Here is an 86,500-nt window from a genome sequence, read left to right as displayed (position 1 = left end):
TCAGCCCTCCAAGAGCCGACCACCCATGAATCATTGAAAAATCGATTCGGGAATCCTAAAAATTCAGAGGAATCCGACAATCTGCCAAAGTAGTGCTAGGGCTTCCTTTGCGCACGCTTTGGGCTGTCACCGTCGTTCTCGTTTGTCTCGGTTCGCCAGCGCAGGCCGCGGGAGAGGCAGACGTGGTGAAGTTCTTCGGTGAACAGCTTGCCGGCAGCGCGCGGTGGGCGTTCGATAGCGGCCATCCGTTGACACTCTCGGCCAATTGAGCCTGCTAGCGTCAGATCGACGCTTGCGAATGGCGTAGCTCACTTCGCCGCGGACACCGTACGGCGTCAATCTTCAAAGCCGAAAACGTCCGCCGATCTCATGCGCGCATTAAATTCCGCCAAGCCTTGCAATTGATGATGATGAGGTATATGTTGAGGCTGTTCGTTCAGCCGCTGTGCCTTGTTGAATGCGCCTGCGGGCTCCTTTTCCAGAGACATCGACGAAATGAATTCTTTCTGCGTGACGTTCACGCGGAATGTGCGCGTGTGCGCTTTGGAGAAGAACATGACGACAGGTACTGTGAAGTGGTTCAACGGCCAAAAGGGCTTTGGATTCATTCAGCCTAACGACGGCGGCAATGATGTGTTCGTTCACATCAGCGCGGTCGAGCGGGCTGGTCTTGCGGGTCTCGCTGAGGGCCAAAAGGTCAACTTCGAGCTCAAGACCGACAAGATGCGGGGCAAGGTCAGCGCAGAAAATCTCTCGCTGGCATAAAGGCCCTGGCGCCGTTTCACGGATGTACTGAAACGGCCACGCTACCCGCTCGATCCCCCGATTGAGCGGGTTTTGTCCGTTGTCGAGCAGGTGAACAATGAGCGCCAAGAGATCGGCTGAACCGTCGCCTGAAGCCGTCGCACGCTCCAATCGCCAGCGTTTGGCCGCTGAAGAAGGCGCGCGCGCCATGGCGGACGCCGAAAAGCAGGCCGTGGACGTTCGCAAGAACATGGCGCGGCTTCGAGAGCTGCGCGAAGCCAAGGAAGTCGCCGACGCAACCCTTCAAGCATCGTTGCCGGCGCCTGTAACGGCCAAGCGCAACAAGAAGCTGCGGCGATAGTCGGCTCCATACTGCCGACGGCATCCGGAGGGCCGGTCACATGCAAAGGATGCGGGTCGTGCCTAGAATTAAATCGGACGGCGGTGGCACCATCACTTTCTTTCTCGCGCTCGGCGCGGGCCGGCAGATGTGCCGACTGGCCACCACGTTTCAGACGCAGAAGCAGGCCTTCAGCTATCTTCAGAAATACCGGACGGAATTCGAGCGCATCGCGCGAACGCGGCTCGCTTCGGGGGAGCTCGAGGACGGGGTCGTCGTGCTCTCGATGCTCTAAAGTGCGATGAGATCGGGATGAAACGCCATCGTGCCTAGGTCATTGTTTGACCGTGATCTTTTCGGAAAGCCGCTTCACACTCGCGCTAACGCGGCGCTTCGGGTCCGGATCTTGCTCTAGGCCGGCGTCGGGCGTCCATTTCGATGCAGCTCGCCCAGTGCGATCCGGAACTGGTCCACAACGCTGCTATTCGGAGTGGCTCTTGGGCTTGGCCTCGCGGGCCAATCGCTCCGCTTTCAATCGCTCGCGATTCTCGTTGAAGGATTGCTGGTCCTTCGCATAGTCATTCATCGGCTTTTGGGCTTTGACAGGCTTGAACGCCTTGTTGGCTTCGCGCTTGGCGCGATCAGAGGATTGATCTTTCAACATTTCGACCTCGATTTGATCAACGAGCGTGGTCCGGACGATAGCTGAATGCCACGCCTCCGGCGCCCACGCTGACAAGGATAGACACCCTCCGGACGAGAAAGGCGGCCAAGTCTTCAGCGTTGAACAGATCTCTTGCGAGGCGCTCAGTCACTCGCCGTGAAGGAGGCGCGCCCGCACTTCTGAGAGCGCACCGGTCAGGATAATAACCGTGGGTCACCGTATCGGTTCCTCGATGACCAATCTGAATTCAACGTTGGTTTGGCCGAACATTCCGCGGATTCAAAGCCAAGACGCTGCAACTGCTCGGCGAAGTCGTCCTGGACACTCGCAGTTTGGTTTCAGACGAGGGCGAAGGGCGGGTGAAGGGTGCAAGCTCTTAGCCGAGCTTGCCTCCGTAGCTTTGGACCATGGCATAATACTCCTGTTTTGCCCGACGGGTCAAAGAAAGTTTCGCAAAATCAGCAATCCCTTTTCGACCAAGGAGTTAGCTACTGTGCATGGGGTTGTTTTTCGACTTTTTACGTTGATGCCCCGTGACGGCAGGCATTCTCATGCAAAAAGGGCCGCCTCGACGGGCGGCCCTTTGTCTCGCGGCGAACTGCTTTCCGCTTACTCCGCGGCCTGCTTCTGCGGCGGATCGAGTGCGCCGGACTTGTGGATATCGGCGACCTGGTGGTCGCTGAAGCCGAGCACCGAGCGCAGGATCTCGTCGGTGTGCTCGCCGAGCAAGGGCGAGCGGGTCACTTCCGCCGGGCTATCCGACAGCTTGATCGGGTTGCCGACCGAGATGTATTTGCCGCGGGTGGGGTGATCGACCTCGACCACGGTGCCGGTCGCGCGCAGCGACTGATCCTCGGCGATTTCCTTCATCGACAGGATCGGGCCGCAGGGAATGTCGTCCTTGTTGAGGATTTCCATCGCCTCGAACTTGGTCTTGGTCATCGTCCACTGCTCGATGCGGGCGAAGATCTCGTTGAGGCGCGGTAGGCGGGCAGCCGGCTTGGCGTAGTTCGGATCGGTCTTCCAGGTCGGCTCGCCGATCACGTCGCAGATCTTCTCCCAGACCGGGGCTTGCGTGATGAAGTAGATGTAGGCGTTGGGATCGGTCTCCCAGCCCTTGCACTTCAGGATGCGGCCGGGCTGGCCGCCGCCGGAATCGTTGCCGGCGCGCGGCACGGCGTCGCCGAACGGAATGCCTTCGCCGAACTGGCTGTATTCCTTGAGCGGGCCGTGGGCGAGGCGCTGCTGATCGCGCAGCTTGACGCGGCAGAGGTTGAGCACGCCGTCCTGCATCGCTGCGGTGACGCGCTGGCCCTTGCCGGTGTGGGTGCGCTGATAGAGCGCGGTGACGATGCCGAGCGCCAGATGCAGGCCGGTGCCGGAATCGCCGATCTGTGCGCCGGTGACGAGCGGCAGGCCGTCGCGGAAGCCGGTGGTGGAGGCGGCGCCCCCGGTGCACTGCGCGACGTTCTCATAGACCTTGCAGTCTTCGTACGGGCCAGGGCCAAAGCCCTTGATCGAGGCGACGATCATCTTGGGGTTGATCTGCTGGATCTTCTCCCAGGGGAAGCCCATGCGATCGAGCACGCCGGGGCCGAAGTTTTCCACCAGCACGTCGCACTTCTTGATCAGCTCGGTCAGGACTTCCTTGCCCTTGGGGTTCTTGGTGTCGAGCGTGATCGAGCGCTTGTTGTGATTGAGCATGGTGAAATACAGGCTGTCCACGTTCGGGATGTCCTGTAGCTGGCCGCGGGTGATATCACCCACGCCCGGACGCTCCACCTTGATCACGTCGGCGCCGAACCAGGCGAGCAGCTGCGTGCAGGTCGGTCCGGACTGGACGTGGGTGAAGTCGAGAATGCGAACGCCCTCGAGCGCTTTGGTCATCGTGTTGCTCCTGTTACCACTCTGTTTCCGTCATGCCCGCGAAGGCGGGCATCCAGTATTCGCGATCGTTTCGGTTGGGCTCAGTGCTCGCCACAATGGATGGTCCGGCGAATACTGGATTCCCCGCCTGCGCGGGGAATGACCCGGAGTTACTTCTTCTTCTGCAGAACACTCTGCGGATTGAGGTTGCCGATGCGGCCGCTCTCCGACCCCGCGGCCGGATCGATCACCGCGTTGATGAGCGTCGGCTTGCCGGACTCCATCGCCTCATTGACTGCGCCCTTGAGCTCGTCGGGCGAGGTGGCATTCACGCCGACGCCGCCGAAAGCTTCCATCATCTTGTCGTAGCGAGCGCCCTTGACGAACACCGTCGTCGCGGGATCGGAGTTGGCGCCGTTGACGTCGGTGCCGCGATAGATGCCGTCATTGTTGAAGATGACGACGCAGATCGGAAGATTGTAGCGGCAGATGGTCTCGACCTCCATGCCGGAGAAGCCGAACGCGCTGTCGCCTTCCACTGCGAGTACGGGGTGACCGGTCTCGAGTGCGGCCGCGATCGCCTGGCCCATGCCGATGCCCATCACGCCCCAGGTGCCGACGTCGAGACGCTTGCGCGGGCGATACATGTCGATGACGCCGCGCGCGAGGTCGAGCGTGTTGGCGCCTTCATTGACGAGGATCGCCTCGGGGTGCTCCTTGATCACGTTCTTCAGCACGCCGAGTGCGCCGTGATAATCCATCGGCGACTTGTTGTTCATGAGCTTCGGCGCCATCTTGGCGACGTTCTCCTCGCGCTTGGACGTAATCGCCTTGGTCCATTCGGCGGGCGGGGCGGTCCAGCTTGAGCCCATCGCCTGGTTGAAGGCGGAGACGACCGAGCCGATGTCGCCGACCACGGGCGCGACGATCTCGACGTTGGAATCCATCTCCTTCGGCTCGATGTCGACCTGGATGAACTTCTTCGGCGCTTCGCCCCAGCTCTTGCCCTTGCCGTGCGACAGCAGCCAGTTCAGCCGCGCGCCGATCAGCATGACGACGTCGGACTCTTTCAGCACCGTCGAACGGGCGGCGCCGGCGCATTGCGGATGCGTGTCGGGGAGGAGGCCCTTGGCCATGCTCATCGGCAGGAACGGCACGCCGCTCTTCTCGACGAAGCTCTTGATCTCCTCATCGGCCTGCGCGTAGGCCGCGCCCTTGCCGAGGATGATGAGCGGGCGCTTGGCGCTCTTGAGCACATCGAGCGCGCGCTTCACCGAAGCGGGCGAGGGGATCTGTGCGGGTGCAGCGTCAATCACCTTGACCAGCGACTTCTGGCCGGCATCGGCGTTCATCACCTGGCCGAACAGCTTTGCCGGCAGATCGAGATAGACACCGCCGGGACGGCCGGAGACTGCGGCGCGGATGGCGCGGGCAAAGCCGATGCCGATGTCCTGGGCGTGCAGCACGCGGTAGGCCGCCTTGCACAGCGGCTTTGCGATCGCGAGCTGGTCCATTTCCTCGTAGTCGCCCTGCTGGAGGTCGACGATCTCGCGCTCGGAGGAGCCCGAGATCAGGATCATCGGATAGCAATTGGTGGTGGCATGCGCGAGCGCAGTGAGACCGTTGAGGAAGCCGGGCGCGGAGACCGTGAGGCACACGCCGGGCTTCTTGGTAAGATAGCCGGCGATGCCTGCGGCGTAGCCGGCGTTCTGCTCGTGACGGAAGGAGATCACGCGAATACCGGCGGCCTGCGCCATGCGGCCCAAATCCGTGATCGGGATACCCGGCACATTATAGATGGTGTTGATGCCGTTCAGCTTGAGCGCGTCGATGACGAGATGGAAGCCATCCGTCAGTTCCTGCTCGGTGCCCGGTGCTTCGGACTTGGTCGCGGTGTTCAGCATGGGCCTTGTCTCCCTGATCTCTCGTAGTGGGGCGAGTGCTTCGCCCTTCTGGTGAACGTTTGCTAGGTAAAGAGCTACGTGAATAGTTCCTGGCCGTGCGCTTCGACGTAAGCGGCAAGGCCAAGGGTGTGGTCGCGGGCGCGCTTCTCGGCGAGCTCGGTGTCGCGCGCTTCCAGCGCTTCGATGATGCCGAGATGCTCGGGCAGCGACGTCGCGGTGCGGTCCTTGCGTCCGATGGTCAACTGGCGATAGCCGCGCACGTGCAGCAGCAGGTCGTTGGTGAGATCGACCAGCACGGGTGATTCCGACAGCGAGATCAGCGCCTGGTGGAAGGCGATGTTGGCGCGCGAATATTCCTCGACATGATCCTCGGGCAGGCGGTCCTTGCCAAAGTCCTTGAAGAAGTCGCGCAGCGCCGTGATGTCCTTCTTGCGCGCGGTGGTGGTGATGAGGCGGGCGGCCATGCTTTCCAGCGCTGCCCAGGCGCGGATCATGTCGACGATCTCGGTCTTGGTCCTGCGCACCACCATGATGCCGCGGCGCGGCACCGTCTTCACGAATCCGTCCTGCTCGAGCATCGCGATCGCTTCGCGGATCGGCGTGCGGCTGACGCCCAGCCGTTCGGACAGCGCGCGCTCGTCGAGCATCACCGGCTCGGGCGTCGAGTAGATGTCCATCTTGAGGATGGCTTCCTTCAAGGCGTCATACGCCTTGTTCTTGAAGCTGCTCTCCGGGGCAATGCGAACGATTGCGATGTCTGCCTCGGCCATATTCGGCAACGCCTTGGTTGGTTTCCGTAGTGACACGACGAATCTCCTCCAGGTGGGAGTCGTCTTTTACAGGAATATTAACGGGAAAGTTTTTGGCATACCACATGCCAGAATGTCAAGCCGGCGATTTTTTGCGGCGTTCTAAGGGGTGCACTGGCTTGACAAGTTGGCTTCTGGCATACCAAATGCCATCGCCAGCCATTTTTGATCCAAGCCGGCGGAGTAGTCTTGGGCTTATGCCACTCCGTTCCGCCCTGGAACAGAGCGCGGCGAATGGCACGCATCACCGGCAGCCGCTAACCACGCGCGCGCTTTGCAAAGAACGAACTAAGGTCAAGGGAGAAGCCACATGTCCAATTCCAAAGATGCCGTCCGCAAGGTGCTTGACCAGGTCAAGGCGGACAACCGCACCAGCCTGACGGCGCCGGAAGGCAAGCTGGTCTGTGACGCCTACGGCATTCCGGTGCCGAAGGAGGACGTGGCCAAGTCGGCGGGCGAAGCCGGCAAGATGGCGTCCGCAATGGGCTTCCCCGTCGTGATGAAGATCGTCTCGCCGGACATTCTCCACAAGACCGAAGCCGGCGGCGTCATCGTCGGCCTCAAGACGGCCGAGGAAGCCGAAAAGGCCTACGAGACCATTCTTTCCAACGCCAAGAAATACAAGTCCGATGCCAAGATCGAGGGCATCCAGGTGCAGCAGATGCTGGCCGGCGGCACCGAAGTCATCGTCGGCTCGATCACCGACGGTTCGTTCGGCAAGCTGGTCGCCTTCGGCCTCGGCGGCGTGCTGGTCGAAGTCTTGAAGGACATCACCTTCCGCCTCGCACCTGCGACCAAGGAAGACGCGCTCTCGATGCTCGACGGCATCCAGGCGCATGAGATCCTAAAGGGCGTGCGCGGCGGCGAGCCGGTGAACCGCACGGCGCTCGCCGACGTCATCGTCAAGGTCTCGCAGCTCGTCACCGACTTCCCTGAGATCGTCGAGCTCGACCTCAACCCGGTGTTCGCGACGGCGAAGGGCGCAACCGCCGCCGACGTCCGTATCGTCGTCGACTTCGCCTACGTTCCCAAGCCGAAGCCGCGCCCGACCGAAGAGATCGTCGCGGCGATGAACCGCATCATGCAGCCGAAGGCGGTCGCGGTGGTCGGCGCCTCCGCCGAAGACGGCAAGATCGGCAACTCCGTGATGAAGAATCTCATCAACGGCGGCTACAAGGGTGAGATCTATCCGATCCATCCCAAGGCTGCCGAGATCCTGGGCTACAAAGCCTATAAGAGCGTCAAGGACGTGCCCGGCGTGATCGACGTCGCGGTGTTCGCGATCCCCGCGAAGTTCGTGGCGGCGGCGCTGACCGAATGCGGAGAGAAGAAAATCCCGGGCGCGGTGCTGATCCCGTCGGGCTTTGCGGAGGCCGGCGCGCCCGAGCTCCAGGCCGAGATCGTCGAGGTCGGCAAGAAGTACGACATTCGCCTGATGGGGCCGAACATCTACGGCTTCTACTATACCCCGGCCAATCTCTGCGCGACCTTCTGCACGGCTTATGACGTCAAGGGTCACGCGGCGCTGTCGTCGCAGTCGGGCGGCATCGGCATGGCCATCATCGGCTTCTCTCGCTCGGCCAAGATGGGCGTGTCGGCGATCGTCGGCCTCGGCAACAAGTCGGACATCGACGAGGACGATCTGCTCGCCTTCTTCGAGCAGGATCCGAACACCAATTTGATCGCGCAGCACTGCGAAGACCTCAAGGACGGCCGCGCCTTCGCGGAAGCGGCAAAACGCGTCTCCAAGAAGAAGCCGGTCGTCGTGCTCAAGGCCGGCCGCACCTCGGCAGGCGCGAAGGCGGCGTCCTCGCACACCGGCGCGCTCGCCGGTAACGACCGGATCTACGAGGACGTGTTCAAGCAATCCGGCGTGATCCGCGCGCGGTCCCTGCGCCAGTTGCTCGAATTCGCCCGCGGCGTACCCGTGCTGCCGACGCCGAAGGGCGAGAACGTACTGATCATCACCGGTGCCGGCGGCTCGGGCGTGCTGCTGTCGGACTCCTGCGTCGACAACGGACTGTCGCTGATGTCGATGCCGCCGGACCTCGATGCGGCGTTCCGCAAGTTCATCCCGCCGTTCGGCGCGGCCGGAAACCCTGTGGATATCACCGGCGGCGAGCCGCCGATCACCTACGTCAACACGGTCAAGCTCGGCCTGTCGGATGAGCGCATCCATGCGCTGATCCTCGGCTACTGGCACACCATCGTCACCCCGCCGATGGTGTTCGCCCGCAACATGGTCGAGGTGAAGAAGGAGATGGAGGCCAAGGGTTTCGTGAAGCCGATGGTCGCCTCGCTCGCCGGCGACGTCGAGGTCGAGGAAGCCGCCGAATATCTCTACCAGAACGGCATCCCGGCCTACGCCTATTCGACCGAGCTGCCGGTCGAGGTGCTGGGCGCCAAGTACAAATGGGCGCGCGGGGCAGGGCTGCTCTAAGCGTTATCTGTCATCCCGGGGCGACGCGACGGGACCGCGCAAGCGCGGCCCGGAGGGTCAGACCCGGGATCTCGAGGTTCCGGGTCTGGTACGCCAGGCCCGCGCTGCGCGCAGTCCCGGCGCACCATCCCGGAATGACGGACGCATGAGCGGCAGGTCGCGATGAGCAAGAACGTGATCCGGCGCAAATCGCTCGAGCCCAGGTCGACCGCAGAGGCCGACCACGAGGTGCGCGACGGCGGCGTGCAGTCCGTCGACCGCGCACTATCGATCCTTGAGACCCTCGCCGAGGACGATGAAGGCTATCGCCTCAGCGATCTCGCCGTCCGCACCGGCCTGTCGGCCTCCACCGTGCACCGCCTGCTGGCGACGCTGGAAAGCCGACGCTTCGTGCAGTTCGACCGCGCCGAATCCAAATGGCATGTCGGCGTGCGCAGCTTCACAGTCGGCGCGAGCTTCGCGCGGCGGCGCAATTTCTCCACGCAGGCGATCCCTTACTTGCGCAAGCTGCGCGATCTCACCCGCGAGACCGCCAATCTCGCCGTCGTCGACGACGAGTTCATCATCGTCCTAACCCGCATGGAGAGCCGCGAGATCATGCGATCGCTGACCCAGGTCGGAGGCCGTGTCCCCATGGTGACTTCCGGTGTCGGCAAGGCGGTGCTCGCGACCTATTCCGACGAGGACGTCGGCGCCGTCATCCGCCACCACGGCATGCCCCGCCTGACCGAAAAGTCAATCGTGCGGCCGAGCGACCTGTTCAAAGAGCTCGAAAAGATCCGCAAGCAGGGCTACGCGCTCGACGATGAAGAGGCCTGCATGGGTCTGCGCTGTGTCGCCGCGGTCGTCTACAATGACTGCGCCGAGCCGCTCGCGGCGATTTCGGTCTCCGGCATGACCAGCCGGCTGACCGACCAGAGGTTGCCGGAAATCGGACAAATCGTGCGAGATGTCGCCGCCGAACTGACGGCAGCGCTCGGCGGGGTCATCCCGATGCCTCGCTAACCAGGACCCCGGGGTGATGTCACTGGACAGCATCGGCCGTTTTGGCTGATATGCGACCAAACGACACAATGCGGCAAACGTCCGCATGAGCCTGGAGATGCCCCCATGTTTCAATTTCCCGCGCGCGTTATCGGCGCAGCCGTCGCGTTGATCCTCGCGGCAGCCAATCCGGCTTTTGCCCAGCAGCTCGAGCTCAAGCTGATGGCGCCGGCGGCGCCGGGCGGCGGCTGGGACCAGACTGCGCGCTCGATGCAGCAGGCGCTGGTGGCCTCGGGCGTCGCGCGCAGCGTGCAGGTCACCAACGTTCCCGGCGCCGGCGGTAGCGTCGGCATCGCCCAGTTCGTCAACGGGGCCAAGGGCGACGGCAACCAGATGATGGTCAACGGCTTCGTCATGGTGGGCGCCCTCGCCATGAACAAGTCGCCCGTCACGCTCGAGCAGGTGACGCCGATCGCGCGCCTCACCGAGGAAATCCAGGTGATCGTGGTGCCCGCCAATTCGCCGATCAAGAATGCGCAGGATCTCGCCGCCGCGGTGAAGGCCGATATCGCCAAGGTGACCTTCGCCGGCGGCTCGGCCGGCGGCGTCGACCACGTGATGGCGGCGCTGTTCGCCGGCGCCGTCGGGGCCGACGCGAAGAAGATCAATTACATCCCATTCTCCGGGGGCGGCGAGTCGCTGGCGGCGATTCTCGGCGGCAAGGTCACTGCGGGCATTTCGGGGCTGAGTGAATATGAAGGGCAGATCAAGTCCGGCAAGCTGCGTGCGATCGGCGTAACCTCGGAGAAGCGCATCGCGGGCAGCGACATCCCGACCTTCAAGGAGCAGGGCATCGACCTCGTGATCGCCAACTGGCGTTCGGTGGTCGCACCTCCCGGCATCACGCCGGAGCAGCGCAAGACTTTGAGCGATGCGGTCGAGAAGATGGTGAAATCGGACGCCTGGAAGGAGATCCTCAAGCAGAAGGGCTGGGAGGATGCCTATCTCGGCGGCGACGCGTTCGCCGACTTCCTGAAAAAGGAGACGGCGCGCGTCACCGACGTGCTGAAATCGGTCGGCCTGGTCAAGTCATGACCTCAGTCGATCCGGCCCACTCGCGGCGGCGCGTCGATCGTGCCGGTCTGGTCATCGCCGCACTGCTCGCAGGTCTCGCCGCGGTGCTGGTCTGGGACGCACGCGGCCTGCCGTCCACCGGGATGTACGGGATGGGGCCCGAAGCGATGCCCGTCGTGGTCGCCTCCGGGCTTGCGCTGCTGGCGATCGGCAATTTCATCGACGCGCTACGTGGCAATCTGCCGGCGCGCGAAAGTGCCGATCCTGTCCCCGTGGTTCTGATCCTCGTCGGCCTTGCGCTGCTGATCGCCATCATTGGCTTCGGTGGCGGATTCATCCTGGCGACGTCGGCACTGTTCGTCACGACGTCAGCCGCGTTCGGACGCCGTGCCATCCTTGCCGATTCCATTATCGCCCTCGTGATGTCGACGCTCATCTATCTCGCATTTGATCGGCTGCTGACGCTGAGCCTTCCGGCTGGCCCTCTGGAGCGACTGCTGTGATCGACACTTTTGCCGCGCTGGCGCATGGCATGGCAGTCGCCATCCAGCCGATGAATCTGCTCTATGCGCTGATTGGCGTGTTCCTCGGCACCGCCGTTGGCGTGCTGCCCGGTATCGGCCCGGCGCTCACGGTCGCACTGCTCTTGCCGGTCACCTACAAGCTCGATCCCGGCGGCTCGCTGATCATGTTCGCCGGCATTTACTACGGCGGCATGTATGGCGGCTCGACCACCGCGATCCTCATCAACACGCCCGGCGAGAGCGCCTCGATGGCGACCGCGCTCGAAGGCAACAAGATGGCCAAGGCCGGCCGCGGCGGGCCGGCGCTTGCGACCTCCGCAATCGGCTCCTTCGTCGCCGGCACCATCGCCACGATCGGTCTGGCATTCCTCGCGCCGTGGCTGGTCGATTTCGCCGTGCGCTTTGGCCCGGAGGATTATTTCGCGCTGATGTGCGTCGCCTTTGTCACGGTGTCGGCGACCTTCGGCGATTCCCCGATCCGCGGCCTGACCAGCCTGTTCATCGGCCTGACGCTCGGTCTTATCGGCATCGACAAGCTGACCGGCCAGGCGCGGCTTGCGTTCGGCATCCCCGAGCTGCTCGACGGCGTCGAGGTGACGACGCTTGCGGTCGGTCTGTTCGCGGTGGGCGAGGCGCTCTACGTCGCATCGCGCCGCCACCACACCGAGGAGAAGCTCGAGCCGGTGCATGGCTCGTTGTGGATGACGACAGAGGACTGGAAGCGGTCGTGGAAGCCGTGGCTCCGCGGCACCATGTTCGGCTTCCCGATCGGCGCGTTGCCTGCGGGCGGTGCGGAGATTCCGACCTTCCTGTCCTATTCGACCGAGAAGCGGCTGACGAAACATCCGGAAGAGTTCGGCAAGGGCGCGATCGAAGGCGTCGCGGGACCGGAAGCCGCCAACAATGCCTCCGCCGCCGGCACGCTGGTGCCGCTGCTCACGCTCGGGCTGCCGACCTCGGCGACGGCCGCGATGATGCTCGCAGGTTTCCAGCAATACGGCCTCAACCCGGGACCGCTGCTGTTCGCCGAACGGCCCGACCTGGTGTGGGGCCTTATCGCCAGTCTTTTCATCGCCAATGCGATGCTGCTGGTGCTCAATCTGCCGCTGGTCGGCCTGTGGGTGCGGCTGCTCGCGATCCCGCAGCCCTGGCTCTATGCCGGCATCCTCGTGTTCGCAACCATGGGCACCATCGCCGCAAAGCCGTCGGTGGTCGAGTTGTCGATGCTGGCCGGCTTCGGCGTGCTGGGCTTCCTGATGCGCCGGTTCGATTTTCCGATCGCGCCCGTGGTCGTCGGCCTGATCCTCGGCCCGATCGCCGAAAGCCAATTGCGCAGGGCGCTCGCGATCAGCCTCGGCGATCCCATGACGCTGCTGCAGAGCCCGATCTCGGCGACCCTGCTCGGCATCGCGCTGATCGCGCTGCTGGCGCCCTTCGTGCTGAAGGGGCTCGGGCGTTTCAAGGCGAACGAGGACTAGCGGAGCTTAGAAGGCGGGGCCCGTCTGCCCAATGCGTAAGCATGGATGCCGCATTATTTGAGTTGCCCCTGCCGCCATCGGGGGCAACCATCATTGGGCTGTCCATTCCCACGCGAGAGCCCCCATGACCAAGCTCGCTCGTTTTGCCGTCGCGCCGCTGCACAGCATGACGCGGTGCCTCGCCGACGTCGCATCCGCACGCGCCGCGCCGGATCTGGTCATCACCGGCGCGCGGGTGCTCTCGACCTATTCGGAGCGCGTCCACGCGAGCCGCGAGGTCTGGATCACCGGCGGCCGCATCGCGGCGGTGAAGCCGGCCGGAACAGCCAGGAAGGCGTGGAGCGACGTCACGAGCTACGACGCGGCCGGCGGCATCATCGCGCCAGGCCTCGTCGATCCGCACATCCATATCGAATCCTCGATGGTGACGGCCTGCGCCTACGCGGAGGCCGCGCTGCTCAACGGCACCACCACGATCTTCTGCGACAGCCACGAGATCGGCAACGTCATGGACGTCGCCGGCATCGAGGCGATGCTCGAGGATGCGCGCGAGGCGCCGCTCTCGATCTTCCTGACGGTGCCGAGCACCGTGCCGGCAACGTCCGCGGAGCTGGAAACCGCGGGCGGCGACCTCACACCGGACAAGATCGCGGCCCTGTTCGACCGCTGGCCCGAAGCGGTGGCGCTCGGCGAGAAGATGGATTTTGTCCCGGTGACGATGGGCGACGAGCGCAGCCATGCGATCCTTGCCGCTGCGTTGAAGCGCGGGCGCCCGGTGTCCGGCCATGTCTATGGCCGCGAATTCGTCGCGGCCTATGCGGCGAGCGGCGTCACCGACACGCACGAGGCGATCGACCGCGACATCGCCGACGACCTGCTCGACGCCGGCGTGTGGGTGTTCCTGCGCGGTGGTCCGCCGACGACGCCCTGGCACTCGCTGCCGCAGGCGATCCGCACCATCACCGAGCTCGGGGCGTCGCACAAGCGCACGGCCGTGTGCACCGACGACCGGGATGCCGACGATCTGCTGCTGTTCGGTCTCGACTGGGTGGTACGGGAAGCCGTGAAGGCGGGGATGTCGCCGGAGCAGGCTTGGTCGATGGGCTCGCTGCATGGTGCCACCCGCTTCGGCATGGAGAGCGATATCGGTGGGCTCGGCGGCGGCCGCCGCGCCGATCTCGTGCTGATGGATGACAATCTCAAGCCGCAATGCACCTGGTATGGCGGCGAGCTCGTGGTCGAGCACGGCAAGATCACCTCCAGGCTCGATCAGGCGCTGTCACAGCGCTATCAATATCCGAAGGCCGCTTATGCCACCGTGAAGTTGCCCAAGAAGGTCAAGCTGACGCCGGAACTGCCGGCAAAGGCTTGCACCGTCAATGCCATCAAGACTGCGCTGCCGGGCATTACGCTGATTCACGAGAAGGTCAGGGTCGAGCCCGCCAATGACTGGCCGGAGCTGTTTGCTCGCTACGGCCTGTGCTTCGTCACGGTGGTCGAGCGCCACGGCAAGTCCGCGGGCAACGTCGCGTACGGCCTGTTGAAGGATTTTGGCTTGAAGCGCGGTGCGGTGGCCTCCAGCGTCGGCCACGACAGCCACAACATCATCGTCGCCGGGACCAACGAGGGCGACATGCAGGTGGCGATATCGGCGATCAGGGAGCGTCAGGGCGGCGTCTGTGTGGTGGCTGATGGCAAGGTGAGGGCATTGGTTCCGCTGCCGATCGCAGGCTTGCTCTCTGACAAGCGCGTCACCGAGGTGGCCGAAGAGGTCAAGGAGCTCAAGAAAGAATGGGCGGAGGCCGGCTGCACCATCCCCTACATGGGCTTCAATTTGATTCCGCTATCGGTCATTCCGGAAATTCGTATCACCGACAAGGGTATCGTTCTCGTGCCGCAGATGGAGCTGGCGCCGCTGTTCGAGTGATCTCCTTTCACGTGCATCTCGATCTAACCGATTGAGCCTGCCGCTATTTTTCCGCGGCTGCCGCATCGTGGAAAATAAAATCGATCTCGTTGAGATCGCATCTTGCACGCCGGATGATCTCGCTCGCTGACGCAACCAAGCGAGGTCCGATATGGCGAAGATGCGAGCCGTCGATGCAGCCGTCCGAATTCTGGAGAAGGAAGGCATCTCCACCGCCTTCGGGGTTCCCGGGGCAGCGATCAATCCGCTTTACTCGGCGTTGAAGAAGCGCGGCTCGATCCGCCACATCCTTGCGCGCCATGTCGAGGGCGCTTCGCACATGGCGGAAGGGTACACGCGGGCCAAGGCGGGCAATATCGGCGTCTGCATCGGCACTTCGGGACCGGCCGGCACCGACATGATCACCGGGCTGTATTCAGCGATCGCCGATTCCATTCCGATCCTCTGCATCACCGGACAGGCGCCCCGGGCGCGGCTCTACAAGGAGGACTTTCAGGCCGTCGATATCGAGTCGATCGCAAAGCCCGTGACCAAATGGGCGGTGACGGTGCGCGAGCCGGCGCTGGTGCCGCGCGTGTTCAGCCAGGCGTTTCACGTGATGCGCTCGGGAAGGCCGGGTCCGGTGCTGATCGACATGCCCCTCGACGTGCAGCTTGCCGAGATCGAGTTCGACGACGAGACCTACGAGCCGCTGCCGGTCTACAAGCCGGCTGCGTCGCGCAAGCAGGTCGAGAAGGCGCTGGAGATGCTCAATGCCGCCGAGCGGCCGTTGATCGTCGCCGGCGGCGGCATCATCAACGCCGATGCCTCGGATCTGCTGGTCGAATTCGCCGAAATCGCGAACGTGCCTGTCGTGCCGACGCTCATGGGGTGGGGCGCGATTCCCGACGATCACGTGCTGATGGCCGGGATGGTCGGGCTTCAAACCAGCCACCGCTATGGCAACGCGACGCTGCTGGAGTCGGATTTCGTGCTCGGCATCGGCAACCGCTGGGCCAATCGTCACACCGGCTCGGTCGAGACCTACACCAAGGGTCGTAAATTCGTTCACGTGGACATCGAGCCGACCCAGATCGGGCGCGTGTTCAATCCCGATCTCGGCATCGTCTCGGACGCGAAGGCCGCCCTCGAATTGTTCGTCACCGTCGCCAGGGAGTGGCGCCGTTCAGGCAGGCTCCGCGAGCGCCAGGCGTGGCCCGCATCCTGCCGCGATCGCAAGAGAACGATGCAGCGCAAGAGCCATTTCGACAACGTGCCGATCAAGCCGCAACGCGTCTATGAAGAGATGAACAAGGCGTTCGGCCGCGATACCACTTATGTCACCGTGATCGGCCTGTCGCAGATCGCCGGCGCGCAATTCCTCGGCGTCTACAAGCCGCGCAACTGGATCAATGCAGGGCAGGCCGGGCCGCTCGGCTGGACGCTGCCCGCCGCACTCGGCGTGCGCGCAGCGTGTCCGGAGCGAGAGATCGTCGCGCTGTCAGGCGACTACGACTTCCAGTTCTTGATCGAGGAGCTTGCGGTCGGGGCGCAGTTCAATCTGCCCTACATCCACGTCGTCGTGAACAATTCCTATCTCGGCCTGATCCGGCAGGCCCAGCGCGGCTTCGACATGGACTATCACGTTCAGCTCTCCTTCGAGAACATCAACGCGCCCGAGATCGGCGTCTACGGCGTCGACCATGTCGCCGTCGCCGAAGGTCTCGGCTGCAAGGCGATCCGCGTCACCGACCCGAAGGACACGCAAGCGGCGTTCGCGACGGCGCGCGAATTGATGGCCAAGCACCGCGTGCCCGTCGTGGTGGAGTTCATCCTCGAACGCGTCACGAACATCGCCATGGGCACGGAGATCGACAACATCGTCGAGTTCGAGGAGGTGCTGGACCTGCCACTTGACGAGGTCGACGCGGCGCGGCCCGGCGTGCTTCAGCCGGCCGAATAGGGAGGACAGCATCATGCCGAAATTCGCCGCCAACCTCACCATGCTCTTCAACGAGATGCCGTTCCTCGACCGCTTCGCCGCTGCGAAGGCGGCGGGATTTTCCGGGGTTGAATATCTCTTTCCCTACGATTTCGATAAGGCGCAGCTGCGCGAGCAGCTCGAGGCCCACGGCCTGACGCAGGTGCTGCACAACCTGCCGGCCGGCAACTGGGCAGCGGGTGAGCGCGGCATCGCGATCCTGCCCGATCGCACCGCCGAATTTCGCGACGGCGTATTCCGGGCCATCGACTACGCCAAGGCGCTCGATTGCGAGCAGCTCAACTGCCTCGTCGGCATCGCGCCTGCCGATGCCGACCGGCGCGAGCTCAACGAGACGCTGGTGGGCAATCTGCGCTTTGCCGCCTCGACGCTGGCGCGGGAGAACATCAAGCTGCTGATCGAGCCGATCAACACGCTCGACATTCCCGGCTTCCATCTCAACGGGACCGAGCAGGCGGTGCAGCTGATCTCAGAGGTACGATCGAACAACCTGTTCATCCAGTACGACATCTATCACATGCAGATCATGGAGGGCGATCTCGCCCGCACCATGCAGGAATACCTTCCCCAGATTGCGCACATCCAGCTTGCCGACAATCCCGGGCGCCATGAGCCCGGCACCGGCGAGATCAACTATCCCTTCCTGTTCCGCCACCTCGACGCGATCGGCTATCGCGGCTGGATCGGCTGCGAATACAAGCCGCGCACCACGACGCTGGAAGGACTCTCATGGCACGCGGCGCAGACGTTTGAGACGTGAGCGTCGGGGACCAGATGCGGCAGCGATGACAGTGCGCTCCCTCTCCCGCTTGCGGGAGAGGGTTGGGGAGAGGGTGTTTCCGCGTTGGGACTGTTGAGGTGCACCGAGAAAATCTTCAAGGGGATAAAGCCCTTCACCCGGCGCTCCGCGCCGACCTCTCCCGCAAGCGGGAGAGGTTGCGCCGAGCACGCGGATGAATTCCGCTTATGCAACTGAGAGAAAGTTAGAGACATGACCAATATCGGGTTCATCGGACTTGGCACCATGGGACGGCCAATGGCCGGCCATCTCCTGGCGGCCGGCTATCGGGTTCTCCTGCATGACGTCGCACCGGTCGCGCCCGATCTGATCGCCGCCGGCGGCGTCGCCTGCAAGTCCAGCAAGCAGGTCGCGGAGGAGGCGGGCGCGGTCATCATCATGGTGCCGGATACGCCGCATGTGGAAGCCGTGTTGTTCGGCAAGAACGGTGTGGCGAGCGGCATCTCCAAGGGCAAGATCGTGGTCGACATGAGCTCGATCTCGCCGCTCGCGACGAAGGAGTTTGCCAAGAAGATCGAGGCACTCGGCGCCGATTATCTCGACGCGCCAGTGTCCGGAGGCGAGGTCGGCGCCAAGGCGGCGAGCCTCACCATCATGGTCGGCGGGCCCGAGCGCGCCTTCAACAGCATGAAGCCGGTGTTCGACAAGATGGGCAAGAACGTCACCAGGGTCGGGGCCAATGGCGACGGGCAAACGACGAAAGTCGCCAACCAGATCATCGTGGCGCTGACGATCGAGGCGGTGAGCGAGGCGCTGTTGTTTGCGTCGAAGGCCGGCGCCGACCCTGCGCTGGTGCGGCAGGCGCTGATGGGCGGCTTTGCATCCTCGCGGATTCTCGAAGTCCATGGCGAGCGCATGGTGAAGCGCAATTTCGATCCGGGCTTCCGCATCGAGCTGCACCAGAAGGATCTCAACCTCGCGCTCGAAGGCGCGCGTACGCTCGGCCTCTCGCTGCCGAGCACGGCTGTGGCGCAGCAATTGTTCTCATCCTGCACCGCTCATGGCGGCAAGGGCTGGGATCATTCCGCGATGGTACGTGCACTGGAACTGATGGCGGGGCACGAAATCGCCGCAGCGTAAGTGTTACGAGGTAACAGGTTTCCAGCCTTGAAGCGTCTTTCGCCGCCGCGGAACCGGAACAATGCTCCGGCCCCGCGGTTGAAGGCGCATGACAATCACTGGAGACTAAGGACATGAAAACCCGTCTTGCGATTTCGTTGGCTGCCGCCTCGCTGCTGGCGTCGAGTGCAGCCTTTGCTCAGTCGACGACCGCCCAGGGCGCGGCGGACGGCGCGCGCGCGGGCGGCGACATCGGCGGCCCGGTCGGCGCGATGGTCGGCGGCACCGTCGGTGCGGCCGTCGGCGCCGGTTTGGAAATTCCGAATGCGATTCTAGGCGGACTTCCGCGCGATGAGTCAGTGGTGATCCGCGAGCGCGTCGTGGTTGGCGAGCCGTTGCCGCCGACCGTGGTGCTGCGTCCGGTGCCGAACTACACGGAGTATCGCTATGCGGTCGTGAACGATCGCCGCGTGATCGTCGAGCCGCGCACGCGCCGGGTCGTCAAGATCATCGACTGATCTGCGCAACCTAGCCGCTGACAAACCGGGCCCTGCGGAGCATCACTCCGCGGGGCCTTCGCTCGTCAGGACCGAATTGGTGCGAAGCCGGGTCATGGCCCAATCGGCGGCGGCCGCGAGCGCAAAGCCGAGGCAGGCCGTGAGCGCGTCCACCAGAAAATCCTCCAGCCGCGCATGGCGGCCGGGTGCCCAAAATTGCATCAATTCGAGCACGCCGATCAGCACGATCGCGGCCGTTGCGGTCAGCAGGCGCCGCTGCCGATAGGCGAGACCAAAGGCCAGTCCCACCAGGACAAAGGCGAGCGCATGTTCGCCGTCCTGGCCGAAATCGGAATGGGGCCGCAGGCCCGGTGGACCGAGAGTTGCGAATGTGACGGCGGCTGCCAGCAGCCAGGCAAAGGAACGAACCAAAATGGACATGCGGCTCGCTTAGCACAGATTTGCAACCGGCCGTATAGTCCCGCTATCAGATCGACGTGTAGTTAATGACGAAATGTTAAAGTGGTTCGCGCACGCCAAGGCCGTGCATGAATCGTTCCCGGATCTGTACGGGATCGCGGCGAGTGGTGCCGACGCCAGGCTTGTCGTCGATCCGGACGGCGATCAAGCTCGGCTCGGCAGCGGTCATCGCGTCCTCGACCAGCCGCTGGAAATCCTCCTCGTCCGCGGCCCAGGCGCTGTTGGCGAGGCCGGAGCCGATGGCGATGGCGACGATGTCGGCGACGTGCGCGGCCGGTGTCGGTTGTGCGCCGGTAATCTGGTAGATGCCATTGTCCATCACGATCATCGTAAGGTTCTTCGGCTTCAGGGCCGCAATCGTCGAGAGCGCGCCGAGTTGCATCAGCAGCGAGCCGTCGCCTTCAAGCGCGAAGACGCGGCGGTCGGGCTGCGCCAGCGCCACCCCGAGCGCGATGGGGAAGGCAAGGCCCATGCTGCCCAGCATGTAGAAGTTCTGCGGGCGGTGGCCGGCAGCCCAGAGATCGAAATTGGTGTTGCCGATGCCGCCGATCACGGCTTCTTCGTGCTTGAGCTTCGCGATCAGGCGCGAGGTCACGTCGAAACGGTTCATCACCTTGGTGTTGCGCGCACTCAGATTTGAGCTCATTTGGTCGGCCTCACTTGTCAAACACCTTGCCGCCGGTGAGCAGCGGGTTGAGGATCAGCGCCACCGGCGCCTGCGTGGTGACGGCCTGCTTGATCGAGCGGTCGGTGATGAATTCGAGTTCATCGAGCCGGGTGATGGTGTGATGCTCCAGCGCCAGCGAATCCAGCACGGGGCGCATGGTGCGGCAGACCAGCGACTGGCCGTAATTGAACTCGCCGAGCGTGCCGCGCTCGGACACGAACATGATCAGCGGGATCTGGTAAGGCACTGCGAGCGAGGCCAGCACGTTGGCGAGCGTCGCAAAACCCGAAGTCTGCATCAACACCGCGCCGCGGCGGCCGCCCATCCAGGCGCCCGAGACAATGCCGACCGCTTCCTCCTCGCGGGCGGTGGCAAAGGTGGTGAAGAAAGGATCGGCGTGCAGGTTCCTGATCAGCGGCGTCAGCACGCGATCCGGCACGTAAGGGACGAGGCTGATCTCGTTCCGCTTCAGGGTGTGCAGGATGATGCCGTGCCAGCTTCTTTCACCGGCCGCCTGCGTCGCCTGCGGCGAGGTCTGCTGCTCCGCAATCGCCATTGCGTTCTCCCTTGAGCCGCGTCGTATGCTTATTGGTCTTCGGCCGTCGCGGCGCCCTGCTGAACTTGACGCAGCGGGCCGGATTGTCAACTGTTCGAGCCGGCACCGTGATCTGCGCCAGAAGGCCTGCCGTGGCTGGCAGCGCCATGTCATATGTGGGCAACGAAAGAGTGGGAGGAAGCACGGAGGGGCGCGCGCTGCGCTGGCCTTGCTGATCCCTGGAGAGCCGGAAGGGTCCTGATGTCGGTCAACAGCAAGCGTGTCGTCTACTCCAATTACTTGGCCAATCCGATCTATATCGACATCCTGAAGGCGCGGCCTGACGTCCGGCTCGATCGCATCGAGAACGGGAGCCCCGAACACGTCTATGCGCCGCTCCTCGGCGCTGCCCATGTCTACCAGGTTGGCGCTGCCCGCGACGAGCTCGCCCCGCATTTCCATGTCGATGCGGCTTTCCTGAAGCGCGCGCCGAATTTGCTGCTCGTCTCCAGCAACGGCGCCGGCTTCGATCCAGTCGACGTCGAGGCCTGCACGGCCGCCGGCGTCGTGGTCGTCAACCAGTCCGGCGGCAACGCCCATTCGGTTGCCGAGCATGCGCTGGCGATGATGTTGACGCTCTCCAAGCGCATCATCCAGTCGGACCGCCGGCTGCGCCGCGAGCGCGACGTCAACCGCAACGAGCTCGTCGGCAACGAGGTCGAGGGCAAGACTGTCGGCATCATCGGGCTCGGCAATGTCGGCCGCCGGATTGCCGCGCTGTGCAAGGGCCTGCTCGGCATGAAGGTGCTGGCCTATGACCCGTATTTGTCGGCCGAGGTGATGGCTGAGCGGGGCGGGGAGAAGGTCGAGCTCGACGAGCTCCTGCGCCGCGCCGATTTCGTCTCGATCTCCTGTCCGCTCAACAAGGGCAGCCGCAACATGATCAGCGTGCGCGAATTCGCGCTGATGCAGCCGCATGCCTATTTCATCACCACTGCGCGCGGCTTCATCCACGACGAGGACGCGCTGCTCCAGGCGTTGCGCGACAAGCGCATCGCCGGCGCTGGCCTCGACGTCTGGTCCAAGGAACCGCCGCCGCCGGAGCATCCGCTGCTCCAGCTCGACAACGTGCTGGCGAGCCCTCATACGGCGGGCGTGACGATCGAGGCGCGCCAGAACATGGGCCGCATCGCTGCCGAGCAGGTGCTGGAGACGCTCGACGGGAAACGTCCGCCGCGCATCATCAATCCGGAGGTCTGGCCGCATTATGCCGAGCGCTTCAAGCAGGCGTTCGGCGTGACGCCGGGATAGGACAGCTACCCTTTCTTCCCGTCATTTCCGGGGTCGGCCTTTCGAGCCGCCCCGGAAATGACGGAGCGAAGAAACCGCGTCCCGGCCTTCATCCGCGTCAAAATCTCTCTCCCGCATCCCGCGCAAATGGGATTAGAGTGCCGCCGGGGCAGGCAGGAGGTCCCATGTCAACTTATGTCGTCAGGTTCATGAAGGACGTGCTTGGCCAGTATGGCCGGCAGATCGAGGTGTGCCAGGGCACGCTCGAGATCGACGCCTCCGACGAGGACGAAGCCAGAGAGCGGGCCAAGGCGAGGTTTTGCAAGGATCAAGCCTTGCACCATTGGTCGCTGCATGCCGACCGCATCCAGGTCAGACCGGCCGATCTTCCGTCGTGAAGCCCGGGAAGAGCCGTGACAGGCGGGGCGCCGTCGCTCCTGCGCCGAGCGACAACGTGTTGAAGCAGGTTTCGTCGGCGTCGAACACAGGTGCGGCGAGGCGCTCACTCCAGTAGCTTGTCCAGCGTGATCGGGAAGCGCCGAATGCGCTTGCCGGTGGCATGATAGACGGCGTTCGCAATCGCCGCAGGCACGCCGACGATGCCGATTTCGCCGAGACCCTTGACACCCAGCTTGTTGATCCGGTCGTCGGGCTCGTCGACGAAAATGACGTCAATATCGTGAATGTCGGCATTCACGGGAATGTGGTACTCGGCGATGTTCGCGTTCATGATGCGACCGAAGCGGTGATCCATCACCGTCTCCTCATGCAGCGCCATCCCGATTCCCCAGACCACGCCGCCCATGATCTGGCTGCGGCCAGTCTTGGTGTTCAGGATGCGCCCGGCCGCGACCGCGCTCACGACCCGCGTAACGCGGATGACGCCGAGCTCCTCGTCGACCTTTACCTCGGCGAAGACGGCGGAATGCGTATTGCGGGCATGCGACTTGTCCTCCGCGAACTGGTTGAGCTTCTCCTTTTCGATCCGCTCGAGCTTGCTGTGGCGCATCACATCCGCAATCGAAAGGGCGGGGCCGTTCCTGCCGTTGCTGGCGATCATGCCGTCGACCAAAGTGACGGTGGCGGCATCGACGTCAGCGAGCGGCGAGCCGGGCATCGCCTTGGCGAGCCGGGCGAGCTCCTGGCGAATGTCTTCGGCCGCTCCCAACACGGCGTGCGCACTGGACGCCGCCATCCAGGAGCCGCCCTCGACGGGCGCTTGCGGCAAGGTCGAATCGGCGAGCCTGACGCTGATGTTCTCGATCGGCAGCCCGAGAGCGTCGGCCGCCACCTGCGCCACAATGGTGTAGGTGCCGGTGCCGATGTCGGACGCGGCGCATGAGACCTCCGCGTGGCCGTTCGATGTCAGAACGATGCGAACGGCGACCGGCATCTGCAGCGCCTCCCAGACGCCTGTCGCCATGCCCCAGCCGACCAGGTCCTTGCCGTCGCGCATGGAGCGCGGCGCGGGATTGCGCCGGGCCCAGCCGAAGGCTTCCGCGCCCCTGGCGTAGCATTCGCGCAGCTGCTTGCTGGTGTAGGGGAGGTCCCCGCTCTGGTCGCGATCCGAGTAGCACTTCAGCCGCAGCTCGATCGGGTCGAGCTTGAGCGCGACGGCCAATTCGTCCATGGCGCATTCGAGCGCGCAGACGCCCGTTGCCGCGCCCGGCGCGCGCATATCGCAGGGGGTGGCGAGGTCGAGGTGGACCAGCTTGTGGGAGAGGCGGCTGTTGGGACTCTTGTAGAGCTGCTCCCCCCAGCCGGTATCGTTGCGCGAGAAATCCTCAAACCGCGAGGTGACGGCGATGGCTTCGTGGGTAACGGCATCGAGTGTGCCGTCGGGCTTTGCGCCGAGCGCAACGTGCTCGATGGTCATGGGACGATAGCCCAGGCTGTACATCTGCTGTCGTGTCAGGACGACACGGACCGATCGTTTCAGCGCGAGCGCACCAAGTGTTGCCAGGACCACCTGGTGCTGCGGCCGCAGGCCCGAGCCGAACGCTCCGCCGACATAGGGCGAGATCACGCGGATGTCTTCCGGCTTCTTTCTGAAGACACCGCAGAGAAACTTCTGGACGTTCTGGACGCCTTGGGTCTTGTCATAGACTGTAAGCCCGCCGTTGCCCTCCCAGACGGCCGTTGTCGCGTAGAGCTCCATCGGGTTGTGATGCTCGCTCGGAATGACATAGTCCGCTTCGTGACGGACGGCCGCCCGCGTCAGCGCTGCTGCGGCGTCGCCGCGCGGCTTGTGTGGCTGATCCACTTTGGCAGCCGTGCCGCGTTCGGATTCGAGATCGGTCGCAAACGCCTCCTGCTCGTATTCAACGCGAATGCGAGTTGCGGCGAATTTGGCGGTTTCCCAGTCCTCCGCCACGACCAGCGCGATCGGCTGGCCGTTGAACCTGATCCTGTCGTCATAGAGTGGGCGGAACGGCGAGCCCTTCTCCGGCGCCACCTCGTCCTTCCAGGCTTCGTCCTTGTCGGCGAGGGGCGGGCGATGCGTGTGGGTGAGCACGTCGACCACACCCTTCACCTTCAGTGCGTCGCTGCTGTCGAGGCGAACGATGCGTCCCCGCGGAATGGTGGCCTCGACGACAAAGCCATGGAGGAGACGGTCTGCTGCGAACTCGCCGGCATATTTGGCGGCGCCAGTGACCTTGGCCCGTCCGTCGACGCGCGACGTTGGTGTTCCGACATAGGCGTTCATCGGGCCCTCATGCGATCTTCTTGTGAGCTTGTGATTGCGGCGTGGCGCTTGTCGCCTGCATCAGTGTGCGAACGACGGCTCGGCGCGCGAGCTCGATCTTGAATCCATTATGCGAACGAGCGGTTGCTCCCTGCAGCAGCAGATCGGCGGCGCGCCCAAAATGATCCGGCGTTGCCGCTTGGCCGCGCAACGCCGCCTCGGCCTCGAGGCTTCGCCAAGGCTTGTGGGCCACGCCGCCGAGCGCCAGGCGCGCTTCGATGATTGCGTTGCCCTCCAGTTCGAGCGCGGCCGCGACCGAGACCAGGGCAAAGGCGTAGGACAGCCGGTCGCGGATCTTCAGATAGCTGTAGTTCCTGGCAAAGCCGCGCGGCGGCAGCTCGATTGCGGTGATGATCTCGCCGCTGCCGAGATTTGTATCGGCATGAGGCTTGTCGTCCGGAAGCCGATGGAAATCGGTCAGGGCGAGGGTGCGCTCACCGGTCGAGCCTGCGATGTGCACGAGCGCGCCGAGCGCGGCCAGCGCCACGCTCATGTCGGATGGATTGGTCGCGATGCAGGACGAGCTGGTGCCGAGGATTGCGTGGTTGCGGTTGAGGCCATCGAGTGCCGAGCAGCCGGTGCCCGGGCTTCGCTTGTTGCAAGGCGTCGTCGTGTCATAGAAGTAGGCGCAGCGCGTTCGCTGCATCAGATTGCCGCCGACCGAGGCCATGTTGCGCAGTTGCGCGGAGGCACCGGCCAAGATGGCGCTGGCGAGCAGGGGATAGCGCTGCTCGATCAGCGGATGGTAGGCGAGATCCGAATTTGGCACCAAGGCGCCGATGCGCAGGCCGCCATCGTCGGTCTCCTCGATGTCGCGGAGCGGCAGGCGGGAAATGTCGATCAACCGGGAGGGCCGTTCGACATTCTCCTTCATCAGGTCGATAAGATTGGTGCCGCCGGCAATCAGCTTCGCGTTCGGATCGGCGGCCAGCAGGCGAATGGCGTCGGCGACATCGCTTGCGCGGGAATACTGGAAGTTGTTCATGATCGGCTCATTGCCTGCTCGATCGCAGCCACGATGTTAGGGTAGGCGCCGCAGCGGCAGAGATTTCCGCTCATCAATTCCCGGATCTCGTCGGCGCCCCTGGCGTGGCCTTCGGCCAGGAGGCCGGCCGCCGAGCAAATCTGTCCCGGCGTGCAATAGCCACATTGGAATGCGTCGTGATCGATGAAGGCTTGTTGCAGGGGATGCAGGGCGCCGTCCTTGGCAAGGCCTTCGATCGTCGTGATTTCGGCGCCATCCTTCATGACGGCGAGCGTCAGGCACGAATTGACCCGTCTTCCGTCGATTAACACGGTGCAGGCGCCGCATTGGCCGTGATCGCAGCCTTTTTTGGTGCCGGTCAATTCCAGACGGTCACGCAGGGCATCCAGAAGCGTGGTCCACGGCACGACCTCGAGTGTGCGCCTGACGCCATTGACGATAAGGTTGATCGGAATGCGTTCGGGGATCTGATCCGTGATATCGGCCATGTTCTGTTCCCTGCGGAGAGGCCGAGCTGAGCAAGTTTGGATGCCGACTCGAGGATGCGTTGCCGCCGCTGGCCAATAGCGCCCAACGGATGACGGGGTGCTTGGTTCCCGGTCGGTTAGCCCGTCGCCCGGACGAGATCAGCGCTTCGCCTCGCCGAACACCACAGTCGGTACGGCGCGATTGACGATCTCGCGCAGCGCGAAGCTCGATTGCACCCGGGCGACGCGCGGCAGGCGCGACAGCTCGGTACGGTGGATGCGCTCGAAATCCTGGATGTCGCGGGCGAGAACGATCAGGATGTAGTCGTCGGTGCCCGACATCAGGAAGCAGCGCACGACGGAGGGGCACTTCACCACCTCCGCCTCGAATGCCTTGAGCGCATCGTCGCTCTGGCTCTCCAGCGCGATCCGGACCAGCACCGTTGTCGTGAGGCCGAACTGCGCAAGATCGAGCGCCGCTTGGTAGGCCTGGATGTAACCCTCGTCCTCCAGGGCCTTCTGCCGCCGCGCCAGCGCAGTGCTCGATAGTCCGACCTTGTTGGCAAGCTCGGTGTGGCTGGCCCGCGCATTGGTCGTGAGTTCGGCGAGGATGGCGAGGTCTTTCCGGTCGAGGGCCAAGGTTTCGTTTCCAGCGTGAAAGGGCATTCCCGCGCCGGAAACCGGCGCGCTAGGCATGAACGTAGCGGATATTTGCACGAAACCAAACCGCCGCCATCGCTACGATGATGAACGGAATCAAGGCGTTGGGAAGGAGCTGAAGATGCGGGTCGGTGTGCCCAAGGAGATCAAGGTGCAGGAATATCGCGTCGGGCTCACTCCGGGCGCGGTTCGTGAATATGTCGCGGCCGGCCACCGGGTGACGGTCGAGACCGGCGCCGGCAGCGGCATCGGCGCCTCCGACGACGTGTATCGGCGGGCAGGCGCCACGATCGCCGAAAGCGCCCGTGACGTCTTCGCCAAGTCCGACATGATCGTGAAGGTGAAGGAGCCGCAGAAAAGCGAATGGGCCCAGCTCCGCGAAGGCCAGGTCCTGTTTACCTATCTCCATCTTGCACCCGACCCGGAGCAGGCCAAGGGCCTGCTTGCCTCGGGCTGCACCGCGATCGCCTATGAGACCGTCACGGACGCGAGCGGTCACCTCCCGCTGCTCGCGCCGATGAGCGAAGTCGCCGGCCGCCTCGCCATCGAGGCCGCCGGCGCCGCGCTCAGGCGGTCGGCTGGCGGCCGCGGGCTGCTGCTCGGCGGTGTTCCCGGCGTGCAGCCGGCGCGGGTGGTCGTGCTCGGCGGCGGCGTGGTGGGAACGCAGGCGGCACGGATGGCCGCAGGGCTCGGTGCGGAAGTCACGGTGATCGATCGCTCGATTCCTCGTCTGCGCCAACTCGACGATCTCTTTACCGGACGCGTGCGCACCCGCTTCTCGACGATCGAGTCGGTCGAGGAGGAGGTGTTCGCTGCCGACGTCGTGATCGGCGCGGTGCTCGTGCCGGGTGCCAGCGCGCCGAAGCTCGTCACGCGCGCGATGCTGACATCGATGCGGCCGGGCGCGGTGCTGGTCGACGTCGCGATCGACCAGGGCGGCTGTTTCGAGACATCGCATCCGACTACGCACGTGGAGCCGACCTATGAGGTCGATGGCGTGGTGCATTATTGCGTCGCCAACATGCCGGGCGCGGTGCCGGTGACATCAAGCCAGGCGCTGAACAATGCGACGCTGCCGTTCGGCCTGATGCTCGCGAACAAGGGCTTTGCCGCGGTGTTGGAAAATCCGCACTTGCGCAACGGCCTCAACGTGCATCGCGGCCGGATTACGAACAAAGCGGTGGCGGAGAGTCTGGGGCTGGAATTCGCTCCGGTGGAGTCTGGGCTGGCGGCCTGAGTGGTTTTCTGATTGCGAGCGCAGCGAAGCAAGCCAGAGTGTCTCCGAGGAGCGATTCTGGATTGCTTCGCTACGCTCGCAATGACGACGTGGGAAGTGGTTGCGCTGACGCCTAATCTGCCTCGGCAGAAGAGTCACGCTTTCGTCAGCTTGTATTGCCTCAGATCCGGATCGTGGGTCATGCGCCAGTAGTCTACGAACCGCCACGGCATCGCGGAGAATACGCGGCCGCTTGCATTCCGGTAATAGGTGCTCATGCCGGGATGGGTCCAGATCATGGCCTCGTGCTCGGCATCGACCTTGCGGAGATAGTCATCGAGCACGTCCTGGCGAACCTCGATGGCCGCGATATCTCGCTCGATCATGTCGGCGAGGCAGGCGGAGATGTAGCGGCTCTGGCACTCCGACTGGAAGATGACGCTGCCGCCGTGGGCAGGACCGGAATTGGGACCGAGCATGCAGAAGAAATTCGGGAAGCCCGGCACGGTGAGGCCGAGAAATGCCGTCGGATTGTCGTTGGCCCAGGCATCGCGCAAATCTTTGCCGTCGCGGCCGCTGATGTTGAGGCGCGCCGCCATCTCCGTGACCTTGAAGCCGGTCGCGACCACGATGATGTCGGCGTGGCGGTGTGTGCCGTCGGCGGTGACGATGCCGTCCCGGTCGAAATGGTCGATTGCGTCGGTGACGAGTTCGACATTGTCCCGCGTCAAAGTCTTGAACCAGTTGTTGTCGAGCAGAATGCGCTTGCCGTAAGGCGGATAGGTCGGCACGCATTTTTCGATCAGGTCGGGTCGATCTTTCAGCTCGGACAGGATGAAGTCGGTCAGCTCCTGGCGGTGCCGGTCATTGCCCTTGTTGACGGCGCGTTCGGGATGCGGCCAGGCCGGGTCCTTGCGCAGGAAGGGCAGGAGGCCATCGCCATAGCGCCAAAACATGTTGAAGCGGTACCACTGCACATAGAACGGCAGGTGCGCCAGCAGCCAGCGCGCGCCGTCACTGATCGGATCGGCATAGCCCTTCACCGGCCGCGCCCATTGCGCGCTGCGCTGGTAGACGGTGACTGAGGCCACACGGGTGGCGATCGACGGCACCAGCTGCATCGAGGTCGCGCCGGTGCCGATCACGGCGACATGCTTGCCGTCGATGTTGATGTCGTCGGACCATAGTGCCGAGTGCAGGATCGTGCCCTTGAACTCTTCTTCGCCTTTGAAGCGGGCGCGCGAGGGATCGTTGAGCTGGCCGATGGCCGAGACCAGCGCGGTGGATTCGAAAGTCTCCGCGCCGTTCTCGGTCTTGAGCGTCGAAATCCAGCGTTGCCTTTCTTCATCCCAGCGTGATGAGGTCAGCTCGGTGTTGACGCGCAGATGCTTGCGAATGCCGTATTCGTCCGCGACCTTCTGCAGATAGCCGAGTAGCTCCTCACGCTGGCAGAAATAGCGCGTCCATGCGTTGCGCGAGCCGAAAGAGTAGGAATAGGAGTGGTTCGGCGTGTCGACGCCGCAGCCGGGATAGCGGTTGATCCACCAGGTGCCGCCGAGCTCGGCATTCTTCTCGACGATGGTGTAGGGGATGCCGAGATGGCCGAGTGCCACGCCGAGCGCGATGGCGCAGACGCCGGCGCCGACGATCAGCACATGCTGGTCGGCAAGCTTTTCGTCGGAGGGGCGCTTCGTCCAGCACGCCTCGCGCGGCACAAAACCCATCTCCTCGCGCATCAAAGGTGCATATTCCGGCGCGACATTCTCGCCGAGGCAAGCGCGCATCATCCTCAGCAGCAGCTCCTCGCCCGGATCGGTGATCACGGGTTTTGGCGTGCCATCTGAGAAGAGCCTGACCACGGCGGTGCGGATCTCGTCCTGGATCTCCCGGGGCACGCCGGCCTCGGGATCGGGAATGAGGCGGATGTCGCGTTTGGGCAGATAGGGTGGTTCGAGCCACTTTTCGTCGCCGGTCATGTGCACCAGCACCATCAGAAGGCAGCGGATATCGCCCTCGGCGATTGCGGAGGCGAGGTCGAGCGGTTTGTGCGGAGATTCGATGTTCATGGCGTGTCCTGATCTCCGCTGGCCCTGAAGAGGCCGCGCGTCATCAGCTTGCGATAGGCGGAGAAGACGTGATCGGGCACAGCGGTGACGCCGCCTCCCGAATAGGAGTAGCGGCGGCTGAGATAGCCGCGCGCGCCCATCAGCATGTGAACGATGGCCTCGAACTCCTCGTCGGTGTAATCTTCGATCGCGCCGGCAAGCCGTGCGCGGCGCAAAATGCGCACATAAGCGGTCGAGATGTTGTCGAGGTGCTTCTGGTAACCGATGGGCGCGAAGAACTCGGCCTCGTTGAGGATGCGCAAGAATTCAGGCACCTCGCGGATGAAGTCGAAGAAGGCGGCAAAGCGCTCGATCTCCTGCCGCGCCGCGTGCGCATTGCCGGTGCGGACGCGGATGAACTCGACCATGTCGAGGCCGATTTTTGGTAGGAGCTGGTCGAGCAGTTCCTGGCGGTTATCGAAATGGTTGTAGAAGGTACCCTGCGCGACACCGGCTTCTTCGGTGATGCGCGCGACCGAGGCCTCGGCATAGCCATGCTTGCCGACGACTTTCGTGGCAGCCTCAAAGATCTTCTGCTTGGTCCAGGCGTTGCGCTCGATTCGGTTCAGCTTGGTAACCTTTGCAGTCGCTTGCGTCATTCGGAGGTCTCCAACTCGGCGCGCAGCACGCGCTTGAGGATCTTGCCTGACGGATTGCGCGGCAGGCTGCCGCGGATGACCAGCTGTTTCGGCACCTTGAAACTCGCCAGCCGCGCGCGGCAATGCTCGGTGAGGGCAGCGAGGTCGAGGCTCGCGCCCTCAGTCAGTACGACAACCGCGACCGGCCGCTCGCCCCAGCGCGCATCGCGCAGGCCGATCACCGCGACTTCGCGCACTTCGGGCAAATCGTAGATGATGCGCTCGACCTCGGAGGAGGCGATGTTCTCGCCACCGGAGATGATCATGTCCTTCTTGCGGTCGGTCAGGTAGAGGAAGCCCTCGTCGTCGAGATAGCCGACGTCGCCGCTGCGGAACCAGCCGCCGAAGAAGGCGGACGCCGTCTTCTCCGGATCTCTCCAATAGCCGCGCGTGATCTTCGGACCCCGCAGGCAGATCTCGCCATTGACGTTCGGCGGCAGCTTGTTGCCGTTCTCGTCGCGGATTTCGATCTCGACATGGGCAATGGCGCGACCGGTCGAGCCGATCTTCTCGATCTCGCGACCTTTCTCCATGAAGGTGTCGCCGCCGACGGTCTCGGTGAGTCCATAGGCGTCGATGTAGCGCGCATTGCGGAAATATTCGGCGAAGGCGCGGATGCGTGCCTCCGGCGTCTTCTCGCCGCCGCCGATTGCCCATTGCAGGCTGGAGACGTCGTAGCGGTCGCGGGTGGGGCAGGTGAGCATCGCGGTGGTCATGACGGGCGCGAACCAGGCAGCGTTGAGCTTGTCTTCTGCGATAGAAGCAAGCGCCGCCTCCGGTTCGAAATTGCGCTCGATGCGAATGAATCCGCCATGCCAGAGCACTGCGATGCCTGGCAGGTCGAGCGCGCCGACGTGATAGAGCGGACCGATGACGAGAAGACGCGTATCGGCGCTTAAGGCCAGCGCAATCGTCTGGTCGGCCGACTTCCAGTAGAAATTATCGTAAGTGAGCATCACGCCCTTGGGGCGGTCTGTCGTGCCAGATGTGTACATCAGCCGCATCAGGTCGGAGGGCTGGCGCACATGCATCGGCGCAGCGGTCGTGTTGCCTGCGAGATGGGTGACGCTCTGCTGCGCGGTCTCGTTCAGCACGACGATGTTCGCGCCCGCTGCATTCGCAGCCAATTCCTCGTCGACGATCAGAAGGCGCGCGCCGGCATTGCTGGCGATGTAGTCGACCTCGTTGCGGGACAGGCGAAAATTGATCGGCAGGAACACCGCGCCGAGATGGCTGGTGGCGAAGACGAGCTCCAGGAATGCCGCGCTGTTCTTCATCAGCACGGCGACGACATCGCCGGCACCGATGCCCTGCGCGGCGAGCCAGCCGGCGACCTGCCGGATGCGCGCGTCGAACATCGCGTAAGCGATCTCCTCACCGCGGTATTTCAGCGCGGGCCGGTCCGGCGTGCGCCGGGCATGGAAGGCGATGAAGCTCGAAAGGTTGATCATTTGCCGGGTTTTGGGCCGGTTACCGACCTCACTTCCTCCCTTGATGAATTCTGACTCGTAATTCATCTTTGGCTTGACGTCACCCCCCACCCTCTGAAATCCTTGGGATCACGGAGACGAGACGATCTCCGGCAGGGATCAGGACACGCCGACCCGAAAGAGGGAGGGAAAATGACGAGAACCCGCACGCCGGGCATCAGCCGCCGTTCCACGCTGGCGCTGATGGGCGCCGGCGCGATCACGTTTGCCGCGCCCTGGGTGGCGCGTGCGCAAGCCAAGACCATCAAGATCGGCATGCCGACGATCCTGTCGGGCCGTGTCGCGCAGCTCGGCACGTCCTCGCGCAATGCGGTGATGCTCGAGGTCGAGAAGGTCAACGCCGCCGGCGGCCTCGCCGGCCGGCACATCGAGATGGTGATCCGCGACTCCAAGGGCCAGCCGCAGGAAGCCGCCCGCGTCGCGCGCGAACTCGTCAACACCGACGGCTGCGAACTGCTGCTCGACGGCGAGGCGTCCTCCGGATCGTTCGCGGTGCATGAAGTCGCGCGCGATCTCGGCGTGCTCTGCGTCCACACCTGCTCGGAAGCATCTTCGCTGACGGCCGATCCCAAGCAGCACATCCCGAATGCGTTCCGCTGCGTGCGCCAGGGCATCCACGATTCCATCGTCGGCGGCAGCTATGCCGCTTCGATCGCGAAAGCCAAGCGCCTGAAGAAGTGGGCGACGTGTTCGCCCGACTACGCCTACGGCCGCGATACCACCGGAGAGTTCACGCTGTATCTGAAGCGCTTTGCGCCCGACGTCGAAATCGTCAGCGAGTCCTGGCCAAAGCTGTTCCAGCCCGACTACACCGAAGTGGTGACGAAGATCCTCCAGGCCAAGCCGCAGGCGCTGTATTCCTGCCTCTGGGGCGGCGATCTCACCTCCTACATCGACCAAGCCAACATCTACGCGATGTTCAGCCAGATGGAGGTGTTCGCAGTCAACATGGCCGACTACACAGCGCTCACGGTGGTGAAGAACCTGCCGAAGGGCATCCATTCCGGTAATCGCTACATCAAGACGTTCCCGGCCACGCCGGAGAACGCAGCCTGGGGGGATGCCTACAAGGCCAAGTACAACGAATATCCGACCAACTGGTCGTGGCAGAACGCCACCGCGGTGATGTTCCTCAGTGAAGCCGCGAAAAAGGCGAACTCCGCCGACGGCAAGAAGATCGCGGAGGTGCTGAAGGGCCTCACCATCAGGTGCCCGTTCGGCGCCGACGGCACTGTGACAATGCGCGGCGACGACCACACCCTGGTCGGCTACGCCATCGGCTGGGGCACCACCATCCCGCAGGAGCCTTATGTCCCGGAGGTCAAGGCCGGCGACTGGAAGACCATCTTCGAGTTGGAGGCCGAATGGAAGAAGAGCAAGGGCTACACCTGACGCCGCGGCGGAGAGGGATGACCCTCTCCGCCGTTTTCGTTTTCCGCGCCGTGTCAGGCGCGCCGCAATGAAAGTGCTCTCGTGGATCTCGACGCGCTCGCCGGCTGCCTCGCCAGCTCCGCCTGCTTGGTGACGCAAACCACCAGCGGCCTCATCATCGGCATGCTTCTGTTTCTCGTCGCGGTCGGGCTGACCCTGATCTTCGGTGTGCTCAAGGTCGTCAATTTCAGCCACGGCGCCTTCTACATGTTCGGCGCCTACTTCGCGATGACGGCCTATCAGCTCACCGGCAGTTTTGCGCTCGCCATGCTGGCGGGCGCGGCCGGCACCGCGATCCTCGGCCTGATCTTCGAGCGCGTCTTCATGAGCCGCGTCTACGGCGCCGACGTGCTGATGCAGCTGCTCGTCTGCTATGCCTTCGTGCTGATCTTCGACGATGTCGTGCGCATCATCTGGGGACCGGAGTTCAAATCGATGGGCATGCCGTCCGCGTTCCAGGTGATGCCGCTATTCATCGCCGGTGGCGTGGTGCCGCCTTATTATCTGTTGCTGATCGGTGTCGCGCTTCTTGCGGCCGTCGTGCTCGGCATCGGATTGTCGCGCAGCCGCATCGGCAAGGTGATCCGCGCGGCCGCGCACAATCCCGGCATGGTCTCGGCGCTCGGCATCAACACCGGCCTGATCTATGGCGGCGTGTTCGCGCTCGGCGGCATGCTGGCGGGTCTTGCCGGCGCGCTGGCGGCTCCTGTGCGGTCGCTGACGCCGGGCATGGGATTTTCCGTGCTGATCGAGTCCTTCATCGTCACCGTGATCGGCGGCATGGGCTCGATCCTGGGCGCGCTGATCGGCGCGCTGCTGCTCGGGCTGATCCGCTCGTTCGGCTCGCTCGGCTTTCCCCTGTTTACGGAAGGCCTGATGTATCTTTTCATGGTGATCGTGCTGGTCTCCAAACCTACCGGCCTGTTCGGCAGGGAGGCGGCATGACCGAGCTCGAGGCCGGTCGCGCCGAAACGCTGGCGCCGGTGCGCAGCGGTGCCGTACTGCGGCGCTACCGTGACGTCCTGATCGCGCTGATCGCCCTTGCCGTGCTGGCGAGCCTGCCGCTCTTCACCGGCAGCAAGGCGCTGCTCGATTTCGTCATCCGCTGCTCGGCCTACGGCCTGTTTGCGACGTCGCTCAATCTGCTGGTCGGCTATACCGGCCTGACTTCGTTCGGCCACGGCATGTTCTTCGGGCTTGGCGCCTACAGTTTTGGCCTCATCATGCAGAAGCTCGGCGTGCCGATTCCCGTCGCCTTCGTCGCGACGCTGGCGATCACCGCAATAGTCTCCGCGATCATCGGCGCCATCTGCGTGCGGCTGAAGGAGATTTACTTCGCCTTCGTGACGCTCGCATTCCAGATGCTGATCCACTCGACCATATTGTCCTGGGCCTCCTTCACCGGCGGCGACCAGGGTCTGCGCGGCGGCATTCCGCGGCCGCCGTTCCTCGGCATTGACCTTGCCAACCACGTCCATCTCTATGTCGCGAGCTGCGCGCTGCTGATCCTTGGCCTGCTCGCGATGCGCCAGATCGCGCAATCACCGTTCGGCTACACGTTGCGCATGATCCGCGACAACGCCGCGCGCGCGAGCTTCCTTGGCATCGACGTCTGGCGCGCCAAGCTCACCGTGTTCGTGCTGGCGGCTTTGTTCGCGTCGATGGGCGGCATGGTGATGGCGCTGTTCGTGTCCGGCGCCTATCCGGAATTCGCCTATTGGACGATCTCGGGCGAGGGCATTTTCATCAACATGCTCGGCGGTGTGTCGACCTTCCTCGGGCCGATGGTCGGCACCGTGCTGCTGCTTCTGCTCAACGATACCGTCACACGTTTCACCGAGTATCACGGCATCGTGCTTGGCGTCGTCATCCTGTTCTTCGCGCTGGGCCTGCGCAAAGGTCTCCTGGATTTCGCCGCCGAATGGTTTGCGCAGCGGCGCGACGCAGGCGAGGGGCGCTAGCGATGCTCGAGATCTGCAACCTCGCAAAATCGTTCGGCGGCGTGAAGGCGACCAACGACGTCTCGCTCGACTTTCCGGACGGCTCGCTGACCGCGGTAATCGGCCCGAACGGCGCCGGCAAGAGCACCTTCTTCAACCTGATCACCGGCGCCTTGAGGCCGGATTCCGGCCAGGTGCTGCTCGACGGCGTCGATCTCGCCGGCCGCTCGCCACCGGAGATCGTGCGCCACGGTATCGGCCGCGCCTTCCAGGTTGCCAGCATCTTCAAATCGCTCACGGTGCAGGAGACCATGCTTGCCGCCGTCAGTGCCGACCAGCGCACCTCGGCGGTGCTGCACAAGCGCTTTCCGCTGCCGGAGATGCGCGACCGTGCTGAGCATGTGATGGAGCTGCTGGGCCTCGCCGGCAAACGCCATCGCACCGCCGCGACGCTCTCGCACGGCGATCAGAAGCTGCTCGACATCGCGCTCGCGCTGGTGCTCGATCCAAAGGTGCTGCTGCTGGACGAGCCAACCGCCGGGATGGGCCCGGAGGAGCGCTGGCGCATGATCGACAAGGTGCGTGAGCTCTGGGAGACGCAGAAAATTACGGTCGTCTTCATCGAGCACGACATGGACATCGTGTTCAAGATCGCGCCAAAAATCGTCGTGCTTTGCTACGGCCGCATCCTGGCCACCGGCACGCCCGACGAGATCCGGAGCAACAGCGCGGTGATCGAGGCCTATCTGGGCACCGAGCATGCGGGAGCTGCGGCATGAACGCAGCCGTCATCGAAGTCGCCGATCTCGACGTCTATTACGGCACCAGCCAGATCCTGTTCGGCGTCAACCTGTCGGTGCGGCAAGGCGAGACCATGGCGCTCTTGGGCCGCAATGGCGCCGGCAAATCGACGACTATGAAGGCGATCATGGGGCTGGCGCCGCCGCGGAGGGGCAGGGTCAACCTGCGCGGCGCGGTGATCTCGGGCCTGAAGCCGCACACCATCGCGCGCGCCGGCCTCGGCTTCGTGCCGGAGGACCGCCAGATCTTTCCGGAGCACACGGTCGAGGACAATCTCGTCATCGGGAGGAAGAAGGGACCGCAGGGCCAGGACGAGTGGCCGATCAAACGCATCTACGAGGTCTTTCCGCTTCTGGAGCCGCTGCGCAATCGCATCGCCGGACGTCTCTCGGGCGGCGAGCAGCAGATGCTCGCGATCGCGCGCACGCTGATGGGCAATCCCGCGCTCCTGCTGCTCGACGAGCCGAGCGAGGGCCTCGCGCCGATCATCGTGCAGCGGATCGGTGAATTGTTGCGGCAGCTCCGTTCGCTCGGATCGACGGTGCTGATCGCCGAGCAGAACATGCATTTCTGCCTGGGGCTGGCGAGCCACGCCACGATCATCGACAAGGGCCAGATCGTCTATGCCGCCGGAATCGACGAGCTGAAGGCCAATGAGGCGATCCGGCGCAGGTATCTGGCCCTGTAGGCCGGACCGCCAGTGTCTCAATAGGCCGAAGAAGAAAACTATTGTGCCGGGGTTATCGAACGGAAGGAGTTTTTCCTCCGGAGGGCAAAAACGCCAATCGCTTCCATTGCCGTTTGGGGCCGAAAAGACGACATTCCCATCAGAATTTGATGGGTTGGCCAGAGCCATGGAACGTACCGGATTTGAACCCTTCGGCGAGCAATTGGTGTCCGCGACGGACACCCAGCCGCGGTCGCGTACGTCAAAGCTCCTGCTGCGGGCCGGCACCGGTCTGTTCTGGTCGCTGGTTGCGGGTATCGTGCTTGCCCGCGCTGCCTTCTTCGAGCCCGGCATCTATGACGGCTTCAGCCGCGTCGCTTCGCTGGCCAAGAGCCTGATCTTCTAGGGTCGATTATTTCGGGCTGAGGATAGAATATTCCGGGCTGAGGATAGAACTTCCCTCGGGCCTGATATGTCGAAAGCTTATTCCCCAACGGAAGCGCGCTGCGTATAAATCTTTCTCCTCTGGGAGAGATTTGTGTCGCAGAATCAAGCATCCAGCCCGGCCGATGCCAAACCGGCCACCGCCGCGAGCCGTATTGCGGCACTGATTCCCGGCATTCTCCTCTGCGTTCTAGTCGCCGGTGTCTCGGCCCTGCTCGAGCGGGCGGAACTCGGCGTCTTCGAGCATCCTTATGTCGAGGCGCTGGTGATGGCGATCCTGCTCGGGATGGCCTTGCGCAGCTTCTGGAAGCCCGCGCCGCGTTGGCAGGCCGGCATCGCCTTCAGCGCCAAACAGCTCCTCGAAGTCGCGGTCATGCTGTTGGGGGCCTCCATCAGTTTCGCCGCCATTGCCGCCTCGGGCATCGCGCTGCTCGCGTCAATCGCGGCCGTCGTCGTGATCGCGCTCTGCGTCTCCTTCGGGCTCAGCCGCATGCTCGGACTGTCGACACGGCTGTCGATCCTGATCGCCTGCGGCAACTCGATCTGCGGCAATTCGGCGATTGCGGCTGTGGCGCCGATCATCGGTGCCAACAACGACGAGATCGCATCCTCCATCTCCTTCACTGCCATCCTGGGCGTGATGATGGTGCTGGGCCTGCCGCTGTTGATTCCGCTTCTGCAATTATCGGCCACTCAATATGGCATTCTCGCCGGCCTGACCGTTTATGCGGTCCCGCAGGTGCTGGCGGCGACGGTGCCGGCCGGACTCGTCTCCACGCAAATCGGCACGCTCGTGAAATTGATGCGCGTATTGATGCTTGGGCCGGTCGTCGTCGGCCTCTCGCTGGTTGCCTCGCGCTGGCATAGCGATGCCAAGAAGACCAATGTCGGCTTCTTTCGGCTTGTGCCGTGGTTCATCCTCGGCTTCCTCGCGCTGGCGACCCTGCGCTCCCTGGAGATCGTGCCGGCCACGGTGGTCGGACCGGTGACGAAGATCACCGCCTTTCTCACCGTGGTCTCCATGGCGGCCCTCGGCCTCGGCGTCGACGTGCGCGTGTTGGCGAATGTCGGGGGCAGGGTGACAGCAGCCGTGACGCTGTCGCTGATGCTGTTGCTTGGCATCAGCATTGCACTGGTGCATTGGTTCAAGTGACAGCGCGTGCCGCCTCTCTGGACATCCCGCGCCAGACGTTTATTGGTCTTCGCTAATGTGACCGGCCAGCGTTCAACGCGGCCGATCCGAAAACAGCGAGGACGCGGCCATGACGACATTGACGGTTAAAGACCTTCTCCCCGAGGACGGTACGCGGGGAACGCTGGCCGGCCGCGTCTGGCTCCCGCAGGTGAATGGCCCCGCCGTCGTCGCTATACGTGATGACGGCGTCTTCGATGTTACCGCAGAGTTTCCCACCATCAGTACGCTTTGCGAAGCGGACGATCCAGCCAACGCGCTTAGGGCGGCCAAGGGTGAGAGGATCGGCGATCTCGAGGCGATCGTCACCAATACGCCGCCGGACCAGCGCGATCCTCAAAAACCGTGGCTGCTTGCCCCCGTCGACCTCCAGACTCTGAAAGCCGCCGGCGTCACCTTTGCGATCTCGATGCTGGAGCGCGTGATCGAGGAGCGCGCCAAGGGCAATCCGGCTTCGGCCGAAGCGATCCGCAAAGAAGTGACGCGCCTGATCGGCGATGATCTTTCGAAGCTCAAGCCCGGCTCCGACCAGGCGATGCATCTGAAGCAGGTGCTGATCGACCAGAACGCCTGGAGCCAGTATCTCGAGGTCGGCATCGGTCCTGATGCCGAGGTCTTCACCAAGGCGCCGACATTGTCGTCGGTCGGCACCGGCATGGATGCGGGCCTGCATCCGAAATCGACCTGGAACAACCCCGAGCCGGAGCTTGTGCTGTTCGTCTCGAGCCGCGGCAAAATCGTCGGCGGCGCGCTCGGTAACGACGTGAACCTGCGTGACTTCGAGGGCCGCTCGGCGCTGCTATTGTCGAAGGCCAAGGACAACAACGCCTCCTGCGCGATCGGCCCGCTGCTGCGCCTGTTCGACGATACGTTCTCGCTCGACGATGCGCGCAAGCTGGACATAAGTCTGAACGTCAAGGGACAGGACGGTTTCGTCCTCAACGGCCATTCCTCGATCAGCAAGATCAGCCGCGATCCGACAGATCTCGTCGAACAGACCATCGGCAAGGTGCATCAATATCCAGATGGTTTCGTGCTGTTCCTCGGCACGATGTTCGCTCCCGTCGAGGACCGGGATGCGCCGGGACAGGGCTTCACCCACAAGCGCGATGACATCGTCACGATCGCCGCGCCCCAGCTCGGCAAGCTCGTCAACCGCATGCGCACCAGCGACGAGTGCGAGCCGTGGACGTTTGGAATCGGTGCGCTGATGAAGAACCTGGCGCAGCGGAAGCTGATTTAGCGTCCCTGCGTTTTCAATTTCGCATAAGCGAATTTGCAGAAGGTCGTCATGCCCGGGCTTGTCCCGGGCATCCACGTCCTTTGTCCCGCTGGGTCAGGCGTGGATGGTCCGCACCAGCCCGGCGGCGGCAGCCGAGCCGTATAATTTCCTTCATCTTCCCGTTGTATCGCCGGAACAAAATCCCGCTGAGCGTGTCGTCTGCGCGAAGCCCGCATCCCTCCTCCTTTCACCTCAATAGTAAAATAATATGACTATACGGCGCTGGGTTTCCGTGAAATAGTGCCTGTCGCCGGCTCGAAGGCTGGCCTGCGGGTGCCATGCTACCAATCGGCGCCCCCAAATAAACATCTTAGGAGACACGCCTGATGACCCTCAAAGCCCTCTTTGCGGCCAGCGCCACGACCGCGTTGCTGCTCGCCCTGCCGGCGAATGCCGCCGAGCTCACCATCGGCTTCTCGCAGATCGGGTCGGAATCCGGCTGGCGCGCGGCCGAGACCTCGGTCTCCAAGCAGGAAGCCGCCAAGCGAAAGGTCAATCTCAAGATCGCCGACGCGCAGCAGAAGCAGGAGAACCAGATCAAGGCGATCCGCTCCTTCATCGCGCAGAATGTCGATGCGATCTTCCTTGCGCCTGTCGTCTCGACGGGCTGGGATTCGGTGTTGAAGGAAGCCAAGGAGGCCAAGATCCCGGTCGTGCTGCTCGACCGTGACATCGATCCCTCGGGCAAGGATCTTTATCTCACCGCTGTCACCTCCGACAGCGTGCACGAAGGCGAGGTGGCCGGCGACTGGCTGGCCAAGACTGTGGGGACGAAAGCCTGCAACATCGTCGAATTGCAGGGCACGGTCGGCGCGAGCGTCGCCGCCAACCGCAAGAAGGGTTTCGACACCGCCATCGCCAAGCATGCGAACCTGAAGGTGGTGCGCAGCCAGACCGGCGACTTCACCCGCGCCAAGGGCAAGGAGGTGATGGAGAGCTTCATCAAGGCCGAAGGCGGCGGCAAGTCGATCTGCGCGGTCTACGCGCATAATGATGACATGATGGTCGGCGCGATCCAGGCGATGAAGGAAGCCGGGCTCAAGCCCGGCAAGGAGATCCTCACCGTCTCCATCGATGCGGTCCCCGACATCTTCAAGGCGATGGCCGCCGGCGAGGCCAATGCGACTGTCGAGCTGACGCCGAACATGGCCGGCCCCGCGCTCGATGCGATTGCGGCGTTCAAGGACAAGGGCACGGTTCCGCCGAAGTGGATCCAGACCGAATCCAAGCTCTATACCGCCGCCGACGATCCGCAGAAGATCTACGACAGCAAGAAGGGCCTCGGTTACTGAGGCGGATGCCGGTCGGACCGCGTCTTGCGGTCCGACCGCGCCCTTCGAATCTGCTGCGCGAACGAATAGGCTGGGTGACCGCATTGTTAGCGGGCATTGCCGGGAGTGACGTTGTCATGGAAAACAGCCCCGATCCTGCTCCGGCCCTTGTGGAGGTGCGCGGGATCAGCAAAAGCTTCGGTGCTGTGCGAGCGTTGCAGGAGGTCGACTTCACGCTTCGCGCCGGCGAGATCCATGCGCTGCTCGGCGAGAACGGCGCCGGCAAATCCACGCTGATCAAGGCGGTGACCGGCGTGTTCCCGCGCGATACCGGCATCGTCAGGCTCGGCGGTGAAGAGGTCGCGCCGCGCTCGGCCAAGGCGGCGCTTCAGGCCGGCATCGCCACCGTCTACCAGGAAGTCAACCTGCTGCCGAACCTCTCGGTGGCGCAAAATCTGTTTCTCGACCGCCAGCCGATGCGTTTCGGCATTGTCCGCGAGGGCGAGATGCGTCGCCGCGCCAACGCCTTGCTGGCGGACTTTGGCCTCGACATCGATGTCGCCGCGCCGCTCGGCAGCTATTCTGTCGCCGTGCAACACGTCACCGCGATCGCGCGGGCCGTCGATCTCTCCGCGCGCGTGCTGATCCTGGACGAGCCGACCGCGAGCCTGGACCGCCACGAGGTCGACATCCTTTTCGGCATCATGCGCCAGCTCGCCAAACGTGGCATCGGTATCGTCTTTGTCAGCCACTTCCTGGACCAGGTCTACGAGATTTCTGACCGCGTCACCGTCTTGCGCAACGGTCGCCTGGTCGGCGAGCGCGAAACCGCTTCGCTGCCGCGGCTGGAATTGATCCGGATGATGCTCGGCCGCGAGCTGGCCGAGACCACCAGCGCGCGGGCGTCTGCCACTGAGCACAGAGCGCGCGAGATCTGCGCGAGCTTCGAGAATTACGGCAAAGCCGGCTACGTCGCGCCGTTCAATCTCGAGCTGCGTCATGGTGAGGTCGTTGGTCTCGCCGGCCTGCTCGGCTCGGGCCGGACCGAGACGGCGCGGCTGGTGTTCGGTGCCGAACGCGCCGATCGCGGCCAGGCGAAGGTGGAGGGCGCACCGGTGCGGCTCCAGTCGCCGCGCGACGGTGTCCGCCACGGCTTTGGCTATTGCCCGGAGGAGCGCAAGACCGACGGTATCGTCGCCGAGCTCAGCGTGCGCGAGAACATCGTGCTCGCGCTCCAGGCCAAGCGCGGGCTGCATCGGCCGCTGTCGCGCCGCGAGCAGGACGAGATCGCACGTCGTTACGTCAAGATGCTCGACATCCGCCCGGCAGATGCCGAACGCCCGGTCGGCCTGCTCTCCGGCGGCAATCAGCAGAAAGTGCTGCTGGCGCGCTGGCTTGCGACCTCGCCGCGCCTGCTGGTGCTGGACGAGCCGACCCGCGGCATCGATGTCGGCGCGCATGCCGAGATCATCCGCCTGATCCGTGAACTCTGCGACGACGGGCTGGCACTGCTCGTGATCTCCTCTGAGCTCGATGAGATCGTGACCTATTCCGACCGCGTCGTGGTGCTGCGCGACCGCGCCCATGTCGAGGAGCTCGCGGGCGAGGCGATCGACGTCGGCAACATTCTCGCGGCCATCGCCGCCGATGGCGCCGCGATCGCGCATGAGGGGCGGGCATGACAGCGCTGTTGCCGCGCCGCGGCCTTGCCCAGATCCTCGCGTTGATTGTTATCCTGGCGGTCGATCGCGTGGTGTCGCCGCAATTCTTCGACCTGCGTCTTCAGGACGGCCGGCTGTTCGGCAGCCTGATCGACGTGCTCAACCGCGGCACGCCGGTGGCGCTGCTCTCGCTCGGTATGGTGCTGGTGATCGCCACGCGCGGCATCGATTTGTCGGTTGGCGCGGTCATGGCGATCTCGGGCGCGATTGCGGCGAGCCTCGCCGACAGCCATGGTCTGCCCATCGTGCTGGGGGCTGCGCTTGGTGCCGGACTCGTCTGCGGCCTCTGGAACGGCTTCCTCGTCGCCGTGCTCGGCATGCAGCCGATCGTGGCGACGCTGATCCTGATGGTGGCGGGCCGCGGCATCGCCCAGCTGATTACCGAGGGGCGCATCGTAACTTTCTCCTCGCCCGATTTGGTGTGGCTCGGCAATGGCGCTGTGCTCGGCCTGCCGGTGCCGGTCGCGATCGCCTTGGGCATGCTGATCCTCACCGGCGCGGTGGTGCGCGGCTCGGCGCTGGGGCTGCTGATCGAGGCGACCGGTGGCAATGCGCGGGCGAGCGAGCTCGCCGGCGTCGGCACGCGCGCCATGATATTGTCGGTCTATGTCTGGTGCGGCGTCTGTGCCGCGCTCGCCGGCGTGATTGCAGCCGCTGATATCATGGGTGCGGATGCCAACAATGCCGGCCTCTGGCTCGAGCTCGACGCCATCCTCGCGGTCGTGATCGGCGGCACCTCGCTGTTCGGCGGCCGCTTCAGCCTGGTACTGGCCGTGTTGGGTGCGCTGATCATCCAAACCATGAACACCGGCATCTTATTGTCCGGCTATCCGCCGGAGTTCAATTTGCTGGTCAAGGCGGTGGTGGTGCTCGCGGTGCTCTTGCTGCAATCGCCGAAATTCGCCGGCATTGCCGGGACAGCCGCGCGACTGCGGAGGTCCAAAGCATGAAAGGCCTGCCGCCCGTCCTCATCACCGCCATCGTGCTGGTCGCCGGCTTTGCGCTCTGCGCGATGCAATTCCCCAACATTGCCTCAACCCGCGTGGTCGGCAATCTCCTCACCGACAACGCCTTTCTCGGCATCGTCGCGACCGGCATGACCTTCGTCATCATCTCCGGCGGCATCGATCTTTCGGTCGGCTCGGTGATCGGTTTCACGACCGTGTTCGTGGCGCTGGCTATCGAGCGCTGGGGCGTGCCGCCGCTGGTCGCTTTCACCGCCATCCTCCTGCTTTCGGCAGGGTTCGGGGCTGCAATGGGTGCCGTGATCCATGTCTTCGACCTGCCGCCCTTCATCGTCACGCTCGCCGGCATGTTCCTCGCGCGCGGTGCGAGCTTCCTGCTCTCGACGGAATCGGTGCCGATCACAGCGCCGGTCTACTCGACCGTGTCGGACTTCGCGCTGCGGATGCCCGGCGGCGGACGGCTGACGGCCATCGCGATCATCATGCTGGTGATCGTGATCGGCGGCGCCCTGCTGCTGCATCTCACCCGGTTCGGCGCCAATGTCTATGCGCTCGGCGGCAGCCGGGCCACCGCGAGCCTGATGGGCGTTGCGGTCGGCAAGATGACGGTGAAGATCTACATGCTGTCGAGCCTGCTCGCTGGCATCGCCGGCATTGTCTTCTCCTTCTACACCAGCGCCGGCTATTCGCTCTCCGCGGTCGGCGTCGAGCTGGATACCATCGCGGCCGTCGTGATCGGCGGCACGCTGCTCACGGGCGGCCAGGGATCGGTGATCGGCACCTTCCTCGGCGTGCTGATCCAGGGCTTGATTCAGACCTACATCAATTTCGACGGCACGCTGTCGAGCTGGTGGACCAAGATCGCGACCGGCATTCTGCTGTTCGCCTTCATCGCCTTGCAGCAGGGACTGGTCGCGCTGGCACGACGGCCGGTGAGGAAGAGTGCAGGAGCAACCTCATGACCTCGCGCATCGTCGTCATCCCGACGCGGCGGGCCCACTCCAATCATGCGGAGGTGGCCCGCTCGATCGGCGTCGATATCATCGCTGGCCGCTATGCGGAGGGGACGCGGCTGCCCGGTGACGCCGAGATGATCGCGATGTTCGGCGTGTCGCGGCCGGTCCTGCGCGAGAGCGTCAAGACGCTGGTAGCCAAGGGGCTGCTCACCACCAAGGCGCGCGTCGGCACCGTCGTGCGCGAGCGCGGCGCCTGGAACATGTTCGACGCCGACGTGCTGGCCTGGCATCTGGACGCCGGCATCGACAAGCGCTTCCTCAACGACCTCGCCGAGATCCGTCTCGCCGTCGAGCCGCGCGCCGCCGTTCTCGCAGCTATGCACCGGTCCGAAGACGACGTCGCTGAGCTCCGTCGCTGCATGGATCGCATGCGGCTTGAAGCGTCGGACTCCGTCGGCTTTGCCGATGCCGACCTCGCGCTCCATGTTGGGGTGGCGCGCGCCTCCGGCAATCTGTTCATGCGCTCGATCGGGCATGTCATCGAGGCAGCGCTGCGCGCCTCGTTCCTGCTGAGCGCCCCGGTCGCGCCGGAGGACCGCGACACCGTGCTGCTCTGGCATCAAAAGATCGTCGATGCCATTGCGGCAGGCGATGCTGACGGCGCCTCGGAGGCGATGGTCTACGTCATTCACAACGGCATGAGCCGGCACGAACACACTGTGATCGAGGCCGCGCCGGCGGATCCGCTGCCATCTGCGAATACTGGAGAGCAAGCGTGACCGAACTTCGCATCGCCATTGTTGGCTTCGGCAAGATCGCGCGCGACCAGCACCTCGATGCAATCGCCGCGACACCGGATGCGACGCTCGCGGCTGTCGCCAGCCGCAACGCCTCGCTACCGGGGCTGCCGCATTTCGCCACCATCGAGGAATTGCTGGAGAAGGGGCCGCCGATCGACGCAGTGTCGCTCTGCACGCCGCCGCAGGTGCGCCGCGCCCAGGCGGCCGCGGCGCTCGCCGCCGGCAAGCATGTCATGCTGGAGAAGCCGCCCGGCACCGGCGTCGCCGAGCTCGATCCGCTGATCGCGATGGCAGCGGAGGCGAAGCGGACGTTGTTTGCAACCTGGCATTCGCGCTACGCGCCGGCCGTCGAGCCGGCGCGGCAATGGCTCGCCGAGCGCCGCATCGCCTCCGTGCACATCAGCTGGAAGGAAGACGTCCGCGTCTGGCATCCCGGGCAGGGCTGGATCTGGGAGCCGGGCGGCCTCGGCGTGTTCGATCCCGGCATCAATGCGCTGTCGATCCTGACCAAAATCCTCCCGCAACCCGTGTTCGTCACCGCGGCCGAGTTGGCCTTTCCGGCCAACTGCCAGGCACCGATCGCGGCGAACCTGACGCTGACCGATATCGACGGCCTGGCCGTCAGTGCCGAATTCGACTTCCGCCAGACCGGGCCGCAGAGCTGGGATATCCTCGTGGAAACCGATCAGGGCCGGTTGACGCTGTCCGGTGGCGGCAGGCGGATGGCGATCGACGGCAAGACCATTGCCGAGGCGCCCGATGAGGAATATCGGGAGCTGTACCGGCGCTTCGTCAATCTCGCTGCGACCGGCGCGAGCGATGTCGACCTGGCGCCATTGCGTCTCGTCGCCGATGCCTTCCTGCTCGGCAAGCGGTCGATCGTCGAACCATTTGTGGACTGACAATGGCTGGCTCGCGAATCACAAGAGACGTTTTCGGAGCACTGCCGGATGGTCGCGCGGTCGAACGCGTCGTGCTGCGCGGGGAGGGCGGCTTCGAAGCGCGCATCATCACCCACGGCGCGGTGATCCAGGCGTTGATCGCGCCGGACGCTAAGGGCGGCTATGACGATGTCGTGCTCGGCCACGATGCCTTCGCCGGTTATCTCGCCGAACGAAAGTTCCTCGGCGCCACGGTCGGCCGCTACGCCAACCGCATCGCCAACGGGCAGTTCCCGCTTGACGGCGAGACTGTGCAGCTCGCCGTCAACAACTGCCCTAATGCGCTGCACGGTGGCGTCGATGGCTTCGACCGCAAGCTCTGGGAGATCGCGGAGATCAACGAGAGCGCCGAGCCCGCGGTGACGCTCACCTATGTCAGCCCGCATGGCGAAGAAAATTATCCGGGCCGGCTCGATGTGCGTCTGACCTATCGCATCACCGGTCCGACCGAGCTATCGCTGAGCATGGAGGCCCGCACGGATCGGCCGACGATCGTCAACCTCACCAACCATAGCTTCTTCAATCTGGAGGGTGCGACGTCGGGTACGCCCGTCCTTGATCATGAGCTGACGGTCGCCGCCGAGCATTTTCTTGCGATTGATCCCACCGCCATTCCGCTGCCGGAGCCGCCGCGTCGCGTTGCCGGCACGCCGTTCGACTTCCGCGAAGCACGGCCGGTCGGCGAGCGCATCCGCGAGAGCAATCAGCAATTGCGCAACGGCAGAGGCTACGATCACACGTACTGTCTCGCGCGTGACGGCAAGCTTGCTTTCGCGGCCCGGCTGGAGGCGCCGGACTCGGGGCGCATCATGGAGTTGTTCACCGATCAGCCCGGCCTGCAGGTCTATTCCGGCAATTATCTCGATGGCACGATCTCCGGGAAGGGTGGCAAGCTCGTCCGGCAGTCGGACGCGATGTGCCTGGAGCCGCACATCTGGCCTGACGCGCCGAACCGGCCGGATTTCCCGAGCCCGCGGCTCTCACCTGGCGAGGTCTATCGCCATCACACGCTCTATCGCTTTTCGGTGAGGACGCCATGATGGAAGAGGTGCCGACGTCTGTGCTCTCGGATCACCCTTGCCATCTCGGCGAGGGGCCAACCTATGACGCGACCACCGACACGGCCTGGTGGTTCGACATCCGCGAAGGGCTGCTGTTTGAGGCGCAGCTCGGCGGAGGTGGCGTCCGCGTCCATGCGCTCGGCCGGATGGCGAGTGCGCTCGGCAGGATCGACGCCGAGCGTCAGTTGATCATCGCGGAAGACGGCCTCTACGTCCGCGAGCTCGCTCACGGCACGATGACGCTGCTCTGCCCGCTCGAAGCCCACAATCCGACGACGCGCTCCAATGACGCGCGGGTGCATCAGTCCGGCACGTTCTGGATCGGCACCATGGGCCGCAAGGCGGAGCCGGAGGCGGGCGCGATCTACGCGTTTCATCGCGGCAAGATCTCGCTGCTGTTCCCCCGCATCAGCATTCCCAACTCGATCTGCTTCTCGCCGGACGGCGCTATTGGCTATTTCGCCGACAGCGCGCGGGCCGTGCTCTACGCCGTGCCGCTCAATCCCGGGACCGGCCTGCCGCGCGGCGAGCCGGAGGTGCTGCTGCGCCACACCGGCATCGGCGGCCTCGACGGCTCGGTGTGCGACGCCGACGGGCAGATCTGGAACGCCTGCTGGGGCGCGGGCCGCATCGATGTTTACTCTCCGCAGGGCGAGCGCCTGCGCTCACTCAGCGTGCCGGCAAGGCAGGCGAGTTGCCCGGCTTTCGTCGGCCCCGATCTGTCGCGTCTCCTCGTCACCTCCGCCTGGCAGGACATGGACACGGCGACGCGTGCTGCCGATCCGCAAGCAGGCCACACCTTTCTGCTGAAGGCGTCCGCGCGCGGTCGCGCGGAGCCCGACGTCAAGCTCGCATAGGAGACCCAAAGCAACCGACATCTGTCCTCGAAACGAAAGAACAGTCTGACACCCAAAGGGAGTGAAACATGCTGAAACTGAAGACGACATTCCTCGCGCTCGCGCTGGCCGGCGCTGCCACGATGGCCACAGGCGTCGCCGCCTTTGCTCAGAAGGCGACAGTCGGCATCGCCATGCCGACCAAATCCTCGGCGCGTTGGATCGACGACGGCAACAACATGGTCAAGGTGCTGAAGGAGCGCGGCTACAGCACCGACCTGCAATATGCCGAGGATGACATTCCGAACCAGCTCTCGCAGGTCGAGAACATGGTGACCAAGGGCGCGAAGGCGCTGGTGATCGCCGCGATCGACGGCACCACGCTGTCCGACGTGCTCAAGCAGGCCAAAGCCAAGGGCATCACCGTGATCGCCTATGACCGCCTGATCCGCGGCACGCCGGATGTCGACTACTACGCGACCTTCGACAATTTCCAGGTGGGCGTGCTCCAGGCGCAGTCGATCGAGCAGGGGCTCGGCCTCAAGGAAGGCAAGGGACCCTTCAACATCGAGCTGTTCGGCGGCTCGCCCGACGATAACAACGCCTACTTCTTCTACAACGGCGCCATGAGCGTTCTGAAGCCCTATATCGATAGCGGCAAGCTCGTCGTCGTCTCCGGCCAGATGGGCATGGACAAGGTGGCGACGCTGCGCTGGGATGGCGCCACCGCGCAGGCCCGCATGGACAATCTGCTCAGCGCCTATTACGGCAACAAGAAGATCAATGCCGTGCTGTCGCCCTATGATGGCATCTCGATCGGCATCATCTCCTCGCTGAAGGGCGTCGGGTACGGCAGCGCGGACCAGCCGATGCCCATCATCTCCGGCCAGGACGCCGAGGTGCCCTCGATCAAGGCGATGCTGCGCGGCGACCAGTATTCGACCATCTTCAAGGACACCCGCGACCTCGCCAAGGTGACGGCCGACATGGTCGACGCGGCGCTCGCCGGCAAGCAGGTCACCGTCAATGACACCAAGACCTACGAGAACGGCGTCAAGACGGTGCCGTCCTATCTGCTTAAGCCGGTCGTGGTCTACAAGGACAATTGGGAGAAGGTGCTGGTCGACAGCGGCTACTACAAGAAGTCGCAGTTCCAGTAGGCTTGTCTTGCTCAGTCATTCCGGGGCGATGCGAAGCATCGTACCCGGAATCTCGAGGTTCCGGGTTCGCCCTTTGGGCGCCCCGGAACGACGGTGAACTTTCCAAGCACACTATCCGATGACCGCCATGCTGGAGATGCGCAACGTCAGCAAGAGCTTTGCCGGTGTTCAGGCGCTGCGCGACGTCAATTTCTCGGTTCACGCCGGGCAGATCCACGCGCTCGTGGGCGAGAACGGCGCCGGCAAGTCGACGCTGATGAAAGTGCTGAGCGGGGTCTATCCGCACGGCAGCTACGAGGGCACCATCGTCTTCGAGGGCGAGGAGCGGCGCTTCCGCGACATCAACGATTCCGAGGCGCTTGGCATCATCATCATCCATCAGGAGCTGGCGCTGATTCCGCTGATGTCGATCGCCGAGAACATCTTCCTGTCGCATCCGCCGTCGAAGTTGGGGGTGATCGATCGCGACGAGGTCTACCGGCGCACGCGGGAACTGCTTGCGCAGGTTGGCTTGAAGGAATCGCCGGATACGCTGATCACCGATCTCGGCGTTGGCAAGCAGCAGCTGGTCGAGATCGCGAAGGCGCTGTCCAAACGGGTGCGGATGCTGATCCTGGACGAGCCGACCGCGAGCCTCAATGAGGCCGACAGCGCCGCGCTGCTCGAACGGCTGATGACATTTCGCGAGCAGGGTATCGGCTCGATCCTGATCTCGCACAAGCTGAACGAGGTCGCAAGGGTCGCCGACCACATCACTGTGCTGCGCGACGGCCGCACGGTCGACAGCATCGATTGCCATGCCGAGGCGATCCAGGAGGATCGCATCATCCGCAGCATGGTCAACCGCGATCTTGCCCATCGCTTTCCGGAGCGCAGCGCGAAGATCGGCGAACCCGTGCTCACCGTCGAGAACTGGTCGGTCTATCATCCCGTCCATCCCGAGCGGAAGGTGATCAAGAACGTCAATTTCAGTGTCAAGCGAGGCGAGGTCGTGGGCATCGCCGGCCTGATGGGAGCCGGCCGCACTGAATTCGCCATGAGCCTGTTCGGCCGCTCCTGGGGCACCACCATCAGCGGCAGCCTCCGGCTCGAGGGCAGGGAGATGACGCTGCCGAGCGTCGCGGCCGCGATCGATGCCGGCCTTGCCTATGTCACCGAGGATCGCAAGCAGCTCGGCCTCATCCTCGCCGACGACGTTCGCAAGAACATCACGCTGGCGAGCCTCGACCAGGTCGCGCCCGGCCGTGTGATCGACGACATCGCCGAGCTCAAGGTCGCCAGCGACTACCGCAGCCGGATGCGGATCCGCTGCTCCGACGTCTACCAGGAGACAGGCCAGCTCTCCGGCGGCAATCAGCAGAAAGTGGTGCTGTCGAAATGGCTGATGACCGATCCGAAGGTGCTGATCCTGGACGAACCGACGCGGGGCATCGACGTCGGTGCCAAGTACGAGATTTACTGTATCATCAACGAACTGGCGGAAGCCGGTCGCGGCGTCGTCGTGATCTCCTCGGAAATGCCCGAGCTGCTCGGCATCTGCGATCGCATCTGCGTCATGAACGACGGCGCCTTTGTCGGGGAATTCCAGGGATCCGAGGCGACGCAGGAAAAGATCATGCGCGCCATCATGCGCAATAAGAGAAGCAACGGGAGCGGCGCTCGTGCGGCCGCGGAGATTGGAGGATCGCAGCCATGACCGACAAGACGGTGTCGCTGCCCGAGGAGCGCCGGCACGGCAGCTTCATCAAGAACAACTTGCGCAGCTACGGCATGCTGATCTCGCTGGTCGCGATCATGCTGTTCTTCCAGGTCGTCACTGGCGGCACGCTGCTCCAGCCGCTCAACCTGACCAATCTGGTGCTCCAGAACAGCTACATCGTCATCATGGCGCTGGGCATGCTGCTGGTGATCGTCACCGGCCATATCGACCTTTCGGTCGGCTCGGTCGCGGGCTTCATCGGCGCGGTGGCCGCCGTGCTCATGGTGACCTACAAGATCGACTACACGCTCGCCTTCATTGCCTGCCTCCTGATTGGCGCCGCCATCGGCGCGGCGCAGGGCTATTGGGTGGCCTATTTCAAGATCCCGTCCTTCATCGTCACCTTGGCGGGCATGCTAGTGTTCAAGGGCCTCGCGCTCGCGGTCTTGCAGGGCCAGTCGCTTGGACCGTTCCCGGCGACCTTCCAGAAATTGTCGTCGGGGTTCATTCCTGAACTGCTTCCGGAGGCCGGCACGCTGCATCCGACCTCCATGCTGATCGGTGCGGTGCTCGCGCTCGGCCTGGTCTATGCCAGCGCCAAGGGACGGTCGCGCGAGCAATTGCATGGCATTGAGGTCGAACCTTATGCGTTCTTCCTGGGCAAGAGCGTTCTCTTGGCCTGCGCCGTGCTCTATTTCACCTATCTGATCGCCTCGCATCGCGGCCTGCCGAATGTGCTGGTCATCATGACGGCGTTGATCGCGCTCTACGGCTTCGTGACCCGGCGCACCGTGATCGGCCGGCAGATCTATGCCGTCGGCGGCAACGCCAAGGCGGCGAGCCTGTCGGGCATCAAGACCGAGCGGCTGACCTTCCTCACCTTCGTCAACATGGGCGTGCTCGCCGCGCTCGCCGGCCTCGTCTTCGCCGCGCGCCTCAACACCGCGACCCCGAAGGCCGGCCTCGGCTTCGAGCTCGACGTCATTGCCGCCTGCTTCATCGGCGGCGCCTCAGCCTATGGCGGGGTGGGCCGCGTCGGCGGTGCCGTGGTCGGCGCCATGATCATGGGTGTGATGAACAACGGCATGTCGATCCTCGGCATCGGTATCGACTACCAGCAGGTCATCAAGGGCCTGGTGCTGCTCGGGGCGGTGTGCATCGACGTGTACAATCAGCGGCGGTAAGCTCGCGGCGAAGAACGTAGAGTGGGCAAATGGCGCCAAAGCGCCCATGCCCACCAATTCTCGCGGTCGGTCAGGACTGCAGCACCGGTACCAATCCGTAGCGCAGCATCGTCTCCTTCATCTTTGCCGGATCGGGTGTACCGGCGGTGAGCAGGGCCGCCATTTCCTTGAAGTATTGCGGGCCAAGCACGCCGGGGGTGAGTGTGCACAGGCAGGTCGCCGGCCGGGGTGAACGGTTGGTGAAGCTGTGCACGACGCCGCGCTTGATGAACGCGGTCTCGCCCGGCGCCACGTCGACCTCCGTTCCGTCGATCCGCCAGGTCGAGATGCCGCTGAGTCCATAGATCGTTTCGTCCCAGCGATCGTGATAGTGAGGGATCGGCATGCGCGCGTTCGGTTGGAGGGTCATTTCGAACAGATCGAGGCTGCCGTCGGTGTCGTCCTTGCTCCGCAGAAAGATTAGCTGCAGCGCACCAAGATTGATGATCTCAGGCATGGCAAACTCATTGGGTCGTGTGCGGTCGCGAACCTTACCGCGTTCGGGCAGTGAGCCAAAGCGCTCTGGTGATACCATGATCTGGGTGGCGCAATTGGCGCAATCCTACTTGCCGACGCTGTTCCGCCGCGGCGGCTGCGTATCCTCGGCAACATCAAGCGTTGCCGGCGATCGACCGGCAGGTGGCGCATTGAGGCGCAGACCGCGCCGCGAGGGCTTGCCCCAGCTGAGCTATTGCTCGTCAGTTGGGTATATGATCGAATGGCTGGATGCACCAGGGCCGGCTGAAACCCGATCTGATCATCTTCGACTGCGACGGCGTGCTCGTCGACAGCGAGCTGTTGAGCTGCCGCTGCCTGTCCGAAGTGCTGGCCGAATCCGGCTTCGCGCTCAGTGAGGCGCAGGCGCTCGAACTCTTTCTCGGGCGGAGCACCAAGGCGATCGAGCAGCATTATCACGATCTCGGGCAAACCGTGCCGCACGGCTTCCTGCCGCGATTGAAGTCGCGCGTGCTCGAGACGTTTGCCGCCTCGCTCGAACCGATCCCCGGGGTTGGGGCGGTGCTGTCGGACCTGACGGTGCCGTTCTGCGTGGCCTCGTCGAGCGATATCGACCGCGTATCGCTCTCGCTCGACGTCACCGGCCTCAAGCCGCTGTTCGACGATCGCATCTACACGGCGCAGATGGTCAAGCGCGGCAAACCGGCGCCCGACCTTTTCCTCCACGCGGCCGAGAAGATGCGCATACCGCCCGCGCGCACATTGGTGATAGAGGACAGCGTCAGCGGCGTGCAGGCGGGCAAGGCGGCGGGCATGACTGTCTGGGGATTTGTTGGCGGAGGCCATTACAGCACCCGGGACGGGCAGGCTATATTGTCGGGCGCCGGGGCCGATCGGGTCTTCGAGCGCATGAGCGATTTCTGGAAGGACGTCTGACGCCTGCCATGGCCGCCGAGAATGAGAAATCGAGGCTCGACGACGCCGCGCGCGCCGGCTGGCTCTATTTCATTGCCGGTCATACCCAGGACGAGATCGCAAAGATGCTCCAGGTCTCGCGTGCCTCGGCGCAGCGGCTGGTCTCGCTCTGCCTCGCCGAGCGGCTGATCACGTTTCGGCTCGAGCATCCCATCGCCGCCTGCATGGAACTGGCGGCGCGCCTGAACCAGCGCTTTGATCTGGTTCATTGCGAGGTGGTGCCGGCCGACCCTGCGGCGCCGCAGGCTACCGCGGGCATCGCCGAGCGTTGCGCCAACCTGCTCGATTCCACGCTGCGCTCGGAGACGCCGGTCATCGTCGCACTCGGCACCGGACGGGCGGTGCGCGCCGCGGTCGAGCGCGTTACGCCGATTGACCGGCCCAATCATCAGATCGTCTCGCTGGTCGGCAACATCTCCGCCGACGGCTCGGCGAGCTTCTACGACACCGTCGGCCGGCTCGCCGACCGCACCGGCGCGCGGCATTATCCGATGCCGTTGCCGTTCCTGATGTCGTCCGAGGACGAGCGCAACAAGATGGTCCGCATCGAGCCGATCGCCAAGGTGAAGGCGGTCGCGGCCAAGGCGGACCTTCGCCTCGTCGGCATCGGCCAGATGGACCAGAAGGCGCAGGTCCATGTCGATGGCTTCGTCACCCGCGATGAATTGTTCGAGATGATGCGGTTAGGTGCCATCGGCGAGATCACCGGCTGGGCCTATGATTCCAACGGTCGCCTGCTCAAATCCGGCACCAACAAGCGCCTGACCAGCATCCCGCCGGAAGTCCCGGCCAAGACCACGACGATCGGCGCCGCGATCGGCGCCGCCAAGGTGCCGGCGATCGCGGCCGCGATGAACGGGCGATTGATCAACGGCCTGATCACGGACGAGGCGACGGCAAGGGCGATCTTGGAGCGGTAGGGCGTTTGCGCTTTCGGCGTGCGCACGAGGCGGGAAGTCTCTCAACCACACCGCTGTCATTGTCCGCGAAGGCGGACGATCCAGCACGCCGCGGCCCCGCTTGGGCCAACCAACCGCACCGAGTACTGGATGCCCCGCTTTCGCGGGGCATGACAGCGTGGGTGCTCCCGCATCGCAGCACTCATAAGTTGCGGGAAGGGCCGCACGCCCTGCTTGACAACTGCGCCTGCTTGCGCTGAACATATGCCCAACGCGTGGGCATGTACTCAAAAGCGCGACTCTAGGGAGGTCTCCGTGAAACACGTCCTCGGCGCCGTCTGCGGCGCGTCTTGCCTGCTGCTGGCCATCCCCGCGATGGCCGAAACGACCCTGACCATCGCCACCGTCAACAATGGCGACATGATCCGCATGCAGGGGCTGACGGGTGAGTTCACCAAGAAGAACCCTGACATCACCGTGAAATGGGTGACGCTAGAGGAGAACGTACTGCGCCAGCGCGTCACCACCGACATCGCCACCAAGGGCGGTCAGTTCGACGTGCTGACCATCGGCACCTATGAGGTGCCGATCTGGGCCAAGAAGGGCTGGCTGGTGCCGTTGGCCAATCTCGGCGCCGATTACGACGTCGCCGACCTGCTGCCGAAGATCAAGGATGCGGTCTCCTCCGACGGCAAGCTTTACGCCGCGCCGTTCTACGGTGAGAGCTCGATGGTGATGTATCGCACCGATCTGGTCGAGAAGGCCGGCCTGAAGATGCCGGAAAAGCCGAGCTGGGATTTCGTGATTGATGCCGCCAAGAAGCTCACCGACAAGAGCGCCGGCGTCTACGGCATCTGCCTGCGCGGCAAGGCCGGCTGGGGCGAGAACATGGCGTTCCTCTCGGCCATGGCTAATTCCTATGGCGCGCGCTGGTTCGACGAGAAGTGGCAGCCGCAGTTCAACACGCCGGAATGGAAGGCGACGCTGACGACCTACGTCAATCTCATGAAGGAGGCCGGTCCTCCCGGCGCGAGCTCCAACGGCTTCAACGAGAACCTGGCGCTGTTCAACGCCGGCAAGTGCGCGATGTGGATCGACGCCACGGTCGCGGCATCTTTCGTCACCAATCCGAAGGAGTCCAAGGTCGCCGACAAGGTCGGCTTCGCGCTCGCGCCCAACACCGGGCTCGGCAAGAACGCCAACTGGTTATGGGCCTGGAATCTCGCGATCCCCGCCGGCTCCAAGAAGACGGAAGCGGCCGAGAAGTTCATCGCCTGGGCCACGAGCAAGGACTACACCAAGCTCGTCGCGTCGAAGGAGGGCTGGGCCAACGTGCCGCCGGGCACGCGGACCTCGCTCTACCAGAACGAGGATTATCTGAAAGTCGCCCCCTTCGCCAAGTTGACGCTGGCCTCGATCGACGCGGCCGATCCGAACAAGCCGACGGTGAAACCAGTGCCATACGTCGGCGTGCAATACGCCGCGATCCCCGAATTCCAGGGCATCGGCACGCAGGTGGGCCAGCAGTTCTCGGCCGCGCTTTCGGGATCAATGACGGTCGACGCCGCGCTAACCGCCGCGCAATCCGCGACCGAGCGCGAGATGAAGCGCGCCGGCTACATCAAGTGAACCCGAGCTCTCCCTCCTGAGCTCAAACTGGCGGCCATCCGCCCATCCCCGGATGGATGGCCGCCTTTCTTCCCCGAAAGGAGAAGTCAGGGATGGCAACCCGGCAGACGCAATTTCTTGCGCGCTCGCTCCTGACGCCAGCGGTTGGGCTGCTGTTCATCTGGATGATCGTCCCGCTCGCGCTGACGATCTATTTCGCGACGCTGCATTACAGTCTGCTCGATCCCGGCTCGGAATCGTTCGTCGGCCTGGAAAATTTTCGCTACTTCCTGACCGATCCCGCCTTCCTTGCCTCGCTCCAGAACACCTTGGTGCTGGTCGGCTCCGTGCTGGCACTCACGATCCTGCTCGGCATTCCTCTGGCGCTGCTGATGGACCAGCCCGTGATCGGCCGCAATTTCGTCCGGCTGATGGTGATCGCGCCGTTCTTTGTGATGCCCACGGTGAGCGCGCTGGTCTGGAAGAATCTGCTGATGCACCCGGTATCGGGACTGTTTGCCTGGCTTGCTTCGCTGTTCGGCCTGACGCCGATCGACTGGTTCAACGATATGCCGCTGTTTGCGGTGATCCTGATCGTGACCTGGCAATGGCTGCCGTTCGCGACGCTGATCCTGCTCACCGCACTGCAATCGCTCGACGAGGAGCAGAAGGAAGCTGCCGAGATGGATGGCGCCAGCGCCGTCTCGACCTTCATCTACATCACCCTGCCGCACCTCGCGCGCCCCATCACGGTAGTGATCCTGATCGAGACCATCTTCCTGCTGACCGTGTTCGCCGAGATCTTCGTCACCACTGGCGGGGGTCCCGGTCTTCAGACCACCAATATCGCCTTCCTGATCTATTCGCAGGCGCTGATCCAGTTCGACGTCGGCAGCGCCTCCGCGGGCGGCCTCGTTGCCGTGGCGATCGCCAACATCGTCGCTTTCTTCCTGGTCCGCATCGTCGGCCGCAATTTGGAGGCCTGACATGGCACGGATGGCGACGACGCGGCGAGTGGCGATATCGACCGCAGCGGCCTGGCTGTTCGGATTTCTGATCTTCTTCCCGATTCTGTGGATGGTGCTGGCGAGCTTCAAGACCGAGCTCGAGGCCTTCGCCATCCCGCCGTCCTTCCTGTTCTTCCACTGGACCACGGAAAACTACGCGACCGTGCAGGAGCGCAGCGACTATTTCCACCACGCCATGAACTCGGTCATCATCGCCGGCGGCTCGACGCTGATTGCGCTTTTGATCGCCATCCCGGCGGCTTGGTCGATGGCATTCTCGCCGACCAAGCGCACCAAGGACATCCTGCTCTGGATGCTCTCGACCAAGATGATGCCGCCGGTCGGCGTGCTGGTGCCGATCTACCTGATCTACAAATCCTTCGGCCTGCTCGATTCCCGCATCGGCCTCGTCTTCATCCTCTGCCTCGGCAATCTGCCGATCGTCATCTGGATGCTGTTCACCTATTTCAAGGAGATCCCGCGCGATATCCTCGAGGCCGCGCGCATGGACGGCGCCACCATCGGCCGCGAACTCGTCTACGTGCTGACGCCGATGGCGATCCCGGGGCTCGCATCGACGCTGCTGCTCAACCTGATCCTCGCCTGGAACGAGGCGTTCTGGACGCTCAACCTGTCGACCTCGAACGCCGCGCCGCTCACCACGTTCATCGCGTCCTATTCGAGCCCGGAAGGGCTGTTCTGGGCAAAGCTGTCGGCGGCCTCCACGCTGGCGATCGCGCCCATTCTCGTCCTCGGTTGGTTCAGCCAGAAGCAGCTCGTGCGCGGGCTCACCTTCGGCGCGGTGAAGTAGAGGGGCTGCCGGATCATGGGTCAGATCACACTTCAGGGCGTGCAGAAATCCTTCGGCCCCGTGCACATCATCAAGGGCGCCGATCTGGACATCGCCGACGGCTCCTTCGTGGTGTTCGTCGGTCCCTCCGGCTGCGGCAAGACCACGCTCTTGCGGCTAATTGCCGGGCTCGAGGACGTCTCCGGCGGCAAGATCCTGATCGACGGCAAGAACGTGGTCGACACGCCGCCCGCCAAGCGCGGGCTCTCAATGGTGTTCCAGTCCTATGCGCTCTATCCGCATATGAGCGTGCGCGGCAATATCGGCTTCGGCCTGAAGATGGCGGGGCTGCCGAAGGAGGAGATCAACCGCAAGGTCGAGGCCGCAGCCGCGACGCTGAATCTCACGCCCTATCTCGACCGCAAGCCGCGCGAGCTCTCCGGCGGCCAGCGCCAGCGCGTCGCGATTGGCCGCGCCATCGTCCGCGAGCCCAAGGCGTTCCTGTTCGACGAGCCGCTCTCGAACCTCGATGCAGCGCTGCGTGTGCAGATGCGCATCGAGGTGACGCGGCTCCAGAAGCAGCTCGGCACCACCGCGATCTACGTCACCCACGATCAGGTCGAGGCCATGACCATGGCCGACAAGATTGTCGTGCTCAACGGCGGCAAGATCGAGCAATATGGCTCACCGCTGGAGCTCTATGAGCGGCCGGCCAATCTCTTTGTCGCCGGCTTCATCGGCTCGCCCAAGATGAATTTCGTAACCGGCGAGCTCGCCAAGCAGCAAGGCGCGGCGACCATTGGCGTGCGTCCCGAGCACCTCAAGATCGAGCGCGACGGCGCCGGCGGCTGGCAAGGAACGATCGCAGTCGCCGAGCATCTCGGCAGCGATACCTTTCTCTACGTCGACGCCGGTTCGCTCGGCATGCTGACGGCGCGCTACATCGGCGAATTGAGCCTGCACGCCGGTGATCGCGTGTCGCTGGTGCCGGACCCCGCGCGCATCCACCGCTTCGACGATGGCGGCAAGGCGCTTCGAAGCTAACAAGAAACGGCAAGAAAACGGGAAGACGATCATGTACCTGGACAAATTCAAGCTGAACGGCAAGAGCGCGTTCATCACCGGCGGCGGGCAGGGCATTGGCCTTGCTTGCGCCGAAGCGCTGGCTGAGGCCGGCGCCAGGGTCGTGATCGGTGATCGCGACAGCAAGGTCGCCGACAGCGCCAAAGCCACCCTGAAGGCCAAGGGCTACGACATCGAGACCGCGATCATGGACGTCACCGATACCAAGCGCGTCGCGGAGGTCGCAAACGACCTCGTCGCCCGCCACGGCAAGGTCGACATCCTCGTCAACAATGCCGGCATCGCGCGCAGCGAGACGCCGGCCGAGACCGTCACCGACGAGCACTGGCTCAACGTCATCGACGTCAACCTCAACGGCACCTTCTGGTGCTGCCGCGAGTTCGGCAAGCACATGTTGAAGGCTAGAAGCGGTGCCATCGTCAATGTCGGCTCGATGTCTGGCTTCATCGTCAACAAGCCGCAGGAGCAGTGCTTCTACAACGCCTCCAAGGCCGGTGTGCACCATCTCACCAAGTCGCTCGCCGCCGAATGGGGCGCACGCGGCATCCGCGTCAACGCGGTGGCGCCGACCTATATCGAAACGCCGCTGAACGCCTTCGTGAAGAGCAATCCGAAAATGTACGACGCCTGGATCGGCGGAACCCCGATGGCGCGGATGGGGCAGGTCGAGGAGATCGCCTCCGTCGTGCTGTTCCTCTCGTCCGAGGCCGCAAGCCTGATGACCGGCAGCATCGTGCTGGTGGATGGCGGCTACACTTGCTGGTAGGCTTGCGTCAAAGCTGACGAAGCGACCGGGAGCGACAATGCCGCGAGCGTATATCGGCGTCGATGTAGGGACCACAAGCACGCGGGCAGGGGTGTTTGACGAAGCGGGCACGCTGCTCGCTCTGGCGCGACATCCGATCCGGACCTGGCACGAGGCCGGCGATATCGTTGAGCAGTCGTCCCAGGACATCTGGGACGCCTGCGCGACATCGGTACGCGCGGCGATGACGGAAGCTGGCATCACGCCCGATAGCGTCCGTGGCATCGGTTTCGATGCCACCTGTTCCCTAGTCGTCCTCGATAGGCAAGGCGAGCCACTCACGGTCAGTGGCTCCGGGGATAAGCAGCGCAACGTCATCGTCTGGATGGACCACCGCGCCACCGCCGAGGCGAGGCTGATCAACGAGACCGAGGATGCCGTGCTGCGCTATGTCGGCGGCTCGATCTCGCCCGAGATGCAGATGCCGAAGCTGCTTTGGCTGAAGCGGCATCTTCGGGCGAGTTTCGACGCCGCTGGTTACTTCTTCGATCTGGCTGATTATCTGGCCTGGCGCGCGACCGGCTCGCTCCAGCGCTCGACTTGCACCGTCACCTGCAAGTGGAACTACCTCGCACATGATGGCGGCTGGAGCGCGCCATTCTTCAAGCGCATTGGCCTGTCGGACTTCGTCAGCGAGACATGCGCGCGCATTGGCACCGAGATGGTCGCCCCCGGCACGCGGCTCGGTGCCGGTCTCACGCCCGCCGCGGCGGCCGAACTGGGCCTGTCGCCGGGCACGCCGGTCGGGGCGTCGCTGATCGACGCGCATGCGGGCGGCATCGGTGCGATCGGCGGCCGCGACGGCTCGGGCGGAGCAGCAGACGCATGCGATCGCCTCGCCTACATCATGGGGACATCGGCCTGCATCATGGCGACCACGAAGGAACCCTGTTTCGTGCCCGGCGTATGGGGACCTTACTACTCCGGCATGGTGCCGGACTTATGGCTCAACGAGGGTGGCCAGTCGGCCGCGGGCGCCGCGATCGATCACCTCCTCAAGTCGCATCCGGGTTTTGGCGAGGCGAGCGCGGCGGCGCGTAACGAGCGCCTCGACCTCATCGACTTCCTCGAGCGCCGCATCATCGCGCGCGCAGGCGATGCCAGCCGCGCCGCGCTGCTCGCGCGTGACGTGCATGTGCTTCCCGAATTCATCGGCAACCGTTCGCCCTACGCTGATCCTGACACGCGCGCGGTGATCGCCGGTCTCGATCTCGACACCGACATCGCTTCGATGGAGCGGCTATTCGTCGCCGGCCTCTGCGGGCTCGCCTATGGGCTCGCCGAGGTGATCGAGGCCTTTGCCGCGCATGGCGTTCGCTCCAGCATCATGATCATGGGCGGTGGGGCCAGCCGTAGCCCGCTGGTGCGCCAGATCATGGCCGATACGACCGGCCTCACGGTCGCGCTGCCGCAGACCAAGGAGCCGGTGCTGCTGGGTGCCGCGATGCTCGGCGCAGTGGCCGGCGGCGCCTATGCCTCGATCGGCGAGACCATGGCAAAAATGTCGGCGTTGGGACGCAAGAGCGAGCCGACCGCTCCCGATATGGCGGCGTTTCACGCCCGCAAGCGCGAGGTCTACAAGCTGCTACGCAACGTCGACCGCGGCAGCCGCGCGGCGATGAGCGACATCGCGAGGGGTTGAAACGGATGCTGATTGCCTGTGGCGATGCGCTGATCGATTTCGTGCCGACGCGAAGCACTGAGGGACGTGAAGCGGTAATGCCCGCGGTCGGCGGCGCCTGCCTCAACGTGGCCATCGGCATGGCGCGGCTGGGGGCGCCGACAAGTTTCGTCGGAGGCATCTCGACCGACTTATTCGGCCGCATGATCGCAGATCATGCCACCGTCTCCAACGTCGGCCTCGATCTCGCTACCCGCAGTGATCACCAGACCACGCTGGCTTTCGTCCGCATCGTCGCCGGCGAGTCGCATTACGCCTTCTACGATGCCGAGACCGCGACGCGGAACTGGACCTACCGGCGAGGTACGATTCCGTTCGATGCGGTGGACGCCCTCCATGTCGGTTCGACCACGCTGGTCAATGATCAGGGCGCAGCGGAGACGACGGCATTGGTCGCGGACGCGCGGGCGTCAGCAACCATCTCCTTCGATCCGAACTGCCGCCCCAATCTGGTCAAGGACAAGCCGGCCTATCTCGCGCGCATGGCCGGCTTCGCTGCCAGCGCCGATCTCATCAAGATGTCCGACGTCGATTTCGCCTATCTCTTCGGGGACGAGCCATATCAACAACGCGCGAGCGCGTTGCTGGGGCAGGGTACGAGCCTTGTCGTCATCACCCGCGGCAACGACGGCGCGGTCGCCTGGCACCCGGGCGCAGGACGGATCGAGGTCGCCGCGCCCAAGGTCGAGGTGGCCGACACGATCGGGGCCGGCGACAGCTTTCAGGCGGCGCTGCTGTTCGCTCTGCACAAGCAGGGTCGCATTGCCCGGCAAACCTTGAAGGACATCAGTGCCGACGAGCTCCGCCGCGCGCTATCCTTCGCCGCCAATTGCGCCGGCCTCACTTGCACCCGTCCGGGCGCCGATCCGCCCTGGAGCCACGAGGTGAGTTGGAGCTTGTAGCGATTGCCACCCCTGCGGTTGCCGCGATTCGGTGGACAATGGTTATGCGCCCGCGGAAATGGACAGGATAGACCCGAGCTGGCAAGGTCCGAGCGTCCATGACGCGGGGCTTCGATATGAGCAATGATCCCTGTTTTTTGTCTGCCACTGAACTGCGCGGCCTCTTTGCCGGGAAGCGGATCTCGCCGGTCGAGATCGTCCGCGCCGTGCTTGCGCGCGCCGAGGCGCTCCAGGTCGAATTGAACTGCTTCATCACCTTATGCGGCGACCAGGCGATCGCAGCGGCGCGCGAAGCCGAGCGCAAGATGATGACCGGCGAGCCCCTCGGCCTGCTGCACGGCATCCCCGTCACCGTCAAGGATATCGTCAACACCAAGGGTGTGAAGACCACCTTCGGCGCCGTTCCCTACAAGGACAATGTGCCGAACGAGGATGCCGTCGCGGTGGCGCGGCTGCGCAGCGAAGGCGCGATCCTGATCGGCAAGACCACGACGCCGGAATTCGGCAGCAAGTGCCTGACGGACTCGCCCTTGTTCGGCCGCACCCGCAATGCGTGGGATGCGCGCCGTTCCTCCGGCGGCTCCAGCGGCGGCGCGGCGGTTGCCGTTGCGAGCGGCATCGCGCCGCTTGCAATCGCGACGGACGGTGGCGGCTCGACGCGGATTCCGGCCGCCTGCAACGGCGTGGTTGGGCTGAAGCAGAGCAACGGCGTCGTCCCGCACAGCCAGGCGCTCGATGTGTTCGGCAACCAAACCTATGTCACGCCGACCACCCGCACCGTGGCCGACACCGCGCTGATGATGCAGGCGATGGCCGGCGAGGATCCTTGCGATCCCTGGTCGATCGGCGTCCCCGTGCCTGATTTCATCGGCACCGCCGCTCCGCACGGCGATCTGCGCGGGCAGAAGATCCTGTTCTGTGCTTCGCCGCCCGGACGTCCAGTGTCGCTAGACGTCGCGGCCAGCTTCAAGGCGAGCCTTGATCGGCTGGCGGAGCTCGGTGCCGAGCTTGAAGAGTTCTCCGGCGACGGCTTCGACATAGAGCCAATCTGGCGCGCGATCAACCACACGGTCTGGCGCACGCGCTTTGCAAAGCTCGCCGCAGAGCACGGGGACGAGCTGAGCGAGGCCTTTCTCAAGCAGCTCGCGCTCGCAAGCGAGGTCAGCGGCGTCGAATACCAGGACGCGATGTTCGCGCGCACCGCGCTGTTCCGCCGGGTGCAATCGTTGCTTGCGCACGGGCACCTGCTGGCGATGCCGACACTCACGCGCACGGCGCTGCCGATCGAGCAGGATTTGTTCGGCACCATCGAGATCGACGGCAAGCAGTTCGACAGCGTCCGGCCGCATTGGTTCCCCTGGACCATGCTATTCAACATGACCGGGCATCCCGCCGTCAGCCTGCCCTGCGGCTTCGGCCGTGACGGCCTGCCGATCGGGCTGCAGCTCGTCGGCCGCTTCCGCGGCGAGGCCGAATTGCTGCGCGTGAGCGCGCTGTTCGAGGCTTCAAGTGACCTTCTGTCCCGCTGGCCGGCCTGAGGCGACGGGCATGCGGCAAAGGGCTTGCCTCCGGCACCCGGACATGTTGATCGTGCCTGCTAGCCCTGAAGCCGAGCGCGCATGAGCGTCTTTGTCCTCCGACGTCTGTTGACCTTGCTGGCGACCCTGGTCGGCGCATCGCTGATCATCTTCCTGGTGCTCGACGCGCTTCCCGGCAACGCCGCGCAGATGCTGATGGGGGCCGACGCCTCGCCGGACGCAGTCCGCGCGCTCACCGTCAAGCTCGGGCTCGACCAGCCGCTGGCGGTTCGCTACCTGCAATGGATCAAGGGCCTCCTCGTCGGAGATCTCGGCAACTCCTATGTCTACGGCACGCCGGTCGCGAGCCTGATCGCGGAGCGGCTGGTGCTGACCATTCCGCTCGCGATCATGGCCATGACGATCACGGTGACGCTGGCGCTCTCCGCCGGCATCTACACCGCCGCCAACCACAACAAGCTTGGCGACGTCGGCGTGATGTCACTGACGCAGGTGGGCATCGCGCTGCCGAATTTCTGGTTCGCGATCCTCTTGGTCCTGTTGTTCTCGGTGCGGCTGCAATGGCTCTCGGCGGGCGGCTTTGGCGGCTGGGACGATGGCCTCTGGTCGGGCATCAAGTCGCTGCTGCTGCCGGCGATCTCGCTCGCGGTGGTGCAGGCCGCGATTCTCGCGCGGGTCACCCGCTCGGCCGTGCTCGAGGTGCTGCGTGAGGACTTCGTCCGCACAGCCCGTGCGAAGGGCCTCGGCAAGCGCGAGGTGCTGTGGCGCCATGTGCTGCGTAACGCCATGATCCCCGTGATGACCGTGATGGGGTTGCAATTCGCCAATCTGCTCGCCGGCACCATCGTGATCGAGAACGTGTTCTACCTGCCGGGCCTCGGCCGCCTGATCTTCCAGTCGATCGCCAACCGCGACCTGATCGTGGTGCGCAACTGCGTGATGCTGCTCGCGGCCATGGTCGTCATCGTCAATTTCGTGGTCGATGTGCTCTATGCCTTCATCGATCCCCGCATCAAGGTCCACGACCTGTGAGCGAGCCCCTCACCATCGACGCGCCGATTGCGACGCGGCCGCTGCCGGCTCGGACGTTCTGGCGCCGCGCGCTGCGCCATCGCAGTTTCGTGCTTGGCGGCGCGCTGAGCCTGCTGGTGCTCGCCTCAGCGCTGTTGTCGCTGGTGTGGACGCCGTGGTCGCCCTATGAGATCGACATCGCCTCGAAACTCCGGCCGCCGTCGGCATCGCACTGGCTCGGCACCGATTCCTTCGGCCGAGACATCGTCTCGCTGCTGCTCGCTGGCGCGCGTTCGACCATCATGGTCGGCATCATCGCGGTGAGCATCGGTCTCAGCTTCGGCGTCTGCCTTGGCTTGATCGCCTCGGCCAGGCGCGGCTGGACCGAAGAGATCATCATGCGCTTTGCCGATTTCAGCTTCGCCTTTCCGGCCGTGCTCTCGGCGATCATGCTCGCCGCCGTGTTGGGACCGGGCATGGTGACCTCGATCGTCGCGATCGGTATCTTCCAGATCCCGACGCTGACGCGGCTGACGCGCGGTTCGGCCAACGCGATCTGGGCGCGCGAATTCGTGCTGGCCGCGCGCGCGGCAGGCAAGGGGCGCTTCCGCATCACGATCGAGCACGTGCTGCCCAACATCCTGTCGATCCTGATCGTGCAGGTCACCATCCAGTTCGCGCTTGCCATTCTCGCCGAAGCCGCACTGTCCTATCTCGGCCTCGGCACGCAGCCGCCGCAGCCGTCATGGGGCCGCATGTTGAACGATGCGCAGACGCTGCTGTTCCAGTCGCCGATGCTCGCGGTCTATCCCGGCGCTGCGATCGCGATCGCGGTGCTCGGCCTCAATCTGCTTGGTGACGGATTGCGCGACCTGCTCGATCCCAGACTGGCGCGGGAGCGGTAATAATGGCTGATTCCGCAACCATGCCATTGATCGAGGTCGCTAATCTCGGCGCGCGCCTCAACACCAGCCGCGGGCCGGCGCAGGCCGTGCGTGGCGTCAGCTTTGCCCTTAAGCGCGGCGAGACGCTCGGGCTCGTCGGCGAATCCGGCTGCGGCAAGTCGGTCACGGCGTTATCGCTGATGGGGCTGCTGCCAGACAGCGCGGTGGTCGGCGGCAGCATCAAGCTGGATGGCAACGAGCTCGTCGGGCTTTCGGATGCGGATTATTGTCGCCTGCGCGGCAACCGCATCAGCATGATCTTCCAGGAGCCGATGACCGCGCTCAATCCGATGCACACGATCGGCCACCAGGTCGCCGAGCCGCTGCGGCGTCACAAGAAATATTCGGCGTCACAGGCGCGGCGCGAGACCATCGCCTTGCTCGACCGGGTCGGGCTGCCCGATGCTATCAGGCGCGTCGACGCCTATCCGCACCAGTTTTCCGGCGGCCAGCGCCAGCGTGTCACCATTGCGATGGCGCTCGCCTGCGAGCCGGACCTCTTGATCGCGGACGAGCCGACCACCGCGCTCGACGTCACCATCCAGGGCCAGATCCTCGACCTCATCGCTGATCTCGTCGAGGAGCGCGGCATGTCGATGATCCTGATCTCGCACGATCTCGGTGTCATCGCCGAGAACGTGCAGCGCATGATGGTGATGTACGGCGGCACCGTCGTCGAGAGCGGACCGACCGACGAGGTGTTCCGGCGCATGGGGCATCCCTATACGCAGGGCCTGTTCCGCGCCCGGCCGAAGCTCGGTGCGCGCAAGGGGACGCGGCTGAAGACGATCTTGGGCACAGTGCCGGAGCTCGCCGATTTGCCGTCCGGCTGCACCTTCTCTGATCGCTGTCCCCTGGTGATCGATCAGTGTCGTGCCGCGTTGCCGCCGATGGTGGACGTCGGACCTGGCCATGGCGTGCGTTGCATCAGGACCGACGTATCGATGGCCGAACGCGTCGGAGCGCTGATCGCATGACCGCCGCCGGATTGCTTCTCGAGGTGAAGGATCTCGAGCAGCGCTATACGCTGCCGCGCGAAAGCCTGTTTCGCCCGCCGGGGCAGGTGCGCGCGCTGAACGGCGTGAGCGTGCAGGTCGCCGCGGGCAAGAGCCTCGGCGTCGTCGGCGAATCCGGTTCCGGCAAGTCGACCTTCGCGCGGCTGGTGATGGCGCTGGAGCGGCCGACGTCAGGGCAGGTCGCGCTGCTCGGCTGCGATCTCAACCGCATCTCTGCCGATGAACTGCGCCGTGCCAGGCGTGATTTCCAGATGGTGTTCCAGGACCCTTACGGCTCGCTGGATCCGCGCCAAACCATCGCCCGCATCGTCGCCGAGCCCCTCACCGTGCTGGAGGAGGCGGATCGCACCAAATTCCGCGAACGCGTCGCCGCAGTGCTGCGCCAGGTCGGCTTGCGCGACGCCGACATGGACAAATATCCGCACGAATTCTCCGGCGGGCAGCGCCAGCGCATCGCCATTGCGCGTGCGCTGATCACCCAGCCGAAGCTGATCGTCGCCGACGAGCCGGTCTCCGCGCTCGACGTCTCCGTGCAAGCGCAAGTGTTGAACCTGATGCAGGACCTCCAGGAGCAGTTCGGTCTCAGCTACATCCTGATCAGCCACGATCTCGCCGTCGTCGACTATCTCTGCGACGAGGTTGCGGTGATGTATCTCGGCCGGATCGTCGAACAGGGCCGGCCGCAGGACCTGTTCGAGCACTGCGCCCATCCCTATACGCGCGCGCTCTTGGATGCCGTGCCGCGGGCACGCGCCGGCGGCGGCCGGCGGCGGCGCGGGGCCCAGGCGGCCGCCTCGCAATCGGCGGCGGCGACCGGATGCCCCTACGCCGCGCGCTGTGCCCTCGCTGACCAGCATTGCCGCGCGATCCTGCCTGAGTTACGCAAGGTAGGCGAGGGGCACCTTGCCGCCTGCCACAAGACGGAGGCGGTGATGGCGTTGCCCCGGCCGACCCTGGAAGGTTAGTCTCCAGAGCAGGATTGGCGTAGGCTTGAAGAACAGAGATGGCCGGGGAGTTGCGCATGTTCAGGAAATTATCGATCGTTGCATTCGCCGCCGTGCTTGCCGCAGCGCCGTTGCCGGTGCTGGCGCAGAGCAAGAAGGACAGCGTCGTCATGGCGATGGCGCTGGAGCCGCCGGGTCTCGATCCCACCAACGCCGCCGCCGCCGCGATCGCCGAGGTCACGCTCTACAACATCTATGAGACGCTGACCAAGATCAACGAGGACGGCTCCGTCTCGCCGCTGCTGGCCGAAAGCTGGAGCGCCTCGCCGGACCTGAAGACCTATACGTTCAAGCTGCGCAAGGGCGTCAAATTCCACAACGGCGAGCCGTTCGATTCCGCCGCGGTGAAGTTTTCGTTCGAGCGTAACGCCGTGCCGACCAGCACCAACAAGGACAAGAGCCTGTTCCAGAGCTTCGAGTCCGTTGCGGCGCCCGACGCCGACACGATCGTGATCACCCTGAAGAATTCCGAGCCGAACCTGCCGTTCCTGCTCGGGCAGGCCAGCGGCTCGATCGTCGAGCCGAAGAGCGCTGCCACCAACATCACACAGCCGGTCGGCACCGGGCCTTACCAGTTAGGGGCCTGGGCCAAGGGCTCCTCGATCACCCTGAGCAAATGGGCCGACTATCGCAACGCCGCGGCGATCAAGCTGTCCAAGGTGACGATCCGCTTCATCTCGGATCCGGCGGCGCAGATCGCCGCGCTGCTCTCGGGCGACGTCGATGCGTTCCCGCGCGTGTCGGCCCAGCGCAGCATCGCTCAGTTCAAGGCCGATCCACGGTTCACGGTGCTGGTCGGCGGCTCCAGGGCCAAGACCATCGTCGCGATCAACCACCGCAAGAAACCGCTGGACGACGTCCGCGTCCGCCGCGCCATCCTCGCCGCGATCGACCGCAAAGCGATGATCGACGGCGCCGTCGACGGTTTCGGCACGCCGATCGGCAGCTTCTACGTGCCGGGCGCGCTCGGCTATGTCGACACCACCGGCATCAATCCCTACGATCCCGAGAAGGCCAAGAAGCTGCTCGCCGAGGCCGGCGTCACCACGCCGCTGGAGCTTTCGCTGAAGCTGCCGCCGCCGTCCTATGCGCGGCAGGGCGGCGAGATCGTCGCGGCCCAGCTCGCCAAGGTCGGCATCGTCGCCAAAATCGAGAACGTCGAATGGGCGCAATGGCTGTCGCAGGTGTTCGCCGGCAATGGTCCGCACAATTTCGAGCTCACCATCGTCAGCCATGTCGAGCCGTTCGACCTCGTCAAGATTACCGAGCCGGACTACTATCTCGGCTACAACAACGAAGCCTTCAACGCGCTCTACAAGCAGATCGTGTCCACGCCGGATGAGGCGGCTCGCGCAAAACTTCTCGGTGACGCCCAGCGCATGCTGGCCACCGACGCCGTCTCCGCCTACCTGTACCAGCCGCAGCTGATCACCATCACCAACAAGAAGCTGAAGGGCGTCTGGAAGGACGTCCCGCAATACGAGAATGATTTCTCGACCTGGTATTGGGAGTAAGGGCCGGCTCAAGTCGAGCCTGTCGCTTCCAATTTGACCTCTTCCCATCGGGAAGAGGTCAATCGTTTGGCGTGTCCAAAACAAAAACCTGAAAAACAACCCCATGCACAGTAGGCGTGGATAGTCATTTCAATGGTTTACGCGTTGCGCGGTTCGGTGGTCTGCGCGATGCGCTCGGACGTTGACCCGTCGGGCAAAACACTGGCAATATATCATCATCGCGGCCTCATGGTTCGGGACGCACCGTCAGGCGAGGCACGCCGTGAAGAAGCCATCCTGCCGCGACGCTGGCATGGTCGCGGCTGCCCCTAGCGGCGAGGCGACGACCCCTCTGAAGCTCGACGATGCGCCACTGAGCAATATCGCTCAGGCGCTGGCCAGTGGGCAGGTCACCGCGACGGCGCTGACCAAAGCCTACCTCGCGCGCATCGAGGCCTACGATCGCGGCGGACCCGCGCTCAACGCCGTGCGCGCGCTCAATCCCGACGCGCTCGCGATCGCGGGCAAGCTCGACACCAGCAGACCGTCGGCCAGGCGGCCGCTGGCGGGCATCCCGATCCTGGTGAAGGACAACATCGCGACCGGAGACAAACAGCCGACGACGGCGGGCTCGCTGGCGCTGGAAGGCGCGCGCGCCCGGGACGATGCCACGATCGTCAAGCTGCTGCGGGACGCGGGCGCAGTGATCCTCGGCAAGGCGAACCTGACCGAGTTCTCCAACATGCTCGCGGTCGACATGCCCGGCGGCTACTCGTCGCTGGGTGGTCAAGTGAAGAATCCTTATGGGCCGGCGCTGATGGGCGAGCATGGCATCCCGATCCTGACTCCCGGAGGCTCGAGCGCGGGTTCGGCGGTGGCGGTGGCGGCAGGCCTGTGCGCAGCTTCGATCGGCACCGAGACCTCGGGCTCGCTGCTGTTCCCCGCCAGCCTGAACGGCCTCGTCACCGTCAAGCCGACCGTCGGGCTGATCAGCCGTGCCGGTATCGTGCCGATCGCGCACAGCCAGGACACTGCAGGGCCGATGACGCGCACCGTGCGCGACGCGGCGATGCTGCTGAACGTGCTGGCGGCCAAGGACCCGCTCGACCCGGCCACGCAAAAGCAGCGGCGGCCTGCCGATTATACTGCGGGCCTCGCGCGGGATACGATGAACGGTGCGCGCATTGGCGTGCCGAGCGACCCGGCCGACCCGCTGAACGATTGCTTCTACGGCAAGCTGCTGCCCGACAGGATCAAGGTCATGACCGAGACGATCAAGGTGCTGGAGGATCTTGGCGCCGTCATCGTGCGCGCCAATATGCCGACGCTCGGCTGGATCGGCGGACCGGGCACCACCATGGCCGTGCTCAACCGCAATCCGTTGAGCGAGCAAAAAGGTACTGTCGCAAGGCCGCCGGTCGTCTTCCTCTATGAGCTGAAGCACGACCTCAATCTCTATTTGAACACATGGGCCACAAACACGGACATCAAGAGCATCGCCGACATCGTGGCCTTCAACGAAGCGAACGCGGAGAGGGCGCTGCGTTTCGGCCAAGATCATTTCCTCGCCGCCGACATGACCAGGGGCGATCTCAGCGAGCGCGAGTACAAATCCGCGCGCGCCATGGATCTGCTCTCGGCCAAGACGCGCGGCATGGATGCCTACATGAACGAGCACAAGCTCGATGCGGTGCTGTTCGCAGGCGCCACCGGCGCCGCGATCGCCGCGAGGGCAGGCTATCCCAGCGTCATGGTGCCCGGAGGCTTCATCTCGGGAACGATCGACGGCAAGGACACGCCAGACTATCCGCTCGGCGTCACCTTCGCAGGCCGTGCCTGGAGCGAGCACAAGCTGCTGCGTCTGGCCTACGCCTATGAGCAGGCCTCCAACAAGCGCAAGCCGCCGCCCGGCTTGCTGGCGCCTTGGACCTCACCGGCAGACACCCGATCAGCCTTGCATTGATGAATTGGATCGCTGCTTTCGATCGTAACGCGGACACCCGGGCCCGTCCGCTGGTGCCGCCTTTGTGACCCAACTGAGACATTGGCGCAGAGCTTCTGTCTCGCATCTTGCGTTTAGGAGCACGGCGGCTCTTCGCTCGCCCCGGCTGCCTCATCGTGGATGGCGACACCCTCCAAAATCGTCCGCCTATCGGTGCAGACCGGAAGTGACTAGCGGGCAGCCAGAACAACGCTTTTGACCCGATGCAGACAGGACCGTCTCGCTGCGAGCCTATCCTTCCGGCACACCTGCCAAGCTTAGGCCCTCGTAAATGCGCTCGCGCTGGGCCAGGAAGGTCGGGTTTTCACTGCGCCGCTCGTTGCGAAATCTAGCGACGGTAAAGTTCGGGTCCAACCGAAGCCCGGCATTCCGCGCCTCCCGCGCCTCCGTAGCGCGACCGCTGAGCGCTGAGGCCGCGGCCAGGAAAAAATGCGGCATGGCAACATTAGGATTTATTTCGACTGATCTGCGCAGCCGGTCTAGGGCTGAATCGAGCCGGCCGAGGAAGAGGTCGGCGATCCCAAGCAGGGCAAGCCAGCGATCCAGTCCGGGATCGCGGGGGCTCAGCCGGATTGCGTTCATGAGATCGGCTTCTGCCTCTTCCGCGCGTCCGAGTAGCACCTTCATGAAGCCTGCGTCGGCATGGGCCCAGGCCAGATTGCGATCCAGCGCGATTGCGAACTCAAGCTCGCGCAGCGACCGCTCCGTCGCGCCCGAGACATGCAGGACATTGGCGTGTACGAAATGGGCCAGCGCGTTGCCCGGAGCAAGCGTCAATGCCTGAGTGATCGCGGTATGGGCGATACGTAGCTGTTCCTCGCGATTGGTCGAGGCAAAGGTGCGAAGTTCGTTGCCATGATAGAAGGCGAGACCGACCAACGCCTCGACATTGCGAGGGTCCAACCTGAGCGCCGCGTCGAACAGGTCGCACGCCGCGCGGTCGCGGCGCAGCGACAAGGGTTGGTTGAGGATTGCCCAGCCGCGCATCGCCAAGTCTACGGCATCCATGTTGTTCGGCCGTTCGCGCTCGGCCCGGCGGCCTTCCGCGGCAACGAGCTGGATGCCCACGGTCCGGGCGAGGCGCGTGGTGATCTCATCTTGCATGTCGAAGATATCGGCGCGCGGCTTGTCGAAGCGTTCGGCCCAAAGGTGCGCGCCGGTTTCGGTGTCGATGAGCTGCGCGTTGACGCGTACGCGGTCGCCGCCGCCCTGCACGCTGCCTTCCATCACGTAGCGCACACCAAGCTCGCGGCCGATTACGCGGACGTCGACTGGCTTGCTTTTGAAGGTGAAGGCGGTGTTGCGAGCTATGACGAAGGCTCCAGGAATGCGCGACAGGTCGGTTGTGAGACTTTCAGTGATACCGTCGACGAAGTAGTCCTGCTCGCTGTTGCCATCGAGGTTGACGAAGGGCAGGACCACGATGGAGAGCCGCGGTGCGATGGCCGTGTGCGGCGCCGTTGCTGCGGCGCGCATCGGTGAAAGCGAATAGACCTGCACCGGCTCGGCGATGTTCTTCAGTTGCTGCTGGCCGCGATCTTGTGCGGCGATGTCCATTTTGCCACGTACTTGGTGATAGGCCGCACTAGACAGGCAGATACCACCAGGCTCGGCAATCTGCTCCAATCGCGCCGCCACATTGACCCCATCGCCCATGAGGTCGCCATCGTCCTCCACGACCACGTCGCCAAGGTTGATGCCAATGCGGAACTCGATACGCCTATCCGGTGCTAAGCCGGCGTTGCTCTCGACCATAGCCCGTTGCACATCGACCGCCGAGCGAACTGCATCCACCACCGAGGCGAACTCGGCCAGCAAGCCATCTCCGGTGGTCTTGACGATGCGTCCGCGATGGGCCGCGATAACAGGATCGATCAAGCTCTTGCGGATGACTCGGAGGCGATCGAGCGTACCTTCCTCGTCAGTTGCCACCAGCCGACTATAGCCGACTGCATCGGCCGCGAGGATCGTGGTCAACCGTCGGTTTGGCCGCTCGATCGCCAAGTTTCCCTCCTGGATCGATCGAGGCCAGTCTACGCATTTAGTTGCAGGTGCCAAGGGATTTGACATGAGGGAGCGGTCGAGGTGTCTGATCCTGCTCCATAGCGTCGCCGGGCTGGTTCGCTAGCGTCGGCTCATGAAGACGGACCGGATTCAGCCGGCCAAGCGGCTAAACGGCGCGGATGACTCGAAGCAGACAGGCGGGCCCCTTAGGTGAGTGATTGCCGCGGCCGACGCGATCCTTCGCCTCCGTCAGCCGTCGCGCAATTCCGATGCTCTGCAAGCGCTAAATAGAGGGGCCGCGCCGACGCCGACTCCGCTTTCGGGCAAAGCCTTATGTCCGGTTGTGGCCAGGAAGCGGACGTAAGGTCACCCATCGCTAGGCTGCTGTGGATAGTGGTTGGCGCGTGAGTCGATTCATTTGGAAGAATAACCTTTTTCGCAACTACCAAAGCGTGTGTGGCAAAGTGAGGGAGTAACCGGGAAGCCGAACTGTCCAGAGTGAGGCCCGCGACGAGGGAGCTGCGCCGCAAGGGCATTGAACGTTTGGAACCCTCATGCGTTAGCCGCACGGATGAAGGCCGGATGGACCATCCGGCATGACGACGCGGCCACGGAGTTCGGTTCTTGCTTAAGCTTTACAGGTGGCCGTCGGACGACTGGCACGGCATCGGTGCGGAAATGCCCTCGGAGATCATCTGGGCCGATCTCTTGAACGCGAGTGACGAGGAAAAGCAGTTCGTCGAACGACTGCTCGGGATCCGCATTCCCTCGGAAGAGTCCCTCAGCGAGATCGAGGCGTCGAGCCGCCTGATCCTCGACCACGGGGCGCTCTATCTCAGCTCGCCCGCGCTCCGGCCCAGCGAAAACAAGGAGGCCGAGATCACGCCGGTGGGGTTCGTCATTGGCCCGCATGTTCTGGTGACGGTGCGCTTTGCGGAGCTGCCGATCTTCGACGACGTCGGCAAGCGCATCGGCTCCGACGACAGCCTGGAGAACGGCATGTGCGTGTTCACCAGCCTGCTCGAGGCCATGGTTGACCGTGGCGCCGATGTCCTGGAGCATCTCGGCGCCAAGGTGGACCGGCTCTCGCGGGGCGTCTTTAGGGGCGGGCTGGTTCGCACCCAACGTCCGGTGCGCTCCAGCCGCAGGATGCGCGAGGCGCTGGAGAATATCGGCGAGCTGGCCGACCGGCTGGCCAAGGCGCGCGATGTCCTGCTCGGGGTCGGCCGCGTTGCCTCGTTTGCCGGCGATGTCGGCAGTGAATGGATCAGGGCCGCGTCGAAGAAACGTCTCGAGGCGGTGTCGAAGGACGTCGTTTCACTCAGCGACTACGAGACACGACTGTCCGACAAGATCCAGCTGCTGCTCGATGCGGTGCTCGGCTTCGTCAACATCCAGCAGAACGAGCTGTTCAAGATCCTGACGATCGTCTCCGTTGTCGGCGTGCCGCCGACCATCCTGGTCGGCATCTGGGGCATGAACTTCAAGCACATACCAGAGCTGGACTGGACCTTCGGCTATCCGTTGGCCTGGCTTGCGGTGATTGCCAGCGGCGTGCTTCCGCTGATCTGGTTCAAGCGGCGCGGCTGGTTCGATTGAAGCGGCGGCGCACCGTTCGAAAGCGATGCGCCGCTGCTTTGATCATGCTGCCCTGGCGTCGACATTGCCGATCCAGTCGCGGGCCAGCGTGACGTCGGCTTGCGACAATGGGTGCCCTGCCGGCAGGACCCTGTGGGTGACGCTCGCGCCTGCTTGCGAGAGCAGAGCCGTGAGGTGGGCTGAATTGCCAGCCGGCACGATCGGGTCGCCTTGCCCGGACAACAGCAGGACTGGCTTGCCTGCAAGATCGGTTTTTGGCGGATCCGACAGCGGTACCATGGCGCGCAACAGGATCGCGCCTGCAAGCACGTCCGGCTCCAGCAGCAACAGCGCGGCAGCGATGTTGGCACCGTTAGAGAAGCCGACCGCGACCGGCGCGGCGAGGCCGTAACGTTGTCGCGCCTCCGTGACGAAGTCGGCGAGTTCGTGTGCGCGCCGGCGCAAATCGTCCTCGTCGAACACGCCTTCGGCCAGGCGGCGGAAGAAGCGCGGCTTGCCGTGCTCGAGCACGCGGCCGCGCGGCGAGAGCAGGGCGGCGCCGGGCGATATCATTCGGCCGAGGCCGAGCAGGTCGTTCTCGTCACCGCCGGTGCCGTGCAGCAGCAGGAGTGGGGCCGAGCCCGCGTTGGCCGCGGGCTCGAAACGATGGATGAATGAACTCTCGGTCATGACACACTCTCTTCAAGGTTCGGCAACACTTCCTCGATCTGCTTGCGGTGCGCTTCGAGGAAGCCGGGCAGCTTCAGGTCGCGGCCCAGGGTCGCGACGGGTTCGTCGACGGCGAAGCCGGGGATGTCGGTCGCGATCTCGAACAGCACGCCGCCGGGTTCGCGGAAGTAGATCGAGCGGAAGTAGTTGCGATCCCTCTGCTCGGTCGGGTGCAGGCCGTGATTGCTCACGAGCTTTTGCGCCATCTGGCCCTGCTCGGCGTCGTCGGCCGCGCGGAAGGCAATGTGATGCACCGAGCCGCCGCCCTGATGTCCCCGCAAGAAGCCTTGGGCTTCGTAGATGTCGACGACGCTGCCTTCGGCATCGCCCGCTGCCTTGAAGCGGATCACCGAGCCTTCGCGCGCGGTCTCCTTGAAGCCGAACACGTCGGTGAGGACGGCCGCCGTCTTCACTGCGCTGTCGAGCAGCAGGGTCACGCCGTGCAAGCCGCGGATCGCATGCTCGGCCGGCACGTCGCCATTGCTCCAGCCCGGCTCGTTCTCGGCGCCGGGAATGCCGACCAGCGCGAGCGCCATCCCGTCGGGGTTGCTGAACGGCAGCACGGACTCACCGAAGCGCTTCTCCAGCGCCTCGTGAGCAATGCCCTTCTCGATGAAGCGCTGCGTCCAGTAGGCGAGCGAGCGCTGCGGCACGCGGAAGGCGGTCTGATGGGTTTCGCCGACACCGCGGCGGCCGGCCGAAACGCCCGCCCACGGGAAGAAGGTCAGGATGGTGCCGGGGCGGCCGGTCTCGTCGCCGTAATAAAAGTGATAGGTGGCAGGGTCGTCGAAATTGACCGTCTTCTTGACGAAGCGCAGGCCGAGGTCCCGGGTGTAAAAGCCGAAGTTCCTCATGGGATCGCCCGCGATCGCGGTGACATGGTGCAGTCCAGACATTGTCGTCCTCCAAAATTCGGGGAGCATCGTGCTCTGGTTGGAAATATCGTTCCGCTTTGGATTGGAGACAATCCATGCAAATATGACGGCTATGTCTATGAATTGGAAACAATAGGCGCGCCCGATTGGACAAGGTGGCCAGCCTCCGGGCTTTCGTAAAAGTGGTCGAAAGCGGCAGCTTTGCGGAAGCCGGCCGCCAGCTGCGGCTGTCGCGCTCGGCGATCAGCAAATACATCGCGGACCTCGAGGAGAGTCTCGGCGTCCAACTCCTGAACCGCACCACGCGGCACGCGAGCCCGACCGAGAACGGCCAGCGCTATTTCGAGCGTGCGGTGGTGATCCTCTTGGAGATCGAGGCTGCGGACCAGGCGGTGACGCAGGCCCAGTCGGCGCCGCGGGGCCTGTTGCGCGTCAACGCGCCGATGTCGTTCGGCACGATGCGGCTGGGGCCGGTGCTCGCCGATTTCATGGCACGCTATCCCGAGTTGCAGTTCCAGATCGTGCTCAGCGACGATTTGCTCGATCCGGTCCAGGACGGATTTGACGTGACGTTGCGGATCGCGGAGCTGGAATCCTCCAGCCTGATCGCGCGCAAGATCATGCCGGTGGCGCGCATGATCTGCGCTTCGCCGGATTATCTGGCGCGTCACGGCACCCCAAATCATCCGCAGGATCTGCGCGAGCACGCCGCGCTGACCTACGGCTTCCTACTCACCGGCAATCAGTGGAAGCTGACCGGCACTGATGGCGATCACTGGATCCAGCCGGCCTGGTCGCTCTGCGTCAACAACGCCGAGGTGCTGCGCGACGTCGCGATCAACGGCAGGGGGCTGGCGCTGCTGCCCGAGTTCATCGCCGCGGATGCGTTGAAGAAGGGCGAGCTGCGGACGGTGCTGAACGACTATTTCGCGCCGCCGCTCGCGCTTTATGCGGTGTATCCGCCGACGCGGCATTTGTCGGTCAAGGTGCGTCTGTTCATCGACTTCCTGGTCGAGCGTTTTGGCCGCGAGCGGGACGAAGCCGGCGGACGCAGACGTGCGGAGGCTAGGGATACTATTATACCGTAACGGAGACTGAACTTTCTTCCGATCGCTCAGGACTCATACTTGCGTCCCGACTTCGCGCTTAGGACCAGAGAGCTTCAGCCGCTGCCGGGGCGTCGCCGAGGGCTCTCTTTCGTGCCGCTGCGAAAAGCGGCGGCGTGATGTGTGGCTCGCCGACACTTCTCGACTTGATTCCAACAAGCGCAGGAGGAGCCTATGCGGAAGTCTCTCAGCTTTTTCCTTTCTGGCGTAGCATTGATCGTCGCGGCGTCAACCGCTGTAGCGGGCGAGCGGGTGCTTGAGTTCAAGCTGGTTACAAAGCCGATCGATCTCAAGGTCATCGAGGCCGCAAACGTCGAAGGACAGACGGTTGTGTCAGGCAAATTCTTTGGAGTCGCCGTTTTCAACGACGGCCGTATCGGAGTGAAAGAGTTCGTCAATACTTCGGACTTGCTCAAAGGGTCGGGCCCGTTCTTCGGCTACAGCACTTACACGTTCGAGGAAGGCTCGATTACGGCGCGCTACACCGGTTCGGCCAAAGACGGCAAATCAACGGGCGAATACACGATCCTATCGGGCACAGGTGCCTATGCGAACGCCACGGGTACGGGCACAATCGAAAGCGCGCCGAACCCATTCAAGGGCGTCAACCTGCTAAACATAAAGCTCGTCGTTAAAACGTCCGGTTCATGACAGCGCAATGTTCACAGGTCCCACACCAAGGAAGTTGATCCCTTGTGTGGCGTGTTGGCCGGCCGGCGGCACATTGCCGGCCGGGCGACCTGCTGAAGAACCGGGCGGGCGCGGTCGCCCCACTGGTCTTGATCGTAGGCCTGCAGGATGCGGACAAAATCGGCCATGCTGGATTGATCTCGGTTTTCGGCCATAGCCTCAACCTGAGTATCGGATGCGGGCTGGCTCGCTTGCCAAAACCGCCCGAGGACATCGGCGATGTTTCTCATGACGTACTCTCTGCAGCCAACTGTGACAGTAGACACCAAGTACTGGAGCGGCATCGCACCGTTCGCTAGGAGAAAAGCCGGCGGACGCTACACGGCCGGACTTGTCCTGCAACTGCCGGCTCGCGCGGCCGGTTCCGTTGCTTTTCACTCCGCGTTCATAGTTAGCACTGAGCACTTGGTTGTCGCCATTGTGCGCGGGTATGGCGAGACCATACTGAGGTAGGCTCAGATTGATGAATCGGGAAAAGTTCGATTCGCTCTGCCGCGAATTTCACACGCCGCGAAGAGTCGCGATTTCGGGCCTGGTCTTCACCTTCAGGCATCGAGGGCGTTTCGATACGCTGGTCTCCGCTAGCGCCTCAGCGTGAACTCGTCCGCACTGCGCCGGTGCTCCCATTTCGCCTGCTCCAGTTCGGGCCGGTCGCATTGGACTTCCGGATAGCCGATGCAGAGATAGGCGATGAACTTCCATGATTCCGGCACGTCGAGAATGGCGTGAATGCGCGCAGGATTCAGGATCGAGATCCAGCCGAGCCCGATGCCTTCCGCGCGCGCGGCGAGCCACATCGCGGTGATCGCCGCGACGACCGAATATTCCGTCGTCTCCGGCATGGTGGCACGGCCGAGGCCGTGACCGATGTCGCTGGCCTTGTCGGCAAACACGGCGAGGTGGCCAGGAGCCTGTTCGAGACCCGACAGTTTCAGCGTGGCATAGCGGGTCGCGCGCTCGCCGGTATAGGCGTTCAACGCATCGGCATTGCACGATTTGAAGTCGTCGATCACGGCTTGGCGCCGTGCGGCGTCGTCGACCGTGACGAAGCGCCAGGGCTGGCTGAGACCGACCGATGGCGAGAGACAGGCGGTCTCGATCAGGCGCTCCACCGCGCCGCGTGGTAACGGATCGCCGCGAAAACGCCGCACGTCCCGGCGCCATACGAACAGCTCGCGTAATTGTCGGCGGAAGGCGTCATCGAACTCGACCATGGGTCAGCGTCCGACCTGGAAGGCCGCGGCAACCAGCAGGATCATGATCTCGCCTGTCTGCTCGAACGCGCCGAGGATGTCGCCGGTCTGCCCGCCGATCTGGCGGATGGCGAGCCGCGCCAGCATGAACCCGGCGAGCGACAGCAGGATCAGGGCGACCAGCGCCTTGCCCGGCCCGAGCGCGAGGACGAGAGCGAGCGTCCCAAGTGCGAAGGCGATGGCGACACTGCGGCCCGGCGGCGGCCCCGCGCTCGCCGAAAGCCCATCCGGCCGCGCCAGCGGGACAAGCGACATGAAGGCCGGCACGCCTGCGCGGGCTGCGATGTGCGCCGCGCACAGCGCCAGCGTGACCGTCCATGGATTGGCGATCGCCGCGAGCGCACTCCAGCGCAGGCCGAACGACAGGATCAGCGCGCAGACGCCATAGGTCCCAATCCGGCTGTCGCGCATGATCTCGAGCTTGCGCTCGCGCGTTCGGCCGCCGCCGAGGCCATCGACGGTGTCGGCAAGCCCATCCTCGTGTAGCGCGCCGGTGATGAGGGCGGTAGCGGCCAGCGCGAGCAGGGCGGCAAGGTTCGGCGTCAGTCCGAACCGGCTGCACATCTTATAGACCAGCGCGCCGGCAAGTCCGACCAGCAGTCCCGCGAGGGGCAGCGCCCAGGTTGCACGCGCGATGGCGCCGTCGCCTGCGGGCTTCGACGATGCCACCGGCAGAATCGTGACGAACGATGCCGCCATCCTGAGATCGGCGATGACGTCTCGCAGAAATTCGGCGCGCGGCATCATTTCAATTTCATCGGCAGGCCGGCGACGACGAACTCGACCTCGTCGGCAGCCGCCGCGATAGTCTGATTCATGAGGCCGGCGGCGTCGCGAAAGCTGCGTGCCAGGGCGTTGTCAGGAACGATGCCGAGACCGACCTCGTTAGTGACGAGAACAACTGGGCTTTTCAGCCGGGGCAGGGCGCCGGCAAGATCTTTCACCTCGCTCTCCCAGTCGCGTTCCGCATGCATCAGATTCGAGAGCCACAGCGTCAGGCAATCCACCAGCCTTGCGCCGCCGCCATCGGTTGCGACCAGCACCTGCACGAGATCAAGCGGCACCTCGCGCTCGATCCAGTCGGTTTCGCGCCGCGCGCGATGCGTGGCGATGCGCGCCTCCATTTCGGCATCGAGCGCCTCGGCCGTCGCGACATAGACGGGCTGCCCGGGAAAGGCCTTCGCTCGCGCTTCCGCACGCGTGCTCTTGCCCGATCGCGCTCCGCCCGTGATCAAGATGACGGCCATGAAGGTCTCCTATCAGCCCTGACTAATCACCAAACACGGCCAAAGACAAAGCCGAAATCGGGCCTGTAGGGGCTTGCGCTCTGCCTTCGCTTTGCGCAACAGGGGCGGAACAGGAGGCGCGTGTGGGCTTTGCGGCGGGGATGGTGGTGGCGATGGCGGCGGATGCCCTGCTGGGCTGGCCGTCGTGGCTGTTCGCGCGGATCGGCCATCCCGTGACCTGGCTCGGCCGCCTGATCGCGACTATCGACACCGCCTGGAATCGCGCGTCTGACCCGCCGGCGTTTCGCCGCGCCGCCGGCGTTGCCGGAGCGCTCGCGGTGATCGCGGTCTCAATCGCGCTCGGCTGGATGCTTCAGTCCGTGCTTCCCTGGGGCTGGATTCAGATCGCGCTGGTCGGCGTCCTGGCCTGGCCCCTGGTCGCGCTGCGCTCGCTGCATGACCATGTCGCGGCTGTCGCGACGCCCTTGCAGGCCGGCGACATCGCCGCCGCGCGCGACGCGGTCTCGCGGATCGTCGGCCGCGATCCCGCGGCGCTCGATGAGGCCGGTATCGCGCGCGCGGCAATCGAGAGCCTCGCCGAGAACGCCTCCGACGCCGTCGTGGCGCCGGTGTTCTGGGGCGCGCTGTTCGGCCTGCCCGGCATCTTCGGCTACAAGGCGATCAACACACTCGACTCCATGATCGGACATCGCAGCGAGCGGCACGAAGCGTTCGGCTGGGCCGCAGCGCGCATCGACGATGTCGCCAATTTCGTTCCGGCGCGCGTGACCGGCTTCCTCTTCGTGCTGCTGGCGTCGCGGCGATCGGAGGCGCTGTCGTGCATGACCCGCGATGCCCGCCGCCACCGCTCGCCTAACGCTGGCTGGCCGGAAGCGGCCATGGCTGGCGCGCTCGGTGTGCGGCTCAGCGGCCCACGCATCTATCACGGTAGCGTCACGAACGAGCCCTGGCTCAACGAGGGCGCGCGCGATCCGCTCGCTGCGGACATCAATCATGGATTGACGGTCTATCGCAGGTCCATGCTGCTTCTCGCCGCGGTGCTTGCGGTCCTGGCCTTCGCGTGAAAGAACGGGGCATGCGCGAGCACGGTGGAAATCTCGATCTGGCACAGCAGCGTTTTGGCGGACGCGCAGAGGATTGGATCGACCTCTCGACAGGGATCAACCGGCTGCCTTATCCGGTAGGCGAGGTGAGCGCGCGCGCCTGGAGCGCGTTGCCGTCGCGCGCCGAAATCGATGCCTTGCATCAAGCCGCGCAGCACGCCTATCGCACGAGCGCACCTGTTGTTGCGATGGGCGGTGCACAGGCCGCCATTCAACTGCTGCCGCAGCTCGCGGCGCCTGGCCGCGCGCGCATCCTCGCGCCGACCTACAATGAATATGCCGGGGTCCTGTCGGCCGCGGGCTGGGATGTCCTGGAGGTCGGCGAATTTGACGCGTTGGCCGGCGCAGACCTCGCGATCGTCGTCAATCCCAACAATCCCGATGGCCGCCGCCATTCGCCCAAGGACTTGCTGGCACTGCTGCCGCGCGTCGGCCATCTCGTGATCGACGAGAGCTTTGCCGACGCCGTCCCGCAGCTGTCGCTTGCTTCGGAAGTCGATCGGCCGCGGCTGTTGATCCTGCGCTCGTTCGGAAAGTTTTATGGCCTTGCCGGCCTTCGGCTTGGCTTCGCAATTGGCAATGCGGCGGATATCGGCAAGCTTGCGTCGATGTCGGGTCCATGGCCGGTCTCGGGAGCGGCGATCGCGATCGGTTGCCGCGCCTTGCGCGACGATGCCTGGGCTGAGGCTACCTCAGCGCGGCTCGCACGCGACTGTGTTCGGCTCGACGCCATGGCGCAGTCGCAAGGCTGGACGCTTATCGGCGGCACGCCGTTGTTTCGTCTTTACCAGACACCTAACGCGCTGGCCGCGCAGGAAAAGCTCGCGCGCGCCCAGATCTGGTCGCGCGTTTTCGCGCGAGAGCCGGCATGGCTGCGCCTCGGGCTTCCCGGCAGCGAATCCGAATGGACGCGCCTTGCCGAGGTGCTAGCGGGCTAACGCGAGCAGGCCTTCGACGTCGAGATGCCTTTCGATGTGATCGGCGAGGGCATCGAGCGCGCTCTCGATCCTGGCATGATAGGGCTCGTTACCCGCGGGAATATCGAGCTTTGCCAGATATGCCTTGCGGAAATCATCCGACGTGAACAGGCCGTGCAGATAGCTGCCCTGGACGCGGCCATCGCGCGAGATCGCGCCTTCCGGCTTGCCGTTCAGTTTCGCAAATGGCCGCGCGCGATCGGGCCCGTCGGTGTGGCCGATGTGGATCTCGTAGGCCTCGATCGCCTGGTCGGTGGCGGCGTGCAAGGCGGAGACGCGTGTCAGCGTCTTCTGCGGCCTCATCACCGTTGTCACGTCGAGCAGCCCGAGACCCGGCGTGTCGCCCGCAGGTCCCTCGATGCCGTCAGGGTCGGCAACGCTGTGTCCGAGCATCTGATAGCCGCCGCAGAGCCCGAGCACATGGCCGCCCCGGCGGTGATGCGCCACGAGATCAATGTCCCAGCCCTGTGCTCGCAGGAAGGCGAGATCGCCACGAGTGGATTTTGAACCGGGGATGATGACCAGCCTCACATCGCCGGGGATTGCTTCGCCCGGACGCACCATGACGAGATCGACGCCGGGTTCGAGCTTGAGCGGATCGAGATCGTCGAAATTGGCGATCCGCGACAGGGCGAGGCAGGCGATCTTGCATTGGCCCGGCTTGCGCGCGTCGCGCAGGCCCAGCGCGTCCTCGGCCGGCAGCTCGCCGGCGCGCGCGAACCAGGGCAGCACGCCAAAGCCGCGCCATGCGGTTTTCGCTTCGATCAGCCGGTAGCCGTCATCGAACAGCGTGGGGTCGCCGCGGAACTTGTTGATGACGAAGCCCTGGATCATCGCGGCATCGTCAGGGTCGATGACCGTCCTGATGCCGACAAGCTGGGCGATGACGCCGCCGCGGTCGATGTCGCCGACCAGCACGACCGGCACGTTGGCCTTGCGCGCAAAGCCCATATTGGCGATGTCGGCCTTTCGCAAATTCACCTCGGCCGGGCTGCCCGCGCCTTCGACCAGCACCAGATCGGCGCGCGTCTTCAAGCGCGCGAAACTCTCCAGCACGGCGCCCATCAGCGAGGGCTTCATCGCCGCATAATCGCGCGCACGCACCGTTGCGATGCGCTTGCCATGGACGATGACCTGCGCGCCGACATCGGTCTCCGGCTTGAGCAGCACCGGGTTCATGTCGGTGTGCGGCTCGACGCGAGCGGCGAGCGCCTGAAGCGCCTGGGCGCGGCCGATCTCGCCGCCGTCGACGGTGACGGCGGCATTGTTCGACATGTTCTGCGGCTTAAAAGGGAGCACGCGCAGGCCGCGCCGCATGAAGGCGCGCGCAAGGCCCGCGACGATGAGCGACTTGCCCACGTCCGAGCCGGCCCCCTGGATCATCAGCGCGCGCGCCATGGCGAGATCGTATCAGAACTCGACGCCGGCTTGCGCCTTGATGCCGGACCGGAAGGGATGCTTGACCAGCGTCATCTCGGTAACGAGATCGGCGATCTCGATCAATTCGTCCTTTGCGTTGCGCCCGGTGAGCACGACATGCGTCATCGGCGGCTTTTGCGTCGTCAGGAATTCGACCACCTCGGCGATGTCGAGATAGTCATAGCGCAGCGCGATGTTGATCTCGTCGAGCACGACCATGCGCAAGGCAGGATCGCGAATCAGCTCCTTGGCCTTGTCCCAGCCGGCGCGCGCGGCGGCGATGTCGCGGGCGCGGTCCTGCGTCTCCCAGGTGAAACCTTCGCCCATGGCGTGGAATTGGCAGAGGTCGCCGAAATGGCCAGTGAGCAGGCGGCGCTCGCCGGTGTCCCAGGCGCCCTTGATGAACTGCACCACCGCGCAGGGCAAGCCATGGGCGACGCAGCGGACGATCATGCCGAAGGCCGAGGACGACTTGCCTTTGCCGGCGCCGGTGTGGACGATAACGAGGCCTTTTTCGCCGCTCTTGGTCGCCATGATCTCGTCGCGGGCGGCCTTCTTCTTTGCCATTTTCGCGGCGTGGCGGGCGTCGGTTTCCTCGCCCGTTTGGATATCCGGTTCAGGCGTCATCGTATCCGGTCCTTCGGCTTGACAAGTGGCGGCCACCGGCAAATGGTGGGTCTGCGCTGGTTCCTGTCCTATGACAGGCGAAGAGGGAATGCGATAGGGTCCGAATTGGCAAGATTTGGGTCCAAAATGCAGCCGCCCCCGCGACCGTGACCGGAGAGATGCCCGAAGCCACTGACCCCTAACGGGATCGGGAAGGCGGGGATCGAAGGGCAAAAGCCCTGCTCCGCAAGCCGGGAGACCTGCCAGCGCGGACGATTTTGGACCGGCGGACGGGGTGTTCCGCGACGGGGAAACGGGCCTCTCACAATGGTCCGTGCGCCTCTTCGCCTCCCGCTGTTATTCTGGAAGAGGCGATGACGGTCACACTTCACGTCTGCATTACCTGCCGTGCCGGCGAGACGCTTGGCGAAGGCGACGTCACGCCGGGCAAGCGGTTGCATGGCGCGATCCTGGACGCCGGCGTGCCCGACGGCGTCAATGTGGTTCCGGTCGAATGCCTCTCTGCCTGTAGCCAGGGCTGCTCGGTCGCGCTGAGTGCGCCGGGTCGCTGGTCCTATGTCTATGGCCGCCTGTCGGAGACGAATGCGCGCGACGTGGTCGCGGGCGCTGCGGCGTATGCGGCCGCGCCCGACGGCCTCGTGCCCTGGCGCAGCCGTCCCGAAATCTTCCGCAAGCAGTCGCTTGCCCGCATTCCCCCCCTTGCCGTCGTGCCGGAGGCCGCCGAATGAATTCGCTCGCAAAAGTCCCGGTCACTGTGATCACCGGTTTTCTCGGCTCCGGCAAGACGACGCTGATCCAGCATCTGCTCGCCAATGCCGGCGGCAAGAAGCTCGCCGTGCTCGTCAACGAGTTCGGCAGCGAGGGCGTCGACGGCGAGATTTTGAAGTCGTGCGCTGCTGCCAATTGCCCGGAGGAGAAC

General features: G+C 64.4%; 83 protein-coding genes and 1 riboswitch (1 of these 84 running past the window's edge). Of the genes, 58 read left to right on the top strand and 25 right to left on the bottom strand.

Annotated features, from left to right (window positions below):
* Nucleotides 1–335: 335 nt before the first annotated feature.
* Complete coding sequence (locus IVA78_RS13225; protein WP_247278263.1) at nt 336–557, bottom strand: hypothetical protein; 222 nt, start codon at nt 555–557, stop codon at nt 336–338.
* Between IVA78_RS13225 and IVA78_RS13220 the strand changes: the two genes are divergently transcribed.
* The 3 genes from IVA78_RS13220 (at nt 556) to IVA78_RS13210 (ending at nt 1,379) form a co-directional block, all read left to right on the top strand.
* A complete protein-coding gene (locus IVA78_RS13220; RefSeq protein WP_007593324.1) occupies nt 556–765 on the top strand; it encodes a cold-shock protein in 210 nt (69 codons plus the stop codon). The genes IVA78_RS13225 and IVA78_RS13220 overlap by 2 nt on opposite strands.
* A 97-nt stretch (nt 766–862) precedes the next feature.
* Nucleotides 863–1,105, top strand: a complete 243-nt coding sequence (locus IVA78_RS13215; RefSeq protein ID WP_247278262.1) for a transcriptional regulator — start codon at nt 863–865, stop codon at nt 1,103–1,105.
* Between the two features lie 49 nt (nt 1,106–1,154).
* The gene (locus tag IVA78_RS13210; protein ID WP_247278277.1) at nt 1,155–1,379 is read left to right on the top strand and encodes a hypothetical protein; all 225 of its coding nucleotides are present in this window, start codon (nt 1,155–1,157) and stop codon (nt 1,377–1,379) included.
* 186 nt (nt 1,380–1,565) lie between these two features.
* On the opposite strand, the gene IVA78_RS13205 is transcribed toward IVA78_RS13210, so the two are convergent.
* From IVA78_RS13205 to IVA78_RS13190, 4 genes are all read right to left on the bottom strand, one after another.
* A complete protein-coding gene (locus IVA78_RS13205) occupies nt 1,566–1,748 on the bottom strand; it encodes a hypothetical protein (RefSeq protein WP_247278276.1) in 183 nt (60 codons plus the stop codon).
* A gap of 609 nt (nt 1,749–2,357) precedes the next feature.
* On the bottom strand, nt 2,358–3,635 hold the full coding sequence (gene frc / locus IVA78_RS13200; protein WP_247278261.1) for a formyl-CoA transferase: 1,278 nt from the start codon (nt 3,633–3,635) through the stop codon (nt 2,358–2,360).
* A 149-nt stretch (nt 3,636–3,784) separates the two neighbouring features.
* Nucleotides 3,785–5,518, bottom strand: a complete 1,734-nt coding sequence (gene oxc / locus IVA78_RS13195; RefSeq protein ID WP_247465525.1) for an oxalyl-CoA decarboxylase — start codon at nt 5,516–5,518, stop codon at nt 3,785–3,787.
* Nucleotides 5,519–5,592: 74 nt separating this feature from the next.
* A complete protein-coding gene (locus tag IVA78_RS13190; protein ID WP_247278275.1) occupies nt 5,593–6,288 on the bottom strand; it encodes a GntR family transcriptional regulator in 696 nt (231 codons plus the stop codon).
* A gap of 349 nt (nt 6,289–6,637) precedes the next feature.
* Here IVA78_RS13190 and IVA78_RS13185 point away from each other — a divergent pair, with 349 nt between their 5' ends.
* The 10 genes from IVA78_RS13185 to IVA78_RS13140 all read left to right on the top strand — a co-directional run bounded on the left by IVA78_RS13185 (nt 6,638) and on the right by IVA78_RS13140 (nt 19,111).
* A complete protein-coding gene (locus tag IVA78_RS13185) occupies nt 6,638–8,767 on the top strand; it encodes an acetate--CoA ligase family protein (protein WP_247415418.1) in 2,130 nt (709 codons plus the stop codon).
* A 162-nt stretch (nt 8,768–8,929) separates the two neighbouring features.
* Nucleotides 8,930–9,772 (top strand): IclR family transcriptional regulator, encoded by an 843-nt coding sequence (locus tag IVA78_RS13180; RefSeq protein WP_247278258.1) that lies wholly within the window; start codon nt 8,930–8,932, stop codon nt 9,770–9,772.
* Between the two features lie 105 nt (nt 9,773–9,877).
* A complete protein-coding gene (locus IVA78_RS13175) occupies nt 9,878–10,846 on the top strand; it encodes a tripartite tricarboxylate transporter substrate binding protein (protein ID WP_247278257.1) in 969 nt (322 codons plus the stop codon).
* Nucleotides 10,843–11,328 carry a tripartite tricarboxylate transporter TctB family protein gene (locus IVA78_RS13170; RefSeq protein ID WP_247278256.1) on the top strand — a complete coding sequence of 162 codons (486 nt, stop codon included), beginning with the start codon at nt 10,843–10,845 and terminating at the stop codon, nt 11,326–11,328. The genes IVA78_RS13175 and IVA78_RS13170 overlap by 4 nt, the downstream gene beginning before the upstream one ends.
* 29 nt (nt 11,329–11,357) lie before the next feature.
* Nucleotides 11,358–12,827: a tripartite tricarboxylate transporter permease gene (locus IVA78_RS13165; RefSeq protein ID WP_247278274.1), complete on the top strand. Its 1,470-nt coding sequence runs from the start codon at nt 11,358–11,360 to the stop codon at nt 12,825–12,827.
* Between the two features lie 124 nt (nt 12,828–12,951).
* Complete coding sequence (locus IVA78_RS13160; protein WP_247465522.1) at nt 12,952–14,754, top strand: adenine deaminase C-terminal domain-containing protein; 1,803 nt, start codon at nt 12,952–12,954, stop codon at nt 14,752–14,754.
* A gap of 151 nt (nt 14,755–14,905) precedes the next feature.
* On the top strand, nt 14,906–16,696 hold the full coding sequence (gene gcl, locus IVA78_RS13155; protein ID WP_247278254.1) for a glyoxylate carboligase: 1,791 nt from the start codon (nt 14,906–14,908) through the stop codon (nt 16,694–16,696).
* A 13-nt stretch (nt 16,697–16,709) separates the two neighbouring features.
* Nucleotides 16,710–17,495, top strand: a complete 786-nt coding sequence (hyi, locus tag IVA78_RS13150; RefSeq protein ID WP_247278253.1) for a hydroxypyruvate isomerase — start codon at nt 16,710–16,712, stop codon at nt 17,493–17,495.
* Nucleotides 17,496–17,726: 231 nt separating this feature from the next.
* Nucleotides 17,727–18,614 (top strand): 2-hydroxy-3-oxopropionate reductase, encoded by an 888-nt coding sequence (locus IVA78_RS13145; RefSeq protein ID WP_247465519.1) that lies wholly within the window; start codon nt 17,727–17,729, stop codon nt 18,612–18,614.
* A 113-nt stretch (nt 18,615–18,727) separates the two neighbouring features.
* Nucleotides 18,728–19,111: a DUF1236 domain-containing protein gene (locus tag IVA78_RS13140; protein WP_247278251.1), complete on the top strand. Its 384-nt coding sequence runs from the start codon at nt 18,728–18,730 to the stop codon at nt 19,109–19,111.
* A 42-nt stretch (nt 19,112–19,153) separates the two neighbouring features.
* Here the strand turns inward: IVA78_RS13140 and IVA78_RS13135 are convergent, their stop codons facing one another.
* The 3 genes from IVA78_RS13135 to IVA78_RS13125 form a co-directional block, all read right to left on the bottom strand.
* Nucleotides 19,154–19,531, bottom strand: coding sequence for a VanZ family protein (locus IVA78_RS13135; RefSeq protein WP_247278250.1), 378 nt, complete (start codon nt 19,529–19,531; stop codon nt 19,154–19,156).
* Between the two features lie 76 nt (nt 19,532–19,607).
* Nucleotides 19,608–20,216, bottom strand: coding sequence for a thiamine pyrophosphate-dependent enzyme (locus IVA78_RS13130; protein WP_247278249.1), 609 nt, complete (start codon nt 20,214–20,216; stop codon nt 19,608–19,610).
* Between the two features lie 10 nt (nt 20,217–20,226).
* The gene (locus IVA78_RS13125; RefSeq protein WP_247278248.1) at nt 20,227–20,793 is read right to left on the bottom strand and encodes a thiamine pyrophosphate-binding protein; all 567 of its coding nucleotides are present in this window, start codon (nt 20,791–20,793) and stop codon (nt 20,227–20,229) included.
* Between the two features lie 240 nt (nt 20,794–21,033).
* Here IVA78_RS13125 and IVA78_RS13120 point away from each other — a divergent pair, with 240 nt between their 5' ends.
* Nucleotides 21,034–22,083, top strand: a complete 1,050-nt coding sequence (locus IVA78_RS13120; protein ID WP_247415405.1) for a hydroxyacid dehydrogenase — start codon at nt 21,034–21,036, stop codon at nt 22,081–22,083.
* A gap of 164 nt (nt 22,084–22,247) precedes the next feature.
* Nucleotides 22,248–22,460, top strand: coding sequence for a hypothetical protein (locus IVA78_RS13115; protein ID WP_247415403.1), 213 nt, complete (start codon nt 22,248–22,250; stop codon nt 22,458–22,460).
* 104 nt (nt 22,461–22,564) lie between these two features.
* Here the strand turns inward: IVA78_RS13115 and IVA78_RS13110 are convergent, their stop codons facing one another.
* The 4 genes from IVA78_RS13110 to IVA78_RS13095 form a co-directional block, all read right to left on the bottom strand.
* Entirely contained in the window at nt 22,565–24,769 is a 2,205-nt protein-coding gene (locus tag IVA78_RS13110) for a xanthine dehydrogenase family protein molybdopterin-binding subunit (protein WP_247278245.1), read from the bottom strand.
* A gap of 7 nt (nt 24,770–24,776) precedes the next feature.
* Nucleotides 24,777–25,793, bottom strand: a complete 1,017-nt coding sequence (locus tag IVA78_RS13105) for a xanthine dehydrogenase family protein subunit M (protein WP_247415400.1) — start codon at nt 25,791–25,793, stop codon at nt 24,777–24,779.
* Nucleotides 25,790–26,281 carry a (2Fe-2S)-binding protein gene (locus IVA78_RS13100; protein WP_247415398.1) on the bottom strand — a complete coding sequence of 164 codons (492 nt, stop codon included), beginning with the start codon at nt 26,279–26,281 and terminating at the stop codon, nt 25,790–25,792. Before IVA78_RS13100 ends, IVA78_RS13105 begins: the two co-directional genes overlap by 4 nt.
* Nucleotides 26,282–26,419: 138 nt before the next feature.
* The gene (locus tag IVA78_RS13095) at nt 26,420–26,899 is read right to left on the bottom strand and encodes an Lrp/AsnC family transcriptional regulator (protein ID WP_201759988.1); all 480 of its coding nucleotides are present in this window, start codon (nt 26,897–26,899) and stop codon (nt 26,420–26,422) included.
* Between the two features lie 142 nt (nt 26,900–27,041).
* Here IVA78_RS13095 and ald point away from each other — a divergent pair, with 142 nt between their 5' ends.
* On the top strand, nt 27,042–28,157 hold the full coding sequence (gene ald, locus IVA78_RS13090; protein ID WP_247278242.1) for an alanine dehydrogenase: 1,116 nt from the start codon (nt 27,042–27,044) through the stop codon (nt 28,155–28,157).
* A 134-nt stretch (nt 28,158–28,291) separates the two neighbouring features.
* Here the strand turns inward: ald and IVA78_RS13085 are convergent, their stop codons facing one another.
* The 3 genes from IVA78_RS13085 to IVA78_RS13075 are packed head-to-tail and all read right to left on the bottom strand — an operon-like array spanning nt 28,292 to nt 32,330.
* Entirely contained in the window at nt 28,292–30,202 is a 1,911-nt protein-coding gene (locus IVA78_RS13085; protein WP_247465517.1) for an NAD(P)/FAD-dependent oxidoreductase, read from the bottom strand.
* Nucleotides 30,199–30,840 carry a TetR/AcrR family transcriptional regulator gene (locus tag IVA78_RS13080; RefSeq protein WP_247415394.1) on the bottom strand — a complete coding sequence of 214 codons (642 nt, stop codon included), beginning with the start codon at nt 30,838–30,840 and terminating at the stop codon, nt 30,199–30,201. Before IVA78_RS13080 ends, IVA78_RS13085 begins: the two co-directional genes overlap by 4 nt.
* Nucleotides 30,837–32,330: an AMP-binding protein gene (locus IVA78_RS13075; protein ID WP_247415392.1), complete on the bottom strand. Its 1,494-nt coding sequence runs from the start codon at nt 32,328–32,330 to the stop codon at nt 30,837–30,839. Before IVA78_RS13075 ends, IVA78_RS13080 begins: the two co-directional genes overlap by 4 nt.
* Nucleotides 32,331–32,501: 171 nt before the next feature.
* Here IVA78_RS13075 and IVA78_RS13070 point away from each other — a divergent pair, with 171 nt between their 5' ends.
* From IVA78_RS13070 to mmsB, 19 genes are all read left to right on the top strand, one after another.
* On the top strand, nt 32,502–33,761 hold the full coding sequence (locus tag IVA78_RS13070; RefSeq protein ID WP_247278238.1) for an ABC transporter substrate-binding protein: 1,260 nt from the start codon (nt 32,502–32,504) through the stop codon (nt 33,759–33,761).
* An 81-nt stretch (nt 33,762–33,842) separates the two neighbouring features.
* The gene (locus IVA78_RS13065) at nt 33,843–34,745 is read left to right on the top strand and encodes a branched-chain amino acid ABC transporter permease (protein WP_247278237.1); all 903 of its coding nucleotides are present in this window, start codon (nt 33,843–33,845) and stop codon (nt 34,743–34,745) included.
* Complete coding sequence (locus IVA78_RS13060; protein ID WP_247278236.1) at nt 34,742–35,761, top strand: branched-chain amino acid ABC transporter permease; 1,020 nt, start codon at nt 34,742–34,744, stop codon at nt 35,759–35,761. The genes IVA78_RS13065 and IVA78_RS13060 overlap by 4 nt, the downstream gene beginning before the upstream one ends.
* A gap of 2 nt (nt 35,762–35,763) precedes the next feature.
* Nucleotides 35,764–36,519, top strand: coding sequence for an ABC transporter ATP-binding protein (locus IVA78_RS13055; RefSeq protein WP_247278235.1), 756 nt, complete (start codon nt 35,764–35,766; stop codon nt 36,517–36,519).
* The gene (locus IVA78_RS13050) at nt 36,516–37,229 is read left to right on the top strand and encodes an ABC transporter ATP-binding protein (RefSeq protein ID WP_247278234.1); all 714 of its coding nucleotides are present in this window, start codon (nt 36,516–36,518) and stop codon (nt 37,227–37,229) included. The genes IVA78_RS13055 and IVA78_RS13050 overlap by 4 nt, the downstream gene beginning before the upstream one ends.
* Nucleotides 37,230–37,395: 166 nt before the next feature.
* Entirely contained in the window at nt 37,396–37,614 is a 219-nt protein-coding gene (locus IVA78_RS13045; RefSeq protein WP_091892324.1) for a hypothetical protein, read from the top strand.
* A gap of 132 nt (nt 37,615–37,746) precedes the next feature.
* Nucleotides 37,747–38,805 carry a putative sulfate exporter family transporter gene (locus IVA78_RS13040; RefSeq protein ID WP_247278233.1) on the top strand — a complete coding sequence of 353 codons (1,059 nt, stop codon included), beginning with the start codon at nt 37,747–37,749 and terminating at the stop codon, nt 38,803–38,805.
* A gap of 109 nt (nt 38,806–38,914) precedes the next feature.
* A complete protein-coding gene (locus tag IVA78_RS13035; RefSeq protein WP_247278232.1) occupies nt 38,915–40,087 on the top strand; it encodes a fumarylacetoacetate hydrolase family protein in 1,173 nt (390 codons plus the stop codon).
* Nucleotides 40,088–40,452: 365 nt separating this feature from the next.
* A complete protein-coding gene (gene ytfQ / locus IVA78_RS13030) occupies nt 40,453–41,418 on the top strand; it encodes a galactofuranose ABC transporter, galactofuranose-binding protein YtfQ (RefSeq protein WP_247278231.1) in 966 nt (321 codons plus the stop codon).
* A gap of 116 nt (nt 41,419–41,534) precedes the next feature.
* Nucleotides 41,535–43,079 (top strand): sugar ABC transporter ATP-binding protein, encoded by a 1,545-nt coding sequence (locus tag IVA78_RS13025; RefSeq protein WP_247278230.1) that lies wholly within the window; start codon nt 41,535–41,537, stop codon nt 43,077–43,079.
* Nucleotides 43,076–44,068: an ABC transporter permease gene (locus tag IVA78_RS13020; protein ID WP_247278229.1), complete on the top strand. Its 993-nt coding sequence runs from the start codon at nt 43,076–43,078 to the stop codon at nt 44,066–44,068. The genes IVA78_RS13025 and IVA78_RS13020 overlap by 4 nt, the downstream gene beginning before the upstream one ends.
* Nucleotides 44,065–45,045 carry a galactofuranose ABC transporter, permease protein YjfF gene (gene yjfF / locus IVA78_RS13015; RefSeq protein WP_247278228.1) on the top strand — a complete coding sequence of 327 codons (981 nt, stop codon included), beginning with the start codon at nt 44,065–44,067 and terminating at the stop codon, nt 45,043–45,045. Before IVA78_RS13020 ends, yjfF begins: the two co-directional genes overlap by 4 nt.
* Nucleotides 45,042–45,818 (top strand): FadR/GntR family transcriptional regulator, encoded by a 777-nt coding sequence (locus tag IVA78_RS13010; RefSeq protein ID WP_247278227.1) that lies wholly within the window; start codon nt 45,042–45,044, stop codon nt 45,816–45,818. Before yjfF ends, IVA78_RS13010 begins: the two co-directional genes overlap by 4 nt.
* A complete protein-coding gene (locus IVA78_RS13005; RefSeq protein ID WP_247278226.1) occupies nt 45,815–46,741 on the top strand; it encodes a Gfo/Idh/MocA family oxidoreductase in 927 nt (308 codons plus the stop codon). The genes IVA78_RS13010 and IVA78_RS13005 overlap by 4 nt, the downstream gene beginning before the upstream one ends.
* 2 nt (nt 46,742–46,743) lie before the next feature.
* Nucleotides 46,744–47,820, top strand: a complete 1,077-nt coding sequence (locus tag IVA78_RS13000; RefSeq protein ID WP_247278225.1) for an aldose epimerase family protein — start codon at nt 46,744–46,746, stop codon at nt 47,818–47,820.
* Nucleotides 47,820–48,698, top strand: coding sequence for an SMP-30/gluconolactonase/LRE family protein (locus tag IVA78_RS12995; RefSeq protein ID WP_247278273.1), 879 nt, complete (start codon nt 47,820–47,822; stop codon nt 48,696–48,698). The genes IVA78_RS13000 and IVA78_RS12995 overlap by 1 nt, the downstream gene beginning before the upstream one ends.
* 68 nt (nt 48,699–48,766) lie before the next feature.
* Nucleotides 48,767–49,837 (top strand): multiple monosaccharide ABC transporter substrate-binding protein, encoded by a 1,071-nt coding sequence (gene chvE / locus IVA78_RS12990; RefSeq protein ID WP_247278224.1) that lies wholly within the window; start codon nt 48,767–48,769, stop codon nt 49,835–49,837.
* A 118-nt stretch (nt 49,838–49,955) separates the two neighbouring features.
* Nucleotides 49,956–51,533: a multiple monosaccharide ABC transporter ATP-binding protein gene (mmsA, locus tag IVA78_RS12985; protein ID WP_247278223.1), complete on the top strand. Its 1,578-nt coding sequence runs from the start codon at nt 49,956–49,958 to the stop codon at nt 51,531–51,533.
* Complete coding sequence (mmsB, locus tag IVA78_RS12980; protein WP_247278222.1) at nt 51,530–52,720, top strand: multiple monosaccharide ABC transporter permease; 1,191 nt, start codon at nt 51,530–51,532, stop codon at nt 52,718–52,720. Before mmsA ends, mmsB begins: the two co-directional genes overlap by 4 nt.
* Before the next feature lie 70 nt (nt 52,721–52,790).
* On the opposite strand, the gene IVA78_RS12975 is transcribed toward mmsB, so the two are convergent.
* A complete protein-coding gene (locus tag IVA78_RS12975) occupies nt 52,791–53,216 on the bottom strand; it encodes a cupin domain-containing protein (protein ID WP_247278221.1) in 426 nt (141 codons plus the stop codon).
* 269 nt (nt 53,217–53,485) lie between these two features.
* Between IVA78_RS12975 and IVA78_RS12970 the strand changes: the two genes are divergently transcribed.
* The 16 genes from IVA78_RS12970 (at nt 53,486) to IVA78_RS12895 (ending at nt 71,934) form a co-directional block, all read left to right on the top strand.
* Nucleotides 53,486–54,151, top strand: coding sequence for an HAD family hydrolase (locus IVA78_RS12970; RefSeq protein ID WP_247278220.1), 666 nt, complete (start codon nt 53,486–53,488; stop codon nt 54,149–54,151).
* 8 nt (nt 54,152–54,159) lie between these two features.
* Complete coding sequence (locus IVA78_RS12965; RefSeq protein WP_247465514.1) at nt 54,160–55,110, top strand: sugar-binding domain-containing protein; 951 nt, start codon at nt 54,160–54,162, stop codon at nt 55,108–55,110.
* Nucleotides 55,111–55,464: 354 nt separating this feature from the next.
* Nucleotides 55,465–56,718, top strand: coding sequence for a sugar ABC transporter substrate-binding protein (locus IVA78_RS12960; protein WP_247278272.1), 1,254 nt, complete (start codon nt 55,465–55,467; stop codon nt 56,716–56,718).
* 92 nt (nt 56,719–56,810) lie between these two features.
* Nucleotides 56,811–57,683, top strand: coding sequence for a sugar ABC transporter permease (locus tag IVA78_RS12955; RefSeq protein WP_247278218.1), 873 nt, complete (start codon nt 56,811–56,813; stop codon nt 57,681–57,683).
* A 1-nt stretch (nt 57,684) separates the two neighbouring features.
* Complete coding sequence (locus tag IVA78_RS12950) at nt 57,685–58,515, top strand: carbohydrate ABC transporter permease (protein ID WP_247278217.1); 831 nt, start codon at nt 57,685–57,687, stop codon at nt 58,513–58,515.
* A 15-nt stretch (nt 58,516–58,530) separates the two neighbouring features.
* Nucleotides 58,531–59,538, top strand: coding sequence for an ABC transporter ATP-binding protein (locus IVA78_RS12945; RefSeq protein WP_247278216.1), 1,008 nt, complete (start codon nt 58,531–58,533; stop codon nt 59,536–59,538).
* 31 nt (nt 59,539–59,569) lie between these two features.
* Nucleotides 59,570–60,343 (top strand): SDR family oxidoreductase, encoded by a 774-nt coding sequence (locus tag IVA78_RS12940; protein WP_247278215.1) that lies wholly within the window; start codon nt 59,570–59,572, stop codon nt 60,341–60,343.
* A gap of 37 nt (nt 60,344–60,380) precedes the next feature.
* Nucleotides 60,381–62,024, top strand: coding sequence for an FGGY-family carbohydrate kinase (locus IVA78_RS12935; RefSeq protein ID WP_247415377.1), 1,644 nt, complete (start codon nt 60,381–60,383; stop codon nt 62,022–62,024).
* Between the two features lie 5 nt (nt 62,025–62,029).
* Complete coding sequence (locus IVA78_RS12930; protein ID WP_247278214.1) at nt 62,030–62,965, top strand: carbohydrate kinase; 936 nt, start codon at nt 62,030–62,032, stop codon at nt 62,963–62,965.
* Nucleotides 62,966–63,081: 116 nt separating this feature from the next.
* Nucleotides 63,082–64,503, top strand: a complete 1,422-nt coding sequence (locus IVA78_RS12925) for an amidase (protein ID WP_247278271.1) — start codon at nt 63,082–63,084, stop codon at nt 64,501–64,503.
* 81 nt (nt 64,504–64,584) lie between these two features.
* The gene (locus tag IVA78_RS12920) at nt 64,585–65,535 is read left to right on the top strand and encodes an ABC transporter permease (protein WP_247278213.1); all 951 of its coding nucleotides are present in this window, start codon (nt 64,585–64,587) and stop codon (nt 65,533–65,535) included.
* The gene (locus IVA78_RS12915) at nt 65,532–66,419 is read left to right on the top strand and encodes an ABC transporter permease (RefSeq protein ID WP_247278212.1); all 888 of its coding nucleotides are present in this window, start codon (nt 65,532–65,534) and stop codon (nt 66,417–66,419) included. The genes IVA78_RS12920 and IVA78_RS12915 overlap by 4 nt, the downstream gene beginning before the upstream one ends.
* A gap of 2 nt (nt 66,420–66,421) precedes the next feature.
* Nucleotides 66,422–67,435 carry an ABC transporter ATP-binding protein gene (locus tag IVA78_RS12910; RefSeq protein WP_247278211.1) on the top strand — a complete coding sequence of 338 codons (1,014 nt, stop codon included), beginning with the start codon at nt 66,422–66,424 and terminating at the stop codon, nt 67,433–67,435.
* Complete coding sequence (locus tag IVA78_RS12905) at nt 67,432–68,439, top strand: oligopeptide/dipeptide ABC transporter ATP-binding protein (protein WP_247278210.1); 1,008 nt, start codon at nt 67,432–67,434, stop codon at nt 68,437–68,439. Before IVA78_RS12910 ends, IVA78_RS12905 begins: the two co-directional genes overlap by 4 nt.
* 56 nt (nt 68,440–68,495) lie before the next feature.
* Nucleotides 68,496–69,992, top strand: a complete 1,497-nt coding sequence (locus IVA78_RS12900; RefSeq protein WP_247278209.1) for an ABC transporter substrate-binding protein — start codon at nt 68,496–68,498, stop codon at nt 69,990–69,992.
* A 292-nt stretch (nt 69,993–70,284) separates the two neighbouring features.
* Nucleotides 70,285–71,934 (top strand): amidase family protein, encoded by a 1,650-nt coding sequence (locus IVA78_RS12895; protein ID WP_249809004.1) that lies wholly within the window; start codon nt 70,285–70,287, stop codon nt 71,932–71,934.
* A gap of 270 nt (nt 71,935–72,204) precedes the next feature.
* On the opposite strand, the gene IVA78_RS12890 is transcribed toward IVA78_RS12895, so the two are convergent.
* Nucleotides 72,205–73,977, bottom strand: coding sequence for an adenylate/guanylate cyclase domain-containing protein (locus IVA78_RS12890; RefSeq protein WP_247278207.1), 1,773 nt, complete (start codon nt 73,975–73,977; stop codon nt 72,205–72,207).
* A gap of 624 nt (nt 73,978–74,601) precedes the next feature.
* Here IVA78_RS12890 and IVA78_RS12885 point away from each other — a divergent pair.
* Nucleotides 74,602–75,576 carry a magnesium transporter CorA family protein gene (locus IVA78_RS12885; protein ID WP_247278206.1) on the top strand — a complete coding sequence of 325 codons (975 nt, stop codon included), beginning with the start codon at nt 74,602–74,604 and terminating at the stop codon, nt 75,574–75,576.
* A gap of 42 nt (nt 75,577–75,618) precedes the next feature.
* Here the strand turns inward: IVA78_RS12885 and IVA78_RS12880 are convergent, their stop codons facing one another.
* Nucleotides 75,619–76,245, bottom strand: a complete 627-nt coding sequence (locus IVA78_RS12880) for an alpha/beta hydrolase (RefSeq protein WP_247278205.1) — start codon at nt 76,243–76,245, stop codon at nt 75,619–75,621.
* Nucleotides 76,242–77,180 carry a ring-cleaving dioxygenase gene (locus IVA78_RS12875; protein ID WP_247278204.1) on the bottom strand — a complete coding sequence of 313 codons (939 nt, stop codon included), beginning with the start codon at nt 77,178–77,180 and terminating at the stop codon, nt 76,242–76,244. Before IVA78_RS12875 ends, IVA78_RS12880 begins: the two co-directional genes overlap by 4 nt.
* Nucleotides 77,181–77,305: 125 nt before the next feature.
* Between IVA78_RS12875 and IVA78_RS12870 the strand changes: the two genes are divergently transcribed.
* Together IVA78_RS12870 and IVA78_RS12865 are read left to right on the top strand one after the other, a co-directional pair.
* Nucleotides 77,306–78,247 carry a LysR family transcriptional regulator gene (locus IVA78_RS12870; protein WP_247278203.1) on the top strand — a complete coding sequence of 314 codons (942 nt, stop codon included), beginning with the start codon at nt 77,306–77,308 and terminating at the stop codon, nt 78,245–78,247.
* A 192-nt stretch (nt 78,248–78,439) separates the two neighbouring features.
* Complete coding sequence (locus tag IVA78_RS12865; RefSeq protein ID WP_247278202.1) at nt 78,440–78,916, top strand: hypothetical protein; 477 nt, start codon at nt 78,440–78,442, stop codon at nt 78,914–78,916.
* 11 nt (nt 78,917–78,927) lie between these two features.
* On the opposite strand, the gene IVA78_RS12860 is transcribed toward IVA78_RS12865, so the two are convergent.
* From IVA78_RS12860 to cobU, 4 genes are all read right to left on the bottom strand, one after another.
* Nucleotides 78,928–79,185 carry a hypothetical protein gene (locus IVA78_RS12860; protein ID WP_247278201.1) on the bottom strand — a complete coding sequence of 86 codons (258 nt, stop codon included), beginning with the start codon at nt 79,183–79,185 and terminating at the stop codon, nt 78,928–78,930.
* Between the two features lie 351 nt (nt 79,186–79,536).
* Complete coding sequence (gene bluB / locus IVA78_RS12855) at nt 79,537–80,169, bottom strand: 5,6-dimethylbenzimidazole synthase (protein ID WP_247278200.1); 633 nt, start codon at nt 80,167–80,169, stop codon at nt 79,537–79,539.
* A gap of 3 nt (nt 80,170–80,172) precedes the next feature.
* Nucleotides 80,173–80,955 (bottom strand): adenosylcobinamide-GDP ribazoletransferase, encoded by a 783-nt coding sequence (cobS, locus tag IVA78_RS12850; protein WP_247465511.1) that lies wholly within the window; start codon nt 80,953–80,955, stop codon nt 80,173–80,175.
* The gene (gene cobU, locus IVA78_RS12845) at nt 80,952–81,455 is read right to left on the bottom strand and encodes a bifunctional adenosylcobinamide kinase/adenosylcobinamide-phosphate guanylyltransferase (RefSeq protein WP_247278198.1); all 504 of its coding nucleotides are present in this window, start codon (nt 81,453–81,455) and stop codon (nt 80,952–80,954) included. Before cobU ends, cobS begins: the two co-directional genes overlap by 4 nt.
* Before the next feature lie 122 nt (nt 81,456–81,577).
* On the opposite strand from cobU, the gene cbiB reads away from it, so the two are divergent.
* Both cbiB and cobD read left to right on the top strand, forming a co-directional pair.
* Nucleotides 81,578–82,519, top strand: a complete 942-nt coding sequence (cbiB, locus tag IVA78_RS12840) for an adenosylcobinamide-phosphate synthase CbiB (protein ID WP_247278197.1) — start codon at nt 81,578–81,580, stop codon at nt 82,517–82,519.
* An 11-nt stretch (nt 82,520–82,530) separates the two neighbouring features.
* Nucleotides 82,531–83,496 carry a threonine-phosphate decarboxylase CobD gene (gene cobD, locus IVA78_RS12835; RefSeq protein ID WP_247278196.1) on the top strand — a complete coding sequence of 322 codons (966 nt, stop codon included), beginning with the start codon at nt 82,531–82,533 and terminating at the stop codon, nt 83,494–83,496.
* Here cobD and IVA78_RS12830 read toward each other — a convergent pair.
* Entirely contained in the window at nt 83,485–84,933 is a 1,449-nt protein-coding gene (locus IVA78_RS12830) for a cobyric acid synthase (RefSeq protein WP_247278195.1), read from the bottom strand. The two genes, cobD and IVA78_RS12830, sit on opposite strands and share 12 nt — an antisense overlap.
* A 12-nt stretch (nt 84,934–84,945) precedes the next feature.
* Nucleotides 84,946–85,581 (bottom strand): cob(I)yrinic acid a,c-diamide adenosyltransferase, encoded by a 636-nt coding sequence (cobO, locus tag IVA78_RS12825; protein WP_247278194.1) that lies wholly within the window; start codon nt 85,579–85,581, stop codon nt 84,946–84,948.
* Nucleotides 85,582–85,621: 40 nt separating this feature from the next.
* A riboswitch (cobalamin riboswitch) is annotated at nt 85,622–85,843 on the top strand.
* Between the two features lie 91 nt (nt 85,844–85,934).
* Between cobO and IVA78_RS12820 the strand changes: the two genes are divergently transcribed.
* Together IVA78_RS12820 and cobW are read left to right on the top strand one after the other, a co-directional pair.
* Nucleotides 85,935–86,309, top strand: coding sequence for a DUF1636 domain-containing protein (locus tag IVA78_RS12820; RefSeq protein WP_247278193.1), 375 nt, complete (start codon nt 85,935–85,937; stop codon nt 86,307–86,309).
* On the top strand, nt 86,306–86,500 hold the 5' portion of the coding sequence (gene cobW / locus IVA78_RS12815) for a cobalamin biosynthesis protein CobW (protein WP_247278192.1). Its footprint extends 840 nt past the window's final position; the window shows 195 of its 1,035 coding nt (coding positions 1–195); it begins with the start codon at nt 86,306–86,308; its stop codon lies beyond the right edge, outside the window. The genes IVA78_RS12820 and cobW overlap by 4 nt, the downstream gene beginning before the upstream one ends.

The organism is Bradyrhizobium sp. 137, from assembly GCF_023074095.1.
In the GTDB taxonomy this organism is placed as follows: Bacteria; Pseudomonadota; Alphaproteobacteria; order Rhizobiales; family Xanthobacteraceae; genus Bradyrhizobium.
This window is presented reverse-complemented; position numbering and strand designations above follow the sequence as displayed.

What these genes read in the sequence shown, in the direction of transcription:
- IVA78_RS12995 (WP_247278273.1), top strand. Translation starts at nt 47,820, where the DNA reads ATGGAAGAGGTGCCGACGTCTGTGCTCTCGGATCACCCTTGCCATCTC.
- IVA78_RS12820 (WP_247278193.1), top strand. Translation starts at nt 85,935, where the DNA reads ATGACGGTCACACTTCACGTCTGCATTACCTGCCGTGCCGGCGAGACG.
- IVA78_RS13170 (WP_247278256.1), top strand. Translation starts at nt 10,843, where the DNA reads ATGACCTCAGTCGATCCGGCCCACTCGCGGCGGCGCGTCGATCGTGCC.
- chvE (WP_247278224.1), top strand. Translation starts at nt 48,767, where the DNA reads ATGCTGAAACTGAAGACGACATTCCTCGCGCTCGCGCTGGCCGGCGCT.
- IVA78_RS13110 (WP_247278245.1), bottom strand. Translation starts at nt 24,769, where the DNA reads ATGAACGCCTATGTCGGAACACCAACGTCGCGCGTCGACGGACGGGCC.
- IVA78_RS12860 (WP_247278201.1), bottom strand. Translation starts at nt 79,185, where the DNA reads ATGAGAAACATCGCCGATGTCCTCGGGCGGTTTTGGCAAGCGAGCCAG.
- IVA78_RS13205 (WP_247278276.1), bottom strand. Translation starts at nt 1,748, where the DNA reads ATGTTGAAAGATCAATCCTCTGATCGCGCCAAGCGCGAAGCCAACAAG.
- IVA78_RS13070 (WP_247278238.1), top strand. Translation starts at nt 32,502, where the DNA reads ATGACGAGAACCCGCACGCCGGGCATCAGCCGCCGTTCCACGCTGGCG.
- IVA78_RS13010 (WP_247278227.1), top strand. Translation starts at nt 45,042, where the DNA reads ATGACCTCGCGCATCGTCGTCATCCCGACGCGGCGGGCCCACTCCAAT.
- IVA78_RS13060 (WP_247278236.1), top strand. Translation starts at nt 34,742, where the DNA reads ATGACCGAGCTCGAGGCCGGTCGCGCCGAAACGCTGGCGCCGGTGCGC.
- IVA78_RS12950 (WP_247278217.1), top strand. Translation starts at nt 57,685, where the DNA reads ATGGCACGGATGGCGACGACGCGGCGAGTGGCGATATCGACCGCAGCG.
- IVA78_RS12945 (WP_247278216.1), top strand. Translation starts at nt 58,531, where the DNA reads ATGGGTCAGATCACACTTCAGGGCGTGCAGAAATCCTTCGGCCCCGTG.
- cobS (WP_247465511.1), bottom strand. Translation starts at nt 80,955, where the DNA reads ATGATGCCGCGCGCCGAATTTCTGCGAGACGTCATCGCCGATCTCAGG.
- IVA78_RS13000 (WP_247278225.1), top strand. Translation starts at nt 46,744, where the DNA reads ATGGCTGGCTCGCGAATCACAAGAGACGTTTTCGGAGCACTGCCGGAT.
- IVA78_RS13035 (WP_247278232.1), top strand. Translation starts at nt 38,915, where the DNA reads ATGACGACATTGACGGTTAAAGACCTTCTCCCCGAGGACGGTACGCGG.
- IVA78_RS13100 (WP_247415398.1), bottom strand. Translation starts at nt 26,281, where the DNA reads ATGGCCGATATCACGGATCAGATCCCCGAACGCATTCCGATCAACCTT.
- hyi (WP_247278253.1), top strand. Translation starts at nt 16,710, where the DNA reads ATGCCGAAATTCGCCGCCAACCTCACCATGCTCTTCAACGAGATGCCG.
- IVA78_RS13050 (WP_247278234.1), top strand. Translation starts at nt 36,516, where the DNA reads ATGAACGCAGCCGTCATCGAAGTCGCCGATCTCGACGTCTATTACGGC.
- oxc (WP_247465525.1), bottom strand. Translation starts at nt 5,518, where the DNA reads ATGCTGAACACCGCGACCAAGTCCGAAGCACCGGGCACCGAGCAGGAA.
- IVA78_RS13180 (WP_247278258.1), top strand. Translation starts at nt 8,930, where the DNA reads ATGAGCAAGAACGTGATCCGGCGCAAATCGCTCGAGCCCAGGTCGACC.
- IVA78_RS12900 (WP_247278209.1), top strand. Translation starts at nt 68,496, where the DNA reads ATGTTCAGGAAATTATCGATCGTTGCATTCGCCGCCGTGCTTGCCGCA.
- IVA78_RS12865 (WP_247278202.1), top strand. Translation starts at nt 78,440, where the DNA reads ATGCGGAAGTCTCTCAGCTTTTTCCTTTCTGGCGTAGCATTGATCGTC.
- IVA78_RS13190 (WP_247278275.1), bottom strand. Translation starts at nt 6,288, where the DNA reads ATGGCCGAGGCAGACATCGCAATCGTTCGCATTGCCCCGGAGAGCAGC.
- IVA78_RS13165 (WP_247278274.1), top strand. Translation starts at nt 11,358, where the DNA reads ATGGCAGTCGCCATCCAGCCGATGAATCTGCTCTATGCGCTGATTGGC.
- IVA78_RS12895 (WP_249809004.1), top strand. Translation starts at nt 70,285, where the DNA reads ATGGTCGCGGCTGCCCCTAGCGGCGAGGCGACGACCCCTCTGAAGCTC.
- IVA78_RS12935 (WP_247415377.1), top strand. Translation starts at nt 60,381, where the DNA reads ATGCCGCGAGCGTATATCGGCGTCGATGTAGGGACCACAAGCACGCGG.
- IVA78_RS12910 (WP_247278211.1), top strand. Translation starts at nt 66,422, where the DNA reads ATGGCTGATTCCGCAACCATGCCATTGATCGAGGTCGCTAATCTCGGC.
- mmsA (WP_247278223.1), top strand. Translation starts at nt 49,956, where the DNA reads ATGACCGCCATGCTGGAGATGCGCAACGTCAGCAAGAGCTTTGCCGGT.
- IVA78_RS13160 (WP_247465522.1), top strand. Translation starts at nt 12,952, where the DNA reads ATGACCAAGCTCGCTCGTTTTGCCGTCGCGCCGCTGCACAGCATGACG.
- IVA78_RS13145 (WP_247465519.1), top strand. Translation starts at nt 17,727, where the DNA reads ATGACCAATATCGGGTTCATCGGACTTGGCACCATGGGACGGCCAATG.
- frc (WP_247278261.1), bottom strand. Translation starts at nt 3,635, where the DNA reads ATGACCAAAGCGCTCGAGGGCGTTCGCATTCTCGACTTCACCCACGTC.
- IVA78_RS12880 (WP_247278205.1), bottom strand. Translation starts at nt 76,245, where the DNA reads ATGACCGAGAGTTCATTCATCCATCGTTTCGAGCCCGCGGCCAACGCG.
- IVA78_RS12940 (WP_247278215.1), top strand. Translation starts at nt 59,570, where the DNA reads ATGTACCTGGACAAATTCAAGCTGAACGGCAAGAGCGCGTTCATCACC.
- IVA78_RS12830 (WP_247278195.1), bottom strand. Translation starts at nt 84,933, where the DNA reads ATGGCGCGCGCGCTGATGATCCAGGGGGCCGGCTCGGACGTGGGCAAG.
- IVA78_RS13215 (WP_247278262.1), top strand. Translation starts at nt 863, where the DNA reads ATGAGCGCCAAGAGATCGGCTGAACCGTCGCCTGAAGCCGTCGCACGC.
- IVA78_RS12955 (WP_247278218.1), top strand. Translation starts at nt 56,811, where the DNA reads ATGGCAACCCGGCAGACGCAATTTCTTGCGCGCTCGCTCCTGACGCCA.
- IVA78_RS12975 (WP_247278221.1), bottom strand. Translation starts at nt 53,216, where the DNA reads ATGCCTGAGATCATCAATCTTGGTGCGCTGCAGCTAATCTTTCTGCGG.
- IVA78_RS13055 (WP_247278235.1), top strand. Translation starts at nt 35,764, where the DNA reads ATGCTCGAGATCTGCAACCTCGCAAAATCGTTCGGCGGCGTGAAGGCG.
- IVA78_RS12930 (WP_247278214.1), top strand. Translation starts at nt 62,030, where the DNA reads ATGCTGATTGCCTGTGGCGATGCGCTGATCGATTTCGTGCCGACGCGA.
- cobU (WP_247278198.1), bottom strand. Translation starts at nt 81,455, where the DNA reads ATGGCCGTCATCTTGATCACGGGCGGAGCGCGATCGGGCAAGAGCACG.
- yjfF (WP_247278228.1), top strand. Translation starts at nt 44,065, where the DNA reads ATGAAAGGCCTGCCGCCCGTCCTCATCACCGCCATCGTGCTGGTCGCC.
- IVA78_RS12970 (WP_247278220.1), top strand. Translation starts at nt 53,486, where the DNA reads ATGCACCAGGGCCGGCTGAAACCCGATCTGATCATCTTCGACTGCGAC.
- IVA78_RS12875 (WP_247278204.1), bottom strand. Translation starts at nt 77,180, where the DNA reads ATGTCTGGACTGCACCATGTCACCGCGATCGCGGGCGATCCCATGAGG.
- IVA78_RS13225 (WP_247278263.1), bottom strand. Translation starts at nt 557, where the DNA reads ATGTTCTTCTCCAAAGCGCACACGCGCACATTCCGCGTGAACGTCACG.
- bluB (WP_247278200.1), bottom strand. Translation starts at nt 80,169, where the DNA reads ATGGTCGAGTTCGATGACGCCTTCCGCCGACAATTACGCGAGCTGTTC.
- cobD (WP_247278196.1), top strand. Translation starts at nt 82,531, where the DNA reads ATGCGCGAGCACGGTGGAAATCTCGATCTGGCACAGCAGCGTTTTGGC.
- IVA78_RS13220 (WP_007593324.1), top strand. Translation starts at nt 556, where the DNA reads ATGACGACAGGTACTGTGAAGTGGTTCAACGGCCAAAAGGGCTTTGGA.
- IVA78_RS12925 (WP_247278271.1), top strand. Translation starts at nt 63,082, where the DNA reads ATGAGCAATGATCCCTGTTTTTTGTCTGCCACTGAACTGCGCGGCCTC.
- IVA78_RS12920 (WP_247278213.1), top strand. Translation starts at nt 64,585, where the DNA reads ATGAGCGTCTTTGTCCTCCGACGTCTGTTGACCTTGCTGGCGACCCTG.
- IVA78_RS13120 (WP_247415405.1), top strand. Translation starts at nt 21,034, where the DNA reads ATGTCGGTCAACAGCAAGCGTGTCGTCTACTCCAATTACTTGGCCAAT.
- IVA78_RS13075 (WP_247415392.1), bottom strand. Translation starts at nt 32,330, where the DNA reads ATGATCAACCTTTCGAGCTTCATCGCCTTCCATGCCCGGCGCACGCCG.
- cobO (WP_247278194.1), bottom strand. Translation starts at nt 85,581, where the DNA reads ATGACGCCTGAACCGGATATCCAAACGGGCGAGGAAACCGACGCCCGC.
- ald (WP_247278242.1), top strand. Translation starts at nt 27,042, where the DNA reads ATGCGGGTCGGTGTGCCCAAGGAGATCAAGGTGCAGGAATATCGCGTC.
- IVA78_RS12960 (WP_247278272.1), top strand. Translation starts at nt 55,465, where the DNA reads ATGGCCGAAACGACCCTGACCATCGCCACCGTCAACAATGGCGACATG.
- IVA78_RS13080 (WP_247415394.1), bottom strand. Translation starts at nt 30,840, where the DNA reads ATGACGCAAGCGACTGCAAAGGTTACCAAGCTGAACCGAATCGAGCGC.
- IVA78_RS12965 (WP_247465514.1), top strand. Translation starts at nt 54,160, where the DNA reads ATGGCCGCCGAGAATGAGAAATCGAGGCTCGACGACGCCGCGCGCGCC.
- IVA78_RS13020 (WP_247278229.1), top strand. Translation starts at nt 43,076, where the DNA reads ATGACAGCGCTGTTGCCGCGCCGCGGCCTTGCCCAGATCCTCGCGTTG.
- IVA78_RS13175 (WP_247278257.1), top strand. Translation starts at nt 9,878, where the DNA reads ATGTTTCAATTTCCCGCGCGCGTTATCGGCGCAGCCGTCGCGTTGATC.
- IVA78_RS13085 (WP_247465517.1), bottom strand. Translation starts at nt 30,202, where the DNA reads ATGAACATCGAATCTCCGCACAAACCGCTCGACCTCGCCTCCGCAATC.
- IVA78_RS12905 (WP_247278210.1), top strand. Translation starts at nt 67,432, where the DNA reads ATGACCGCCGCCGGATTGCTTCTCGAGGTGAAGGATCTCGAGCAGCGC.
- IVA78_RS13045 (WP_091892324.1), top strand. Translation starts at nt 37,396, where the DNA reads ATGGAACGTACCGGATTTGAACCCTTCGGCGAGCAATTGGTGTCCGCG.
- mmsB (WP_247278222.1), top strand. Translation starts at nt 51,530, where the DNA reads ATGACCGACAAGACGGTGTCGCTGCCCGAGGAGCGCCGGCACGGCAGC.
- IVA78_RS13115 (WP_247415403.1), top strand. Translation starts at nt 22,248, where the DNA reads ATGTCAACTTATGTCGTCAGGTTCATGAAGGACGTGCTTGGCCAGTAT.
- IVA78_RS13135 (WP_247278250.1), bottom strand. Translation starts at nt 19,531, where the DNA reads ATGTCCATTTTGGTTCGTTCCTTTGCCTGGCTGCTGGCAGCCGCCGTC.
- IVA78_RS13210 (WP_247278277.1), top strand. Translation starts at nt 1,155, where the DNA reads ATGCGGGTCGTGCCTAGAATTAAATCGGACGGCGGTGGCACCATCACT.
- IVA78_RS13025 (WP_247278230.1), top strand. Translation starts at nt 41,535, where the DNA reads ATGGAAAACAGCCCCGATCCTGCTCCGGCCCTTGTGGAGGTGCGCGGG.
- IVA78_RS13130 (WP_247278249.1), bottom strand. Translation starts at nt 20,216, where the DNA reads ATGAGCTCAAATCTGAGTGCGCGCAACACCAAGGTGATGAACCGTTTC.
- IVA78_RS13105 (WP_247415400.1), bottom strand. Translation starts at nt 25,793, where the DNA reads ATGAACAACTTCCAGTATTCCCGCGCAAGCGATGTCGCCGACGCCATT.
- IVA78_RS13185 (WP_247415418.1), top strand. Translation starts at nt 6,638, where the DNA reads ATGTCCAATTCCAAAGATGCCGTCCGCAAGGTGCTTGACCAGGTCAAG.
- gcl (WP_247278254.1), top strand. Translation starts at nt 14,906, where the DNA reads ATGGCGAAGATGCGAGCCGTCGATGCAGCCGTCCGAATTCTGGAGAAG.
- IVA78_RS13140 (WP_247278251.1), top strand. Translation starts at nt 18,728, where the DNA reads ATGAAAACCCGTCTTGCGATTTCGTTGGCTGCCGCCTCGCTGCTGGCG.
- ytfQ (WP_247278231.1), top strand. Translation starts at nt 40,453, where the DNA reads ATGACCCTCAAAGCCCTCTTTGCGGCCAGCGCCACGACCGCGTTGCTG.
- IVA78_RS13125 (WP_247278248.1), bottom strand. Translation starts at nt 20,793, where the DNA reads ATGGCGATTGCGGAGCAGCAGACCTCGCCGCAGGCGACGCAGGCGGCC.